The organism is Janthinobacterium sp. PAMC25594 (genome assembly GCF_019443505.1).
Classification (GTDB): domain Bacteria; phylum Pseudomonadota; class Gammaproteobacteria; order Burkholderiales; family Burkholderiaceae_D; genus Janthinobacterium.
In genome coordinates this window covers 2,803,145-2,918,487 of sequence record NZ_CP080377.1, presented here as the reverse complement: position 1 = coordinate 2,918,487, position 115,343 = coordinate 2,803,145, and the positions used below count along the sequence as shown (strand labels likewise).

Genomic DNA, 115,343 nt, shown 5'->3' with positions numbered 1-115,343 from the left:
CAAGCCTGGACGGAAGACAATTTGCTCATTGCCATGCGTTTGCTGGCCGACGATTACGCGCCGCTGTCGGACATGCGCGCCTCGAATACCTATCGCATGACGACGGCGCAAAACCTGCTGCGCCGCTTCTGGCTGGAAACACGCCCCGGTGCGCCTTTGCTGCGCACCGCCGTCAACGCCTACGCTTGCCGCGCCTGAAAGGACCAGCATGAATCATCCTGTCACGCCCGAACTGCAAGCGGCCGCCTGGGCCGCCGTGGGCAAACCCAGCCCCCATGAATCGGCGCAATTGCATGTGCTGGGGCAAGCGACGTACACGGACGATATCGCCGAATTGCAAGGTACCTTGCACGCGGCACTGGGCCTGTCGCAAAAGCCGCATGCACGCATCACGGCCATGGATTTATCGGCCGTGCGCGCCGCTACCGGTGTTGTCGCTGTTTACACGGCGCAGGACATTCCCGGCACCAATGATTGCGGTCCCATCATCCATGACGATCCCATCCTGGCTGCGGAACTGGTGCAATACGTGGGCCAGCCTATCTTCATCGTCGTGGCCGATACGCACGACCATGCGCGCCGCGCCGCCCGCCTGGCGCAAGTGTCGTACGAGGAATTGCCTGCGATCATGACGCCGCAAGCGGCCAAGGCCGCGCAATCGTATGTGCTGCCGCCCATGCAACTGACGCGCGGCAACTACCAGGCCGCGTTCGAGGGCGCGCCGCATGTGGTCAAGGGCCAGCTGTATGTGGGCGGGCAGGAACAGTTTTACCTGGAAGGACAGATTTCCTACGCCATCCCGAAGGAAGCGCAGGGCATGCTGGTGCTGTGTTCGACCCAGCATCCGAGCGAGATGCAGCACGTGGTGGCGCATGCGCTGGGCGTGCATTCGCACAACATTACGGTCGAATGCCGGCGCATGGGCGGCGGTTTCGGCGGCAAGGAGTCGCAGTCGGCCCTGTGGGCGGCGGCCGCATCGATTGCGGCGGCCAAACTCAAGCGTCCCGTCAAATTGCGCGCCGACCGCGACGACGATATGCTGGTGACGGGCAAGCGCCACTGTTTTTACTATGAATACGAAGTGGGCTACGACGACGATGGCCGGATCCTGGCCGCCAGGGTCGACATGACCACGCGCGCGGGCTACTCGGCCGACTTGTCCGGCCCCGTCGCCACGCGCGCCGTCTGCCACTTCGACAACACCTATTATTTGTCCGATGTGGATATCCGCGCCGCCTGCGGCAAGACGAATACGCAATCGAACACGGCTTTCCGGGGCTTCGGCGGGCCGCAGGGTGCCATTGCCATCGAGTACGTGATCGATGAAATCGCCCGCCATTTGCAACGCGATGCGCTCGATATCCGCCTGCTCAATTTCTATGGCCGCAACGATGCGGAAGGACGCAATGTCACGCCGTACGGCCAGAAAATCGTCGACAACGTGATCCATGAACTCGCCGCCGAACTGGAAGAGAGCAGCGATTACCGCGCGCGCCGCCGCATCATCGATGCGTTCAACGAAGCCAGCCCGATCCTGAAGAAGGGCCTGGCATTCACGCCCTTGAAATTCGGCATCGCCTTCAACGTCACGCATCTGAACCAGGCTGGTGCCTTGGTCCACGTGTACGTGGATGGCTCCGTGCTGGTCAACCATGGCGGCACGGAAATGGGGCAGGGCATCAATACCAAGGTGATGCAGGTGGTGGCGCACGAGCTGGGCCTGGACCTGGACAAAGTGCGCGCCACCGCCACCGATACCAGCAAGGTGGCGAACACGTCGGCCACGGCGGCGTCCACCGGTGCCGACCTGAACGGCAAGGCGGCGCAGGATGCGGCGCGCCAGATCCGTGAACGCCTGGCCGATTACGCGGTCAAACTGTACGGCGGCGAGGTGGCTTGCGTGCGCTTCTTCGACAACCATATCCACGTGAATGGCCATGTCGTCGCGTTTGCCGAGCTGGTGCAGAAGGCGTATCTGGCGCGCGTACAATTGTGGTCGGACGGTTTTTATGCCACGCCCGGCTTGTCGTGGGATGCGAAGACGATGACGGGCCATCCGTTTTCGTACTACGCGTATGGCGCGGCCGTGGCTGAAGTGGTGGTCGATACCCTGACGGGCGAGTGGAAATTGCTGCGCGCGGACGCCTTGTATGATGCGGGCCAGTCGCTCAATCCCGCGATTGATCTGGGTCAGGTAGAAGGTGCGTTTATCCAGGGCATGGGCTGGCTGACGACGGAGCAGCTGTGGTGGAATGCGGCGGGCAAGCTGATGACGCATGCGCCATCGACGTACAAGATTCCCGGCATTTCCGATTGCCCCGAGGATTTTCGCGTCAAGCTGTTCCAGAACCGCAATGTGGAAGACAGCATCCACCGCTCCAAAGCCGTGGGCGAGCCGCCTTTATTGTTGCCGTTTTCCGTGTTCTTCGCCATCCGCGACGCCATCTCCAGCGTTGGCCATCACGCCGTGCAGCCACCGTTGAATGCGCCCGCCACCAGCGAGGAAATCCTCAAGGCGGTCATGGCCGTGCAAGCGGCGCATGCCGGCGCATAGGAGCAGACGATGAGCGACTGGCTGGCAGCGATCGAGAATGACACGCAGGCATCCGTGCTGGTGACGGTCGCCCTGGTGGAAGGTTCCGGGCCGCGCGAGGCGGGCGCGAAGATGCGCGTCACCCTCGATGACCAGGTCGACACCATCGGCGGCGGTCACCTGGAATTGCGCGCCGTGGAAATCGCCAAGACCATGCTGGCGACAGCAGACACGCATACGCGGCTCGAGCGTTTTGCACTGGGCCCCAGCCTGGGACAATGCTGCGGCGGCGTCGTCCACCTGGCGTTTGAGTATGTCGATGCCAGCCTGAAAACATTGCTGGCCGCCTTGCGCGAACGGCGCCAGCAAGACAGCTGGAAGGTAACGGCGCTCGATGGCGAGAGCGCGTCGGCGCTGTTCGATACCGCCGGTAGCTTGATTGCCGGCACGCCAAGCCAGGCGCCCGACACGTTTTCACGCGAGCGCGCAACCCATGTCGCGCAGGGGAGTGAAGGGCGGCGCTGGCTGGTCGACCCCTGCCTGGCGCCGCGCGCGCACCTGACCCTGTTTGGCGCCGGCCATGTGGGCGCGGCCATCGTGCGCGCGCTGGCCCATTTGCCCTGCACTATCACCTGGGTCGATGAACGCGAAGACATGTTTCCCCTACAAATGCCAGATAATGTGCGCATCGCCGCCACCGATACGCCCGAGGAATTTGTCGCCATGGCGCCGCCGGGCGGCAGTTTTCTCGTCATGACGCATAGTCATGCACTCGATCAACGCCTGACGCAAGCCATCATGGCGCGCGAGGATGTGGGCTGGTTCGGACTGATCGGTTCGCAAACGAAACGCAAGCAATTCGAGCACCGCCTGCAGGCGCGCGGCGTGCCGGACCAGCGCATTGCCGCCATGGTGTGCCCGATCGGCATGCCCGGCATCCGCAACAAGGCGCCGGCCGTGATCGCCGCTTCCGTTGCCTGTCAATTACTGATGGTGTGGGAGCAAGCCGCCAGCGCGGCCCTGGCCGCACCGCTGCGGCTGGCCTCTGCCAGCGCGCCACCGCGCCGCCCGACACGCGCCGCCATTCACCCGTTATAGAAAGAAGTCATGCCGATTGTTCCTGCCACATTGCAAGCTTACCGTGCCAGCTTGCTGCACTTCCACGCCGATCCCGCTGTCACCGAGGAGGCGCACGCCTGGCATGCCGATGGCTTGCTGATCGTGGTCGATGGGAAAATCGTGGCGGCTGGCGATTACGCACAGCTGCAAGCGACTTTGCCGCCCGGCACCGAGATCGTCGACTACCGGGGCAAGCTGATCGTGCCCGGCTTCATCGATACGCATCTGCACTTCCCGCAGACGGAAATGATCGCCTCGCCCGCACCGGGCTTGCTGCCGTGGCTGGAGACGTATACCTTCCCCACCGAGCGCGCATTTGAAGACCCTGTGCATGCGCGCGATGTCGCCGAGTTTTTCCTTGATGAACTGCTGCGCTGCGGCACCACCACGGCCATGGTGTATGGCAGCGTGCATCCGCAATCGGTCGACGCCTTCTTTGGCGCCAGCGAGGCGCGCGGCTTGCGCATGGTGGCGGGCAAGGTCATGATGGATCGCAATTGCCCCGAGTTCCTGCGCGACACGGCCGAGTCGGGCGCGCGCGAAAGCGAAGAGCTGATCCGGCGCTGGCACAAGCACGGCCGCTCGCTGTATGCGATCACGCCCCGTTTCGTGCCGACATCGACCAATGAACAGATGCACCTGGCGGGCGAACTGGCGCGCGCCTATCCGGATACGTATCTGCAGACGCACGTGTCGGAAAACGAGGATGAATGCCGCTGGGTGCGCGAACTGCACCCGCAGGCGCGCAGCTACCTCGATGTGTATGACCAGTACGGCATGCTGCGCCCGCGCGCCATGTTCGGCCATTGCATCTGGCTCGATGAGCGCGACCGTGCGCGCATGGCGGAAACATCCTCGGCGGCCGCCATTTGCCCCACCTCCAACTTGTTCCTCGGTAGCGGCCTGTTCGATTTCGAGCGGGCCGACGCGGCGAAAGTGCTGCTGTCGCTGGCCACCGATGTGGGTGGCGGCACCTCGTTCTCGATGTTGCAAACCATGAACGAAGCCTATAAAGTAGCACGCTTGAAAGGCAGCTATCTGCCCGCCTTGCGCATGTTTTACCTGGCAACTTTGGGTGCGGCGCGGGCCATGCAACTGGAAGGCACTTTGGGCAATTTCGCGGCAGGCACGGAAGCGGATTTTATTGTGCTCGACAAGCAATCGACGCCGCTGCTGGAGCGCCGCACGGCCGGCTGTCAAAGCCTGGAGGAATTGCTGTTTGCCTTTGCGCTGCTGGGCGACGACCGCGCCGTGGCCGCCACCTATTCAGGCGGGCAATGCGTGCATGTGCGGGGGCAGGGCTGACCTACCCGTTGTTCAACACGAATTATCCTGAGCGAGAACGCGAATGCACAAGAAACTCACTGGCCTGGCGCTTGGCGCCGCGCTGGCATTGACCGGAACGGCGCAGGCCACCCCGTCTTCCAACGAAGCGGCCACCGCGCGTCATTTTGCCGCCCTGGTTACCGGCGCGCAGCCGAAGACAGCCGAGTTGAGCCTGTTCTTTTCCATGATGCCCAAGGGCGGCGATTTGCATCACCATTACTCGGGCGCCATTTACGCCGAGCAATTCCTTGACTGGGTCGACAAGGAAAACTATTGCGTCAACAAGACAACCTACCGCATCGAAAGCAACAAGGACGTCGTGGCGGCCGAGCGCGCCAAGCCGGCCGCGCAGCGTGGCTGCCTGTCGTCCACGGAAGTGTTCGCCGACGCGGGCCTGTATGCGGAATTGCTGCAGCGCTGGTCGACCAAGGATTTTTATAACCACGGCGCCATCCAGACGCCGCCGGACCGTACCTTCTTTGATACCTTCGGCTACTTCGGTCCCGTGGCATCGAGCAACACGGCCGATGGCCTGAACACCCTGAAGCAGCGCGCCATCGCGGAAAACCTCAGCTACATCGAGACGATTTTCGAACTGTCGCCGTTCGTACAAAACGCGCAGTTCGACCAGCAAGTGCTGGCGCCGGGTTTGCCGCCAGCAGCCCTGCAAGCCGTGCTGGCCAAGTGGACAAGCAGCCTGGAACAGGATGCCAGCTTCCAGAAAAGCATCACCGCCTATAACGATAACGTGAACGCCAGCAGCGCCGGCATCGACGATGCGAACTTCACCATGCGTTACCAGGCGTATGTACTGCGTTTCCTGTCGCCATCGCAAGTTTTTTCCTCGATGGTGGCCGCGTTCAAGGCAGCCAGCCTGAATCCACTGCTGGTGGGCGTGAACATCGTGGGCCAGGAAAGCGTGAACGTGTCCATGCGCGACTACAGCCTGCACATGGAAATGTTCAAGTTCCTCAAGGCAAAATATCCGAACGTCAAGATCGCCCTGCATGCGGGTGAGCTGGCGCTGGGCATGGTGCCGCCGGAAGGCATGGCTTTCCATATCGCCGAAGCCGTCGGTGTGGCCGGCGCGGACCGGATTGGCCATGGCATGGATATCGCCTACGAGCACAATGCGCTGGCGACCATGCAGAAGATGCGCGAACGCAATATTCCCGTGGAAGTGAACCTGACCAGCAACGATTACATACTCGGTATCAAGGGACAGGCCCATCCGATCACCCTGTACCGCAAATATGGCGTGCCGTTCGTCATCTCCACCGATGATGCGGGCGTCTCGCGCAATACCCTGTCGAATGAGTACGTGCTGTTTGCCAGCCAGTACAAGACCGATTATGCGGAAATCAAAAAGCTGTCATACAACAGCCTGCGCTATTCCTTCCTGGCCGAAGCGGACAAGCAACGTTTGCTGAAAGCGCTCGATGCCCGTTTCACCCGTTTTGAAGCGCAAATTGCCGCTGCCGACAAGGCAGGCAAGAGCGGAAAACCGTAAGTTGCGCGACGTTCACAACTAATACTGTCAAGACGGCCGGATTCTCCGGCCGTTTTCCATTTTCCTTCCAAATTCCCCATGCTGTTATTTTGTTAATTTTGTGGCGGCCATGCGACACAATTAACGGCAGATGCACGACTTTATCCAAATTCATGGATGAATCAATTTCAAGTACATATTGCTCATTTATAATCTCGCGCCATAAGCCCGGACGCTGTCAGCACGATATCAATCCTGCTAGTTACCACATGCTATTTATACTTTAAATATATAAATATGTAAAAAAAAACGTATTTGTCATCCATTTTTTGATGATGCATAGTGGGATGAGTGTGATATTAAAAAGTCACAATTCATATGGCTGATAGCGTATGAAGATGGGTATTTGCAGTAAATAAAGGTGAGATGCAGGGTGAAAACGCACAGTCAATGGAATAAATGACGACATTTTCCTGCTTCTTGCCGCCGTGTCACAGTCTTGAAATATTTAACAATTACACTCGCGGCTTGCCATGTTCGCCGGGTAAGCATGTCGGGTGAATGACACAGGTGCTAGCGCCCTGGGTCGTACGGATCGGTCGCTATTTTCCGCCGTTATTGTCTGGATAAGAATAGTTGTGATGTGTGGAGCGGCGTTTTGTAATGGTCTTGTCAGGACCACAGCCAGTCCAGCCGGCGTAACAGTTGCAGTATCGTAAAGAGGAAATGTTGTGTTTGTGTTGCTGTGCGGCGCAGCCGGACAGTGGGGCAATCCAGGATTTTCAAAAAATAATAGTCTTTTCTGGGGTTAAAGATGATCAATCACAAGCGACTTCGGCTAACGCAAATCGCGTTCAGCCTGTCTATTGCACTGGCGGCGGCACCATCGTTCGCACAGAACACTACGTCTTCCATCGGCGGCCGTATCTCGGCCACCGACGGCAAGCCGGCAGCTGGTGCCACCGTTACCATCGTGCATACCGAATCGGGTTCCGTGAATAACGTGACGACCGATGCGGAAGGCCGCTACGTCGCCCGCGGCTTGCGCGCTGGCGGTCCATACACCATTACCATCACCAAGAATGGCGAAGTGGAAAAACGCGAAGGCGTATACGTGTTGTTGGCGGAAACGGCCAACGTGGACGCCACCCTGGGCGCACCAATGCAAACCGTGAACGTAACAGGTTCCGGCGCGCGCGCGCAGATATTTAATCGCAGCAATATGGGTGCCGGCACCAATCTCGGTCCGACGGAATTGGCTACTCTGGCATCGGTTTCGCGCAGCTTGCAAGATTATGCCCGTATCGATCCACGTATTTCGCAAACCGACAAAGGCCGTAGCGAAATTTCGATGGGTGGTCAAAACTCCCGCTATAATTCGATGACGATTGACGGCGTGGCAGTGAACGATACTTTCGGACTGGAAGCTTCTGGTACCGCTACCGGCAAACAGCCTATCTCGATCGAAGCGATCCAGTCGGTGCAAGTGAACGTTGCGAACTATGACGTAACGCAAAAAGGTTACACGGGCGCCAACATTAATGCCGTCACCAAATCGGGCACCAATACGGTCAAGGGCAGTGCGTATTTCGCATTCCGTAATGACAAGATGTCCGGTGACCGCTATAACGACACCTCCAATAGCTACTACGCACCGCCACCGTCGAAAGATACTACCAAGGGCGTCACGTTGGGCGGACCGCTGATCAAGGACAAACTGTTCTTGTTCGCTAACTACGAAGAAACGTCGAGTTCGCGTAGTACCCCGACGTTTGGTCCGATTGGCAGTGCATTGACGAACGTTGCCATTTCGCAGCCCGCAATCGACGGTATTGCAGCTATTGCTAAAGATAAATATAACCTGGATATCGGTACGTCGGCGATCCCCGCTGGTACCAAATTCACGTCCAAGGATAAACTGCTCAAGGCTGACTGGAACTTGACGGACAGCCAGCGCCTGATGTTGCGTTATGCAAAGACTGAACAGGCGGAGCCATTCTTCACAGGCTTCTCGTCTACGGGCCTTTCCCTGAGCTCCTACTGGTATAACCAGAAGAAAAATCTGGAAACAGTGGTTGCCCAATGGACCGCAGAGTGGACACCAACGTTTTCGACCGAGTTGAAATTGTCGACGCGTAAGTATGACAGCATCCCTGAAACTAGTTCCAAGATGCCATCGATCGGCTTCCGCTTCTTCGGCGCCTTGCCGGATGGCGCGCCATCGAGCTTGGCGACTGGCAGTCGTTACCTCAATTTCGGTACCGAAGCCAGCCGTCAAATGAACGTGCTGCGCACGGACACGAAAGATATTTACGCAGGTGCTAACTGGAGCCTGGGCGATCACGATATCAAGTTCGGTACGGATTACAGCGAAAACAAGATTTACAATGCATTCCTGCAAAACGTCAACGGCACTTACACCTTCGCTTGCCTGGACAAGATTTCGTATACGTTTGATACAACGGGCAATTTCACCTGCAGCGGCAAAACCGCTGCCGTGATCCAAGCCGCGACACTGGAAAACTTCAGCCGTGGACGCCCTGATGTCTATAATTTGCAAGCTCCAATCGATGGCAAATCTTTGGATGATGCCGTTGCTCGCTTTACGCTGAAAAACATCGGCTTGTTTGTCCAGGATACCTGGAACGTGAACAAGCAATTGACCGTTAGCGCCGGTTTGCGTATTGATGGTACCCGCGTCGGTGACTCGCCACTGAAAAATGAGGCAGCAGCATTGCCGGTCGGTCCACTGGTAAAAGGTCGCCAAACGGGTGGTTTTGGTGTTGATAATACGCATACCGTTGACGGTCAAAACCTGTATCAGCCACGCGTGGGCTTCAACTACAAGATGGACACCGCACGTCCGACGCAGATCCGCGGTGGTGCAGGCTTGTTCCAGGGTGCAGCATTGGCCGTGTGGCTGGGTAACCCATACCAAAACACTGGCGTGGTCATGCGTAACATCAGCTGCACGTTCACCGCACGTACTTGCCCAACCAATGGTGGTTTCTTCAGCCCGGATCCGACAAATCAACCAACAGGTGTGATCAGCAACATTCCTGCAGCCAAAGTCGATGTGCTGAGCACTGACCTGGCACAGCCTTCGGTCTGGAAGAGCAACCTCGCGATCGAGCATGAATTGCCATGGTTTGGTCTGGTGATCGGCGCGGAATACCTTCGTACGAAGACCAAGGATGCGATTTACTACAAAGAGCTGAACCTGGGGCCTGCGACGGCAACCGGTACCGATGGTCGTCCTCTGTACTACTCGGCTAATGGGTATCTGCAAAAATGCTGGAATGAAAATGGCGCGACGGGTGGCGCACCTTGTGCCTTTACACCTAAGGGCGCAAATAATCCAGCCTTTGCGCAGGTACTGCAGGCAACCAAGACCAAGGAAGGTCAAGGCAATATGCTGACCTTGAGCTTGCGCAGCCCTATGCGTAATGGCCTGTCGTGGGGCAGTTCGTACACCTACACTGACGCCACCGAAGTGTCGCCACTGACCTCGTCGACTTCCAGTTCGAACTTCGCTAGCCGCGCTTCGTTCGATCCGAATGAAAACGTTGCTTCGAATTCGAACTACCTGGTCAAGGACCGTTTCACGGCTCACGTTAGCTGGCAAAAGCGTTTCTTCAGCGAATACAAGACGAGCTTCGGTGTGTTCTATGAAGGTCGTAGTGGCAAGCCCTACAGCTGGACCATCAAGAATGACTTGAACGGCGACGGCTTGGCTGGCAATGATTTGATGTACATTCCCAAGGCACCTGGTTCGGGTGAAGTGGCTTTCTACGGTGCGACCGCAGAAGCCCGTGCAGCCAACGAGGCAGCTTTCTGGAAAATCGTGAACGCCAATGGCGACTTGCGTAAGGCCGCCGGTAGTGTGGTTGGCCGTAACCAGAGCTTTGCTCCGTGGACCAATAACATCGATATGCGTATCAGCCAGGAATTGCCAGGTTTGTTCAAAGGCAATCGTGGTTTGCTGACTCTGGACTTTATGAACGTTGGTAACATGATCAACCGTAAATGGGGTCATATCAATGAAGTATCTTTCCAGACCAATGGTGGCCTCGTGCGCAACTTCGTTGACTATGCTGGTCTGGATGAAAAGGGTCGTTACATTTACAACACCCGCGATGTATCGAGCCTTGAAACTCGTCAAACCAAAGGCGAATCTCAATGGGCAATTCAAGCCACGGTTAAGTACGAGTTCTAATCTCGTCCTTGCCTCGTAGCTTGGCAAGTTAAAAACGGCTGGTGGCGACACCGGCCGTTTTTTTCGTTTATGTTCTGCTTTCTTGGATACTCTGATGGGCTTGCGGCGCTTGGCGTCCCCCCGGACGAGACAGATTTTTTTGACAACGATGACTACGTGGGAACCATGAAACATCATCTGACACCGCTGGCCGCCGCGGCGGCCCTGACCTTGCTGCTGGCCGCCTGTGCCGCACCTTCCACGCCTCCCACGCCTTCCGTGGCACCCGTCGATATCAACCTGGTCGCCCTGAACGACTTCCACGGCAATCTCGACCGCAGCAAATTCACCTATACGAGTGTCGCCGATGCCGAGCGCAAGACGGTGCTGGCGGGCGGCATCGATACTTTGTCCGGCGCCTTGACGGCGTGGCGCCGCGAGGACGCGCAGCTGATTTTTGTCGGCAATGGCGACCTGGTCGGCGCCAGCCCCGCCATGTCGGCGCTGTGGGCCGATGAACCGAGCATCGTCGCCATGAACATGCTGGGCATGAAGGCCAGTTCCGTCGGCAACCATGAATTTGACCAGGGCAAGGCGGAATTGCTGCGCCAGCAGCGCGGCGGCTGCGAGTCGTCGCGCGCGGACAAGGCATGCAAGTTCACGCCCGACTTCAAGGGCGCCAGCTACACCTACATGGCCGCCAATGTGATCGACACGCAAACGGGCAAGTCGCTGCTGCCCGCCTACCGCATCGAAGAGGCGCATGGTGTCAAGGTGGGCCTGATCGGCGCCGTGCTGAAAGATACGCCGTCCGTGGTGACGGCCGCCGGCATTGCTGGCCTGCAGTTCGGGGATGAGGCGGACGCCATCAACGCCACCTTGCCGCAGTTGCGCGCGCAAGGCGTGGGCGTGTTTGTCGTGCTGCTGCACCAGGGCGGCGAGACAAAGGAGGCCGTCGACCAGCCCGATTGCAGCCACCTGAAGGGCGAAGTGGTCGACGTGGTGAAACGCCTCGATCCGGCGATTCAGCTGGTCATCAGCGGCCATTCGCACCAGGGCTATCTGTGCCGTGTCGATGGCCGCCTCGTGACGCAAGCACAGATGGGCGGGCACATGTTGACGCGCATCAAGCTCAAGGTCGATCCCGTCAAGAATGCCGTTGTCGATGCCAGCGCGCACAACGTCATCATGCTGCCAGGCATGTATGAGCCGGACCCGGCCGTGGCTGCCTACCTGGAATCGGTCAAGCAGCGCAGCGCGGCCGAATTGTCGCGCCCCGTGGCCGCCATCGCCGTGCCCAGTGTGGGCCGCAGCACCAAGGGCAGCGGCGCTTCCGCGCTGGGCGACCTGGTGGCCGACAGCACCCTGTTCGGCGCGCGCGCCGCCGGTGCGCAAATCGGCCTGATGAACAATGGCGGCATCCGCAAGGACCTGGAAGCGGGCACCGACCTGATGACGAACGTGGGCCAGAACCAGGCGGTTGTCCCGTTCGGTAATACCCTGATCGTGGTCAGCCTGTCCGGCGCGCAAATCCGTACCTTGCTTGAGCAGCAGTGGCCGGGCGCGGTAGCGGAAGACAACAACCTGTTGCAAGTGTCTGAAGGTTTTACTTATCGCTGGGACAGCACGCAGCCGCAAGGCCAGCGCGTGCTGCCGGGCAGCATCATGCTCAATGGCATCGCCATTGATGACAATCAACAATACCGAATCGCTGCCAACAGTTTCCTCGCTGGCGGCGGCGACCGTTTTACCGTACTGGCGGCCGGCACGCGCCGGCTCGACACGGGCGTGCGCGACATCGACGCCTTCAGCAATTACCTGATCGCCCGCGTGCGTGCCGGCAAGCCGGCTGGCAGCGCCACGGCAGCGGGCCGCATCGTGCGCGTCAAATAATCTACAAGGAATAACCATGCGTCGTTTATCTGTTTCCCTGCTCGTCACTACCCTGTTCGCGGGCACGGCCCACGCCGATTTCACCATTCCCGGCTTTGAGCTGGTGCACACCTCGCCCGTGGAAACGAGCTTGACGAATCCCGACCTGCGCGAACCCGTCGCCGTGTGGCGCGAGCTGTTCGATGGTGCGAAAAAAGAGATCGTCATCGCCCAGTTCTATGCCGTCAGCAAGCCGGGCACGGCTTTTGAAAAGGTGCTGGACAGCCTGACGGCCGCCGGCCAGCGCGGCGTGAAAATCCGCTTCCTGCTGGACCAGAAGGGCGTGGGCCTGTCGGAAGCGGCCACCATCGACCGGATCAAGGCGATTCCGAACCTGGACTTGCGCCTCATCGATTTCAATAAAATCACGGGCAACGGCATCGTGCACGCGAAATACCTGGCCGTCGATGGTGAGGTCGCGTACATCGGCAGCCAGAATTTCGACTGGCGCTCGTTCGAGCACATCCATGAAACGGGCTTGAGAATCACGGAGTCGGCCATGGTCAGCCAGGTGCAAGCGATCTTCGAGCAGGATTGGCAAGCGCAGGCATTGACGTCGCAAGGCAGCCGCGCCACGGTGCTCAACAGCAAGGTCGTGCCCGCCAACTACGCGCAAAACGCTTTCCTGCTGGCCAGCCCGAACGCCTACAACCCGGCCGGCGTGGGTGATTCGGAAACGGGTTTGCCAGCCTTGCTGGCCGAAGCGAAAAGCGAAGTGCGCATCCAGCTGCTCGATTACGCGCCGCTGTCCTACGGTCCGAACCGCACGCGGCCGTACTACGCCGTGATCGACAACGCCGTGCGCGCGGCGGCCCAGCGTGGCGTGAAAATCAAGCTGATGGTATCCGCCTGGAACACGGAAGCGCCGGCCATCGCCTACCTGAAAAGCCTGGCCCTGGTACCGAACGTGGAAATCCGCATCGTGACGATTCCTGCGGCCTCGACGGGGTTCATTCCATTTGCGCGCGTGATCCACAGCAAGACCATGAGCATCGACGGCAAGCTGGCCTGGGTCGGCACGAGCAATTGGGCGGGCGGCTATTTCGACTTGTCGCGCAACCTGGAAGTGGTGCTGCGCAACGAGCCGATGGCGCGGCGCATCGCCGCGCTGCATGAGCAGACGTGGAGTTCGGCGTATGCGCAGCCCATCGACATCAACCGGCAGTATCCGAAGCCGGCGAAAGCCGCGCCGCAAGGCAAGGAGTAAGGGTGAGCATGAAAAAAATACTCTGCGTGCTGGCGCTGGGCGCCGCATTCGCTTCTGGCAATGTGCTGGCCTGGGGCAACGACGGCCACCGCGCCGTCGGTGCCATCGCCGATCAATTGCTCAAGGGTAGCGCGGCCCAGGCGCAAGTGGCCAAGTTGCTGCTGCCCGGCGAAAGCCTGGAAAAGATCGCCAACTGGCCCGACTGCGTGAAGGGCACGTATTGCGGCCCGCAATCGCCGGAAATGCTGACCTATGTGGCGGCCAATCCCAAGCATGGCGAATACCATTACACGAACGTGCCATTCCAGAATGCGCACTACCATGACCATGGCGTGGGCACTGCTGACGACGATATCGTGCAAACGCTCAAACAGGCGATCCTGGTGCTGCAGGGCAAGGCTGATGCGGCCAGCAATCCGCACGGCTTCAGCCAGCGCGAAGCACTGATTCTGATCACGCACCTGGTAGGCGATATCCACCAGCCTTTGCATGTGGGCAATGCGTTTCTCGGTAAGGATGGCCAGTTTTTCGTGCCCGCCACGCAGGCGCAGATCGACGATGTCGCCGTTTTCAATGCGCGTGGCGGCAACGACTTGCTGCTCGACGATGCGAAGATGACGGCCCTGTCGGACGCCGTGATAGCCGCGCCGTTGCCAGCGGAAGAGGGGACAGCAAAAGCTCCAGCGTATCCGAAGTCGCCCACCAGGCCCCTGCATTCGTACTGGGATACGACCGTCGTCGATTACGCCATGCGCCGCCTGAGCACGCGCACGCCGCAGCAGTTTGCGCGTACCGTGATCGCCAGCGCGCCGGTGGTGAGCGCCAATACTGGCGACCCTGTCACCTGGCCGTATCAGTGGGCCGATGCCGCGCTGGCAGCGTCCAAGATTGCTTTCACGGACGTGGCGGCCGGTCCGGCCACACAGCAGACCAGCCGCAAGGGTGATGTCTACAACGTCTGGAGCTTGACGGTGCCGGACAATTATCCTGTGCCCAGCTCGGCGTTGGCGAAGCAGCAACTGATCGAGGGCGGCTATCGCCTGGCCGCCGTGCTGCAGGCGATTTGGCCGCAGTAAAGATGTCATGCGAAAGCGGCCTGCGGGCCGCTTTTTTCATGCCAGGGTGATGGCGATGCCCATCTCGCGGTACGGAGCGAGCAGGGCGTCGTCCACGTCGCGGTGCACGATGATATCGCTGACCTGGCTCAAGGGCGCGATCTGGAACGGCGAGGTTGTGTTGAACTTTTCCGGCGAGGCCAGCACAACGGTGCGTGCGGCGGCATCGCTCAGCGCGCGTTTCACGCACGCTTCTTCGTAATCGCCGGTGGTGATGCCCGCCTGCGGATGCAGGCTGGACACGCCCATGAAATACAGGTCGGCGCGGATGCGGCCGATGGCTTCCACGGTGGCCGCGCCGACAGCCACGATCGAGTGCTTGTACAGGCGTCCGCCCAGCATCAGCACGTCGATCGATGGGTGATTCACCAGTTCGACGGCAATCGACGGGCTGTGCGTGACGACGGTGGCGCGCAAATCGCGCGGCAACTGGCGCGCCAGTTGCACGGCGGTGGTGCCGCCATCGAGAAACACCACTTGCCCCGTTTGTATCATGGCGCCCGCCGCGCGGCCGATGGCGGGCTTGGCTTCGGGCGAAATCTGTTCGCGACCCACAAACGGCGCCAGCGCGGGCGAGCGGGGCAGCAAGGGCAGGGCGCCGCCGTGCACGCGTTCCAATAAACCCTCTTTCGCCAACTCGCGCAAGTCGCGCCGTATCGTGTCTTCCGACAAGCCCAGACTATCGCTGACGGCCTTGGCGACGATCTGCCCTTCGCGCTGGAGCAAGTCCAGCAGGTATTGTTTGCGTTGATGTGTCAGCATGGTTTTTCTTATATTTTCTTGATATTGCACGAGTTTGCATGATAAAGTCGACGAACGCAAGCACAAGGAGACACTATGCGCGAAGAAAATAGCAAGCAGCAACGGGTCCGCATCCACGACGTGCAGACCCTGTCGCACGACTGGTATCTGTTGCAAAAGACCACATTCGATTACCTGCGCCATGATGGCGAATGGCAGACGCAGACGCGGGAAACCTATGACCGCGGCGATGGCGCCACCATCCTGCTCTACAACAAGGAACGTCGCACGGTGATCCTGATCCGCCAGTTCCGCTTTCCCACGTATCGCGCAGGCCACGATGGTTTCCTGATTGAATCAGCGGCCGGCTTGCTGGAAGAGGCCAGCGCGGAGCAGCGCATCCGTGCCGAGGTGGAAGAGGAAACCGGTTACCGGGTGGGGCAGGTGCACAAGATATTTCAGGCCTTCATGAGTCCCGGCTCCGTAACGGAGCGCCTGCATTTCTTTGTCGCCGAATACGATCCGGCCAGCCGCATCGGCGACGGCGGCGGCCTGGCGCACGAGGGAGAAGATATCGAGGTGCTGGAACTGCCGCTGGCGCAAGCAATGCGCATGGTGGCCGATGGCCGCATCTGCGATGGCAAGACCATCATGCTGCTGCAGCATGCGCAGCTGCACTTGATGCCGCGCAAACTTGGCATGCAAATCCTCGTTGCCGGCCCCTACCGCTCGGGCACGGGCGACGATCCCGCACTGATGGCGGCGAATGTCGCGGCCATGCAAGCCGTCTGCCTGCCTCTGTATGCCAAGGGTCACATGCCCGTGCTCGGTGAATGGCTGGCCTTGCCCATGCTGGCGCTGGCCGGCTCCACCCGGGTGGGCGATGCCGTGTATGAAGACCTGTTCCACGCGCACGCGACGCGTCTATTAAGCCACTGCGATGCCGTGCTGAGAATCGGCGGTGCGTCTGGCGGAGCGGACCAGATGGTGGCTGTAGCGCAGGATCTCGGTTTACCCGTGTATTTCTCGCTGGACGAGATTGCCCAGGCGTAAAAAAAGCGAAGCCCAAAGGCTTCGCTTTTTGTCATTTTAGGGAGCGCCTGAAAAATGCCCAGGGCTAGGCGTCTTGCCGAAGGCAGTACGAATGTACGACGAGGCAAGGCAACGACGCCATGGGTATTTTCTCAGGTGCTCTTAACGGGACTTGACGAAGGGGATACCGATGGCTTTCGGCGCGATGGATTTCGCCATCAAGCCCGCCAGCACGATCACGGTGACCACGTACGGCACCATCTGGATCAAGGAGCCGGGGATGCGGCCCACGACGGGCAAGTCCACGCCTTCGATCTGGATCTGGATGGCGGCAAAGAAGCCGAACATCAGGCAGCCGAGGAAAGTGTAGACGGGACGCCAGTTGCCGAACACCATGGCCGTCAGGGCCAGGTAGCCGGCGCCGGCCGACATGTCGCGCAGGAAGAAGCCGCTTTGCACGATGGCAAGATACGCGCCCGAGAACGAGCACAGGATGCCGGCCACCAGCATGGCCAGGTAGCGCGTCGCTTCCACGCTCACGCCGGCCGAGTCGGCCGCGTGCGGGTTTTCGCCGCAGGCGCGCAGGCGCAGGCCGAAGCGCGTGTGGTACAGCAGCCAGTGCACGAGCGGGATCAGCAGGAACGCCACATACACGAGGATGGAATGGCCGCCGATCAGGTGGGCATACACCCAGCCGATGAAGGGGATGTGCTCCACGTACTGCGTGCCCGGCAAGACCACGTCGAACAGCCGCGCCGAACCGAGGTCGGGCGTGCGACCGCCTTGCTGGAAGAAAAATTGCGCCAGAACAAAGGTCAGTCCGCTCATGGCGATGTTGATCGCCATGCCGGCCACCAGCTGGTTGCCCTTTTGCGTGATGCTGACGTACGCCTGCAGCAAGGCCAGGGCGACGCAGACGAGCATGCCGGCGGCCATGCCGTAATACGGGTTTTGCGTCGTGTAGGCGACGGCGGCGGAAGCGAAGGCGCTGGCCAGGATCTTGCCTTCCAGGCCGATGTCGATCATGCCGCTGCGTTCGGCGAACAGGCCGGCCATGGCGGCAAAGATCAGGACGGGCGCATTGCGCACGGTCGATACCAGGATGCTGGCGAAATGGAAGTCGTCGAGTGTCATGGTGTTAGCCTTTGGTGCGCTTGAGCAGGGCGGAAATGGCCGGTGCGTAGAAGTTTTCCATGGCGCCGCAGAACAGGATGATCAAGCCCTGGATGAAAATGAAAGTTTCCGTCGGGATATTCGGTTTTTCCAGCGACAGGTCGAAGCCCCCCTGGATCAGCGCGCCGAACAGCACGGCCGACAAAAAGATGCCGACCGGATGCTGGCGGCCCATCAGGGCAATGGCGATGCCGATGAAACCGGCGCCACCGACGAAATTGAGCGACAGGTAATGCGTCGAACCCATGATGGAATTGACGGAACCGAGGCCCGCCAGCGCGCCGGAAATCAACATGACGATGATGATCATCTTGCTGATCGACACGCCCGCATAGTGGGCCGCATGCTTGTTCAGGCCCGTGGCGCGCAGCTTGAAGCCCCACGACGAGCGCCAGACCATCACGCCGTAGATCACCAGCGCGGCGATCGCCAGGATAAAGCTGATGTTCAGCGGCGTGTCGCCCAGCGACGGGAACCAGGTGGAGAGGCGCGGCATTTCGCCGCTTTCCGCAAACACGCGGCTGGCCGTGTTCTGCTCGCCCGGCGGAATCAGGTACTTCACGATAATAAAATTCATCAGGCTGGCGGCGATGAAGTTGAACATGATGGTGGTCACCACGATGTGGCTGCCGCGCTTGGCTTGCAGGTAGCCGGGCAAGAAACCCCACAGTGCGCCGAACAGGGCCGCGCCGATCATGGCTGCAGGAATCAAGAGCCAGGCGGGCAGGGTCTGGTCGAAGGCCAGCATGGCCACCGTCAGGCCCAGGCCGCCGATATACATCTGGCCTTCGGAACCGATATTGAACAGGCCGGCCTGCATCGCCACGGAAACCGACAGGCCCGTGAAGATGAAGGTGCTGGCGTAGAACAGGGTATAGCTCAAGCCTTCAGGATTGAGGATGGCGCTGTGGACGAGGATCGACAGCGATTCGGCCGGGTCTTCGCCCAGCATATAAATCACCAGGGCGGCGACCAGCAAGGCCGACAGCAGGTTTAACATGGGCATGACAAAGGCTGTCGCCCAGCGTGGCAAGTCGTTATTCATGATTTATGCATTCCCCCCATCAGCAGACCGATGCGGGTGGTATCGAATTCTTCAATTTTCAGTTCGCCGGTGATGCGTCCGCCGCACATGACGAGAATGCGGTCGGCCAGCGCCCGCACTTCTTCCAGTTCGACGGACACCAGCAGGATCGCCACGCCCGCGTCGCGCAGGGCCAGCAATTGCGTATGGATGCTTTCGATGGTGCCGATGTCGACGCCGCGCGTGGGTTGCCCCACCAGCATCAGTTTCGGCTTGGCCAGCACTTCGCGCGCGATCACCACCTTTTGCTGGTTACCGCCCGACAATAAGCCGATGCGCAGGTCAGGGTTCGCCGGGCGCACGTCGAAGGTTTTCAGCAGTTCCGCGCAGCGGGCGCCGATGGCCTTGAAGTTGAACAGGCCCCAGCGGTTTTTCAGGTGATCCTGGTAACCGAGGATGGTGTTTTGCATGACGGAGAAATTCTTCACCACGCCATCGCGCAAGCGGTCTTCCGGAATGTGGGCGATGCCCAGTTCGCGGAAGGCCAGCGGCAAGCCGTCGGCATCGTGGCGCTTGGCAAACGGCAAGTCCTTGTCCAGGAAGCGCAGCTTGCCGGACGTCGGCAAGCGCATGCCCGACAAAATTTCCAGCAGTTCGCTCTGGCCATTGCCGGAAACACCCGCGATGGCGACGATTTCGCCGGCGCGCAAGTTGAAGCCGATGTCGGCCAGCAGTTTGACCTGTTGCGCGTCGGCCAGTTGCAGATCAGCCACTTCCAGCACCGTGGCGCCCGGATTGTACGGTGCACGGGGCAGATGGCTCTGGATGGGGCGGCCTACCATCATGTTGGCCAGCTCCTCTTTCGAGGTAGTCGCAGTGGCAACGGCGCCCACCACCGTGCCGCCGCGCATGACGGTGACGTTGTCGGTGATTTCCAGGATCTCTTGCAGCTTGTGCGTGATCAGGATGATGGTCTTGCCTTGCTCCTTGAACAGGCGCAGGATTTCAAACAGCGAGGCCGTTTCCTGGGCCGTCAGCACGGCCGTCGGCTCGTCGAGGATCAGGATATTGGCGCTGCGGTAAATCTGCTTGAGGATTTCCACGCGCTGCTGCGCGCCGACGGAGAGGTCTTCGATCTTCGCCAGCGGGTCCACGTCGAGGCGGTAGCGCGCGCAAATCTCGCGCAGCTTGGCTTCCGCTTCGGCACGGTGGCTGGCCAGGCGAAAACCGCCTTCCGTGCCCAGCATGATATTGTCGAGGACGGTGAAGTTCTCGACCAGCATGAAATGCTGGTGCACCATGCCGATGCCGAGGTTGATCGCTTCCTGGCTGTTGCGGATAGGCTGTACTTTCCCGTCGAGCAAGATTTCTCCGCCGTCGGCACGGTAATACCCGTACAGGATACTCATCAAGGTCGATTTGCCGGCGCCGTTTTCCCCCACCAGGCCGTGGATACTGCCCTTGGCGATGGAGAAACTGACGTCGGCGTTCGCCTTCACATGTCCAAACTGCTTGGAAATGCTGCGAAATTCTACTGCTGGCTGCATAGGTTCATAACTGGATAGTTTCATGGAAACGCGCCGCGCGGAGACAGGCCCCGGCGGCGCGCTAGAAGATACGGAGAAAAATTAAACCGGGCAGCTGCTGCCGACGCGGTAATCGATCACTTTGATCTTGCCATCGATAATGTCCTTACGCGCACCCAACACGCGCTTTTCGATTTCCGGCGTAATCAGCTTGCGGTTGTTGGCGTCGAGCGCCCAATCCACGCCGCCTTCTTTCAATCCTTTATAGCTGACGCCGCCCTTCCAGGTGCCGTTCTTGACTTCCATGAAGCTGTCATACACCGTGTTGTCGACGCGCTTGACCATCGAAGTCAGGATGCTGCCCGGATACAAACCATTCTGGTTCGAATCGACGCCGATGGCCAGCTTGCCTTTTTCCTTGGCCATTTGCAGCGTACCCATGCCGCTGCCGCCGGCCACGGCGAAGACGACATCGACGCCGCGCTCGAATTGCGAGCGGGCCAGTTCGCCACCTTTGGCCGGGTCATTCCAGGCGCCGGAGGTGGTGCCGACCATGTTTTGCGTGATTTCCGCTTTCGGATTGACGGCCTTGACGCCTTGCGCGTAGCCGCAGGCGAAGTTGCGGATCAGCGGGATATCGATGCCGCCGATGAAGCCGACCTTCTTGCTCTTGCTGGCCATGGCTGCAGCCACGCCTACCAGGTAGGAGCCTTCTTCTTCCTTGAAGACGACGGAATTGACGTTGCTGCCGGCGGCCTGGCCGTCGATCAGCACGAATTTCACGTTCGGGAATTCTTTTGCGACTTTTTGCACGGCTTGCGTTTGCGCAAAGCCGATGGCGGCGATCATGTCGAGTTTCTTGCGGGCCAGGCCGCGCATGACTTGCTCGGCTTGCGTATCGCTCGATGCCTGAACTTCGATGAAGGAAATGCCTGTGTCTTTTTTGAAGCGCGAGGCACCTTCGAAAGCGGATTGGTTGAACGACTTGTCGAACTTGCCGCCCGCGTCATACACGACACCCAGTTTTGGGGTAGCCGCGGACGCTTGAGCAGTCAGAAATACGGCTGCGATCGTCAAACTAAATTGTGTAAGTTTCATGAATTGGCTCCTGGAAGATCGATATTGTATATTTTTTATAGGTGAAACATATAATTTGGGGCCGATTTAGCCTGTTTTTGATGCACGAGATGATAATTCCTTATCAACATTGCACCGTATTGAACAAGATCATTGCCGGCCTTGTGTGCTTTTATGTCGACAGTGTGATGCTCATGCAACAGTCGCGCCCCGTCTCTTTTATAGTTACAACATCGAATGGGGCTGCCGGAGCGGGCTGGGATGCGCCGTCAATGGACGGGCAGGGCAGGCGCAGGACCGGCGCCACGATGGGCGTCCGAATCACTATGCATCATGCCAGATATGTATGACAAATACGTTTTTGTTTAACTATTTATATGAAAGTCATATAAATTGGCATGCAAACCCAAAACGAAGGGCTGGGGTCGGACGGGGACGCCGAGTCCCTGAGGGTCCGCCCCCGGTCTTGCTGCTTTTCGGGTTAGCGACGCTTGAGGCTTTGCCTCAATTAGCTGGGGGATTAATAATATTCAGGAAGGCCCTCACGACGGGAGCGTCGTCGAGCGTGGTGTAGCTGATGTACAGGTTGGCCGATGGCGGATTGGTCTTGATCGGTAGAAACACGACGCCGGGCCAGCCGATGCGGCTCGTCGTTTCCGGCACCAGGGTCACGCCCAGGCCGGCGCCCACCATGGCCAGCAGGGTTTGCGGCTCGCTCGCTTCCTGGAAAATCACGGGTTCGAAACCGGCATTGACGCAGCATTGCACCAGGTAGCGGGGAAACGCGGATTTATCGAGGTTCAGGGTCAGCATGGGCTCATGGGCGATGTCGATCAGCTCGATGGCCGTGTTTTTTGCCAGCGGATGGTGTTCGTTGACGGCCACGCAGACGTTTTCACGGAAGCACAGCTCCTGGCGCAGGTTGTCGTGGCGCAAGTCGTCGTCATTGAGTTTCGGTTCGCGCCAGAAACCCACGTCGATCTGCTTGGCGCGCAAGGCTTCGTATTGCACCGTGGGACCGAATTCATGGATGGTCCAGCTGACGCGGGGAAATTTGGTCTGGAACTCTTCCAGCAGGCTGGGGATGGGGCCCCACATGGCCGAGCCGACGATGCCCACGCGCAAGCGGCCCACTTCGCCACGGTCGATCTGGCGGATGGTATCGATGGTCATGCGCATCTTGGCCAGCAGCTCGGCCGCCTCGTTCATCAGTGCCTTGCCCGCCACGGTCAGCTCGAAGGTGCGCGTGGTGCGCGCAAACAGGCGCACGCCCAGTTCGCTTTCCAGTTTCATGATCTGCTGGCTCAGGGGCGGCTGCGAGATATGCAGGCGCTCGGCGGCGCGGCTGAAGCTTTTCTCCTCGGCAACGGCAAGAAAATACTTTAACTGTTTCAGATCGATGGACATGCTTTCCTTGCATTACCTGATGCTAAACGGGAATGGCGCGCGAACCTGAGGGCCGCGCGCTTTTCTACGGCAGTCCTATTATCGTGCCACGACCGCCTGCATGGCAATGGCCAGCGCGGTGCCCACCTGGGCATTGTGCTTGACGAGGGCGATATTCGTCGCCAGGCTGCGGCCGTCCGTCAGCTGCTTGATGCGCGACAACAGGAATGGCGTGACTTGCTTGCCCTTCACGCCGCCCGCGTCCGCTTCCTGCAGCGCTTGCGTGGTGATCGCGTCGATTTCTTCCTTGGGCATCGCTTGCGCGGCCGGCACCGGGTTGCTGACGATGACGCCGCCTTTCAAGCCCAGCTGCCATTTCGTGCCGATGAAGGCGGCCTGCTCGGCGGCCGTGTCGAGGCGGAAATCGGCCTTGAAGCCGCTTTCGCGTGTAAAGAAGGCGGGAAAACCTTCCTGGCCCACGCTGATGACGGGCACGCCGTGGGTTTCCAGGTATTCCAGGGTCAGGCCGATGTCGAGGATGGATTTGACGCCCGCGCAGACGACGGCGACCGAGGTTTGCGCCAGTTCCTGCAAGTCGGCCGAAATGTCGAAGCTGGTTTCCGCGCCGCGGTGCACGCCGCCGATGCCGCCCGTGACGAACACGGTGATGCCGGCCAGTTCCGCGCAAATCATGGTGGCGGCCACGGTGGTGGCGCCCAGTTTACCCTGCGACAGGACGAACGGCAGGTCGCGGCGGCTGACTTTCATGGCGTCGGCCGAGGTGCCCAGCAATTCCAGCTGTTCGGGCGACAGGCCCACGCAGATCTTGCCGTCGATGATGGCGATGGTGGCCGGCACGGCGCCGCCGTCACGGATGATCTGTTCCACTTCGCGCGCCATTTCCACGTTTTGCGGATACGGCATGCCATGCGAAATGATGGTCGATTCCAGCGCCACGATGGCCTTGCCGGCGGCGCGCGCGTCGAGCACTTCTTGCGAGAACAAGAGGAAATTCTGTAATTGGGTCATGTATCAATCCTGTTGAAAGAGGGTAGGGGGAGGGGGCGCCAGATCGGCGTCGTCAATGTCGTCGAGCGCGCCGGCCGACACCAGGGGCGAGACGGTGGCGGCCGATTCCAGTGTCATGGCGGCCAGCTTCAGGCCGCGCCGGCACGCTAGTTTCAAATCGCTGCTGTCGTGGTACAGCGACCAGCAGACGGCGGCGGAAAACGCGTCGCCGGCGCCCGTCACGTCGACGGCGTCCACTTCGCGCGCGGCCAGATGCACGATGGACGCGTCCTGGCTGTCGCCATCCGTGAAGTACACGCCTTCGCCGCCGCAGGTGACGATCACCTGGCGCGCGCCCTGGCGCAGCACTTCGCGGCAGGCGGCGCGCACCTCGAATGCCGTGGGCAAGGCCCGCGCCACGCGCGTTTCCAGTTCGCCCCGGTTGAGGATCAGCAGATGCAAGCCCGTCAGGTCTTGCGGCAAATGCGCCATCTTCGGCTGCGAGACGGCGACGATGACCAGTGGCGTGGCGTGGGCAGCATCCTGGCGCGCGTCGGCCAGCAGTGCCTGCACGCTGTCGTGGCCCAGGTTCAGGTCGCAGACGGTGAGGGCGGCGGCGGCGCGCTGCGGCTGGCGGCTGTGCAAGAAGGCGGGCGTCAGCTGTTCATACAGTTGCATGTTGGCCATCGCCAGCAGCATTTCGCCATGCTCGTCGAGCACGGCCGTGTAGGTGCCGCTGCTGGTGTTGCTCAGATGTAAGCTGCCGCGCATGTCGATGCCCGCATCTTCCGCGTGCGTCTGCAGGGCGTGGCCGGCCGCATCGTCGCCCAGCGCCGTCAGCAGGGCCACGGGGATCGACAATCGTGCCAGGTTTTCCGCGATGTTGCGGCCCACGCCGCCAAACACTTCTTCCGAGCGCACGGGATTGGAGGTGCCCATCTGCAAGGTCGCCAGGGTGCGCATCTTGCGGTCGAGGTTGGCGGCGCCGATGCACAGCACGGGGCGGCTGTCGGGCAGCACGTAGGCGCGCCCCAGCAGGCGTCGCTCGCGGATCAATCCGGCGATGTGGCCGGCGACGGCCGAGCGCGACAAGCCCAGTTCGCTCGCCAGGTCTTGCTGCGAGATGAAGGGATTGTTGCGGATCAGTGCGTACAGCTGGTCTTTTTTATTGGTATCGGTCACAAGGTTTTCACTGAAGGGATAAACATTTGTTTGCGACTTTAAACATTTGTCTTGCTGGTGTCAAGCCGGTGTCAAGCAGGGTTGAAAAACCTTCGTATGGAGCTTGTATGCATGGATTTCCCGGGCATGGCAGGCCTGGGCTAGCCTCGACTATAATATCGGCCATTTATATTTGAATTGTATAAATGGGCAAGAAAAATGGTATTTGCCATACATATTCCGTTTGATGCATAGTGGCGGCAAATAAAGGCAATACGCATCTGGATAGTCCAGCAACACCCATACATACCCGATACCTGGGTGCGATACTTTGCGTACTCCGCCGCGCAGGCAGCAACCATCATCATTAGTCAATCAGAGGATAACCATGTCGAACAACACCCCTTTCCACGCCGCCGAAATCATCCGCGCCCGCGCTCCTGAAAATTTCAAGCCGCGCGTGGCGATGATCCTCGGCTCCGGCCTGGGCGTGTTGGCCGAGCAAATGACGGACGCCGTCAGCATCAGCTTTGACGAATTGCCAGGCTTCCCGATCAGCACCGTGCACGGCCATGCGGGCGAACTGGTGGTCGGTACCCTGTCGGGCGTCGCCGTCGTCTGCATGAAGGGCCGTGGCCACTTCTATGAAGGTTATGGCATGGGCGTGATGACGAGCGCCATCCGCACCCTGAAGCTGCTGGGCTGCGAAATGCTGTTCGTCACCAACGCCGCCGGTTCCCTGCGCCCTGAAGTGGATGCCGGCAGCCTGGTGGCCATCAGCGACCATATCAACCTGCTGCCAGGCACGCCGATGGTCGGCCCGAACGACGACCGCTTCGGCCCGCGTTTCTTCAGCATGGCCAACGCCTATGACGCCGAACTGCGCCAGCAAGTCAAGGACACGGCGGCCGCGAATGGCATCACCCTGCACGAAGGCGTATTCGTCGCCTACCCTGGCCCGAACTTCGAGACGGCCGCGGAAATCCGCATGATGGCCCGCCTGGGCGCCGACACGGTCGGCATGTCCGTGGTGCCGGAAGTGGTCTCGGCCCGCCATTGCGACCTGAAAGTGGTGGGCGTGTCCGTCATCACCAACCTGGCCGAAGGCATGTCGCCATTCGCCCTGTCGCACGAGCAAACCCTGAAATACGCGGCCATCGGCGCGAAAGACCTGGTCAAGCTGATCCTGGCTTTCCTGGCCAAGGTTGCTGAAAAGCCGCAAGCCTAAGAACACCTGTCAAAACCTGCTGCGCGTCGCGATTTGCGGCTTGCGATGCTCACTGTGCTAAAGCACAGTTGCGCTTCTCGGCCACAACTCACTGCCGCTCGCCACGGTTTTGTCCGGCGTTGCAAAACGTTTTTTTTTACGCAGTAGCGGCGCGCCGGCCACCGGCGCTGCCGCGCGGCAGGCCGGGAAAATCCGGCCTACACTGTCCGCATCATTCCGCATCACTCCATAAAGCGAGCCTTATCATGTCACGCGCATTTATCCTCCTGCTTGATTCCTTCGGCCTTGGCGCGACGCCAGACGCCGCCAAGTATGGCGACGCAGGTGCCAATACCTTTGGCCACATTGCCAGCACTGTCGCCAAAAGCGGCAAGACCTTGAAACTCCCGAACATGGAACGCCTGGGCCTGGGCGCCGCGGCGCACCTGGCCAGTGGCGAATGGGCCACCGGCTTCGACCAGCGCGACGGCTTTACCGGCGCCTACGGCGCGGCGCGCGAGCGCTCCACCGGCAAGGACACGCAGAGCGGCCACTGGGAAATCGCCGGCGTGCCCGTCGAATTCGACTGGGGATATTTTCCCCGCACCACGCCGTCGTTCCCGGCCGACCTGACCGACAAACTGAAAGCCCTGTCGGGCGTGCCCGGCTTCCTCGGCGACTGCCACGCCTCGGGCACGGACATCATCAACAAGCATGGCGATGAACATGTCGCCACCGGCAAGCTGATTATCTATACCTCGGGCGACTCGGTGATGCAGATCGCCGCGCACGAAGAATCGTTCGGCCTCGAGCGTCTGTACGCAGTGTGCGAAATGGCCTTCAAGCTGGTCGAACCGTACAACATCGGCCGCGTCATCGCCCGCCCGTTCACGGGCAGCAATGGCAACTACACGCGCACTTCCAACCGCCACGACTATGCGGTGGCGCCGCCAAGCAAGACCCTGCTCGACCACGTCAAGGATGCGGGCGGCGAAGTCGTCGGCCTGGGCAAGATCAGCGACATTTTCGCCACCCAGGGCATTTCCAGAGTCGTCAAGGGCGTCGACAATATGGCGCTGTTCGAAGCGCTGTTGAAGACGGCCGATGAAGTGCAGGACAAGTCGCTCACCTTCGTGAACTTCGTCGATTTCGACCAGGCGTTCGGCCACCGCCGCAACGTCGAAGGCTATGCCGACGCGCTGCGCGAAATGGATGGTCGCCTGCCGGAATTCATGGCCAAGCTGAAGGAAGGCGACCTGGTCGTGATCACCGCCGACCATGGCTGCGACCCCACCTGGCACGGCTCCGACCACACCCGCGAACACATTCCGATGATCTTCTTCGGCCCTGGCGTCGCCCCGCGCGCGCTGGGCATTTCCGAGACCTTCTCCGATATTGGCCAAACCCTCGCCAAGCACCTTGGCGTACCACCACTTGCTAATGGAACCAGCTTGTTATGACACTCATGCACCCCGAATTCAAGCGTAACGAGGCCGTTGGCCTCGACCTGGGCTGGATCAACCAGATCCGCGTCAACCGCGCCGCGACGGACCGCCGCGCGGCCAGCCTGGCGAACCGCCGTACGGTGAAAAAGGAATACCAGGCCGCCTGGCTGGTGAAAGCCATCCAGATGATCGACCTGACCACCCTGGGCGGCGACGATACGCCGGGCCGCGTGGAACGCCTGTGCATGAAGGCCATGCGCCCGCTGCGCGCCGACCTGATGGATGCACTGGGCCTGACGCAGCTGAGCACCGGCGCCGTGTGCGTGTACCACGAGATGATTCAGCCGGCCGTGAAAGTCATCCAGGGCCGTTTGCCTATCGCTGCCGTGTCGACCGCCTTCCCGGCGGGCTTGACGAACATGGAAACGAAGCTGCGCGAGATCGAACTGTCGGTCGCCGCCGGTGCTTCGGAAATCGATATCGTCATCACGCGCCAGCATGTCCTGAACGGCAACTGGCAAGTGCTGTACGACGAAATGCTCGCTTACCGCAAGGCTTGCGGCGAAGCGCACGTGAAGGCGATTCTCGCCACGGGCGACTTGCTGACCATGGAAAACGTGGCCAAGGCGTCGTGGGTGTGCATGATGGCCGGTGCCGATTTCATCAAGACATCCACCGGCAAGGAAAGCGTCAACGCCACCATTCCCGTGGCCCTGACGATGGTGCGCACGATCCGCGAATACCACGAGCAGACGGGTTTCCAGGTGGGCTTCAAGCCGGCCGGCGGCGTCAGCTCGGCCAAGAGCGCGCTGCAATACCTGACCCTGATGAAGGAAGAACTGGGCAACGAATGGTTGCAGCCGCACCTGTTCCGCATCGGCGCTTCCAGCCTGCTGACCGATATCGAGCGCCAGCTCGAGCACTACGTCACCGGCAGCTACTCGGCCAATCATCGTCACGCACAACCTTAAAGAACAATCGTCATGCCAACAATTAACGAGATTCTCACTACTATGGACTACGGCCCTGCTCCCGAAAGTCAAAAAGAAGCGCAAGCGTGGCTCGATGGCCACCAGCGCACATTCGGTCTGTTCATCGACAATGCCTGGAGCGAGCCGGCCGAGCTGTTCGCCTCGACCAATCCTGCCGATGGCACGCAGCTGGCGGAACTGACGCAAGCCACCGACGCGGACGTGGAACGCGCCGTGGCAGCGGCGCGCCGCGCGCTGCCCGTATGGCAGGGCATGGGTGGCCACGGCCGCGCGAAAGTCATGTACGCGCTGGCCCGTTTGCTGCAAAGGCATTCGCGCCTGTTCGCCGTGCTGGAAACCCTGGATAACGGCAAGACCATCCGCGAAACGCGCGATATCGACCTGCCGCTGGCCGCGCGCCATTTTTATCATCACGCCGGCTGGGCGCAGCTGCAGTCGGAAGAATTTGCCGACTACCGCGCCGTCGGCGTGGTGGGCCAGATCGTGCCGTGGAATTTCCCATTGCTGATGCTGTCGTGGAAAATCGCCCCGGCCCTGGCGGCCGGTAACACGGTCGTCTTCAAGCCGGCCGAATTCACGTCGCTGACCGCCATGCTGTTCGCCGAATTGTGCGTGCAGGCAGGCGTGCCGGCCGGCGTGGTCAACATCGTCACGGGCGACGGCAGAGTGGGCTCGGCCATCGTCAACCATCCGGGCGTCGACAAGATCGCGTTTACGGGTTCCACCGAAGTGGGCCGTTTGATCCGCATCGCGACGGCCGGCAGCGGCAAGAAGCTCTCGCTGGAGCTGGGCGGCAAGTCGCCGTTCATCGTCTTTGAAGACGCGGACCTCGACGGCGCCGTGGAAGGCCTGGTCGATTCGATCTGGTTCAATCAGGGGCAAGTATGCTGCGCCGGTTCGCGCCTGCTGGTGCAGGAATCGATCCAGGAACGCTTCCTGAACAAGGTGCGCGCGCGCATGGAAAACCTGCGTCTTGGCTCGCCGCTGGATAAATCGATGGACGTGGGCGCGCTGGTCGACCCCGTGCAGCGCCAGCGCATCGCCGCGCTGGTCGATACCGCCCGTGCCGAAGGCTGCGACGTGTGGCAACCGGCGTGCGAACTGCCGGCCGATGGTTCGTGGTTCCCGCCGACCCTGATCACGGGCGCGTCGACCTCGGCCGCCGTGGCACAGGCTGAAATCTTTGGCCCCGTGCTGGTGGCCATGAGCTTCCGCACGCCGCCTGAAGCGGTGCAGCTGGCGAACAACACGGTGTACGGCCTGGCCGCCAGCGTGTGGACCGAGTCGATCAGCCTGGCGCTCGATATCGCTCCCGCCATCAAGGCCGGCGTGGTGTGGATCAACAGCGCCAATCAGTTCGATGCCGCGTGCGGCTTCGGCGGCTACCGCGAATCGGGCTTCGGCCGTGAAGGCGGCCGCGAAGGCATGCTGGAATACATGACGGCCCTGGCCGAAGATGCGCGCCCGGCCCTGCCGGTGGTGGAAACGAAGGCCAAGGCCAATGTGAAACCGGCGGCAGCCGACCCATTCGCCATCGACCGCACGGCCAAGATGTACATCGGCGGCAAGCAGGCGCGCCCCGACAGCGCCTACAGCACTCCCGTGTTTGGCGTGAACGGCGCCCTGCTGGCCGAAGTGGGCGTGGGCAGCCGCAAGGATATCCGCAACGCCGTCGAAGCGGCGCATAAAGCGTCCGGCTGGACCAGCGCCACGGCGCACAACCGCGCGCAAGTGCTGTATTACATCGCCGAAAACCTCGCCGCGCGCGCCGACGAATTCGCCGCCCGCATCGCCGCCATGACGGGCAGTAAAAATCCCGAGAAGGAAGTGCAGGCTTCGATCGAGCGCCTGTTCTACTACGCCGCCTGGGCCGACAAGTACGACGGCCTGGCGCACCAGCCGCCTACCAAGGGCATCACCGTGGCGCTCAATGAAGCGGTCGGCGTGATCGGCATCGTCTGCCCGAATGAAGCGCCGTTACTCGGCTTCATTTCGCTGGTGGCGCCGGCCATCGCGCTGGGTAACCGCGTGGTGGTGGTGCCGTCGGAAGCGCATCCGCTCTCCGCGCTGGACCTGTACCAGGTCTTCGACACGTCCGACTTGCCGGGCGGCGTCGTCAACATCATCAGCGGCAACGCCGATGAACTGGCGCGCACCCTGGCCACGCACGCCGACATCGACGCCGTCTGGCGCCATGACGGCTCCGCTGACGGTTGTGCGGAAGTCGAGCGCCTGTCGGCCGCTACCCTGAAGCGCACCTGGGTCGGCGGCGCCAAAGGCCGCGACTGGTACAGCGCCGCGCAAAGCGGTGGCCGTGCCGTGCTGGCGCATGCGTCGCAAGTGAAAAACGTGTGGATACCTTACGGCGTCTGATAAGTAACTAGCGTTACAAAGCTGGGGTCAGATCCGCAGGGACTGACCCCAGATCTCATGATTGGAGTTATTCGATGTTGTTAACCCAGGAAATCATCCGCAAGAAGCGCGACAAGGGCGTGCTGAGCGCCGAGGAAATCCAGTTTTTCGTGCGCGGCATCACTGACGGCAGCGTCAGCGAAGGCCAGATCGCGGCGCTGGGCATGGCCGTCTTTTTCAACGACATGAACATGGACGAGCGCGTGGCGTTCACCCTGGCCATGCGCGATTCCGGCCAGGTGCTGGACTGGCGCTCGCTGAACCTGCCTGGTCCTGTCGTCGACAAGCATTCGACGGGCGGCGTGGGCGACGTCGTTTCCCTGCTGCTGGGCCCCATGGTCGCCGCATGCGGCGGCTACGTACCGATGATCTCGGGCCGCGGCCTGGGCCACACGGGCGGCACGCTGGACAAGTTCGACGCCATTCCCGGCTATTGCACGGTACCGGACAATGAACTGTTCCGCAAGGTGGTCAAGGAAGTTGGCGTGGCCATCATCGGCCAGACGGCCCAGCTGGCGCCGGCCGACAAGCGCTTCTACAGCATCCGCGACGTCACCGCCACGGTGGAATCGGTGGCCATGATCACCGGCTCCATCCTGTCGAAGAAACTGTCGGCCGGGCTGGACGCGCTGGTGATGGACGTGAAAGTGGGCACGGGCGCCTTCATGCCGACCTACGACAAGTCGGTGGAACTGGCCGAGAGCATCGTCGCCGTGGGCAATGGCGCGGGCATGCAGACCTCGGCGATTTTGACGGACATGAACGAGTCGCTGGCGCCATACGCCGGCAATGCGCTGGAAGTGCGCGGCGCCATGGATTACCTGACGGGCCGTTCGCGTCCCGCGCGCCTGCACGAAGTCACCTTGTCGCTGTGCGCCGAGATGCTGGTGCTGGGCGGCCTGGCCGCCACCGAAGAGGAAGCGCGCGTGAAATTGATGGCGGCCCTCGATTCGGGCGCGGCGGCCGAGCGCTTTGCGCGCATGGTCTCCGCCCTGGGTGGCCCGGCGGATCTCGTCGAGCATCCTGACAAGCACCTGGAACAGGCGCCGTTCATCGTGCCGGCACCAGCGCTGTCGGCCGGCTTTGCCAACGTGCGCGATTGCCGCGCCATCGGTCTGGCCGTCGTCGCCCTGGGCGGTGGACGCCGCCGTCCGACCGACAGCATCGACTTCGCCGTCGGCCTGACGGATCTGGTGGGCCTGGGCGAGCAAGTGACCGTTGGCCAGCCGCTGGCCATGGTGCACGCGCGCACGCAAGCGGCGGCGCAGCAAGCCGTCAGGGAAATCCAGGAAGCGTATGCCATCAGTGCGGTGGCGCTGGCGGCCAATCCGGTGATTTATCGTACCATTCGACCTTAAACTAAACCCAGAAGCAAAGTCTGGGGTCGTACCCTGAGGGTACGACCCCGGCATCTCGCTGTTGGGGTTGAAAAGAAAACAAAATGAACAACCAAGAACTGATTGCCGAAGCCAATGCCGGCCGCGAACTGGCCTACGCGCCCTATTCGCGTTTCAAGGTGGGCGCGGCGCTGCTGTGCAAGGATGGCCGCGTCTTCCGTGGCTGTAACGTGGAAAACGCCGCGTATGGCCTGTGCAACTGCGCCGAACGCACGGCGTTTTTCAGCGCCATCGCGCATGGCTGCAAGCCGGGCGACTTCGCCAGGCTGGCCGTCACGGGCGATACGGCTGAACCGATCTCGCCATGCGGCGCCTGCCGCCAGGTGATCTTCGAGATGGGCGGCGCCGATTTGCCGGTGATCCTGACCAACCTGAAAAACGATGTCATGGAAGTGACAGCGGGCTGGCTGCTGCCGCACGGCTTCGGCAATTCCGATCTGGACATGACGTAACAGGATACGCTTGAACAAGACGATCGACATCCAGGCCGCCGTGGCGATTGCCGCGGCCGAAGCCATGGCAGCGAAGACGCAGGGCACCTTCGGCGTGGGCGGCGTGCTGCTCGATGGCGCCGGCAACGTGCTGCAATCGATGCACAACAACGTCGTGCGCCAGGGCCTGGTGTTCGACCCCACCGCGCATGGCGAGCGCCAGCTGGTGGACTGGTATTTCGCCGAGCGGGCCAAGGGCACGCCTTTGCCGCCGCCGGGCGAACTGACCATCGTCACCTCGCTCGACCCGTGCTGCATGTGCGCGGGGGCGATTCTGGCGGCCGGTTTCAACGTGGTGGCAGCCGCGCCCGACGTCAAGGCGGGCATCAATTACGATGGTGCCGCCACGTTTACGGCCTTGCCGGCACCGCTGCAGGCGCAGGCCGGCCGCAGCTTTTGCTATCCGGCCGTGCGCGGCGCCACCGAGTATGCGCGCCTGCCTTCCGGCGCCGCACCCAAATCTTTTTTCATCGGCAAGAGCATCCATGAGGCGACGCAGGCACTGTGCTCGCTCGTGTTCGAAGCGACATCGGCGCAGGTGATGCAGTTGCTGAACGCGGGCGACGACGTGCACCGGCGCGATCCCGCCACCTTGCCGTCCGAGCATGCCGTGGTGCGTGCCCTGCGCCGCCGCTATCCCGATGCCCTGACCTACCGCTGCGCGCCGCATGCGCCCGACGCGGGCCTGGCGCCCTTCCTGCAGGCGGCCATGGAGCAGGATGCGCGCGATGGCGGGCAGGGCGATGCGGCCGCCTTGCTCGATTCCTTCGGCAACCTGCTGCTGTGCATGCCGGGAAAACTGGCGCAATCGGCCATCCGCACGCCGTTCATGGAGTGCACGCGCCAGTACGCGCAGCTGCGCTATGAATTGATGGCGAATGCGGCGCCGGCTGGGCAGGAAGAAATCAAAAGCTATCTGGGCCACCCCAAGCACGGCACCTTCGTGCTGGCCGTCGGCCCGGACGACAGCGCCGCCAGTTTCATGACCCTGGGTGCCTACGGCTCCACCATGGAAGGGGCGCTGCCGGAGAACAATCCCGCACAATTCCAGTACGTGCGCCCGGCCATGGCGCAAGACGCGCTGCTGGCGCTGTGCGAAGCCATGCCGCCGCTGTACCGCAAGCTGATACGCATCCGGCCGCGCCAGGTGGCGGACCAGGCTTTGATCCGCGCACTGGGCTAGGCGTCGTCGTCGGGCAGGTTCTTGAGTAAAAAGTCGCGCACGTTTTCGCCCGCCACGCGGCGAATTTGCGTTTCCGACAGGCCCGCGTCGAGCAGCGCCTGCGTCAATCGCGGCAAGCCGGCGGCGTCGATGGCCGTGGTGACGGCACCGTCGAAGTCCGAGCCATACGCCACGTGTTCGGCGCCGATCAGTTTGACCGCGTAGGCGATGGCGCGCGCGATCGACGCCACATCCTTGCCGCAGACGGCCGTATTCCAGAAGCCGATGCCCACCAAGCCACCCTGGGCGGCGATGCGTTTCAATTGTGCGTCGCTGAGGTTGCGCCCATTGGCGCAAGTGCCGCGTACCCCCGTGTGCGACACCATCACGGGGCGTTTCGCCATCGTCAGCACGTCGTCTATGGTGGCCGGCGAGGCGTGTGCCAGGTCGACGATCATCTTGCGCTGCTCCATGGCGCGCAGCCATTGCCGGCCCAGCGGCGTCAGGCCGCCTTTCTTCAGGCCGTGCTGGGAGCCGGATAGTTCCGTGTCGAAGAAATGCGTGGGCGCGGCCATGCGGAAGCCGGCCCGGTACAAGGTGTCGAGGTTGTCCAGTTTGCCTTCGAGCGCATGCGCGCCTTCCAGGGTCAGCCAGCCGGCCAGCAGATTTGGCTCTTTGTCGCGCGCGGCGATGAAGCTGCGCAGCTGGGCGCGGCTGCCGATGACCCTGACCTTGCCATGACTGTTGGCCGCTTGCTGGCGCAGCTCGTCGGCCTGCCAGGTGGCGCGCGCCAGCAGGCTGTTCCAGGTGGCGGGCGGCAAGCCTTGCGCCACCACCAGGGCCGTGATGTTGTCCGTGTCGCTGTCATTGCGCTCGATATTCATCTTGCGCGGCGTCTTGGTGACGACGGAAAAGGCTTGCAGCGCCACGTTGGCCCGCTGCAGGCGGGGGAAGTCGACATGCCCGCGCTGGCTGTCGCGGTTCAGATTGCGTTGCCACAGCAAGCTGTCGGCGTGCAGGTCGGCGATCCACAGGCTCTGGTGCAGTGCCATGGTCGCTGTCGACGGCGGCTTGCCGGACGGCGGGTGGATACGGTTGAGGTGCTCGTCCACGAGGACGGGAGCGGACAGGAAACCGCCGATCAGCGCAAGGCTGGCGGCGGCGAGGGTACTGATAATCATTGTTCTCCGTTTTACCATGGATCGTAAGTGCCCAGGCTCCAGATATGGCCTTCCGGGTCGCGGCAGGTAAAGCCCCGTCCGCCGTAATCTTCATCTTTGATGTCGAGCACGATCTCGGCGCCCGCCTCGCGCGCGCTGCGGTAGACGGCATCGGCATCGCTGACGACCAGGTAGCAGTTTTGCGTGTTCGCGCCGCCGACGTCGCCAGGCAGTTTCATCAGGCGGCCATAGTCGCTGTCGATGGCCGGTGCCACCATGACCATGCCGTTGCCAAAGCTCAGTTGTGCGTGGGCGACACCACCGTTGCCGTCAGGCACGATCAATTGTTTTTCAAAACCGAGCGCCTTGCATAGCCATTCGATGGCGGCGGGTGCATCGCGGTAGCGCAGGCAGGGAATGGTCGTCGCAGTTGTCGCTTTTGCTGTCGTGGTCATCAGAAAACTCCTATGGCTGTGGGGGAGTAGCTTCGATCATGGATCCTGCGCGGCGTTCCCTATCCAACTCATCGATCGGGATGGGTTTGATGCCCGTCAGTGCCGCGCCCATCCATAGTGCCATAGAACAATCATTGCACTCTTGCCACGACGCAAATTTTTATTGCGGCGTCTGCGAAGCGTTCGCCGTCTTCGCGTCCGCGCCCGTATCGTCGCTGTTGCTTGCCCATCTCAGCAGCATGACGAGGACAAACAGCATGATGGCCAGCGGCAAGATGGTGATCACGAACGCCAGGCCCAGGCAGCACCCCAGCACCATGGGCCAGGACATGGCGCGCAGGGCGGCCATGCCCTGGTGCGCGTAAGCGCACAGTTCGCTCCAGAAAGCGCTGAAGGAAGTGCTGCCCGGTGCCGAATTGATGTCTTTCATGCCGTTCTCCTGTGGTTGCCGCTGCCGTATGCAGGCTGGCGATGAATCCACTATAGGCAAAACCTTGCTGCCGGGCATCGCGTATGCGACGAATGGCAGGAATGGCGGAGCGAACGGCGACAGGCGAAGACAAACGGTTACTCGAACACCTTCAGTTTCAGCTGGAAACTGAGGGCGCCATACAGGCGGTCCTTGTAGGACGGCACGATGGCGATATTCACGCCCACGCGCTGGTATTCATAGCTGATGGTGGGGACGAGGGCCGGGAACCAGCCGCCATCGCGCATCTTCGGATAGCCGCTGAAGCCGCCAACGACGGCGCCGATGCGCAGCGGGCCCACCTTGATGGGCTGGTAGTACACGCCCAGGTAGTTCGAGTAGGCGCGGTCGCTATTGTAGAAGCGTCCGGCCGTGACCGACGCAACCGTGGAAAAGCGGTATTCGGCGCCCAGGCCCGGATTGCTGTCGTTCAGGTTCTTGTCGCGCTGAAAGTGATACGAATAAAAGCCCGCGTTGAGCCAGGTTTCGCTCAGCGGCTGATTGTTTATCATGCCCACTGTCTGCGCCTGTGCCGTGGATGCCACTGCCAGCAGCGCCGCGCAGGCGAGCTTGCCCAGCAATGACGCGGTGCGCGCCGATGACCATTGTTTCATGCCTGTTCCTTATCCTGTGGGTATCGCGTCGCCATTGCAAACGCTCCAGCGCGCCATGCTATCACTGCTCGTTTGTTCCTTGGAAATTTCATCACGTGCCGGACACTGCCGCAGGCAGGGTGATGGCCGCCTGCACCATGTGCGTGAGCAGGATTTCCGCGTCCTCGTAATCCTTGCGCGTGAGCTGCTTGCGATCCAGCACCAGGGCCATCTGCGCCGAAAAATCCGCATACGACTGCGTCATGGCCCAGATGGCGAACATCAGGTGCGTGGCGTTGACGGGCGCGATCCGGCCGGCCGCGATCCATGCCTCGAAGACGGCGATATCCTTGCGCAGCAGCGGCACGACCCGGTCGCGTATCTGTGCGCCGTACAGGGGCGCGCCATTGATCACTTCCAGCGCATACACGCGCGAAGCCCATGGCTGTTCGCGTGAAAAACGCAGCTTGGCGCCGATGTACGCGCGCAGCACGTCGCGCGGCTCGTCGTGTTCATTGGCCAGCGATTCCATGCGCGCCAGCCAGTCGTCGAGCACATCGTCGAGCACGCGCTGGTACAGCAACTGCTTGGACGGGAAGTAATACATCAGGTTTTGCTTCGACAGGCCGGCCCGCTCGGCGATGGTGGCGATCGACGCGCCTTCATAGCCGCTTTGCGCGAAGGCGCGCACGGCTTGCTCCAGGATGTCCGCTTCCAGGCGGTCGCGGTTTTGCAGGCGCCGGCCACCGGCATTTTTCACGGAAAGGGCAGGGGATTTGTCGCTGGCCATGGCGGGTTCTTTAGCGTGGACGGATCGATTGCAGGAAGGCTTGCAGCACGGGGGTATCGGTGTAGGCCACGTTGAAGCGGAACCACACCGTCTCGGGCGCGCGCAGCATGAAAAATTCGTTCGGCGACAGCAGGATGCCGGCCTTTAATGCCATGTCGGCGATGATCTTGCCATTCCATTCCGGCGTCTGCAGGTCGGGCCAGCCGGCGCTGACGAACATGCCGCCACGCGGTCGCGCCACGGGCGCCATGCCCGCCTGCGCCAGGCAGTCGATGCTGCGCTCGCGTGCCGCATCAAGCTGCGCCACCAGGCGTTCCACCATGCGCTTGTAGGGCCGCGCGGAGATGGCGTGGTAGACGGCGCGCTCGTTGATTTCCGACGTCGTCAGCCCCGCCAGCATTTTCACGCGCACCAGTTCGGCCACCAGCGACGGCGAGGCGCAAATCGAGCCCACGCGCAGCACGGGCGACAGGGTCTTGGAAAAACTGCCCACGCGGATCACGCGGCGCAAGCCGTCCATCGCCGCCAGCGAGGCGTCGCCGCGCGCCGCCAGCTCGCGGTAGATATCGTCTTCGACCAGCCAGAAATCGAACTGCTCGGCCAGCGCCAGCAGGCGGTGCGTCTGCGCCTGGCTGAGCGAGGTACCGAGCGGATTTTGCAGCACCGTGTTGACGAACATGAGCTTGGGCTGCGTGCGCGCGGCTTCAACGGCCAGCGCATCGAGATCGAGGCCCGCCTCGCCGCGCGCAATGCCGACGGGGATGCAGCCATGGTGACGTATCAGCGACTGCAGATTGCTGTAGCCGGGGTCTTCCACCAGCACCGTGTCGCCCGGCTTGGTCAGGCTGCGCAGGATCAAGTCAAAAGCATGCGTGGCACCGTGCGTCAGCAGGACCTGGTCCGGCTCCACCTGGAACAGCTCTTCCGACAGGCTGCTTGCCAGGTGCTGGCGCAGCGAGGGAAAGCCGAGAGGGTGGCCGTAGCCGCGCAGGCGGCTGGCGGGAATGCGCATGGCCTGGCGCACGGCGTCGAGCACGGTCGCCTCGCCATACATCTCGGGCGGCAGCCAGCCCGCGCCCACGGGCAGGGCATCGGATACGCCCGAATACAGGTCCGGCGTGAGGGCGTCGATGGCGGTGGGGCTCGCATAGGTGTTGGCAATGAGGGCAGCCTGCGGCGAGGCGGCGATATCGTGGCGCGCGACAAAATAGCCGGAACCGCGCCGCGACGACAGCAAGCCCAGGTTGACCAGGCGGTCATACGATTCGACGACGGTAAACGTCGACACCCCATTGCAGCGGGCGAACTGGCGCACGGACGGCATGCGCGTGCCGATGCGCAGGGTGCGGCTGCCCACCATGACGCTGATGGCGATGACGATCTGCTCGACGAGGCCACCTTTTTTCTGGCGGTCGATGTCCAGCACGGGCCAGCCACTTGCGTTACCTTCGCCCTCGTCCTGCTTCACGTTGTGCGTCACCGGTGGCTCCTTATGCTGCCTTGCACAAAACTGTAGTGGTTTTCCGACCTGTACGGTTGGGATACTTTGCCGTTTGTGTATCTGTGCCATTGGGGATGGCCTGTCTATTATTACATCAGCTTTTTGCCAACTGGTAAATTATTTTACGCTTCGTCAAAAACGATCCTGGCCCCGCGCCAGCCCATTCCAAGGAGAAGATCATGAACGAAACAAGGCCGGAATCGATGTCGGCATTCTGGATGCCGTTTACGAATAACCGTGATTTCAAGGCCAACCCTCGCCTGCTGGTGTCGGCCGAAGGCATGTATTACAAGGATGTCGATGGCAACGCCATCCTCGATGGCACGGCCGGCCTGTGGTGCGTGCCGTGCGGCCATGCGCAGCCGCAGATCGTCGGCGCCATCCGCGAGATGGTGGGCCAGCTCGATTTCGCCCCCACCTTCCAGATGGGCCATCCGGCCGCCTTCGACCTGGCGGAAAAACTGATGGAGTACACGGGGCATAAATTTGGCCACGTGTTTTATACGAACTCCGGTTCCGAAGCCGTCGACACGGCGTTGAAGATCGCGCTGGCCTATCACCGGGCGCGCGGCGAGGGTGCACGCACGCGCCTGATCGGCCGCGAACGCGGTTATCACGGCGTGGGCTTCGGCGGCATTTCCGTGGGCGGCATCGGCGGCAACCGCAAGACCTTCGGTCCCTTGCTGCCGGGCGTGGACCACCTGCCGCACACGCACAACCTTGCCCAGAACGCCTACACGGTGGGCGAGCCCGAATACGGCACCCACCTGGCCGATGAACTGGAACGCATCGTCGCCCTGCACGACGCGTCGACGATCGCCGCCGTCATCGTCGAGCCGGTGGCCGGTTCCACGGGTGTGCTGATCCCGCCGAAAGGCTATCTGAAACGCTTGCGCGAGCTGTGCACCAAGCACGGCATTCTGCTGATCTTCGATGAAGTGATTACGGGCTTCGGCCGCATGACGACGCCGTTCGCCTGTGACTATTTCGACGTCGAGCCGGACCTGATGACGACGGCCAAGGGCCTGACCAACGGCATGGTGCCGATGGGCGCCGTCTTCAGCAAAAAGTATATCCACGACGCCTTCATGGATGCGCCACCGGGCATCGAACTGTTCCACGGCTACACGTATTCCGGCCACCCGCTCGCTTGCGCCGCCTCGCTGGCCACCCTGCAAGTGTTCGAGGAGCAGGACATCCTCGGCCACGCGAAAAACATGCAGGCGTATTGGCAGGATGCCGTGCATTCCCTGAAAGGCTTGCCGCACGTGATCGACCTGCGCAGCATCGGCCTGATCGCCGGCATCGAACTCGATCCCATCGCCGGCAAGCCGGGCACGCGCGCCTTCAGCGCCTTCAAGCAGGCATTCGCCGACGGCGTGCTGATACGCACGACGGGCGACATCATCGCCCTGTCGCCGCCGCTGGTGCTGGAAAAACAGCATGTCGACGAGCTGTTTGGCAAGCTGGCCAAGGTATTAAAGAATCTCGATTGAACGGCAAACCCAAAACAAGAGCCGGGGTCGGACCCTGAGGGTCCGACCCCAGTCTTTGCCTCTGGGTTTAAAAATGGAAAACCAATGAACAACCTCGACACCATCACCCACTACATCAACGGCGCCAAGGTCGACACGCAAAGTGGCCGCTACGGCGACGTCTACAACCCAGCACTGGGCGTACCCGTGGCCCGCGTGGCGCTGGGCACCGTGGAAGACGTCGACGCGGCCGTGCAGGCCGCCGCCGCCGCCTTTCCCTCCTGGTCCGCCACGCCGCCATTGACGCGCGCGCGCGTGCTGTTTCGCTACCTGCAGCTGTGCCAGCAGCACACGGATGACTTTGCCGCCATGCTCACGCGCGAGCATGGCAAGACCTTTGCCGATGCGCAGGGCGAAGTGGCACGCGGCATCGAGATGGTGGAATTTGCCGTCGGCATCCCGCAATTGCTGAAAGGTGAATTCACGGACCAGATTTCGCGCGGCATCGACGCCTGGTCCATGCGCCAGGCGCTGGGCGTGGTGGCCGGCATCACGCCGTTCAACTTCCCCGTGATGGTGCCGATGTGGATGTTCCCGGTGGCGATTGCCTGCGGCAATACCTTCGTCTTGAAACCGTCCGAGCGCGATCCGTCGGCCTCGCTGCTGCACGCGAAACTGCTGAAAGAAGCTGGCTTGCCCGATGGCGTCTTCAACGTGGTGCAGGGAGATAAAGTGACCGTTGATGCCTTGCTCGACCACTCCGTGGTGCAGGCGATCAGCTTTGTCGGCTCGACGCCGATTGCCGAATACATCTATGCGCGCGGCAGCGCCAGCGGCAAGCGCGTGCAGGCGCTGGGCGGCGCGAAGAACCACATGGTGGTGATGCCCGATGCGGACATGGACATGACGGTCGACGCGCTGATCGGCGCGGCATATGGTTCGGCGGGCGAGCGCTGCATGGCCATCTCCGTGGTGGTGGCCGTGGGCGACGCGGGCGACAAATTGATCGACGCACTGGCAACGCGCACGGCCGCACTGAAAGTGCGCGACGGCATGGAAGATGGTGCGGAAATGGGACCGGTCGTGTCGCTGGCCGCCAAGCACCGGATCGAAAAACTCATCGCCTCGGGCGTGGAGCAGGGCGCGACTTTGGTGGTCGATGGCCGCAACCATGTGGTGGCGGGACGCGAGAACGGCTTCTTTGTCGGCGGTACGTTATTTGACCACGTCACGCGCGACATGAGCATCTACAAGGAAGAGATTTTCGGCCCCGTGCTGTGCGTGCTCCGGTGTCCTGACGTGGTGCATGCGGTGGAGCTGATCAACGCCAACGAGTATGGCAACGGCGTGGCCATCTACACGCGCGATGGCGGCGTGGCGCGTGAATTCGTGCGCCAGATCCAGGTCGGCATGGTGGGCGTCAACATCCCCTTGCCCGTGCCGATGGCCTTCAACAGCTTTGGCGGCTGGAAGCGCAGCATGTTCGGCGACCACCACGCGTATGGCCCCGAAGGCGTGCGTTTCTACACGCGCCACAAGGCCGTGATGCAGCGCTGGCCGAACACGGCAAGCGCTGGTGTGGAATTTGCTTTTCCCCAGATGAAGTGACGGTTTCACACTAAAAGTCCACCGCAGGATCAACGAAGGAAAACGCGATGATCGAGTCTTTGAACTATTTGCCGCATCCCGCCCTGCCCAACGAGGAACTGGCGGGCCATTTCACGGACCTGGCGCCGCCCCTGACGGCGCGTCAGGCGGCCATCGAAAGCGCCCGCTGCCTGTATTGCTACGACGCGCCGTGCAGCCGCATCTGTCCGTCGGAAATCGACGTGGCTAGCTTCATCCGCAATATCCACGACAAAAACATCAACGGCGCCGCCGCCGGCATCCTGAAACAGAACATCCTGGGCGGCAGTTGCGCCCGCGTCTGCCCCACGGAAATCCTGTGCGAAGACGTCTGCGTGCGCAACCACGACGCCGAAGGCCAGCCTGTGAAAATCGGCCTGTTGCAGCGCTACGCCGTCGACCATATGCATTTTGCGGCGCACCCGTTCCGGCGCGCGGCCGCCACCGGCAAGACGATCGCCATCGTTGGCGCGGGCCCGGCTGGCCTGTCGTGCGCGCACCGCCTGGCCATGCTGGGGCACGACGTGGTGATCTTTGAAAAAGAGGGCAAGGCGGGCGGCCTGAACGAATACGGCATCGCCAAGTACAAGCTGACGGACGACTTCGCGCAAAAGGAAATCGACTTCCTGCTGGGCATAGGCGGCATTGAAATCCGATGTCGCCAGGTACTGGGCGAGAACCTGCAGCTGCGCGACTTGCATGCGCAGTATGACGCCGTGTTCCTCGGTCTGGGCCTGGGCGCCAGCCGCAAGCTGGGCCTGACGGGCGAAGATGCGCCGGGTCTCCTGGCCGCCGTCGATTACATCGCCGCGCTGCGCCAGGCCGACGACCTGGCCGCGCTGCCCGTGCCGAAACGCGCCATCGTCATTGGCGCCGGCAATACGGCCATCGACATGGCCGTGCAGATTGGCCGCCTGGGCGCCGAGGAAGTCACCCTGGTCTACCGGCGCGGCTTCGACGCCATGACGGCCACGCACCACGAGCAGGATATCGCCAAGGCCAACCAGGTGCGCATGCTGACGTGGGGCCAGCCGCAACAGGTGCTGCTCGATACTGCCGGCAAGGTCGCCGGCATGCGTTTCGAGAAAACGCGGATGCAGGGCACGCGCCTGGCGGGCACGGGCGAAACGTTCGACGTGGCGGCCGACGCCATCTTCAAGGCCATTGGCCAGAGCCTCGATACCGGCGTGCTGCATGATTCGATGGCGTCGCTGCTGCAGCGCGAAGGCGACAAGATCGCCGTCGACGCGGGCTTTCGCACGGTGCTGCCGGGGATCTACGCGGGCGGCGACTGCGTGGCGCCGGGGCAGGACTTGACGGTGCAAGCCGTCCAGCATGGCAAGCTGGCCGCATTGGCCATCCATTCCGATTTGTTGAATAAAGTGGAGGCTGCATAATGGCTGATCTCAGCATCGAATTTTGCGGCATCAAGGCGCCGAATCCCTTCTGGCTGGCGTCCGCGCCGCCCACCGACAAGGCCTACAACGTGGTGCGCGCGTTCGAGGCGGGGTGGGGCGGCGTCGTGTGGAAAACCCTCGGTGAAGACCCGGCCGCCGTCAACGTCTCGTCGCGTTATTCCGCCCTGTACGGCAAGAACCGCGAAGTGGTGGGCTTCAACAATATTGAGTTGATCACGGACCGCTCGCTGGAGATCAACCTGCGCGAAATCACGCAGGTGAAAAAGGACTGGCCCGACCGCGCCATGATCGTCTCGCTGATGCTGCCCTGCGAAGAGCACTACTGGGCCGACATTTTGCCGAAGGTGGAAGCGACAGGAGCGGACGGCATCGAACTCAATTTCGGCTGCCCGCACGGCATGCCGGAGCGGGGCATGGGCGCGGCCGTGGGCCAGGTGCCCGAGTATGTGCAGATGGTGACCGCCTGGTGCAAGAAGCACAGCAAGCTACCCGTCATCGTCAAGCTCACGCCGAACATCACGGACGTGCGCATGCCGGCGCGCGCGGCCAAGGCGGGCGGCGCCGACGCCGTCTCGCTGATCAACACCATCAACTCGATTACCTCGCTGGACCTGGACCGCATGGTGGCCTTGCCCATCGTGGGCGGCGCCAGCACGCACGGCGGCTATTGCGGGTCTGCCGTCAAACCGATCGCCCTGAACATGGTGGCGGAAATCGCCCGCGATCCGCAGACGCGCGGCTTGCCCATTTCCGGCATCGGCGGCATCGGCAACTGGCGCGACGCGGCCGAATTCATCGCCCTGGGCGCCGGCTGCGTGCAGGTGTGCACGGCGGCCATGCTGCATGGTTTCCGCATCGTCGACGAGATGAAGGATGGCTTGTCGCGCTGGATGGATGAGAAGGGGTATGCGCGCATCAGCGATTTTTCCGGCAAGGCCGTGGCCAACACGACGGACTGGAAATACCTGGACATGAATTACCAGGTGATCGCGCACATCAACCAGGATGACTGCATCAAGTGCGGCAAGTGCTATGTGGCTTGTGAAGACACGTCGCACCAGTCGATTGCGCAACTGATCGACGCCGCCGGCATGCGCACGTATGAGGTCATCAAGGAGGAATGCGTGGGCTGCAACCTGTGCGAAATCACCTGTCCGGTGCAGGGCTGCATCACGATGGTGCCGCAGGTCACGGGCAAGCCATATATGAACTGGACGCAGGATCCCAGAAATCCACGGGCATTGGTGGAAACGGCTTAGGGCACGTTTTTTGCGTACGTTTATTTTATAAACTGTTGCCTGTCTTTGCAGTAAGCTAGACTGCCGCAGTTTACACAATGCCGTATCCCTGGCGTCATTCAAGATGCCGGCGGCCTAACCGATGGAGAATACCTGTGAACCACGACTATTCAGGCAATACGCAGCTGTGGAATGAAGACCTGGCGCCCACCACGGCGGCGCAGCGTACCTGGCGCTGGTATCACTTTGCCGCGCTGTGGGTGGGCATGGTGATGTGCATTCCCGCCTATACCCTGTCGGCCAGCCTGATCGACAGCGGCATGTCCGGTTACCAGGCGGTGCTCACGGTATTCCTCGCCAACGCCATCGTGCTCTTGCCCATGCTCTTGATCGGCCATGCGGGCACCAAGTACGGCATCCCGTATGCCGTGCTGGCGCGCGCCTCGTTCGGCACCATGGGGGCGCGACTGCCGGCGCTGATGCGCGCCATCGTCGCCTGCGGCTGGTACGGCATCCAGACCTGGTTCGGCGGGCAGATGATCTATACCCTGATGGGCGTGTTGATGGGGCATGAACTGGGCGGCGAGAAGATCGCGGGCCTGGGCATCAACGGTAGCCAGTTGCTGTGCTTCCTGGCTTTCTGGGCCATCCAGTTCTATTACATCCTGCACGGCATGGAGTCGATCCGCAAGCTCGAAACCTATACGGCGCCCTTGAAAATCCTCATCTGCTTCGTGCTGCTGTACTGGGTGCACAGCAAGGCTGGCGGCGTGGCCAGCTTGCTGGACCAGCCATCGCAATTCATCCCCGGCGGCAAAAAGGCGGGCCAGTTCTGGAACGTCTTCTGGCCATCGTTGACGGCCATGGTGGGTTTCTGGGCCACCCTGGCGCTGAACATTCCCGACTTCACGCGCTTCGCCAAGACGCAGCGCGACCAGGTGATCGGCCAGTCGGTCGGCTTGCCCGTGCCCATGGGTTTGCTGGCCATGCTGGCCGTGATCGTCACTGCCGGCTCCGTGGTCATGTACGGCAAGGCCATCTGGGATCCCGTCGACCTGGCCAGCCGCATGACGGGCGCCGCCGTGCTGGTCGCGCTGATCATTCTGCTGATCGACACGGTCAGCGTCAACCTGGCGGCCAACCTGGTGGGCCCGGCGTACGACTTTTCCTCGCTGGCGCCGAAGCAGATTTCGTACAAGATGGGCGGCTACATCACGGCCTTCATCGCCATCGTCATGATGCCGTGGAAGGTGCTCGAATCGACCCAGGGTTATATCTTCACGTGGCTGATCGGCTACTCGGCCCTGCTGGGCCCCATCGCCGGCATTCTCATCGTCGACTATTATTTTGTGCGCAAGACGCAGCTCGACGTCAGGCAGCTATACCGCGACGACGGCATCTACTCGTATGGCAATGGCTGGAACATGGCGGCGCTGATCGCCTTTGTCGTCGCCGTGCTGCCGAATATCCCCGGCTTTCTGAACGCGGCTTTTCCCACGGCGTTTCCCGGCGTGGCCGAAGGCTTTAAAACCATCTACACCTACGCCTGGTTCGTGGGTGTGGCCATCGCCGCGGTCGTTTACGGCGTCATGATGAAGGGCAGGGTCGTAGCGCACGTGCAGCAGGTGCCGCAGTCCTGATCTTTTCGAGAAGGAGACAAGATGACTACATTGATACGTGGCGGTACCGTCGTCAACGCCGACCGCGCGTTTCGCGCCGATGTGTTGATCGAGGGCGACACGATTGCCGCCGTCGGCGAGAACTTGCCGGTGCCAGCTGGCGCCACCGTGATCGAGGCGGGCGGCCTGTACGTGATGCCGGGCGGGATAGACACCCACACGCACATGAATCTGCCCTTCATGGGCACGGTGACGTCCGACGATTTTTTCACGGGCACGGCGGCGGGACTGGCGGGCGGCACCACCACCATCATGGACTTCGTCATTCCCGCACCGAAGCAGTCGCTGATCGAAGCGTATCATCAGTGGCGCGCATGGTCGGCCAAGGCGGCCGGCGACTACACCTTCCACGTGGCCATCACCTGGTGGAGCGAACAGGTGCATGAAGAGATGGGCATCCTCGTGCGCGAGCATGGCGTGAACAGCTTCAAGCACTTCATGGCCTACAAGAATGCCATCATGGCCGACGATGAAACGCTGGTGAAAAGCTTTACCCGCTCGCTGGAGCTGGGCGCGCTGCCCACCGTGCATGCGGAAAACGGCGAGCTGGTTTTTCAATTGCAGCAAGCCTTGCTGAAAAAGGGGATTACCGGGCCGCAGGCGCACCCGTTGTCGCGTCCTCCGGCAGTGGAGGCGGAGGCGGCCAACCGCGCCATCGCGATTGCCAATGTGTTGAATACCCCCGTGTACATCGTGCACGTCTCGTGCGCCGAGTCGCTCGACGCCATCACACGCGCGCGCGCCAACGGCCAGCGCGTGTATGGCGAAGCGCTGGCGGGCCATCTGGTGATCGACGACAGCGTCTATCAGAGCGATGATTTTGATTTCGTGGCGGGCCACGTCATGAGCCCGCCGTTCCGCGGCAAGCACCATCAAGCGGCCTTGTGGCACGGCCTGCAAAGCGGCAACCTGCACACGACGGCCACCGACCATTGCACCTTCTGCGCCGAGCAGAAGGCGGCTGGCAAGGACGACTTCACGCGCATCCCGAACGGCTGCGGCGGCGTCGAGGAACGCATGGCCGTGGTGTGGGATGCGGGCGTCAATTCCGGCATGCTGACACCGTCCGAATTCGTCAAGGTGTCGTCGACCAATGCGGCGCAGATCTTCAATATGTATCCACGCAAGGGCGTCATCGCCGCGGGCAGCGATGCCGACATCGTGCTGTGGGACCCGCAGGGCACGCGCACCATTTCCGCCGCCACGCAGTTTGCCAAAGGAGGCTTCAACGTCTTCGAAGGGCGCACCGTGCGCGGCATCCCCAGCACCACGATTGCCGCCGGCAAGGTGGTGTTCCACCAGGGCGAGCTGACGGCCGTCGAAGGGGCAGGGCGCTATATCGAGCGCCCGGCGTTTGCCGCCACCACCGCATGAAGTCAGGAGACAATAATGAATGATCTACGCATCAATGGCGAACGGCTGTGGGCAGCCCTGATGGAACTGGCGCAGATCGGCGCGACAGTGAAGGGCGGCGTCAAGCGCCTGGCCCTGACGGACCTCGACAAGCAGGGGCGCGACCTGGTGGTGCGCTGGGGCCGTGAAGCCGGCATGAGCATTACCATCGACCAGATCGGCAATGTCTTCATGCGCCGCGACGGCACCGACAATACCTTGCCGCCCGTGATGACGGGCAGCCACATCGACACCCAGCCCACGGGCGGCAAGTTTGATGGCAATTACGGCGTGCTGGCGGGGCTGGAAGTGGTGCGTACCCTGAACGACCTCAATATCAAGACGCGATCGCCCATCGAGGTGGCGTTCTGGACCAACGAGGAAGGCTCGCGCTTTGTGCCCGTGATGATGGGTTCCGGCGTATTTTGCGGCGCTTTTTCGCTCGAAACCGCGTATGCGGCGAAAGACACGGAAGGCAAAACGGTGGGCGAGGAGCTGGCGCGCATCGGCTATCGTGGAGACCAGGTGCCGGGCGACCATCCCATCGGCGCCTATTTCGAAACGCATATCGAGCAGGGCCCTGTGCTGGAAGACGCCGATAAAGTCATCGGCGTGGTGCCTGCCGTGATGGGGCTGTCCTGGTACGACTGCGTGGTGACGGGCATGGAGGCGCACGCCGGTCCTACGCCCATGGGCTTGCGCAAGGATGCGCTGCAGGTGGCCACGACCATCATGCAGGAAGTTGTCGCCATCGCCAACCGCTACCCGCCTTACGGGCGTGGCACGGTGGGCATGGTGCAGGTGTTCCCGAACAGCCGCAACGTGATTCCCGGCGAAGTCACATTCAGCATCGACCTGCGCAATGTGAACGACGAACTGCTCAACACCATGCACGGCGAAATCACGGCCTTCATCGACGCCACGCGCGAGACGACGGGCCTGGGCATTTCACTGGAGCGTGTTTCCTATTACCCGCCATGCCCGTTCCACCCAGACTGCGTGGGCGCCGTGCGCAATGCGACTGAAAAACTGGGTTATTCCGTGATGGACGTGGTCTCCGGCGCCGGCCACGACGCCATCTACGCGGCCCGACTGGCGCCGGCCGGCATGATCTTCGTGCCCTGCAAGGATGGCATCAGCCACAATGAAATCGAAGACGCCAAGCCCGAGCACCTGGAAGCGGGCTGCAACGTGCTGCTGCATGCGATGCTGGAGCGGGCCGTGGCTGTGTAGGTTGCCGGCCCACGTCCCCCACTCAGGGCTTGGGCTGGAAGTTGCGTAAAAAGGCCAGCAGCGCGCGCGCCGCGATGTCGGCGTCGTCGGCCGTCATGGTTTCCAGCGGGTTGTGGCTGATGCCGCCATTGCCGCAGCGCGTAAACAGCATGGCCACGTCGGTGATGGCGGCCATGGCCATGGCGTCGTGGCCGGCGCCCGACAGCAGCGCGTATGGTTCGATGCCGACCGATTCCACGGCTTGTGCCAGTTGCGCCATCAGCCATGGCGCGCACGGCGCAGCACGCGCCGACAGCAGCAGTTCCAGCTGGTAGTCGATCTGGCGCCGCGCGCAGATGGCGGCGATGCCATCGAGGATGTCGTCGACGGCCGCCTGGCGTACCGCGTCGCTGGCCGCGCGGATATCGACCGACAGGGTGCAGGCGCCGGCTATCACGTTGACGGAGCCGTTGGGTACCTGCAGCTGGCCGACGGTGCCCACCAGCGCTTCGCCCTGGCTGCAGCGCCGTTCCACCAGCAGGATGATTTCGGCCGCCGCGCTGGCCGCGTCCTTGCGCATGTGCATGGGCGTGGTGCCCGCGTGGCTGGCCACGCCGCCAAGATTGACCAGGTAGCGCGAGCTGCCGGCAATCGCCGTGACGATTCCCAGCGGCAGGTCGCGCTCCAGCAGCACGGGGCCCTGTTCGATATGCACTTCCACATAGCCGAGCAAATCGGCAGGGTCACGCGCGATGGCGCCGATGGCGCTCGCCTCGTGGCCGGCGGCGGCCAACGCGTCGCGCATGCTCACGCCATCCGTGTCGCATTGTTCCAATAGCGACAAGTCGAACTTGCCCGTGACGGCCGTGCTGCCCAAAAACGTGCTCTTGAAGCGCACGCCTTCCTCTTCGGCGAAGCCGACGATCTCGAGGTGGAAGGGCAGCTTTTCGCCCCGTTCGTGCAGGTGGCGCACGACGGCGATCGGCAGCACGATACCCAGCCGGCCATCGTATTTGCCGCCGTTGCGCACCGTGTCGTAGTGCGAGCCCGTCATCAGCGTCTTTGCGCCGGGCGCGTCGGACAGATAGCGGCCGACCACATTGCCGACGGCGTCGATCTGCACCTGCATGCCCGCCTCCCGCATCCAGTCGGCCAGCTGCGCGGCCGTTTTCCGGTGCGCCGGCGTCAGGTAGGCGCAGGTCAGGTTGTAATCGCTGTCGCTCCAGCCGGCCAAGGTTTCAGCGTGCTGCATGATGGCCGGACCGAAGTCCAGGCGCACGTCGAACAGGTCGTTCAGGCGCAGCTCGGCGATGCGCTTGATCTGCCGCAGCGATTCGGCCAGTTCATCGGCGCGCCGGTTCTTCAGGCGCCGGGAAAAGGTGGCGATGATGTCCTGGCGCGTGAGGCCTTCGCCCGTCGGGCCCTTGACGGCCAGGATGAAGGGAAAGCCGAACTTGGTGTTGTATTCGCTGTTGAGGCGCTGCAGGGTGGCAAATTCGTCGGCGCTGCACAGATTCAGGCCGGACTTGGCCTGTTCGCGCGTCGACTCGACCGTCAGCTGTCCCGCGACGGCGGCCTTGCCGGCCAGTTCGGGGTGGGCGCGGATGAGTCCCAGCTGTTCTTCGGGCGAGGCCAGGGCCAGCACGCGCTGCAATTCCGTCTTGAGCGCCGTCAGGCTGGCAAACGGCCGCGCGGCGGCTGCGCGCTGGGCGATCCAGGGCGAATGTTCGTAGATGCCATGCAGCTGCGCGATAAAATCGGCCTGGCTGCCGGCGTTCAGGTCTGAAAGGGTGGTCATGGTTTTCCGATCATGCAAGCGGTGATGATAGCGCCCTGTTCCTGCGTTCATTATATGCGCGTGCTGATAGCGGCTATCGCTGCACCAGCGCCTTGGCCGCCGCGCTGACCTGGTCGCGCAGCCATTTGTGCTCGGGCGCCTGGTGCACGCGCTGGTGCCACAACTGGTAAAAGCGCATCGGCGGGAATTTCAATGGCACGGTATACGTTTTCAGCGGCAGGGTCTTTTCATAGAAGCGCATGAACTGGCGGCCCGTGGTGAGTACCAGATCCGTCTGCGTCAGCATGTAGGGGATCAGGCCGAAATACGCCGATTCCACCACCACGTTGCGCTGCAGGTTTTGCCGTTCGAGGAAGGAGTCGATCACGCCGTGATAGCCCGGCATCATCTGCGACGGCGCCACGTGCGGCAGGCTCAGATAGTCGTCGAGGGTCATGGCGTCGCTGGCCGTGCGCCGCGCATAAGCGTTTTCCGCATGCATGGCGCAGACGATGGGATCTTCGAACAGCTTCGAGATGTGCAGGTGGGCGGGCGGCTCGTCCCAGTTGGCGATGACCAGATCCAGCCCTCCATCGGACAATTGGCGGATATGATCGATGCCCGGTCCCAGGCTGTGCAGCACGACGCGGCTTTTCGGCGAACCGCGGCGCAGCAGGGCCACCACATTGGGCAGGAACTGGCTGTCCAGGTAGTCGGGCGCGGCGATATGGAAGGTGCGCGCCTCTTCCTGCGCCACGAACGGCGTCTTCTTGATAAACAGGCTTTCCGTCTGGTCGAGGATGCGCTTGGCCGGATTGAGCAGGCTTTCGCCATGCTGCGTGGGCACCATGCCGCGCGCGCCGCGCACCAGCAGCGGGTCGCCCGTCAGTTCGCGCAGCTTGCGCAAGGAGGCGGAGATCGACGGCTGCGGCTGGTTGAGTTTGAGCGCCACGCGCGAGACATTCTTTTCCACCAGCAGCAGGTAGAGGATGCGGATCAGGTGCAGGTCGAGGTGTTGCGGCAGGCTGGACATGGGGCGGCGGCTCTGTTGTATATCGATTTGAATATGTCAAATATACGATATTTTTCATGTGAAGGGCGGTAAATCCGTTTATCTTGTGTAGATTGGCACGAATATGGGTTCGGTCTGACTAGAGGAAATTTATGGACGTATTTGCCTACCTGATTCCGTACGGCCTTGAGTGGCTGAACCTGATCGTCCGCTGGCTGCACGTCATCACGGGCATCGCCTGGATCGGCGCTTCCTTTTATTTCGTGTGGCTTGACAACTCGATCCGTCCGCCCGCGCCCGGCTCCGAGCTGGCGAAGAAGGGCGTCTCGGGAGAATTGTGGGCCGTGCATGGGGGCGGTTTCTATAACCCGCAAAAATATCTGGTGGCGCCCGCCGAACTGCCGAAGGAGCTGCACTGGTTCAAGTGGGAGGCGTATTCCACCTGGTTGTCCGGCTTTGCGCTGCTGACGATTGCCTATTATTTCAATGCGCAGGCCATGATGATCGACAAGGCCGTGGCCGATATCTCCAGCGGGCAGGCCGTCGGCATCGGCATCGCCACCCTCGTCATTGGCTGGACCGTGTACGACCTGCTGTGCCGCTCGAAGCTGGCGCAATATGAACTGTGGTTCGGCGTGACGGTGTTTGCGCTGATCGTCGGCGCCGCGTACGTGCTCACGCATTTGCTCAGCGGGCGCGCCGCCTACATCCACGTGGGCGCCATGATCGGCACCATCATGGTGGCCAATGTACTGATGCTGATCATTCCCGGCCAGCGCAAGATGGTCGAAGCCATGGCCGCCGGCAAGCTGCCCGATCCCAGGCACGGCCTGAAGGCCAAGCAGCGCAGCGTGCATAATAATTATTTTACGTTGCCGGTGCTATTCATCATGATCAGCAACCACTACGCGATGACTTACCGCAACGATCACGCGTGGCTGGTGCTGGCGCTGATCATGGCGGCCGGCGTCTTCATCCGCCACTTTTTCAACCTGCGCCACAAGGGCAGAGTCGAGTGGCGCTATCCGGCCATCGGCGTGGCCCTGCTGCTGGCCGTAGCTATCGCCATCGCGCCGAAAGCGCCCGTGGCGGCCGCGCCCGTGGCGGACCCCGCCGCCCAGTTCGTGGCCGTGCATGCCATCATCGCCCAGCGCTGCGCCACCTGCCATTCGGCCCAGCCCACGCAAGCGGGTTTCGCCACGGCGCCGGCCGGCATGATGCTGGATAATGAAATGGAAATCCGCCAGCACGCGGCGCAAATCTACAAGCAGGCCATCGAGCTGAAAGCCATGCCGATCGGGAACCTGACCAATATGACGGAGGCCGAGCGCAGCGAATTGGGCGCCTGGCTGCAACAGACCATGCAAGGAGAAAAATGACTACCCACGCGGAAAAAATCACGGCCTGGATCGACGCGCACTTCGACGAAGAAGTCGCCTTTTTACAGCAGGTGGTGCAGCAGCCGACGGATACGCCGCCCGGCAATAACGCGCCCCATGCGGAGCTGGTGGCGCAGCTGCTGCAGGCGTATGGCTGGAACGCCGAAAAGCACGCGGTGCCAGCGGACCAGGTCGAGGCCTATGGCATGCAGAGCATCACCAACCTGATCGTGCGCCGCCCGTATGCGGCAGGCGGGCCGACGGTGGCCCTGAATGCGCATGGCGACGTGGTGCCGCCCGGCGACAACTGGACGTATCCGCCGTATGGCGGCCAGATCGACGGCGGCTATATCTACGGCCGCGCGACGGCCGTCTCGAAGGGCGATTTCGCCACCTATGTGTTTGCCGCGCGCGCGCTCGAAGCGCTGGGTATTCCCTTGAAGGGCCAGCTGGAACTGCATTTTACCTACGACGAGGAATTCGGTGGCTTGCTGGGACCGGGCTGGCTGCTGGAGCAGAATCTGACGCAGCCCGATTTCGTCATCGCCGCCGGTTTCAGCTATGGCATCGTCACGGCGCACAACGCCTGCCTGCAGCTGGAAATCACCGTGCACGGCAAGTCGGGCCACGGCTCCATGCCAGAGACGGGCCATGACGCGCTGCAGGCGGCCAACAAGATCCTCAACGCCATCTATGGCCAGCTGCCGGAGCTGAAAAAGATCAAATCCAAGGTGGCCGGCATCGACTCGCCCACCATGCTGGTGGGCCGCATCGACGGTGGCACGAATACCAATGTGGTGCCGGGCAAGGTCGTCATGAAGATGGATCGGCGCATGATCCCGGAGGAAGACCCGGTGGCGGTGGAAGCGCAGGTGCGCGCGCTGATCGAAGACGCCGTGCGGGGCGAACCTGGCATTCGCATCGAGATCCGCCGCCTGCTGCTGTCGCACGCGCTGCGGCCCTTGCCCGGTTCCGAGCAGCTGGTCGGCAGCCTGCAAAAGAATGCGCAAGCCATCCTTGGCGAGACGATTCCCGCCGTCGGCACGCCCCTGTATGCGGATGCGCGCCTGTATGGCGAGCGGGGCATCCCCGCCGTGCTGTATGGTGCCGGCCCGCGCACGGTACCCGAGTCGAACGCGAAGAAGGCCGATGAGCGCCTGGCGCTCGATGATTTGCGCAAGGCCAGCAAGATCGTCGCCCTGACCCTGCTCGACTTCCTGGCCGTCTGACGGGGCGGCGACCATGCCGCTGGCATCCGGTAAGATGCATGCCTGGAAAATCGGGGAGGCAGCATGGATGTGACTGGCAAGAGGACGATAAGGGAACTGGCGGCCGATCTGGCCGCCGGCCGCATCACCAGCGTGGCACTGACACAGCAGATGCTGGCGCGCGCCGAGGCGCACCGGGCGCAGGGCGGGTTCGCCTATGTCAGCCTCGATGGCGAACATGCGCTGATGGAAGCGCGGGCCAGCGATGCGGCGCGCGCCGCGGGCATCGTTGCCTCGCCCCTGGCCGGCGTGCCCATCTCGATCAAGGACCTGTTCGACGTGAGGGGGCAGGTCAGCAGCGCCGCCTCGCTGGCACTGGCCGATGCGCCGCCCGCCGATGCCGATGCGGGTGCCGTGGCACGCCTGCGCGCGGCCGGCGCCGTCCTGCTGGGCCGTACCAATATGAGCGAATTCGCATTTTCCGGCCTGGGCTTGAATCCCCATTACGGCACGCCGCGCAATCCGCACGACGGCACGCGCGTGGCGGGCGGCTCCACCTCGGGCGGCGCCGTCACGGTGGCCTTGACGATGGCGGCCGGCGCGCTGGGCACGGACACGGGCGGGTCGATCCGCATCCCGTCCGCCTTTTGCGGCCTGACCGGTTTCAAGCCGACGGCAGCCGCCGTATCGCTGGCCGGCACGGTGCCCTTGTCGCGCTCCCTCGATTCGGCAGGGCCCATCGCGCACAGCGTCGATTGCTGCGCCATTTTGTACGCAGCGTTGTCGGGCCATGACATCGGCGCGCAGGCACCGGCACTGAAAGGCTTGCGCTTCGGTTTTACCACCGACTACGTAGGCGCCAATGTCGAGCCACAGGTGCGGCAGGCTTTCGAGCGCGCGCTGGACAAATTGCGCGCGGCCGGCGCGCTGGTGGAACAGTTCGATTTCCCCGAATTGCTGGAGCTGCCGACGATTAATGGCGGCGGCGGCCTGGTGGCGGCGGAAGCCTGGCACTGGCACCGGGCGCTGCTCGATGACAAGGGCGCGCAATACGACCAGCGCGTGGCGGCGCGCATCCGCCGCGGCCAGCGGCAGGGCGCGTCTGACTACATTGATTTGCTCGATGCGCGCGCGCGCCTGATCGCCATCGCGAAACAGCGCCTGGCGCCGTTCGACGCCTGGTTGATGCCCAGCGTGGCTATTCTGGCGCCGCAGCTCGCGCCGCTGGAAGCGGATGACGCCACCTTCTTTGCCACGAACGGCCTGGCGCTGCGCAACGCCAGCGTGATCAATTTCCTCGATGGCTGCGCGCTGTCGCTGCCGTGCCACGCCGAGGGCGAGCTGCCCGTGGGGCTGGGCATCTGCGGCATGCATGGCAATGATGAGCGCGTGCTGCAAATCGGCCGCGCCGTGGAGGCGTTGCTGCGGGGAAGTGGAAAAGAATAGTGCCGTAGTGCAGGAAAATGCCGGGTTTGTAATATGATAGCTGGCATTGACATGGGATAGTCGCGCTTCGGGCGCCGGCAAACTTCAACTGTGCACCGATACGACCTGATTAGCTGTCATGACTGCGGCGTGCTGTACCGCAAACGTCCGCTGCGTCCGCGCGAAAAGGCGCGCTGCATCCGTTGCCGCTCGGTGCTGTATCGCGGCGCCCACGCGCGCGGCGCCTCGGCCGAATTGACCAAGGTGGTGGCGCTGACCCTGGGCGCCGCCCTGGTCTTCCTGATCGCGCAGTTTTTTCCCATCGTCGAACTCGACGTCAATGGTCTCACTTCCAGCGCCACCTTGCTCGGCTCCATCCGCGTGCTGTGGTCCGAGCAGATGCACATCGTGGCGACGATGGTCTTCCTGTTTACCATCCTCTTTCCCGCCATCGAACTCGGTGCGTTGCTATATGTGGCGCTGGGCCTGCGCGGCGGCGTCAAGGTGCCGGGCTTTAACCGCGTGCTGCGCGCCGTGCAGACGGCGCGCGAATGGGGCATGACGGAGGTGCTGATGATCGGCATCCTGATCACCGTCGTCAAGATGACCAGCCTGGCCACGGTGCTGCCGCAACCGGGGCTGTTCGCGTTTGGCGCGCTGACCCTGATGCTGGCCATCGTCGTCTCGTTCGATCCCAAGGCCCTGTGGAACCTCGGCGACGACCTGACCCGGCAGGCGTTGCCCGGCATCCGCTACAAGGCCTTCGCGCCGGGAGCGAAGATCGTGCCCTGCCACGCCTGCGGCCTGGTGGCGCCGCCGCTGGGTAAAGGCAAGCACCTGGCGTGCGTGCGCTGCGGCACGGCCTTGCACGTGCGCAAGCCGGACAGCATCAACCGCACCTGGGCCTTGCTGATCGCCGCCATGATCCTCTACATTCCCGCCAACCTGCTGCCCGTGATGGTGACGCAGTCGCTGTTCGGCGCGCAGGACGACACCATCATGAGCGGCGTGGTGCTGTTCTGGACCAGCGGCTCGAAAGGCCTGGCCATCATCATTTTCATCGCCAGCGTGGTCGTGCCCATGCTCAAGCTGGGCGTGCTGGCGCTGCTGGCGTTTACGGCGCAGCGGCGTTCACGCTGGCGGCCGCGCCAGCGCACCATCTTGTACCGCATGGTCGAATTCATCGGCCGTTGGTCCATGCTCGATATCTTTGTCGTCACCCTGACGGTGGCGCTGGTGCGCTTCAAGTCGCTGGCCGTGATCACGGCCGGACCCGGCGCGCTGGCCTTCGGCGCCGTGGTGGTGCTGACCATGCTGGCGGCGATGCAGTTCGACCCGCGCCTGATATGGGACCCCGTCGACGGGCAGGTGCCTGGCGAGGAAGAACCCGTGGTGGTGGCAAATACCGGAAACAATACAGTGATTGGAGAACAGCATGTCTGACAAAGAAGCGGGCGACCTTGCAGAAACGGGTGGCCAGAGCGTCCCCCCGTTGCCGGAACCCGATGTGGAGCAGGGCAGCCGCTGGCTGCCATCGCTGGTTTGGCTCATTCCGCTGCTGGCCGCGCTGATCGGGGCGGGCCTGGCCGCCAAGTCCATCCTCGACCAGGGCCCCACGGTGACGGTCAGCTTCAAGAGCGCCGAAGGGCTGGAGCCGGGCAAGACCAAGGTCAAGTACAAGGACGTCGACATCGGCCAGGTGCGCGCCATTACCCTCGGCGACGACTTGAGCAAGGTGCTGGTGACGATCGACATGAGCAAGGAAGCGCGCCGTTTCGCCACCGCCGATTCGCGCTTCTGGGTGGTGCGCCCGCAGATCGGCGCCAGCGGCGTGACGGGCCTGGGCACCTTGCTGTCGGGCGCCTACATCGGCGTCGACACGGGCAAGTCGGAAGCCAAAAAGGAGGATTTCGTCGGCATGGAAAATCCGCCCGCCGTGGCCGGCGACCAGAAGGGCAAGCTGTACACCCTGCATGCGGACAGCCTCGGCTCCGTCGACGTGGGCTCGCCCCTGTTCTTCCACCGTCTGCGCGTGGGCAAGGTGGTCAGTTTCGCGCTGGACAAGGATGGCAACGGCATCACCATGTCGGTCTTCGTCAATGCGCCGTACGACCAGTTCGTCGGCAAGAATGCGCGCTGGTGGCATGCCAGCGGCGTCGACGTGCGCCTCGATTCGAACGGCTTCAAATTGAATACGCAGTCGCTGGCCGCCATGCTGGTGGGCGGCATCGCCTTCGAGGCGGAAAACGGCCGCAAGCCCGAGGAACCCGCGCCGGCCGATACCAATTTCCGTCTGGCGGCCGACGAGGCCAGCGCCATGCGCGAACCCGATGGCGAGGCGATCACCACCGTATTCTATTTCGACCAGTCCCTGCGCGGCTTGCAGCCTGGCGCCACGGTGGACTTCCGTGGCATCGTGCTGGGCGAGGTGCGCTCGGTGGGCATCGAATTCGATCCCGTGAAGAAGAACTTCCGCATGCCCGTCACCGTCAATCTGTATCCGGCGCGCCTGGGCATGCGCTTCAAGGCGGCCGTCGACGATGCGGAAGGCTCGGCCGGGCACCAGCTGCTCGAACGCATGGTCAGCCGCGGTTTGCGCGCGCAGCTACGCACGGGCAACCTGCTCACCAGCCAGCTGTATATCGCGCTCGACTTCTTCCCGAAAGCGCCGAAGGTGGCGCTGGACTTGAACAGGTATCCGCTGGAAGTGCCCACCGTGCCCAATACCCTCGATGAACTGCAGACGCAGATCGCCAGCATCGCCCGCAAGCTCGATCAGGTGCCATACGCGGAGATCGGCAACAACCTGAACGCCACCATCAAGCAGGCCAATACCCTGTTCAAGCAGCTCGATGGCCAGGTGGTGCCGGAAATGCGCGATACCCTGACGGCGGCGAAACAGACCTTCGGCACGGCCGAACAGGTGCTGCAAAAGGATTCGCCGCTGCAGTCGGACGTGCGCCAGGCCTTGCAGCAACTGACGCAAACCCTGCAATCGCTCAATGCGCTGTCGGATTACCTGGAACGTCACCCCGAGTCCCTGATCCGCGGTAAAAAAGGAGATGAAAAAAAATGATGAAACCGATGTTTGCCGCGCTGCTGGCTGGCAGCCTGCTGGGCGCCTGCTCCACGCCCCAGCCCGAGCACTTCTATACGCTCAGCGGCGGCGCCGACGCGCAGCCGGCCAAACCCGTCAAATACTATGTCGAGGTGCTGGCCGTCAGCGTGCCGCAGCAGGTGAGCCGCAACCAGTTTGTCGTGACGGCGCCGTCGGGACGCATCGAATTGCTGGAGCAGCAGCGCTGGGCGGGACCGCTGGCCGGCGAGATCGGCCAGGCCCTGTCGACGGCCGTGACGAACGACCTGGGCGCCATCGATGTGTTCCGTACGCCACATCCTGACAACCTGCCCGTGTACCGCATCAGCACCAATGTGCAGCGTTTCGAGTCCGTGATGGGCCAGTATGCGCTGATCGATGCCGTGTGGAGCGTGCGCCAGCTGGCCAGCAGCAAGGTGGTCACTTGCCGCACGATCGCCAATGAAAAAGTGGGCGCCGGCTACGATGAACTGGTACTCGGTCACCGCCGCGCCGTGCGCCGCATCGCCGCCGATGCGGCCAGCGTGGTGCGCGCTTTTGACAGCGGCAATGCCGCCTGTCCGGCCGCCTGAGCCGCTTTTCGCTACCCAGTCCCGGCGGCCGCTGGTAAAATGCGGCCATGGGAATGACCTTGTTCACGCGCCGCTTTGCCGCCTGGATCGCCTGTTTCGCGATCCTGCTGGCGGCGCTCGCGCCATCGATTTCCCAGGCCGTCGCCAATGCCAAGCAGGAGTCCGGCTCCGGCTGGGCGGAAATCTGCTCGGTGGCCGGCATCCGTTTTGTCCAGGTTGATGATGGCGCCGCCGATGAAAAATCCGGCGGCAAGGCCATGCAGATGGAGCATTGCGCCTTCTGTTCCACGCATGCGGGTTCCGTCGGCCTGCCGCCCGCCAGCCCCGTGCTGCCGCTGCTTGTGGCCAGCGGCACGGCCATTTTCCCGGCCCTGTACTACCAATCCCCATCCCCGCTGTTCATCTGGTCCACCGCGCAGTCGCGCGCGCCGCCCGATTCCGTTTAAGTTTTTGCATTTTCAATGCTGGCGCTGTCCACCTTGCGGTGTGACGCGCCGCATCCGCACACTTAAACGAGAATCACATGAACAAGAAATTATTGGTGCTGGCCGTCGCCATCACCGTGGCCTACCCCTGCGCGCGGGCGCAGCAACTTGACCAAACCGACCACGCCATCGACACCGTCGTCGTTTCCGGTTCGCGCGCGCAATCATGGCTGTCCGAGACGCCGCAGGCCATCGGCGTCGTCAATGCCAAAACCCTGGAACGCGACAAGCCCAAGACCATGGGCGATATCCTCAACCGCATCGCCGGCGTGTACTGGAATGACCTGGGCAACGAGCAGCACAGCATGAGCATCCGCCAGCCCATCGGCACGAATGCCGTCTACCAGTACCTGGAAGACGGCATCCCCATCCGTCCGTTGGGCGTTTTCAACCACAACTCGCTCAATGAAATGAACATGGCGGGGGCCAGCGGCGTGGAAGTGGTGAAGGGCGCCGCTTCCTCGCTGTATGGCAGCAATGCCGTGGGCGGCGCCGTCAATTTCCTCACGGCCGGCGCCAGCGCCACGCCCACGGCCAAGGTGGGCGTGCGGCGCGACAGCGTGGGCGGCTTCACCCGCTACGACACCTCCGCCAGCGATACCTGGGGGCCGCTGGGACTGCGCTTTTCCCATTACAGCTCGCGCCGTTCGCGCGACAACTGGCAAGAGTACAGCTATGGCGACAAGGATTCGTTCTCGCTGCGCGCCGACTATGCGCTCAGTCCCACCTCGCAGCTGCGCGCCACCCTCGTCCACACGGATCTCGACGCGGCCATGACGGGCAGCCTGTTCGAGAACGACTATCGCAATGCCCCGGGCAAGAGCCTGAACACGTTTACCTACCGCAAGGACAAGACCACGCGCATGAATCTGGCGTGGGAGGGCGCGACGACGGCCAATGGCACGAGCACCGTCACCGTGTTTACGCGCAAGAACGACCATGGACAGATCCCCGCGTATTCCATCGGCAGTTGCGCAGGCATGCTGTGCAAGGGCGTCATCAACAACAACCACGTCGATTCGCTGGGGCTGGACGTGAAACACCAGCAGGAATTCGCGTGGCTGCGTTCGCGCCTGGTCTTTGGCGTGTACGTGGACAAGAGCGACAATCCCTTTGTCAGCGATAATCTCTCCATCGTGCGCGATGCGGCCACGGGCCGCTACCTGCGCTACACGCTGGCCAATGCGTCCAATCCGCAGGGCGTGCGCGACTACCAGACGGACATTCTGAACACGGCCGTCTTCGCGCAATGGGAATTGACGCCGCTGGCCGGCATGCGCGTGGTGCTGGGCGGCCGCTCGGACGCCATCCGCTACGACTATCATAACAATCTGGCGCCGGGCGGCAGCGTCAATTACGGCGCACCCGACGAGTCGCGCAGCTTTTCGCATGTGAGCCCGAAGCTGGGTGCCACCTACGCCATCGGTCATGCGGGCAGCGCGTATGCGAACGTCAGCCAGGGTTTTACGCCGCCCGAGGTGAGCCAGCTATATGGCAAGACGGGCATCGCCGACCTGCAGCCGTCCGTCTACAACAACTATGAACTGGGCTTGCGCTGGGCCTTTTTGCAGGGCCGGCTGAAACTCGACACGGCCCTGTACCGGCTCGACGGGCGCGACACCATCGTCAGCTACACGCTCTCGCCGGGCAACAGCGAAAACCGCAATGCGGGACGCACGCGCAGCGAAGGCCTGGAGCTGGGCCTGAACTACGACAGCGGCCCGTTCGACGCGCGCTTTGCCACGGCCATCGCGCGCCACCGCTACCTGCGCTACCAGGTCTCTGCCAGCCTCGATTACAGCGGCCGCGCCATGCCGCAGGCGCCGCGCGACATCACCTCGTTCGAGATCGGCTACAAGCCCGTTACGGGCGCGCGTATCGCGCTCGAAGCCGTGCACCAGGGCCGCTACTGGATGAATAACGCCAATACGGTGGAGTACCAGGGCCACGCCTTGCTGAACCTGCGCGCCAGCTACCAGATCGCGTGCGGGCTGGAAGCGTGGGCGCAGGTGCGCAACCTGGCCGACAAACGCTATGCCGATTCGGCCAGCAGCAGCTATGCGGGCACGGGCAGCTATGCGCCGAACAGCCAGAACCAGTACACGCCCGGTGCGCCGCGCAGCGTGATGCTGGGCCTGGGCTATACCTTCAACGCACTGTGAGGATGGCCATGGACGATCACACCTTTCTCATCGCGCGGCGCAAAAGCCTGTACTGGCGCATCCACTTCTGGGCCGCGCTGATCGCCTCGCCATTCGCGCTGGTGGCCACCCTGACGGGCATTTTGTATGTGTTCACGCCGCAGATCGAGGCACGTCTGTACCAGCACCTGGATCACGTGACGCCACAAGCGTCCATGCTGCCGCTGGACGCCGCCGTGGCGGCAGCGGAACGGGCGGCGCCGCGCGGCTGGGCGGTGCAGCACGTGGTGCCGCCGTTTCAACAGGACGATGCGGTGCAAGTGGCGTTCGCGCCGCCCGGTGGCGCGCCCGATGAACATGCGGGCCATGGCGGGCATGCCGCGCCGGTCACGCCCGCCAGGCCGAAGTTCGGCCTGCCCGCGCAAGCCATCGTCGTGTATGTGAATCCGTATGACGCGCGCGTGCTGGGCAGCCTGGCCAGCAGTGAGCGTTTCGGCAACTGGGCCAGGAAGCTGCATTCGCGCCTGCTGCAAAACGATGGCTGGCGCTGGATGATCGAGCTGGCCGCCAGCTGGCTGATGGTGATGCTGGTGACGGGCGTGGTGCTGTGGTGGCCGCGCGGCGCGCAATCTGGCTTGCCGAAGCGGGGCGCGCGGGGGCGCAACGGTTGGCGCCAGTGGCATGCTTTTCTCGGCGTGGCGCTCGGCATCGTCAGCGTCGTGATCCTGACGACAGGGCTGACGTGGAGCCAGCAGGCGGGCGGGCGCATCCGCGCGCTGCGCGATGCCAGCGGCCAGGCGCCGCCGCCCGTGCCGCGCGGTCTGCATTCGCGCGAGGAGGGCGCTCCGCTCGACTGGCAGGATGCCTGGCAAGTGGCGCGCAGCCATGCACCCGCCATCGCCGTGCAACTGACGGCGCCGGCCAGCCAGGACGATGTATGGCGCGCCACCATGGCCGACCGCAGCCAGCCCACCTTGCGCTTCGACCTGCAATTCGACGCCTATAGCGGCAAGCCTTTGTACTATGCGGGGTGGCAGGCGCAGACGGTGTTCGGCAAGGCCACGGCCATCGGCATTCCATTTCATCGCGGGGAATTCGGCTGGTGGAACCAGGCCTTGCTGCTGCTGTTTGGCGCCAGCGTGCTGTTCTCGCTGGTGTCGGGCTGGGTGATGTTCTTCAAGCGCCGCCCGCCAGGCTCGCTGGGCTTGCCCCGGCTGCTGCCGGGCGCCTGGACCTCGCCGTCCGCGCTGGCCTGGCTGGTGGCGGCAGGCATGTGCGCGCTGATGCCGCTGCTGCTCATTTCCGCCTGCATGCTGATGCTGCTGGAGCTGCTCCTGGCGAAATGGGGTGCGCGTATCGGCAGGATGCGACTGCGCTAGAATAAGGGGCGCGGCCAGGCTCGTTGCCATGGGCCGCCCCTTTGCAATGGCTGAACATGGTATTCATCGATTTCCCCGCCTTGTCCGCACTGGCCGCCGCGTCGGCGCTGGTGACAAAAAAATGCAGCTGCTGCGCCGTCCCGCTGGACGCCTGGCAACGCCTGCCCACTTCGCTGGAGCTGGATCGGTTTGAAGAAATCGGCACCCTGCGCGAAGATCCGTACGAGGAACCGACGTTTGCCGAATACCACCCGCACGGCACGCGCTATGACAGCATCGATGCGCCCATCGCGCCCCGTTACTATCCCGCCAACCTGAGTCAGGTGGCGCGCTGCCTGAACTGCGGTCGCCACTACCTGCGCTACAACGAGGCGGGCGGCTATTTCACGGAGCTGCGCATCCGCGCGCTGCGGCCGGAACTGCTGGCCGATGCGGCGTAGTCACTGTTACAGGCTTTCCTTGACGTGCGCGATGCCGTGTTCATCGTAGATCGAATATACGGCAGCGAGGATGTTTTCCAGTTCCGGCGAGCGGTCCATATGCCGCATGCTGAATAAAATGGGCGAGAACGCATGCTTGTCGTCCAGCTTGCGGTACACGACGTTCCGGTGATGCATGGCCTGCACGCTTTCCGGCACGATGGAAATGCCCTGGCCAGCCGCCACCAGTCCCATGGAAATCTGCAATTCGCGCACTTCCGTGACGGGGCCGGGCGTGACATTGCCTTCGCTGAACATGCTCAATACCTGGTCGGCAAAGCTGGGGCGCGGCGCTTTCGGATACACGAGCAGGGTTTCGTGGATCAGGTCAGTCAGGCGCAATCCGCCTTCCCCCTTGGCCAGCCGGTGTCCGGGCGGCAGCGCCACCACCAGCCGCTCCTCGCGCAGCAGGATGCGGCGGATGCTGGGGTCTTCGCTTTTCAAGCGTCCGAAACCCACGTCGATGCGGCCTTCCTTCAGGGCCTTCAACTGCTGCACCGTCGTCATTTCATGCAGGGTCACGTCGACCTCGGGATGGCGTTCGCAATAGCGGTGCACGATGTCGGGCAATTCCCCATACAGGGTCGAGGCGACAAAGCCGATCGACAGGGTGCGTTCCAGCTTGCCCACGCGCTGCGTCATCGCCTTCAGGTCGCGCACCTGGTCGAGCAGGGGCCGCGCATGGGCGAGGAAAAACTCGCCCGCTTCCGTCAGCCGCAGGGGCCGTGATCCTTTTTCGATCAGCGCCACGCCCAGGATTTCTTCCAGTTGCTGCATCTGCCGGCTGAGCGGCGGCTGCGCGATATGCAGGCGCGCGGCGGCCCGCGTGAAGTTCCTTTCCTCTGCGACCGCAACGAAGTAGCGCAAGTGCCGTAATTCCATCTTCATACCTTTCAGGTATAGGTTTGATACCAACTCGGTGTTGGACGTGGCCACATTCGGGGCATATCGTGTCACCACCCTACAGAATTATACGGAATAAATATGATTCAAAATATCGAGACCTACCTGGTCGATGTGCCAACCATCCGCCCGCACCGGATGTCCGTCGCCACCATGAACACGCAGACCTTGGTGCTGGTGCGGCTGCGCTGCGCCGACGGCATCACTGGCTGGGGCGAAGCGACCACCATCGGTGGCTTGAGCTATGGCGGCGAAAGCCCTGAAAGTATCAAGACGAATATCGATACCTATATCGCGCCGCTGCTGCTCGGCATGGAGGCAAGCGCAGTGGCCAAGGCCATGGCCAGGGTGCGCAAGGTCATCCAGGGCAACCGCTTCGCCAAGTGCGCGATCGAGACGGCGCTGCTCGATGCGCAGGCGCGCCGCCTGAACGTGCCGCTGTCGGAATTGCTGGGCGGCCGGGTGCGCGATGCGCTGCCCGTGGCCTGGGTGCTGGCCAGCGGCGACACCGCGCGCGATATCGCCGAAGGGGAAAAAATGCTGGACTTGCGCCGCCACCGCATCTTCAAGCTGAAGATCGGCTTGCGCGACGTGATGGACGACGTGGCCCACGTGCTGGAGATCAAGCGGGCGCTGGGCGAACGTGCCAGCGTGCGCGTCGACGTCAACCAGGCCTGGAGCGAGACGGACGCCGTGCGCGGCATCGCCGCGCTGGAAGCGGGCGGCATCGACCTGATCGAGCAGCCCGTCAAAGCGGGCAACCGCGCCGCGCTGGCGCGCCTGAAGCAGCGCTTCGACGTGGCCATCATGGCCGACGAAGCCTTGCACGGCCCCGCCGATGCGCTGGCGCTGGCCCAGGCCGATGCGGCTGACGTATTTGCAGTGAAAATCACCCAGTCGGGCGGCTTGCTGCCCGCGCTGGAAGTGGCCACTGTGGCGCGTCTGGCTGGCGTGGGTCTGTACGGCGGCACCATGCTCGAAGGCGGCGTCGGTACGGCTGCCACGGCCCACGTCTGTTCCACGTTTGCCGAACTGGCCTGGGGCACGGAACTGTTTGGCCCCTTGCTGCTGACGCAGGAAGTCTTGCGCGAGCCGCTCGTGTACCGCGACTTCATGCTGCAGGTGCCGACGGGTCCGGGCCTGGGCGTCGAGATCGATATGGACAAGCTGCATGCGATGCAGCGTCAATAAGGAGAAACCATGTTATTCCATGTACGTATGAACGTGAACCTGCCATTGAACATGCCCGCCGAACAGGCGGCGCAGCTCAAACAAACGGAAAAAGAACTGGCCCAGCGCCTGCAGCACGAGGGCAAGTGGCGCCACCTGTGGCGCATCGCCGGCCAGTACGCCAACATCAGCGTCTTCGACGTCGACAGCGTGGACGAGCTGCATAATTTGCTGACCTCGCTGCCGCTGTTTCCCTACATGCAGGTCGACGTGATGCCGCTGTGCCGCCATCCCTCGTCGGTGCGCGCCGACGATTCCTGAGGAGAGATGCAATGACGCATACAGGCAACGACACTGCCGGGCAAACGTGCGAGGTGGACGGAATCGACCTGCATTACCGCACCGATGGCGACCGCGCCCAGCCCTGCCTGGTCCTGTCGAACTCCCTCGGCACGGACCTGTCCATGTGGCAGGAGCAGGCGGCCGCGCTGGCGGGCGATTTTTTTGTCGTGCGCTATGACACGCGCGGCCATGGCCAGTCCGTCACCGGCGCTGAGCCGTTCGGCATCGAGCGACTGGGACTGGATGTGGTGGCGCTGCTCGATCACCTCGATGTAGAGCGCGCTGCGTTCTGCGGCATTTCCATGGGCGGCCTGACGGGCCAGTGGCTGGGCATACACCAGGCGCAGTGCCTGACGCAACTCGTGCTGGCGAATACGGCGGCGCGCATCGGTTCTGCTGACGCCTGGCTGGCGCGCGCGGAGCAAGTCCGGCGCGATGGCATGGCCGCGGTGGCCGATGGCGCCCCCGCGCGCTGGTTCACGCCGCAGTTTATCGCGCGCGAAGCGGACACGGTGGCGCGCATGGTCGCCACCTTGCGCAGTCAGGATGCCGGCGGCTACGCGGCCTGCTGCGACGTGCTGGCCCAGACGGACTTGCACACCGCCGTCGGTACGATAGCCGTGCCGACCCTGATCATCGCGGGCGAGCACGATCCCGTGACCACCATCGACGACGGGCGCTGGCTGCAGCAGCAGATCGCGGGCGCCCGCCTGGCAAGCCTGCCCGCTTCGCATATCTCGAACGTCGAGGCGGCGGACTTGTTTACGGCGCAGTTGCGAACCTTTTTGTTGTGAGGCTTGCTGTACCGTATCGGTATGGCAGGAATTTGACTTTTCCCTGAGCACCGCCACCGGCTGGTCCGGCATGCGGCAGGGGAAGCTTTCTTGAAAAATAATAATAAGAAAAGCAGACTTGGAGTAGACGGATGGAAAACAGATTAATCATCATCGCGGCGGTCACGGTGGGCTATTTCGCCCTCATGTCGTACATTACGTATAGCGTGCGCAAGCATGCCAACAGCGCCGAGGGCATGACGGCGGGCGGGCGCAATTATCCCGCCTACCTGATCGGCGCGCTGCTGCTGTCCGAATTCATCGGCAGTTCGGTGAGCATCGGCACGGCGCAAAAAGGCTATGAACTGGGCATTTCCGCCGCCTGGAATCTGGTGGCGCTGTCGCTGGGTTTCCTGCTGCTGGCCATCGTGCTGGTCAAAAAATACAAGGAAAGCGGGCAGTCGACGATTTCCGGCATCCTGGCGCAGACGTACGGCGAGCCCGTGCGTTATGCCGCATCCATCCTCACCATCGTCGCGCTGGGCATCGTTGCCGTCGCCCTGTACGCGAGCGGCGGCGCCGTGCTGGCGGCCGTGCTGCACATCAATAAAACCGTGGCCATTTTGCTGGTGGGCGTCATCACCGTGATCTATGTCAGCCTGGGCGGCATGCGCTCGGTGGTGTACACCAATTTTGCCCACTCCATCGTCAAATACCTGGGCGTGATCCTGGCGCTGGCGTATGCGCTGGAAGCCTCCGGCGGCATCGGCGCGCTGCAGGCGCAGCTGCCGGCCAAGATGTTCAACTGGGTCGAGATCGGCTGGGGGCAGATCATCGCCTGGATGATCGGCGGCATCGGTTCCATCTTCGCCACGCAATACGTGATCCAGGCTCTGGTCAGCACGGATAACCCGGCCGTGGCCAAGCGCGCCTGCTATTACGTGTCGTCGCTGATGATACCGTTCGGCCTGATGGCGGCCCTGATCGGCATGTGCAGCGCCGTGCTGTATCCAGGCATGAAGTCGATCGACGCCTTCCCGACCCTGATCGCGCACATGCCGGCGTTTTCCGCCAGCATCATGATCGTCGGCCTCGCCGGCGCCCTGTTCGGCGGCATTTCCGCCACCACCTTGGCGTCGGCCACGCTGGCGATGAAAGACTTTTATGATCCCTGGTACAACAAGGCGAAGAACGACGCGAAATCGCTGATGTTCCTGCGCATCGCCATCGTCGTGGCCGGATTGCTGCCGCTGGTGCTGGCGCTGTATGCGGAAAAACTGCTGATGATCGCCTTCCTCGGCAAGGCCTTGCGCGCCACCCTGGCCGTGCTGGTGCTGATGGCCTTCTATGCGCCGAAGTTCGGCACGCCGCGCGGCGCCTTCGTCGGCGTGATCGTTTCCGTGATCGCCACCATCGGCTGGTTCCTGGCAGGCAATCCGTATGGTGTGGACAGTTCCTACCTGGCGCTGGCCGGTCCGCTGCTGACCATGGGCATCAGCCATTTGTTCAAGCCGGCGCAAGTGTTGGCGAAGCCGGCATCGTCGTCGCGGCTGTAGCTTGCCCCAAGCCTCAGACCAGCCCCGTCATGTAATAGATGGCAATGACGAGGAACACGGCCACCGTCTTGATGACGGTGATGCCGAAAATATCGCGGTAGGACTGGCGGTGCGTGAGGCCCGTGACGGCCAGCAGGGTGATCACGGCGCCATTGTGTGGCAAGGTATCCATGCCGCCGCTGGCCATGGCCACCACGCGATGCATGACTTCGAGCGGAATGTGCGCCTGCTGCGCGGCCTGGATAAAGCTGTCCGACATGGCCGCCAGCGCGATGCTCATGCCGCCCGACGCCGAACCAGTGATGCCGGCCAGGGTCGTCACGGACACGGCCGCGTTGACGAGGGGATCGGGCACGCTGCGCAAGGTATTGCTGACGGCAAGAAAACCGGGCAGTGCCGCGATGACGCCGCCGAAGCCATATTCGGACGCCGTATTCATGGCCGCCAGCAGCGCACCGCCCACGGCCGCCTTGGTGCCTTCGGCAAAGGCGGCACGGATGCGCCCGAAGGCCGTCACGCACACGAGCAAGATTCCCAGCAACAAGGCGCCTTCCACTGCCCAGATGCCGGTCACGGAGGTTATCGCCGTCGTCACGGGCGCATGCAAGCCCGGCAGGGCCTCGGCGGTGAGTACGTAGCTGGCGCCATACCAGTGGGGAATCAGCTTGGTCAGCGCAAAGTTGGCCACGCCCACCAGCACCAAAGGCGCCACCGACAGCAGCGGATGGGGCAGGTTGCCCGCGTCGGCCGTGGCCTTTTCGGCCTCGGCCCCATACCCTTCGCCCGTCGCCATGACGGAGCGCCGGCGCCATTCCAGGAAGGCCAGGCCCATGATCACCGTCAGCACGGCGCCGATGGTGCCCAGCCATGGCGCAGCCCAGCCGGTCGTGTTGAAAAAAGTGGTGGGAATGATGTTCTGGATCTGTGGCGTGCCCGGTAACGTATCCATGGTGAACGAGAACGCGCCCAGGGCGATGGCGCCCGGCATCAGGCGCTTGGGGATATTGCTCTGGCGGTACAGTTCCGCCGCAAATGGATACACGGCAAACACCACCACGAACAGCGATACGCCGCCGTAAGTCAGGGCCGCGCACACGGCAACGATGACGGCATTCGCGCGCGCGCTGCCGATGTAGCGGATGGCCGCCATGACGATGGATTGCGAAAAGCCGGACAGCTCGATCAGCTTGCCGAACACGGCGCCGAGCAGAAAGACGGGGAAATACAGCTTGATAAAACCCACCATTTTTTCCATGAAGATGCCGCTGAAGACGGCCGGCACGGCGGACGGATCGGTGAGCAGCACGGCACCGAGCGCGGCGACGGGCGCAAACAGGATCACGCTGTAGCCGCGGTAGGCGGCAAGCATGAGGAAGGCCAGTGCGGCCAGAACTATCAGGAAAGACATCGGTCAGGCCCTTGCGTGATGAAAGTGTTTAATTAATCAATTGTTAAATTAATATCACACTTCCCAGGTGCGCGCCAACACGCAGGGTCAAGGATTGCGCGTAGATACGGATGCCAACGGTCAGCTATCTATTCGTTTGCTGGCAGGATTGACCCTCTCGTCATGCTCTCGCAAATGCTGCAACCCTGTCGCAAGGCCCCTCGAATCCCAATTCTTTAGATCCTCCTGGATATGTTTCAGCGTGCGCCACTGCTTGCGTGATCTCGCCGCCTCTGTCTTGAGAACCCCCTCTGTCAAAATAGTTGTCACCTCCAGCATTTGGAGTTCTAATCAGCCTTGGGGCGATGGATTTGACGATAACGAAATACACCAATGAGAAGAAAGAGCACGCGCTCAGCCAGATGAGCGCGCCGCATAGCAAGCCAGTGGCCGAAGTGGCACAGCTCACCGGCGTGCGGAAGGCGACGCTGTACCTGTGGCGCAAGCAGGCGCGTGAGCAAGGCCGCGCGGTGCCCGGCGATTGACAAAATCCCGAGCAATGGAGTTCCGCCAACAAGTTCGCGGTGGTGCTGGAGGTGGCCCCTTTGAACGAGACTGAATTGGCGGCGTACTGCCGTCGCAAGGGATTGCTGGTGGAACAGCTGGAACGCTGGCGCAGTGAAGTTCACACGGCTTTGTCTGCTGGACCGAACCGAGTTGGCTCCACTGAACGTGCGATAGAGAAGAAGCGCATCCGGGAACTGGAAAGGGATTTGCGCCGCAAGGAGAAGGCGTTGGCTGAGACGGCGGCACTGCTGGTGCTGTCCCGAAAGTACGAAGCGCTGTGGACCGACGGCGAGGACGCATGATTGCGTTGCCGCGGCGCCAGGAGTTGGTCGCCGATATTGAGCAAGCCTGCCAAGATGGCGCCCCTCTTGGTTCGGCCTGTACCGAACAGGGCCGGGAGTACGCGCACCGTCGCGCGCTGGTGCCGCACGGGTGAGGTCCAAGCCGATGCGAGACCGACGGCGGCCCGGCCGGCACCGGCGCACAAGCTGAGCGAGCAAGAACGCCAGCGCGTGCTCGACGTCTGTCACGAGGCGCGCTTCGCCGACTTGCCACCGGCACAAATTGTACCGCGTCTGGCCGACGAGGGAACCTATCTGGCGTCCGAATCGACGTTCTATCGCATACTGCGGGCGGCACAGGAGCAGCAGCATCGCGGCCGGACCAAAGCGCCACAGGCCACCGAGCCGCAGCGCCACGTGGCCCACGGCCCGAACGAGGTGTGGAGCTGGGACGTAACCTATTTGCCCAGCCAGGTGCGCGGCATGTTCTTCTATCTGTACGCCGTCATCGACCTGTTCAGCCGCAAGCTGGTCGCATGGGAGGTGCATGCGCGCGAGGGCGACGACGAGGCGGCCGCGTTGATGCAACGGGCTTGCTGGCGCGAATGCCACCCCCACGGCAAGCCGCTGGGCATAAATGCTTTACATTGGCCACCGACATCCAGGTCTACTTCTGCGATCCACAGAATCCATGGCAGCGTGGTTCAAATGAAATTACCAACGGCCTGTTGCGTCAGTGTTTCCCCAAGGGGCTGGATATTTCCACGTATTCGCAAGAGCAACTCGACGCGGTAGCCAGGCGACCCAACGAGCGCCCCAGGAAGACGCTACACTACCAAACACCGGCTCAACGATTTGAACAGTGTATTGCGTTGACCGATTGAATCCGCAGGCGAAAGCCGACGGTCAAGAAAAAAGTGACTGCATCTAATCTCTGAATGAGTGTGCACGTTACCGAACACAAGGTGTCCACATCGTCAAATGGGCTTTTTAGCAACGGTGAAATACGCATACGCGGGGCGAGAGCTATAGAATTTGACATTTCTTTCTTCTTATTAGGTCACCATGAATGCCAAAGTTGATATCGCTGAAGTTGTGAGTCGTCTAATCGACTGTACTATCGAGGGGTTCGACCTGAGACGCATTACTGAAATTTATCGAGGGACAGAAAAACGGGGCACCTCTGTTCTTAAAACATCTGCAGAAGACTATTCTGCCGCAATGCGCGAACTGCACAGTGAGGAGAAAACAGTTTTTAATTCTTACGCATTAATTACCTTTGAGGTTGACGTTGCTGATTTTATTGCACCTTTTGTTCGCTCAAAAACCAAGCCCGACGTCAAAAAAGTACGTGGCTTTTTGAATGGACTAAAGGGCGCGCAATTCGTCCGTTATGACGCATTCCGACCGATACGTGGTTTGCGAATAACGGAAGGCAAGGTACCTCCGGTTGTGTTAGGACCATTTACGATCTTTGACTCACTCCGGCATATGCAGGAACTAGATCGAGCCATGTACAACCGGTTTGACTCGATGGGTGGCAACGTCGCGCCTTATATGGTCCACGCCCACGTCGACGCGCGTGATAGCGGGAAAGCGCTTGAACTCACGGACGAGATGTTCGAACGGTTTGAACGCATATTACGGTACATGTTAGCTCATGACACCGATGCCGAAGTGAGTATCTTGAACCGCATTGATGAGCGTACGAGAGAGGCGTGTTTATTTGACAGCGCCGGAAACGGCACGTACTCAACAGAACGAAATGTTCGGAAACTCGTTGATATCGATTCTGTTTTTTTCATTGAGCCCAAACACGGTCACGACAAAATTTGGCGCTTGCTGAGCTCTGCCTCTAACAGCGAAATGGGTACCCGCCTTCTGCTTGCCGTCGAATGGATAGGCCAATCATTCGCCGAAAGAGTTCCTTCGAGCGCATTCCTGAAAGCTGCGATTGCTGTCGAAATCTTGTTTACGCCCGAACAAGGGTTCATTACTCCTTCGATTGCCTCTCAAATTTCCGAAAGCGTGGCTATGGTGCTCGGAACCGACGTTGCTTCTCGATTCGCGCTCGAGAAGGAGGTGAAAGACCTCTACAAAATACGGTCTGGCGTTGCACATTCTGGCAAGGCTGATGTGCATAGAGAACACCTTGAACGAATGCAAGACATAGCCTGCCAGCTGGTAACTAAGGTGCTGACATTGCCCTCGCTCACCAGTGTTCCAACCTCAGTGGAACTGCAGAAAGTTCTTAAGATTATGAAGTATGGCTGCCCGGCCATCACCTAGCGATAGATTTCCCGCCTTGTTTGAGATACAGGGTGTTGTGGTCTAATTTTTCCAGACGTCGCTAGGTGGAAAATCCACCACCTAGCAAGGTTCCGGAACGCGCGAGCAGCTTTGGGCATGATATGGCCTTCTGGCAGTAAGCCAAGGCGCAGAACGTGTGCAAGTTGACGAGCATCGGATTCGTCGGCTCGATGCTTGAGACCATCATATTGCTTGATCGCAGTAGTGTTGGCCAGATGGAGCGAATATCCAGCTGCCACCAAGCCGTCTACTAGCCAGTACCAGTTGTACGTGGATTCCACACCCCCCCAAGCCGTGGAAAGATCGTCGCTCTCGGGCTGAGGCGCGCAATCCGAAACCGCATGCCATGCGACGTCTGGGTCGTCGAGTATGAAAGAAATGAACCGGCTAGCCCTCACAAGTTCCGCCTCCCTCAGCGAGTTCGCGTACAACACCTGCTGCACCAGTCTTTTTTTGCGGATGCGGATCAAGTAGTGGTCGTTCAGGAGGATCAGCTTTGGTTTGAATTTCTGCACCCGCAGGGACTGGAGGTAAGCTTCCGCATTTTTCTGCTTGTCGTGGGGGAAGGTCTTCGTAAGGTCGTCCCGGTTCTTGACGAGACCTGATAGTGCGAACGATTTTCAATGGACGCCATGTCCGTACTCCATGAAGTTGTGGAGCACGGTATAGATCAATACCGATGGGATGAATTTTGGCGGTGGCCAACTCTTTGCAAAATGTCCTTGCAATTAAGCTCAGTTATTGCAATCGCCACTTCGTTACATGCCAACTGCCACTGATTTGCCACTGAGTTGGATTTTCGGGCGAGGTGGTGTTGCAATATGGCATTGTTTTTAAAGGATATTTTGGTCGGGGTGACTGGATTCGAACCAGCGCCCTCTGCGTCCCGAACGCAGCGCTCTACCAGGCTGAGCCACACCCCGCTTTCCTTCATTACAGCAGATGGCGGGGTGGCTTTCAAGCGGCTGCGTCAAGGTCTATTTCTTTTCCTGCTGCGCCTTGTTGATCTCCGCTTCGCTGACTTTTTTTGCCGGTGCATTCGTCGCCGGTGAAGTGGGGGCCTTGCGCGTGGCGTTCGCTTGCGCCATGACGGCGGCGCAGTCCGTGTCGGGGGCCTTGTCGACGTTGACCAAGGGCAGCAGGGCGGCTAGCGGGGTGACGATGGTGGCCAGCGCCACGGCGGCGCCCGCTTTCAGGGCCAGCGGGCCTTTTTGCGGGCCCACGTCCGGGTTCTTGAACGTGCCTTTCGCGTACAGCGGCGTGCGCAGGGTGATGATGCGGGCGCCCTTGGTACGCGGGCGCACGTCGAGGTCCAGGGTTTCGCTTGCCAGGTTGACGTTGCCCGTGACATTCACAACGGCCGTGTCCGTGTCGAGCACGAAGCGGCGCACGTCGGCCTGGCCATTCGTGACGGCGAAATCGCTGGCCAGGCAGTTCAGGTGCACCTGCTTGTCTCCAAAGATTTTCACGAAGACGGCATTGGCCAGGTTCAGGCCCGCCAGTTCCAGCATGAACTGGCTGACGGAGCCTTCGCTGACGGTGGCCGCCATCTCGCCATTCGCGCTGGCCAGCATGGCGGAAATGGAATTGCCGTGGCCCGTGAGTGCCGCGTCGCCATACACTTCGCCGAAACTCGCTTGCATCGATTGCAGCTTGGGAAACAGTTCGCGTATCTTGAGGTGGCGTGCCGTCACCCTGGCTTGCGCGGCGATGGTCTTTTGACGGCCATCGAGCGTGATGTTCGCGGTGATGTCGCCGCCAGCCATGCCGAAGTTGAGCGGCGTCAGACTCAGCACCTTGTCTTTCATGTGGATATTGGCGACGACGTCGTTGAGCGGGATATCGTGCGTGCGCACCAGTTTCTTGCCCGTAAATTTCACGTCGGCGTCGAGTGCATTCCATTTGGCCGTGTTGAACTGTTCCACGGGCAAGGCTTTGTTGTTTGGCTGCACGGGCGCCTTGCCGCGCGCCTGTTTCTGCGCATTGCTGTCCGCGCCGATGGTGGGGCCCAGGTCTTCCAGGCGCAACTGCTGCGACGTCACTTCGCCGCGCAGCAAGGGACGGGGCTGGCGCGGCAAATACTGCAGGGTGCCGGCCAGGTCGCTCTGGCCCACCGTGCCCTTGAAGTTTTGATAGGTCCAGGTCCAGCTGGCGCCGTCCTTCTTGCCCAGCAAGCGACCCTTGGTGGCGTAGTCCGGCGTTTCCGGCAGTAGCACGCCCGTCAGCGGGTACAGGTCGGCCATGCTGGCGCCGGCCAGGCTCAGCTGCAAATCGATGCCCGACAATGCGCGCGGGTCCGTCAGGGTGCCGGCGATGCTGGCCTTGTTCTTGCCCAGCACGGCGTGCGCCTGCACGGGATAGACCGTATTGTTGTCGGTCAAGGACAGCACGGCGCCCGCCTTGCCGCCGCCCGTCACGGGCGCCTTGCGGTAGCTGCCGCCCAGGGTAAATTCGATGCCGTATTTTTCCACGGGCGCGCTGCCTGGCGCGTCGCCCGGCGTGGCGTCGGGCGCCGTCGAGCTGACCTTGGCGCGCATGTCCAGGTCCAGCCCCTCGTCGAGGTAACGGATGGCGCCGTCGGCGAAGGCCATGCGCTGGATTTCAACCTCCCATGCCGAGGGACCGTTGTCCTTCAGGGTCCAGCTATTGCTGCCATCGGCACGCCGCTGCAGGGCAATATTGGGAGAGTCGAGAGCCAGGTCCGTCAGCACCAGCCTGTGCAGCAGCAGGGGCAGCGGATGGATGGCCACGTCGAGGCGTCTGGCGCTGGCCAGTTGCGGGCCGGCCGTGGCCCAGTCCGGGTTGCTCATGCGTACGTCCTGGGCGCTGATGACAGGGCGCGGCACATAGCGACGCCAGCCCGGCTCCGTTTTGAGGCCTTGCTTCCATTTCACTTGCAAATCGCCGCCGATGACGAAGCTGCGGCCCGTGCTTTCCGACACCTTCTCGTTGATGTAGGGACGGGCGCGGTTCCAGTCGAAGGTCAGCACGAAGATGACGAGGAGGGCGATCAGGGCCAGCAGGGCGGCCAGGCTCCAGCCGAGGATTTTCAGGGGTGTCGAGCGTGTCATGGGATGCCAATCGCAGTGATTTTTCATCAAGGTAGACCGATCGTCCATTACGGTCGGTGCGCTGGGTTACGTAGACATCGCGATTGCTGGCGTTGATTCCATAATTCGATTATTATTGAAGTATGGAAAATGAAAACGCAATCACGGCGCAAGCCGGGCCGCTGACGAGCACGGCCGCCATCGCGGCGCTGGCCGCGCTGGCACAGGAATCGCGGCTGGCCGTGTTCCGCCTGCTGGTGCAGACGGGGCCGGAGGGCATGGCCGCCACGAAAATCGCCGAGGCGCTGGCCATCGCGCCATCGTCGCTGTCGTTTCACCTGAAGGAACTGGCGCACGCCGATCTGGTGACGGCGAGCAAGGCGGGCCGCTCCATCATCTATGCCGCCAACTATGCGGGCATGAACGGCTTGCTGGCCTTTTTGACCGAGAACTGCTGTGCGGGCGTGCCTTGCTGCGTGCCGGGCATCACTACTACACCGAAGGAAACCACGACATGACGATCACCATTTATCACAACACGGCGTGCGGCACCTCGCGCAATACCCTGGCCCTGATCCGCAACACGGGCGTCGAGCCCGTCATCATCGATTACGTCAAGCACCCGCCATCGCGCGAGGAACTGGTTGGCCTGATTCAGCGTGCTGGCCTGTCCGTACGCGCGGTGATGCGCGACAAGGGCGCCCTGTACGAGGAGCTGGGGCTGGCCAATGTTGAGCTGAGCGATGCCGCCCTGCTCGACGCCATGCAAGCCCATCCTATTTTGATCAACCGCCCCATCGTCGTCACGGAACTCGGCGTGCGCCTGTGCCGGCCGTCGGAAAAAGTGCTGGAGATCCTGCCGCTGCCGCAGCAAGGCGCCTTTGCCAAGGAAGACGGCCAGCCCGTGGTGGGCGCCGACGGCAAGCCGGTGGCTTGAGAGGCTGGCCATGGAGGATCTACCGAATATCAGCGCCGCGCACCTGGATGTGCCAGATCTGGACAAGCTGGCGCCGGCGCAACTGTCCACCCATGCGCCGCGCATCCTGCTGCTGTACGGCTCCTTGCGCGAGCGCTCGTACAGCAAGCTGCTGACACTGGAAGCGGAGCGCATCCTGCGCCACTTTGGCGCCGAGACGCGCGTGTTCGACCCGCATGGCTTGCCCATGGTCGACAGTGTGTCGCCCGAGCATCCGAAGGTGCGGGAGTTGCGTGAACTGTCGCTATGGTCGGAAGGGCAAGTGTGGTGCAGTCCCGAGCGGCATGGCGCCGTCACGGGCGTGTTCAAATCGCAGATCGACTGGTTGCCGCTGGAAACGGGCAGCGTGCGGCCCACGCAGGGTCGCACCCTTGCCGTGATGCAAGTGTCGGGCGGCTCGCAATCGTTCAACGCCGTCAACGGCTTGCGTGTGCTGGGGCGCTGGATGCGCATGGTGACTATCCCGAACCAGTCTTCGGTCGCCAAGGCGTATCAGGAATTTGACGATGCGGGGCGCATGAAGCCGTCGCCGTATTACGAGCGTCTGGTCGATGTGATGGAAGAGCTGTATAAATTTACCCTGCTGGTGCGCGACCGCCGCGATTACCTGGGCAGCCGCTACAGCGAACGGCTGGAGGCGGCGCCGGCCACCGTGCAGGCATTGGCGGGCGCGGCGATGGAGCACGAACGCAGCAGCGACTCATGAAAAACGGCGCCAGTGGCGCCGTTTTTGATTGCTGATAGTGAAACGCGATCAGTGATTGCGGTCCACGGCAAACGAGCACAGTTGCAGCATCGATTGCTTGTAGACGCTGTCCGGCCAGCCGGCGATGGCATCGGCGGCGCGCTGGCCGGCGATTTCCGCCTGTTTGCGCGTGTAGTCGAGGGCGCCGCTGCTGGTGATGGCGGCGAGGATGGCGTCGAAATGCTGTTCGTCGCCTTGCTCGATGCAGCTGCGCACCAGTTCGCGCTGTTCCGGCGTGCCGTTTTCCATCAGCCAGATCAGTGGCATGGTCGGTTTGCCTTCGCGCAAGTCGTCGCCCACGTTCTTGCCGATTTCGGTGGCGTCGCCTGCATAGTCGAGCACGTCGTCGATCAGCTGGAAGGCCGTGCCCAGCGAGCGACCGTATTCGGCAGCCGCTTCGATATCGTCTTCGCTGGCGCCGGCGATCAGGGCGCCCAGTTGCGCCGACGCTTCGAACAGCTTGGCTGTCTTCGAGCGGATGACGTTCAGGTAGCTCTCTTGCGTCACGTCCGGATCGTGCATGTTCAGCAACTGCAGCACTTCGCCTTCGGCGATCACGTTGGTGGCGTCGGAGAGGATCTGCATGACGCGCATATTGTTCAGCGACACCATCAGCTGGAACGAGCGCGAGTGCAGGAAGTCGCCCACCAGCACCGAGGCCGCATTGCCGAACAGGGCGTTGGCCGTCTGGCGTCCGCGGCGCATCGACGATTCATCGACGACATCGTCGTGCAGCAGGGTGGCGGTATGGATGAATTCGACCACGGCAGCCAGTTCATGGTGCGCCGTGCCGCGATAGGCGTGGGCATTGGCCACCAGCAAAATCAGCACGGGACGGATGCGTTTGCCGCCTGCACTGATGATGTATTCAGCGATCTGGTTAATCAGAATCACGTCGGAGTGCAGTTTTTGGCGGATCACCGTATTGACTGCGTCCATATCGGCGGCAATCGTTTGCACGATGGTGTTTTGGTTAACGTGTTTGTTAGCGTCAGACAAGGCGAACCTGCATTAGATTGTGGGTGCGGCGATTATACGACATGGCTTGCGCGAGCGTGATGTTTGCCTATGACTGTAGAGCAATTGTTTGACCTTGTTGGCACTGGCGCGCGCTTTTCTGTCCGCCTGGCGCAAGCCTGACATGATGGTCAGGTTGTCGACATACCACGATCGTCAAGCTTTGTGAATAGTTTTTGACGCAATTTCTCAGTCCGTGTATAATCGCTGGTTCCCCCTGTTGTGTACGGCTTGCTTTGCGTGGCAGTGGGACAAATTCTTTCAACATTTGATGAGGTTTCAAATCATGTACGCGGTCATAAAAACCGGTGGCAAACAATACAAAGTTGTCGCTGGCGAAAAACTTAAAGTAGAACAGATACCGGCAGACATTGGTTCCGAAATCACCATCGATCAAGTTCTCGCAGTAGGCGCGGGCGACACCATTAAATTTGGTGCGCCATTGGTCGAAGGTGCAACGGTACTGGTTACGGTTGTGGCGCATGGTCGCCATGATAAGGTCAAAATTTTCAAGATGCGTCGTCGTAAGCACTACCAAAAGCATCAAGGCCATCGCCAGAATTTTACCGAAATCCAAATCGTTTCGATCAACGGCTAATCGCCGCTGTTTGAATTAATCAGCTATCAAGGAGTCTTAAATGGCACATAAAAAAGGCGGCGGCACAACGCGAAACGGCCGTGATTCAGAATCAAAACGTCTGGGCGTTAAAGTCTACGGCGGCCAAGCTATCAATGCTGGCGGCATCATCATTCGTCAACGCGGCACCCCAGTGCGCGCTGGCGAAGGCGTAGGCATGGGCAAAGACCACACCTTGTTCGCGTTGATCGCGGGCAAAGTGAAGTTCGTTGTCAAAGGTGCTGGCTCGAAGCAATTCGTGACCGTTGTACCTAACGCAGCAGTACCAGCGTAATTCATCGCGGGGCGCCAGTTCGCTCCGCCGTGATCGCATGATGTAAGGCGCAAGCCTTCAATCGAAAGGCTCTGCCCAAGGTAGAGCCTTTTTAGTTTTATGGCGGCAAAATTATGAAGTTTATCGACGAAGCAAAAATCGAAGTCATCGCGGGCGATGGCGGCAACGGCTGCGCCTCTTTCTGCCGTGAAAAATTCCGGCCTTTCGGCGGTCCCGATGGCGGCGATGGCGGCAAGGGCGGCACCATTTGGGCAGTCGCCGACCGCAATATCAACACGCTCGTCGATTTCCGCTTCTCCAAAATGCACAAGGCTCGCAATGGCGAGCCTGGCCGTGGCGCAGATTGCTATGGCAAGGGCGCCGATGACATACATCTGCGCATGCCTGTCGGCACCTTGATCATCGACAACGCGAGCGGCGAAATCCTGGCCGATCTGACCGAGCACGGCCAGACCGAAATGCTGGCCAAGGGCGGCGAAGGCGGCTGGGGCAATATCCACTTCAAGTCCTCGACCAACCGCGCGCCACGCCAAAAAGGCGAGGGCAAGGAAGGCGAACGCCGCGAACTGCGCCTGGAACTGAAAGTACTGGCCGATGTGGGCCTGCTGGGCATGCCGAACGCCGGCAAGTCGACGTTCATTTCGGCCGTCTCGAACGCGCGTCCGAAAATTGCCGATTACCCATTTACTACCCTGCACCCGAACTTGGGCGTGGTGCGCGTGTCGCACGAGAAGAGCTTTGTGATCGCCGATATTCCCGGCTTGATCGAAGGCGCTTCCGAAGGCGCGGGCCTGGGCCATCAATTCCTGCGTCACTTGCAGCGCACGGGTCTGCTGTTGCACATTGTCGACCTGGCGCCGTTTGAAACCAACGTCGATCCTGTCAAGGAAGCCAAGGCGCTGGTCAAGGAACTGAAGAAATACGACGAGTCGCTGGTCGACAAGCCGCGCTGGCTGGTGTTGAACAAGCTCGACATGGTGCCGGAAGAAGACCGCAAGAAGCTGGTGAAGGACTTCCTCAAACGTTTCGCCTGGAAAGGTCCCGTCTTCGAGATCTCCGCGCTGAACCATCAGGGTTGCCCGGAACTGGTGAATGCGATTTACCAGCATCTGGAAGCGAAGAAACATAGCGAAAGCCGTGCCGAAGAAACGCAGATGACCGAAGAAGCACGCGGTATCTCGTCGATCGACCCGGATGACCCGCGTTTCAAGATCCTCGACTAAGGCTTTACCCCGATGTCGGTACAGACGGTCGCTGTCGCGTCCTCGCGCAAGCAAGCGTGGCAGCGCCGTGTATTGCATCTGATCGCGTATGCTTATGGGCTGAGCGCGGTCGCCTGCCTGCTGTTCGCCGATGAAATGGCGGCCGGCATGGGCATCTTCCTCAATGGCGTCAATGGCTACAGCCAGTTCTACGCCTCCCATGTCGGTGTCTGGGGCGCTACCGCGCTCCTGGCGCTGTTCGCAGCACGGCAGGGCGAACCGCCCATCCTCGGCGATATCACTGCAATGTTGGTCCTGGCGCAGCCCGCCGGCCGTTTGTACGCGGCCATCAGTTTCGGCTTGCCCCAGGGTTTTGTGTTGTTCATGTGCGCAATGGAGCTGACGGCGGGGCTGGCCTTGCTGCTGCTGCGTCCTGCGCGCTGACGTCTATTAAGTGAAGAGCGCCGCCCCATGGATTCCGTGATTCAAAAAGCTACCCGCATCATCATCAAAGTCGGCTCCTCGCTGGTCACCAACGATGGCCGTGGACTCGACCATGCCGCCATCGCGCGCTGGGCCGCGCAGATTTCCGGCTTGCGCGCGCTGGGCAAGGAAGTCGTGCTGGTCAGTTCCGGCGCCATCGCCGAAGGCATGCTGCGCCTCGGTTTCGAGCAGCGCCCCACCGATATCCACGAATTGCAGGCCTGCGCCGCCGTCGGCCAGATGGGCCTGGCGCAGATCTATGAAAGCAGCTTCCGCGCCCACAGCCTCGGCACGGCGCAAGTGCTGCTCACGCACGCCGACCTGGCCGACCGCGAACGCTACCTGAATGCCCGCTCCACCCTGACGACTTTGCTGCGCCTGGGCGTGGTGCCGATCATCAATGAAAACGACACCGTCGTCACCGATGAAATCAAGTTCGGCGACAACGACACCCTGGGCGCCCTGGTGGCCAACCTGATCGAGGCCGATGCACTGGTCATCCTGACCGACCAGCACGGCCTGTTCTCGGCCGACCCGCGCAAGGACCCGAACGCCTACCTGATCACGCAAGGCGTGGCGGGCGATCCGGCCCTGGAAACGATGGCCGGCGGCGCCGGCAGCAGCCTGGGACGTGGCGGCATGCTGACGAAAATCCTCGCCGCCAAGCGCGCCGCCAAGTCCGGCGCCCACACGATCATCGCCTGGGGCCGCGACAGCGACGTGCTGAGCCGCCTGGCTAGTGGAGAAGCGATCGGCACGGAATTGCGCGCGCAAACAGGGCAATTGACAGCGCGCAAGCAGTGGATGGCCGATCATCTGCACACGGCCGGCGCCGTCGTGCTGGACGCGGGCGCCGTGCAAAAGCTGCGCCAGGAAGGCAAGTCCTTGCTGCCGATCGGTGTGACGGGTGTAAATGGCGAATTCGGCCGCGGCGCCGTCATCACCTGCGTCGACGTGGATGGCGTGCCTGTGGCGCGCGGCCTGTCGAACTACACGAGCGGCGAAGCGCGCCGCATCATGCGCAAGCCTTCCACCGAGATCGAGTCCATTCTCGGCTACATGGAAGGCCATGAGCTGATTCATCGCGACAATATGGTGTTGGTGTAGGTCGGATTAGGTGGGGCCGCCGAGGCCCGAAGGGCCGTAATCCGACACCTCCATCGCCAACAATGTTGTCGGATTACGGCGCCTTGCGCCTAATCCGACCTACGCAGCGACTCCATCGGCCCATTCGGGCCGTTGCCTATACCAAGGCCGGCATCGGCGACTTGTCCTTGTAATCGCACAGGTCGGCAATCATGCAGTTCCAGCATTGCGGCTTGCGCGCCGTGCAGGTGTAGCGGCCGTGCAAGATGAGCCAGTGGTGGGCGTCGTGCAGGAATTCCTTGGGTATGAATTTCAACAGTTTTTGCTCGACGATATCGACATTCTTGCCCGGCGCAATGCCGGTGCGGTTCGAGACGCGGAAGATATGCGTGTCGACCGCCATGGTCGGTTCGCCAAACGCCGTGTTCATGACCACATTCGCCGTCTTGCGGCCCACGCCGGGCAAGGCTTCCAGCGAGGCGCGGTCGCGCGGTACTTCGCCGCCGTGCTGCTCCAGCAGGATCTGGCAGGTGGCGATGACGTTCTTCGCCTTGGTGCGGAACAGGCCGATGGTGCGGATGTAGCTGGCCAGCTCGTCGACGCCCAGCGCCAGTATCTTGGCCGGGGTATTGGCGACCGGATACAGCAAACGGGTCGCCTTGTTGACGGACACGTCCGTCGCCTGCGCCGACAGCAGCACGGCGATCAGCAGTTCGAACGGCGTCGTGTATTCGAGTTCCGTTTTCGGGGAGGGATTGGCGGCGCGAAAGCGCGTAAAGATTTCCAGGCGTTTGGCAGCGTTCATGCGTCTTTTTTCGGCGTGTTGGGGGCGGGCGGTTCGGTCTGGGTGGCGGCGCTGGCGGCGGCCTTGGCGCGCGCGCGTTCCATGGCGGCGGCGATGATGGCGCGCTTGCGTTCCTTTTCCGCCTGTTCGTCGGGCGTGACGGGCACTTCCTGCGTCACTTCCTGCATCTTGGCGACGGCCTTGGCGGCCAGACGCGCCTCGTTGGCCTCGGCTTCGCGGCGCAGCCGCTGTGTGCGGAAATCGTGGCGCGCGCGCGCGTCGTCCGCTTCCGCCTGGCTCCAGGCATCCCAGCCCGTGGCGTCGCCGCTGACCGGGTACATGACGATGCAGTCGACGGGGCACGGTGCCACGCACAGGTCGCAACCCGTGCACAGATCGGTCACCACCGTATGCATCTGCTTGGCGGCGCCGACGATGGCGTCGACGGGACAGGCCTGGATGCACAGGGTACAGCCGATACACAGCGATTCGTCGATATAGGCGACAGATCGCGGACGTTCGAGGCCGTTGACGGGATTGAGCGGAATGACTTTTTTGCCCAGCAAGCCGGCCAGGCGCACGATACCCTGCGCGCCGCCCGGTGGGCACTGGTTGATGTCGGCGCTGCCGGCGGCAATCGCTTCCGCATACGGGCGGCAGCCGTTGTAGCCGCATTTGGTGCATTGCGTTTGCGGCAGCAAGTCTTCGATCTGGTCGGCAAGTAAGGGAGGGGCAGGGTGCGGCACGGTCATCTTCCACGGTAAAACGCCATTATCGGCCATCCGGCGCGCGCACAAGTAAAAACCTGTGTCGTGAAAGGGGATAGCACGCCCATGGCAGGCCTGTTGCAGGTGCGCCGCAATCGTATTTTATTTCCGGTGGGAATGTCAAAGTGAAAATAAACAACTTTGAAAATTCTTTTTTTTATGGGAGCATGGTTTTTATCAAGCCAGTGATCAAAAAAAGCCGACCGCCAGTCCTGTTGCCGCGCCTGCATTGCAAGGCGCGCCAGGCCATAGGAGCAAAACATGCGTTTCCTCCGGACAGTTGGTTTGCCCTTCTGTTTATTCATGCACTCTGCGCTTGCCCTTGAGCACGGGCAGGCAGGATCTCCCATGGCGGCGCCCGGCGCTGCCAGTTCGCGCATCGTCCGTTTCGCGGCGGAAGACTGGCCGCCCTTCATTTCCCATAGTCTGCCTGCCGATGGCATGTCGGGCGCCATGGTCAGCGCCGTCTTCGAGCGTCTCGGCTATACAGTCAGGTATGAATATTTTCCCTGGAAGCGCGCCATGCAGTTCGGCCTGGCCAGTCCCCGCTACGCCGGGTTTCTGGCCGTCTGGCGCACGCCCGAACGGGAAAAACTCTGTCACTTTTCTGTTCCAGTTGGCAATACGCAAGGCGTGCTCGCGTATCTGAAAGAAGATGGCGTGCCCGGCACCACCCTGGCCGAACTGGGCCAGCTGCGCATCGGCACCGTGGCCGGTTATTCGAATGGCGAGCAGTTCGATGGCATGGTGGCGCGCGGCGAACTGAAGACGGAAGAGGGCTTGAACGACGCGACGAATCTGAAGAAACTGTTCATCAAGCGCTACCGCGTGATCGTCATCGAGCGCCACGTGCTGCAGCACTTGCTGATGGGGCGCAACTTCAGCAAGGCCGAGCGTGAGCGCATCGCCATCATCGATACCGTCTTCAAGGAGCGCCCCGTGCACGTGTGCTTTCAGCGCACCGCAGACGGCGCGGTGCAGCAAAGGCGCTTCAACGAGGCGGCGCGCGATATCGACACGGCCAGGCTGGAACGCGATTACTGGAAGCGGCTCGACCAGAGCCTGGCGACGGCTCCAGCGAATCCCTGAGCTGTCGCGCCACTGTTGTTCGTTGCCAAAACGAAATATCTAAATACGAAACCATTCGTTCTTGTTTGTTTGTCCATCCTTTAGTCTGCAACTACTGTGTTGACGACTTTGAAAGGATGTTTTCGTATGCTGGAATTGATGCACAAGCAAGAACCCGCCCCGCGCCGGCGGCAACTGGCGCACGCCGTTTCGTTAGCCGTGCTCGTGCTGGCGGCGCCTGGCGCGGCGCATGCGCAAGCCGCGCTGGCCGCCGCACCGCTGGACGCCGTCATCGTCACGGGCGCGCGCGGCACGGGCCGCACGGTGGCCAACAGCGCCGCGCCGATCGACGTGATCAGCGCACAGCAATTGCTGGCCACAGGCAAGTTGAACTTGCTCGATGCGCTGGACACGGCCTTGCCATCGTTTAACTTGCCGGCCCGCGTGCAGCCCGACCTGGGCAGCATCGTGCGCGCCGGGCAGCTGCGCAACCTCGATCCCTCGCATACCTTGGTGCTGGTCAACGGCAAACGCCGGCATACGACGGCCATCGTCAATGAGGATGGCTTTCCCGGTTCCGTCGCCACCGACCTGGCCCTGATCCCCACGGGGGCCATTGCCCGCGTGGAAATCCTGCGCGATGGCGCCTCGGCCATCTACGGCTCGGACGCCATCGCCGGCGTCATCAACATCATCCTGAAATCCGATGACAAGGGCAGCTTCAGCACGCAGCTCGGTTCCACCTACGCGGGCGACGGCACGAACGGCTCCGCGCGCATCGATGGCGGCACGCGACTGGGCGAACACGGCTTTGCCCACTTCGGCGCCGAAGTCCAGCGCCAGGGCATCGCCGTGCGCAATTTCGGCCTGAATCCCGGCTATTTGTCGTATCCGGCCGTGCGCAACAGCGATGGCCAGCTGGTCAAATTGGGGCCGAACAACAGCTTGCCGGCCGGTGCCTCGCCGAACCCGGCCGAAGCGAACCGCAACAGTAATCCCTGGCGCAATACGGGCGTGCCGCAAAGCACGACCGCCTCGCTCAGCGCCAACCTCGGCTATGACGTGTCGAACGAGGTGCAACTGTACGGCTTCGGCACGTATGCCCACCGCAATGCCCGCTCGGCGCAGAATTTCCGCCTGCCCAATACCATTTTCAATAACAACAAGGGCTTGCTGTCCGTGTATCCCGACGGCTTCACGCCGTATGAAACGACGAGCGAAAACGACTTTTCCTTGACGGGCGGCATCAAGGGCGAGACGGCGGGCTGGAGCTGGGATGTCAGCAGCACCTACGGCCGCGACGATATCGACGTGGGCGTGGAGCACTCGGCCAATTACTCGCTGGCTTATCCGGGTGGCAAGACCGATTTTGATATTGGCAACCAGCGCTACAGCCGTTCGACGACAAATGCGGACGCGCGTCGCTCCGTGCCACTGGGATTGAGCGAACTGGCCGACCTCAGCGTCGGCCTCGAGTATTCGCATGAAACGCAGCAGCGCAGCCCGGGCGAACCCGCTTCCTGGCAGGGCAGCGGTTCGTCGGCGCTGGCCGGTTATTTACCCGTCGATGCGTCCGACACGGCGCGCCACAGCTATGCGGCGTATATCGGCCTGGGCGCCAAACTGACGCCGCAATGGCTGCTCGACACGGCCTTGCGTGCCGAGAAATATTCCGATTTCGGCAGCAAGACGACGGGCCGTTTGTCCGCCCGTTATGACGTCACGCCCGCCGTGGCCGTGCGCGGCACCGTCAGCAACGGTTTTCACGCCCCCAGCCTGGTGACGCAATCGTATTCGAACACGTCTGATCATGCGGGCGTGCCCTACACCCTGGCGCAGCCCAATTCCGTTGCCGCGCGGGCGCTGGGCGCGCAAGCGTTGAAACCGGAAAAATCGACGAACCTGTCGGCCGGGCTGACCTTCAATCCTACGTCCACCCTGCGCCTGGCCGTTGATGCGTATCAAATCAAGGTCAGCGACCGCCTGGGCGTGTCGTCGAACATCGGCATCGACCGCAGCTCGGGCGTGGCGCTCGACGGCAGCGGCCGGCCGTTGACGGCGGCGCAAGCGACCATCATTGAAAACCTGCTGCGTTCGGCGGGCTTGACGGTGGGCAATGGCCTCGTCGCGCATTACTTTGCCAACGTGGGCGACACGCGCACGCGCGGCATCGATTTCACGGCGGAAGATGTGCTGCGCGTGGCCGACGGCAAGCTGCGCTGGACGGCGGCGGCGAATTTCAACCATACGAGCCTGGCGGGCAAGGCAGAACTTCCCACCGTGCTGCAAGGCTTGCCGAATATCGGCACCCTGAGCAAATCGGCCGAGTACGACTTGCTGTACCGGGCACCGCGCGACAAGGAAATCGTCACGCTGGCGTATGAAAGGGCGGGTTGGACTTTCAACGTGCGTGAGACGCGCTACGGCAAGCTCAAGCGCCTGAACGCCATCACGGGCGGTGATTACCAGCTGAAAGCCGCCTTCGTCACGGACCTGAGCATCGGCTATGACGTCAGCAAGCGCATCAACGTGACGGTGGGTGCCAACAATGTCTTCGACCAGAAACCGAACCAGGTGCCGCGCGAAGCGCGCAGCGCCGCGAATCTGGCCCAATACACGGGCGCGTACGACAACTCGGGACCATTGGGCGTTCTGGGTGGCTATTACTACGCCCGTGCCACAGTTCAATTTTGAGCCGCCTTCTCTTCATACTTATCATCAAGAACAGGAAATCCTATGTCTGACCACAATCAACACGCGGCCATCGATCTGGAATGGGCCAATCTCCTCTCTCCGCAACGCCGCACGGTCTTGCGCGGCGGCGGCCTGGTGGCGGCCCTGGCCGCTTCGGGCCTGGCTGCTTCGGCGCTGGCGCAGGATGGCGCCGTCAAACGCGCAAAACAAGTAAAACCAGCTGCGCCCGGCAAAAGTCCGTGGGGCGAGCATACGGATACGGCGCCCACGCCGCGCCCCGTCAGCGTGCGGCCCGGCGAGGAAACCTTGCCGGGCAAGCCGCGCGCCTACACGGATATCGAGAGTTATCACGCGCATATCTATTTTGATGAAGACAGTTACCAGAAGGCGGCGCTGATACGCAAGTGGGCGGCCGAGCGCTTCCAGATCGAGCTGGGCGACTGGAACCTGGAGCCGCGCGGCCCGCACGTGACGCCGTCGTTCTATTTCGGCTTTACCAATGATTTATTGCCTGTGATCGTGCCATGGCTACAGTTGAACAGTCTGGGCCTGACGATATTGATCCACCCGAATACGGAAGATCCCCGTGCCGACCATCTGTATTACGCGCTGTGGGTGAACCGTTCGCAGCCCGTGAACGGCTACGCGATGAAGAAGCCGGGGCCGGGCGAGCCGCGAGTCGAGCAAATCTTTGTCAATACGCGCCCGACAGTGAAAATCGAAACGTCGCGCGCATGAGCTGGGCATAAAAAAAATGCCACGCCAGTGTGAACTGGCGTGGCGTTTCGATGGATATGCCGTGTATCAGCCGTGTTTTTGGATGAATTCACCGATTTTCGGGCAAATGATCTCGCGCCAGCGGCGGCCCGAGAAGATGCCGTAATGGCCGCATTTCGGCGCCACGAAGTCTTGCTGCATCTCGGCAGGGATGCCGGAACACAAATCATGCGCCGCCTGCGTCTGGCCGGCGCCGGAAATGTCGTCCAGTTCGCCTTCTACGGTAAACAGCGCCACGTTCGTGATGTCTTGCGGACGCACCAGCTGGCCGCCCACTTTCCAGGTGCCCATCGGCAGGCTGAATTCCTGGAAGACCGTTTTGATGGTTTCCAGGTAGTACTCGGCCGGCATGTCCAGCACGGCGTTGTACTCGTTGTAGAACTGGCGATGGCCTTCCGCCGGCTCGTCATCGCCCGTCACCAGGTGCATGTAGAACTCGCGGTGGCTTTGTGCGTGGCGGCCCGGGTTCATGGCGATGAAACCGGCGTGCTGCAGGAAGCCCGGATACACCTTGCGGCCAAAACCAGGGTAGTTCGGCGGCACCGCGTAGATCACGGTGTTTTCAAACCACGAGAATTTCTTTTCCGTCGCCAGGTTGTTCACTTGCGTGGGCGAGCGGCGCGGGTCGATGGGGCCGCCCATCATGGTCATGGTCTTCGGCATGTGCGGATCTTTTGCCGTCGCCATCAGCGAGATGGCGGCCAGCACAGGCACGGTCGGTTGACAGACGGAAATCACGTGCAAGTCAGGCGCCAGCAGGCGGATGAATTCCTGCACGTAGTAAATGTAGTCGTCCAGGTGGAACGGGCCTTCCGTCAGCGGTACCATGCGCGCGTCCGTCCAGTCGGTGATGTAGACATCGTGCTCGGCCAGCAAGCCGCGCACGGTATCGCGCAGCAGGGTCGAGTGGTGACCGGACAGGGGGGCAACCAGCAAAACTTTAGGCTGTTGCAAGCCAGTGGCTTCTTTTTTGAAGTGAATCAGGCGGCAAAACGGTTTTGTCACGACAACGTGTTCGCGGATGTCGACGCTCTCGCCCTGGACGAGCACGGATTTGATGTCGAATTGCGGTTTTTCGTAGTCTTTGCCAAGGCGGTACATCAGCTCGTAGCCGGCTGCGATGCGTTGCGAAAACGGAGTGTGGGCCAGTGGGGAAACCGGGTTGGTAAATAACTTGGAGGACATGTCTGCCCATTGCATCACCGGGGTGAGGAAAGAGCGTTGCAGTTCGTGCAGTTGGTAAAGCATATAGAGTCCTTGTTTAATTCCAAGCGCCAATATCGGCTCAAATATCATAATCCAATTTTACGATATTTGTTGAGGACAAAATGTGCTTTACCACGCATAGGTCCACAGTTTGCGCAATGATGTGACAACGCGCCACACTTGCGTGGATAGACCTGCAACGATGTTTTAAAAGCAAAAAAAGCAGCGTTTCCGCTGCTTTTTGTGCATTTATTTGCCGCTACGCCCCTGCGGGGAAGGCGATCCCCGCCGGAACGACCGCCGCAACTGCCATGCGCTTAGCGCACCAGCATGTCGAGCTTGTCCTTGACGTCCTTGTATTGCTCGGCTTCCGGCAAGGCAGCCTTCGTCTTGGTGATCGAAGGCCAGTTGCGGGCCAGATCGACGTTGATCTTGATGAAGGCTTGCTGGTCGCCCGGCACGTCTTCTTCCGCGAAAATCGCGTTCACCGGGCACTCTGCCACGCAGACGGCGCAGTCAATACATTCGTCCGGATCGATCGCCAGGAAGTTCGGGCCTTCCCGGAAACAATCTACCGGGCAGACATCGACGCAGTCGGTGTAGCGACAGGCGATGCAGGATTCGGTGACAACGTGGGTCATAACAGTCCTATCAATTTTTGGGGAGGTGCTGTAGCGCCTGCAGGAACCTCGGCGGCGCATACTAAAGCAAAGCATTGTATTTTAAGGCAATTCGCTATTTCTCACAAATCCCGCTTATATACAATACATATAAGCAAATTCATTTTTTCGCGTTGCCGTTGCCGTGCAGAGAGTGCAATTCAGCGACTATCCGGGACGTTGCCATGACGAACGCGGCAAGAAAGCGACAGTCGCCCGATGCGGCAGAGTGCAGTGCGGGCGGCGTGCTGACTTGCCGTGTGGTGTTTTTGTTTTACTCAAATCAAGATCGACCAAAATACATGCCAGAAAAATCAGGCGCTGGCACGTATTTGCGTCAGCAACTGTTGCCAACGTGCATTTTCAGCACTGCCATCCTCGGCAAACGTGATGGTGCGGCGCGCGGTGGGCGCGTCGACGGTGATCTGCCAGCGGGGGATATCGGCGCCCAGCTGTTCCCCCGTGGCTTGCTGATGCGTGAAAAAGCCGCTGCTGGCCAGTGCCGCTTCCAGCCCGGGGCCGGCCGGATGGGCTTGCGTATCGATCTCATACTGTTCGCTCAGGCCGGCAAAGCCGCCGCTGCTGCGGGCTGAAATTTTCATGCTGCTCCTTGCTGTGAATGGTGGTGGGGAACGCGCCATGGTCTGCCGCTGGCGCGGCTGGCCTGAAGCGGGCATGCTGGTGCTGCTTGTTACCGCGGGCCGTAGTTGCGGCACCAGGCGGCCAGCGCTTCGCGCTCCGCTTCGAGCAACTGGTCCGATTCGCTGTATTCCGCATGGTTCATGGTACCGCAGCAGGCGCGCCTGTCTTGCACGGCGTTGTCGTCGTCGACAACATCTGGGGCAAAGCCCATCTGGCCATCTTCTGTCATGGCATTGGCCTTGAGCACTTCGCGCACGGTAAAGCTGTTGCGGATGAAGTCCAGGTAGGCGCCGTTGCCATCGGCCTCGGCGATCGTCAGCATGTGGCCGGCCACGTCGGCATACGTGGCGGCTTGCTCGGGCGATGCCACCAGGGCGCGCAGGACCAGGCTGCGCAGGTAGTCGCCGCAGCGGTGCAGCACGGCCGCGTCGTCTTCCAGCTGGGGCTGGCGTTCGTGGGCAAAGATGTCGGCCAGGATGTCGTAGATGGCGCCCGTAAACACTTGCGAGATGGCGTGTACCTCCGTGCCCGCTTCCGATAATTTGATGTCGTTGTCGGCATTGCGCAAGCCGTTTGGCCGGCCCAGGGCCAGGCCGAACTGTTCCGCCAGGTCGGCCAGGAAGGTTTTGTCGTGCAGGTCGGATTTCGTCTGGGCGATCACCGCTTCCACCTGGTCCAGCTGCGACAGGGCCAGGAAGATGGCGGTCAGGTCGCCGAACGATTCGTGCAAGCCGCCCGTTTGCGGTGGATTGTTGCTGAGCAGCCAATTCGGTTTCAGGCCATCGAGCACGGCGTGCCCCGTTTCATGCGAGACGATGTCGAGCGAGCGGCAGGTGTAGACGCGCTCGGTGGCGCCGCTGGGGATGAAGTCGCCGAACTTGAGGGCCTTGTCGCTGCGGCTGTAGTACGCGTTCATGACATTGGGCAAACCGTGCGGAAACACGCGCAGGGGCGCCGTATTGCTGGCGCTATTCCATTGCCAGGGCAGGGGCGGCGCCGTGTCGTTGCTGGCCAGCGCGCGCTGGTACATGGTGAGCGTCATGCGCACGATGGCAAAGGTGTGCACGGCATCGAACTGGTCTGTGTTGGGCGAGACGATGAAGTCGCCGAAGGCGTTCGGGCTGACCTGCGCGATGCCCGGTTCGCCAAACGTGATGCGCGCGTCGCGCGGGCCTTGCAGGATCAGGCCGGGCAAAAAGGCTTTGCGCGTGCCCAGGTCGCTGACGGACGGGTCTTGCTTCCAGATCAGCACGCGCGAACCGACGGGCACGGCGGCCAGGTTGCGGGCCGTTGCCTCGCTCAGGCGGGGCGGGCCTGGCTGCAAGGTCAGTTGCGCATTCTTGCGGTGCTGGCGGTACGGCGCCGAGGGGGTGGGGACATAGCCGACGGGCAGGGACACGCATTTGGTCAGCACGGCTTCGACCGGCACGATGACTTTCTGGTCCATGGTAGCTCTCCAAGATACGCGCAGCTGGAACTGGAATAGTCGTCCCGCTTCGGCGTGTCCGGTTTGATCCCGCGCAAACGAGATGCGGGACGGCGGGCGTTTTTTGTCAGGCCAGTGCCCGCTGTGGCTGCGCCTGCCGCATGGCGGCTGGTATGATGCTGGCCGTATGGCCCCCGTTTTTATAATAAAAGGATCGTTTGATGGCGGATATAAATATAGTTCAGCAACATAAGCTGACAGCAGCAAAGGCGCGCGAAGCGGCGCAGCAAGTGGCCGACAAGCTGGCCCAGGAATATGACCTGGCGTGTGCCTGGGATGGCGATGTGCTGCGCTTCGAGCGCAGCGGCGTCGATGGTTCGCTGACCCTGGAAAAAGAGCAGGCGCAACTGCAAATCAAGCTGGGCTTCATGCTCAGCGCCTTTGCTTCCACCATCGAAGGCAAGATTGCCGAGAAGATGCGCAAGGTGTTCACTGAATCAGTTTGATGGCGTTTCACCCGCTTGTCTGGCGCCCTGTTTGGTGCTAGGAAGCGTGTCGCAGCGATGGGCGAAAAGACGATGCCAACACGTCTCTTTTCGCCTTTTTTACATCTGACTGTACGCTGGCGAACATTGCTATCACATTTCTATTTGGAAAGCCATTGGACTTTGGTGTCTTTTTGCGTTATACTTGAGTCATATTTACAACAGCTACACCGCGTTTCACCTTCTGCTTCGCAGTACTCTCCGCTCGCTGAGTGGTGAATAATTCTTCGGGTTTTACACCCGCATCCAGATAAAAGTAGCTTGGTCGATTTTTTCGGTCAAATACATTTGGTGCCATGTATTTGCATGGCGCTAGCGTTGTTAAAAGTCCTGAACCACAGCCTCTTTTAGCACGCACCCGGCACCCCGGCACCCCGGCATCGGCTTTGGCCATCCGCTGGTCACACGCGTGTCACCCCCTGTTTACTGTCGCTCCCGTGCGCTTTTTGCGCCGTGGCGTAGCCGACGCAACAGGGTTTGTTGATTCCCGCCGCAAGCTAGCAGCTTGCTGGGTTTCATTCCATTCGTCAAATCGAGGGAGAACCACATCGTGGCAAAACAAATCATTATCGACCATGTGTTCAAAGTGTTCGGCGACAAGCCAGAAGAAGCACTTGAACTCGTCCGCAAGGGCGCCAGCAAGCAGGATATCCTGGCCAAGACCGACTGTACCATCGGCGTCTTCGACGCCACCTTTACCATTGAAGCGGGCGAGATCTTCGTCATCATGGGCCTGTCCGGTTCGGGCAAGTCGACCCTGGTACGCATGCTGAACCGCCTGATCGAGCCGACCGCCGGCCGCATCCTGATCGACGGCAACGACATCAACACCTTGCCGGACGCTCAACTGCGTGCCCTGCGCCGCAAGGACATCAGCATGGTGTTCCAGTCGTTCGCGCTGCTGCCGCAAATTACCGTGCTCGACAACACTGCCTTCGGCATGGAACTGGCCGGCATGCCCAAGGCCGAGCGCCATGCGCTGGCCCAGCAAGCTTTGGAGCAAGTGGGCCTGGACGGCTACGGCGCCAGCTATCCCGACGAATTGTCGGGCGGCATGCAGCAGCGCGTGGGCCTGGCCCGTGCGCTGGCATGCGATCCATCGATTTTGCTGATGGATGAAGCGTTTTCCGCGCTCGATCCGATTATCCGTACGGAAATGCAATCGGAACTGCTGCGCTTGCAGCAAATCAAGCGCCGCACCATCGTCTTCATTTCGCATGACCTCGACGAAGCCATGCGTATCGGCGACCGCGTTGCCATCATGAAAGACGGCCATGTGGTGCAAGTGGGCACGCCGGAAGAAATCTTGCGTAAACCTGCCAACGATTATGTGCGCAACTTCGTGCGCGGCGTCGATGCGGCGGCCGTCTTCAAGGCCAGCGATATTGCCCGCAAGAGCCAGATCGTGGTGTCGGAATCGCCGAGCCGCGGCTCGCGCGCCGCGCTGTCGATGCTGGAAGAGCAGGATCGCGCGTTTGCGTACATTGTCAATCCGCAGCGCAAGTTCCTCGGCGTCGTCTCGGTCGATTCGCTGCGCAGTGCGCTCGACGGCCATGTGGGCCCGCTGGGCCTGGCGCATGCCTATCTGCCTGACGTGCAGACCATCAACGCAGATGAGCCAGTCGCCGGCCTGTTCGGCCAGGTGGCGCAACTGCCTTACGCCGTCCCTGTGGTGGCCAATGACGGCAGCTTCCGCGGCGCCATCAGCAAGACAACCTTGCTGAAGTTCCTCGACCGCGATACGCCAGCCATAGCCGAACAACAACAGAAAGGACAAGCATGAACCCAAGCACCGTTTCCACCGTAGAACCTGTTGTTGAGCAGGCCGCCCACATCAATCCCTGGGCGCTGACGCCGCCCACCGACGCCAGCACCGCGTGGCTCGATGCCGCCGCGCCTGCCGTGCAGCCGGAACATGCGTCCGGCTTTCACATGACACAGCTTTTCGACGGCTCGCTGCCGCTGGAAAGCTGGATTAACCAGGGCCTGGGCTGGGTCGTGGCGCATTTCCGCCCCTTCTTCCAGGCCGTGCGCGCGCCGATCGACAGCGTATTGTCCGGCGTGGAAGGCGTGCTGCTGGCCGCTCCGTCGCTGACGGTGATCGCCATCATCGGTTTGCTGGCATGGCAATTTACCAGCCGCACGCTGGCCATCGGTACCGTGCTGGCGCTGTTGCTCGTGTCGATGCTGGGCATCTGGCCAGAAGCCATGACGACCTTGTCGCTGGTGTTGACGTCGCTGGCGTTCTGTCTGGCCATCGGCTTGCCGTTGGGCATTTTCCTTGCCAGCAGCGACCGCGCACAGAATATCCTGCGCCCCTTGCTGGACGCCATGCAGACCACGCCCGCCTTTGTTTACCTGGTGCCGGTGGTGATGCTGTTTGGTATCGGTAATGCGCCAGGCGTGATCGTGACGATCATCTTTGCCCTGCCGCCGCTGGTGCGTTTGACCAACCTGGGTATTCGCCAGGTGCGTCCGGACTTGATCGAAGCGGCCCGTGCATATGGCGCTTCGCCGTGGCAGTTGCTGACCCGCGTGCAGTTTCCGCTGGCCATGCCGTCCATCATGGCCGGTATCAACCAGTCGCTGATGCTGTCGCTGTCGATGGTCGTGATCGCCTCGATGATCGCCGTCGGTGGTCTGGGTCAGATGGTGTTGCGCGGTATTGGCCGCCTGGACATGGGTCTGGCAACCGTGGGTGGCCTGGGCATCGTGCTGCTGGCCATCACCCTCGACCGGTTGACGCAAGCGATGGGTCAGCCGCGCCGTGGCGTGCGCCACTGGTATCAGACGGGTCCAGCCGGTTTCGTGCTGCGCCTGGTGCGCGGCAATGCGAAGAAAAATAATGTTGAGCAGCAAGCAACGCTGGCCAACGCACAATAAAGGAACCACATGCATCAAATTGACAATTTTAAAGTGACGCAAAAATCGCAACGCAAGTTCCAGCTGTTTTCCGCCCTGGCGATCGCCGCCCTGGCCCTGACCACCAGCCTGGCCATGGCGCAAACGCCGGCCGTGACAGCCGATGCGCTGCCCGGCAAGGGCGTCAAGGTACAGCCGCTGCAAAGCTCGATCGCGGAAGAAACCTTCCAGACCATGCTGGTCGACAAGGCCCTGGAAAAGCTCGGCTACGAAGTGCAGCCGATCAAGGAAGTGGAGTACCCGACCGCGCATATCGCCATCGCCAACGGCGACGCCACCTTCATGGCCGTGCACTGGGACCCGATGCACAAGGATTTCTATAACAATGCGGGCGGCGACGCCAAGCTGTTGCGCACGGGCCACTACGCCGGCCCGGCCGCGCAAGGTTATCTGATCGACAAGGCAACTGCGGAAAAGTACAACATCACGAATATCGACCAGTTGCGCGACCCGACGCTGGCCAAGCTGTTCGACCACGATGGCGATGGCAAGGCTGACTTGACGGGTTGCAATCCGGGCTGGGGCTGCGAAGCGCTGATCGAGACGCACATGGATGCGTACAAATTGCGCAAGACGGTGACGCACGTGCAGGGCAGCTATGCGGCCCTGATCGCCGACACCCTGGGCCGCTACAAGCGTGGCGAACCGATCCTGTACTACACGTGGACGCCGTACTGGGTCAGTGGCGTGCTGGTGCCGGGCAAGGATGTGGTCTGGCTGAAAGTGCCATTCTCGGCCAATCCGGACAAGGTGAATACCCGCCTCGACGATGGCAGCGATTACGGTTTTGCCGTCAACACGGCGCGCATCGTGTCCAACAAGGCGTGGGCGGAGAAAAATCCGGCCGCGGCCAAGCTGTTCGAGGTGATGCAACTGCCCGTGGCCGATATCAATGCGCAGAACGAGCGCATGCGCCGCGGCGAAAGCACGCAAGCCGATATCGCGCGTCATACGGCCGGCTGGATCAAGTACCACCAGCAAACGTTTGACGGCTGGATCGCGCAAGCGCTGGCGGCAGCGAAAAAGTAATTTACGGCTGATACCGGCGTAAAAAAAGTGGCTACCGATTCGGTAGCCACTTTTGCGTTTTCAGCCTGTTTTGGTGGTTTTTAGTGAGTTTTCAGCCGTTTTCGGCTGATTTCTCTGTAAAGCAGGCGTTGCTCGCGCTTAATCCTTCAAGTCTTCGATCAGGTCGATGTACTGCTGTTGCGCCTCTTCCTTCGAGGTGCCGGCCAAGGCCGCCCAGGCGTCGAACTTGGCGCGGTTGACGAAGTCGGTCATGCCAGGACGCTCGCCCGTGGCGTCGCCGCTTGAGGCTTGCTTGAACAAGGCGTAGATTTTCAACAAGGTCATATTGTCCGGACGCTCGGACAGGGTCTTGGAATCGAGCTGCGCTTGTTCGAATTGCTCTTGTAAACTCATGATGGCTCCTGTGTGCTGATGGAATCGCTGGAAAAGTGCGGCAGGCGCGGCGGAGTGGCCACCGTGCGTGCTGCAGTGCCTGACATCATAGTGAAAAAAGCGCGCCGTGCATTAGAGGACACACTCAAAACAAAAGCGCCGCCGCTGAGTGAACAGGGGCGGCGCCGGAGACAGTCGCTTGAGCGCTGCGGAGTCCGTTCTTATACGCCCAGCAGTTCGACGTCGAAAATCAGGGTGGCGTTCGGTGGAATCGCGCCGCCGGCGCCGCGTGCGCCATAGCCCAGTGCTGCCGGGATGATCAGTTGGCGCTTGCCGCCCACTTTCATGCCTTGCACGCCTTCGTCCCAGCCTTGAATGACGCGGCCTGCGCCCAGCGGGAATTCGAATGGGTCGTTGCGGTCCTTGCTCGAATCAAATTTCGAACCGGCGCTGCCGTCGTCGTTTTGCAGCCAGCCCGTGTAATGCACGACAACATTGTTGCCGGCTTGCGCTTCAGCGCCTTCGCCGACGACGGTATCGATGTATTGCAGGCCGGAAGCGGTAGTGGTGGTGGTCATGATAATCCTTGTGTAGGCGATGAAAGCTTCAGATTGTAGAGCAATGAGTTGCAAAGCGCCATTCCAGGCGCGGGACAGGGAAAAAGGGGAAATTACGACGATGTGTGGCTGCCGGTCGCATTTAAGGGGGGATTTCATACAAAAAATACAGTGTTCCACGTAAAATGCCTGTTTTGTATTTAACAGTGATTTCTTCCATGTTCCGCAGTCTACGCCGCCTTGTTTTTTCCTCGCTGTGCCTGGTTTCCGCAATATCGACGGCGCAAGCCGAAGTGGTGGTGGTGCTCAATTCCCGTGATGCTACGGTGCAACTGCTGGACCAGAAAACCTATGCTCCCCTGTCCACCTTTGCCGTCGGCAAGGAACCGCATCACCTGATGGAAACGCCGGACGGCAAGTCGCTGATCGTCGCCAGTTCCGTGGGCAATGAGCTGATCTTCCTCGACCCCGTATCGGGCCAGATCCAGCGCCGCATCAGCAATATCCTCGACCCGTACCAGATCGGCTTTTCGCCGGACCAGAAATGGTTCATCTCGAACTCGCTGCGCCTGGACCGCATCGACCTGTACCGCTACGACGGCAAGACCCTGACCCTGGCCAAGCGCATCCCGCTGCCGAAACTGCCCAGCCATATGGCCTTCACGGCCGACAGCACCATGGCTTTCATTACCCAACAGGGCAGCAACCAGGTCAGCGCCATCGACCTGGCCACGCAGACGGTGAAATGGACCATGCCTGTCGGCCCGGCGCCGGCCGGCATCACGATGACGCCCGATGGCAAGCATTTGCTGGTCGGCATCATGGGCAGCGATTACGTGGAAGTGATCGACTGGCGCACGCAAAAGACCGTCAAGCGCATCAAGGCGGGCGCCGGCACGCATAATTTCCGCGCGCTCGGTGACAAGCGCATGACGTTTGTCTCGAACCGCGTGTCGAACACGATCAACATCATCGACCAGCAAACCCTGGAAAACGTGGGCACCATCAATGTGCCCGGTGGACCAGACTGCATGGAAATCACGCCCGATGGCAAGACCATGTGGGTGACCTTGCGCTGGATCAAGAAAGTGGCCGTGATCGATCTGACCACGCGCAAGGTGATCAAGACGATACCGGTGGGCCGCTCGCCCCACGGCGTGTATTTCGCCACCCACTCGCCGCGCATGTGATGATGCAGCGTCTTATTCTGAGCGGCGGCGTGCCCGCCATGCTGCTGTGCGCCAGCACGATGCTGTCGCCCGCGCAAGCGGCCGCACCTACCGCACCTGTACCCGCCGCATCTTCAGCCCCGGCCGCCTGCAAGGGCACGATCTACATGACCTTCGACACGGGTAGCCAGTCGCAAGCGCAACTGATCGCCGATGTGCTGAACAAGCGCCATGTGAAGGCAACCTTCTTCCTGGCCAATGAAAAGACCACGCGCGGCGACTATTCGCTCGATCCGTCATGGGCGCCGTACTGGAAAGCCCGGGTCGCCGAAGGCCATGCGTTCGGCACGCATACGTTTGACCACGTGTACTGGAAGAAGGATCTGGCCAACGGCTTGATCCAGGTCAAGCCCCAGTTCGGCAAGGATGGCGGCAAGCTGGCCTCCTACACCGATAAACAGTTCTGCGAGGAATTGCGCCGTGTCGATACGCGCTTCCAGGAACTGACCGGGCACAAGCTCGACCCATTCTGGCGCGCGCCGGGCGGCTACACCTCGCCGCGCACCCTGGCGGCCGGCAGCGCCTGCGGCTACCAGCATGCGGGCTGGGCGCCGGCGGGGTACTCGGGCGATGAGCTGCCCAGCGACAAGTATCCGAACGCCATGCTGCTGAAAAAGGCGCTGGCGAACCTGCGCAGCGGCGACATTTTCATTTCGCACATGGGCATCTGGTCGCGCAAGGATGCGTGGGCGCCCGCCAACCTGGATGCCTTGATTTCCGGCCTGCAAGACAAGGGTTTCTGTTTTGCCACCCTGCGCGAGCATCCCGCCTACGCGCAAAAGAAGGGCCAGCCATGACCGCCGCCGACATCGTCAGCCTCGTCACGCCCGTCATCGACGCCGTGGTCGACGCCTTTGGCGTGGCGCAAGGCTGGCTGTTCCAGACTGTGGTGAACCCCCTCGTGTATCACCTGGGCTTTGGCGAATTCACGGAAGAGGCGTTCGAGGGCACGGAGTGGCTGCTGATCGGCCTGTGCGAACTGGTGCTGCTGTTTCTCGTGCTGCGCCCGCTCGAAGCCTTGATACCCGCGCAAAAGATCACCGACCCGCGCGCCCGCTGGAACGACTTTATTTATACAGTGCTGCACCGCGTCGGCCTGTTTTCCGTGCTGGTCTTCTTCACGCTCGATCCGCTGATGGATGCCTTGGCCGGTGCTTTGCGTTTCGACAATATCCATCCATTGAACCTGGAATCATTGTTGCCCGGCATCAGTCCCTTGCTTAGTTTTATCATTTATTTTGTGATACTGGACTTCGTCGATTATTGCTACCATCGGGCTTCGCACCATTTCGGCTGGTGGTGGGGCTTGCACAGCCTGCATCACAGCCAGCAAAACATGAACTTGTGGAGCGATGACCGCAACCACTTGCTCGATGACTTCCTGCGCGACGTGGTGATGGCGCTGGTGGCGCTCGGTATCGGCGTGCCGCCGGGCCAGTACGTGCTGCTGGTGTCGATTTCGCGCATTCTGCAAAGCTTGCAGCATGCGAATGTGAGGATACACTTCGGCCGCATCGGCGAACGGCTGCTGATCTCGCCCCGTTTCCACCGCACGCACCACGCGATTGGCGTGGGGCACGAGTCGAAAGGCAAGGGCAGCATGGGCGGTTGCAACTTCGGCGTGGTGCTGCCGATTTGGGATATGCTGCTGGGCACCGCGAATTTCTCGGCCGGCTATGCGCGCACGGGCGTGCGCGACCAGCTGGCCCGCATCGATAGCAATGGCGTGGGCCGGCCCGGGCGCAACTATGGCCGTGGCTTCTGGCAGCAGCAGTGGCTGGGCTTGCGCCGCATGGTGGAATTTGCAAGATTGAAACGAAAAGGACGCCGTTGATGCGTAATGTGTTGAATTCGTATGGCCGTGCTTTCCTGTCGCAATTGCACGGCAAGATACTGCTGTTGAGCGTCGCGCCGTTCATCCTGTCGCTGATCCTGTGGGGCGCCCTGCTGTATGTGGGCTTGCAGCCGCTGATCGACAGCCTGCATGCGCTGTTCACGCAGTATGATTTCTTCCGCACCAGCGGGCAGGTGCTGGCCACCTTCGGCCTGGGCATGCTGAAAGCCGTCATCGTGCCGCTGATCGCCATGTTCATGCTGTTGCCGCTGATGATATTGACGGCGCTCATTTTCATGGGCCTGTTCGCCATGCCGGCCATCGGCCGCCACATCGGCGGGCGGCACTTTCCGCAGCTGGAAAAGAAGCATGGCGGCAGCCTGCTCGGCAGCGTCGGCACTTCCCTGGCTACCTTTTTGCTGTTCATCGTCGTCTGGGTGCTCATGCTGCCGCTGTACGCGTTTCCGCCCGCCGCCCTGGTGGGGCAAGCGGTGCTGTGGGGCTGGCTGACCTACCGCGTGATGGCGTATGACGCCATGGCCGACTATGCCAGCGTGGAAGAGCGCCACGTCATCATGCGCACGCAGCGCTGGCCCCTGCTGGCCATCGGCATGGTCTCCGGCGCGGCCGGTGCCGTGCCGGGTCTGCTGTGGATGGGCGGCGCGATGTCCGTCGTCTTTTTCCCCTTCCTGGCGGCGTTCGCCATCTGGCTGTATGTACTGATCTTTATTTTTACGGGTCTGTGGTTCCAGTATTACTGCCTGGAAGCGTTGTCGCGTTTGCGGGGCGTACGCGGCATGACCGACGTGGCGCCGGCGGACGCCTGACCATTTTTATTGCATTCTACGAGGGAGCTTCATGGCTATCGGATTGATCATCATCGGCGACGAAATCCTGTCGGGCAAGCGCACGGACCAGCATTTCCCGAAAGTAGTGAGCATGCTCAAGCAGCGTGGCTTGCAGCTGAGCTGGGCGGAATACGTGGGCGACGAACCGGCCCGCCTGGTCGCCTTGCTCAAGCGCAGCTTTGCCAGCGGCGACATCGTTTTCAGCTTTGGCGGCATCGGCGCCACGCCGGACGACCATACGCGCCAGGCGGCCGCCGATGCGCTGGGCTTGCCGTTGGTGCTGCATCCGCAGGGCAAGGTCAATATCCAGCAACGGATCACGGAAATGGGCGCTGAGGCGGGCGTGCCGGCCGATTTGAACTCGCCGGAAAACCTGCACCGCCTGAAAATGGCGGAATTTGTCGAAGGCGCCGAGCTGATTCCGAATCCGTACAACAAGATTGCCGGCTTTGCCGTGCGTGAACATTATTTCGTGCCGGGCTTTCCCGTCATGTCCTGGCCCATGATCGAATGGGTGCTGGACACGCATTACAGCCATTTGTTCAATCAGGTGCCGCATGCGGAACATGCCTTGCTCGTGTACGAAACGGCCGAATCCCTGCTGACGCCGCTGATGGTGCGCCTGGAGGCGGAGTTTCCGCTGATTAAGGTATTCAGCCTGCCCAGCGTGGGCGATGCGCAGACGCGCCGGCATATCGAACTGGGCGTGAAGGGCGAACCCGCGCAGGCGGCGGCCGCCTTTGCGGACATGTGCGCCGCACTCGATGCCTTGCAGGCGGAATACACCACCATCTGACATGCTGCCAGCCCGGCGCCGGCGGCTTTTTCGCTGGCGTCCCGCCCGCCTTGCATCTATGTACGCAAGCGTACGTTCCCAGACGTTGTTTTTTTGCGAAAATCTTCAATGAAGCAAGGTTTTTGTGCGCGCTCGTCAGTCGTTTTCATGCCGATGTGGTGGAATGGTGAACAGGGGCCTTGCGTGTCGAACGCGGGGTCGCCTGCCTGTGCAGTAGCGTGTTTTTTTGATTCACCGGTATGGACATCATGTTAAGCAAGCCTTGTTGTGACCGGCCCTTGCCGGCCCTCGTCTTATCCCGCGCGGAGCGGTATCGCTACCGCCTTTTCCGCGCCGTCCAAACCCAACTTTATCCCAGCATCCCATGAAAGACACAGGCGTCAACCTGGCCGCGCAAGAGCGGCCCCCCTCTGAACCAGCTGTCGAGGCGTCGCCGCCGGCGAGCCCGCCGAAGAAGCGCCGTTCGCGCATCTGGCCGATCTTTGCCATTATTCTGCTGGCGCTGATCGCCGGCGTAGCGTGGTTCGTCATGCGCGAAGTGCGCACCTCGGCCCTGCAGGCCGAGTTTTTCACGCGCCTGGACCGCCAACTGACGTTCAAGGTCGAGCCTGGCCCTGCGCCGGCGGGCGCCATCCGCTATCCGCAGCATGGCCCGTATGACGAGCGCCTCGGCTATGCCAGCCTGCCCGACTTCATCAGCAAGCTCAATGCACGCGACTATGCCGTCACGGCGCAGGCGCGCATGTCGCCGAAGATGGTGGAGCTGGTCGACCGGGGCATCTTTGCCACGTATCACGAGAAAAACCGCGCGGGCCTGACCATCCTCGATTGCCGCGCCGCGCCCCTGTTTGCGGCCAGCTATCCCGAGCGCATGTTCGACAGCTTTACCGAAGCACCGCCCGCGCTCGTGCAAAGCCTGCTGTTCATCGAAAACCGCGAGTTGCTCGACCCGGGCACGCCCGAGCGCAATCCCGCCGTGGAATGGGACCGCCTGAGCAAGGCGATTCTGGACAAGGCGCTGAACCTGTTCGGCGGCCACCGTGGCGGTGGCGGCAGCACCTTGGCCACGCAGATCGAAAAATACCGCCATTCGGAAGACGGCCGCACCAGTTCCATGCAGGATAAATTGCTGCAGATGATTTCGGCCAGCCTGCGTTCGTACCAGGATGGCGAAAACACCATGGAAGCGCGGCGCAAGATCGTCGTCAATTACCTGAATACCGTGCCGCTGTCGGCCAAAAGCGGTTTTGGCGAAGTCAACGGCATTGGCGACGGCATGTGGGTCTGGTATGGCCGTCCATTTGCCGAAGTGAAGACTTTGCTCAAGGGGAAAATGGACCAGCCGGACAGTGCGCTGGCCTACAAGCAGGCGCTGAGCCTCTTGATCGCGCAACGGCGTCCTTCGCATTATCTGGTGGCCGGCGGCGCCGACCTGGAAGAATTGACCAACAGCCATCTGCGCCTGCTGGCGCAGGCGGGTGTGATTTCGCCGCAGCTGCGCGATGCGGCCATCGCCGAGAAGCTGCGCCCATCGACGGCCTCGGGCGTGCAATCGGAAGCATCGACCTCGTTCGTCACGCGCAAGGCCTCGAATGCCGTGCGCAACCACCTGGCCAGCATGCTCGGCGATCCGCGCTTGTACAACCTCGATCGCCTGGACCTGAAAGTGGTCAGCACGCTCGACGCGCAGGCGCAAAACGCCGTCACCAAGGTCTTGCGCGAGCTGCGCGACCCTGCCGTGGCGAAAGCGGCCGGCCTGACGGGCAAGGGCATGCTGGGCAATGGCGATCCCGCCAATGTAGTCTACAGCTTCACCCTGCTGCAAAAAGGCGACAAGGCCAACTTGCTGCGCGTGCAGACCGACAACTTCGACCAGCCGCTCGATATCAACGAGGGCGCCAAGCTGGACCTCGGTTCCACGGCCAAGCTGCGTACGCTGGTGAGCTACCTCGATATCATCGACCAGTTGCACCAGCGCTACAGCGGCATGGGCGCCGCCGAGCTGGGCAAGATTGCCGTCGATCCGAAGGACATGCTGTCGCAGTGGGCGATTGCTTACCTGAAACCATTGCCGCTCGGCGAGGCGCGCAACTTGCCCGCCATGCTGGCCGCTGCCATGGAACGCAAATATTCGGGCAATCCGGGTGAAGGCTTCTTCACGGGCGGCGGCTTGCACCATTTCGGCAACTTCTCCAAGCTCGACGACAGCCGCATCATGACGGTGCAGCAGGCGCTGCGCCAGTCGACCAACCTGGTGTTTGTGCGCCTGATGCGCGACGTGGCCCGCTACTACATGTTCTCGCGCCCCGATTCCTCGGCCTCGCTGCTGGCGGATGCGGACGATCCGCGCCGCGCCCAGTACCTGAGCCGGTTTGCCGATAAGGAAGGGCGCGAATTCCTGCACCGCTTCTATCAGAAGTACCGCGGCAAGAGCGTCGACGAGCAGGAAAAGATTTTGTTGGCCAGCATCCGTCCGACGCCCGTGCGCCTGGCGAATATCTTCCGCACCATCAATCCGAAGGGCACGGTGGCGGAATTCGGCGACTTCCTCAACGCCAACTTGCCGTCGCAAAACGAAGTGCCGTCCGAGCGCGTGGCCAAGCTGTACGAGCAGTACGCGATGGAAAACTGGTCCTTGGCCGACCGCGGTTATCTGGCCAATGTGCATCCGCTGGAGCTGTGGATGGTGGCCTACCTGCGCCAGCACGAAGGATCGACCCTGTCGCAGATGGTGGCGGCCAGCGAGAAGGAACGCCAGGAAGTCTACAAATGGCTGTTCAATACGCACCGCAAGCATGCGCAGGACCGCCGTATCGCCAACTTGCTGGAAGTCGAAGGCTTTTTGGAAATCCACCGTCAGTGGAAGAAGATGGGCTACCCGTTCGATTCGCTGGTGCCGTCGTATGCGACGACCCTGGGCGCCTCGGCCGACCGTCCCGCCGCGCTGGCCGAGTTGATGGGCATCATCATCAACGATGGCGTGCGCAAACCGAGCGTGCGCATCGATTCCATGCATTTCGCCGCCAATACGCCGTATGACACCATGGTCAAGCGGGGCAGCAAAGTGGAAGCGGAGCAAGTGCTGTCGCCGGACGTGGCGAAAGCCGTGGCCAAGGCCATCCGCGAAGTGGTGTCGGACGGTACGGCGAAGCGGGCCAAGACGGCATTCGTCGGCGCCGACGGCGTGCCGATCCCGATGGGCGGCAAGACGGGCACGGGCGACCAGCGTTTCGATGTGTATGGCGCCGGCGGCCGCCTGATCGAGTCGCGCTATGTGAACCGTTCGGCCACGTTCGTGTTCAATATCGGCGAGCGCTTCTATGGCAGCATGACGGCGTATGTGCGGGGGCCGGAATCGAAGAACTACGATTTCACCAGCGCCTTGCCCGTGCAATTGCTGGTGTCGCTGGCGCCAAGCCTGATGCCGCTGATCGAGCCGCCCGCACCGGCCGAAGGCGTGGCGAAACAGTGCACGAATTGAGGTATTTTTGCAGCTGAAAGCCGGCCTTCATGGCCGGTTTTTTTTTGAGGAAGTGCAATTGGACAAGACGCAGCAGATTTTTCAGCAATATCACCGCTTTGACGATGGCGCGCTCGTGTCCATCGAGCAGCGGTATCAGCCCGGGGGCGTGCAAGCCGTGCGCATCGTCTTGTATGCAAGAAATCATGCGCTCGATGGCAATGTCTGGCGCCAGGTCGCCATCACGGTGGGCGCGGTGCGCGAAGTGCTGCTCAGGACGCCGGGCAACTTCATCAACCGCATCTGCTGCGGCGTGAAGTTGCTGCGTTTCGGTGACGTCTGGTGCGTCGATGTCGACGGCACCTACACGCATGACGACCCGGCGACCCTGGACGAAGTGCGCCGCGATGGCGATTGTTACGTCATCGGCGGCACGGTCGAGGCCATTGAACTCGATTAGCCGGCAAACACGGCCGTTTTATCTTCCAGGCGCGCGTGATACGCGGCAATGGCCGGATATGCTGGACGTTGCATCGGGGCCATCAGCCAGCGCTTGACGGACAGGCCCAGCACGATATCGGCCACGGTGAATTGCTCGCCGCACACAAACGCGCCCGTGCGCTGCAGCTGCTGTTCAAGGATGCCCATCATCTTGTTCCATCCAGCAATGCCGGCCGCCAGTTGCGCCGCATCCTGGTGCGCGGGGCTGTGGTGCACCAGCGACATGAAGGCGTAGCGCCAGCTGTTGTTGAGGTCGCCCATTTGCCAGTCCATCCATTTTTCCACTTCCGCGCGGGCGCGGGGCGTGCTTGGCAGCAAGTCGTCGCGGCCCGCTTGGGCGCACAGGTAGCGGCAGATCGTGTTCGATTCCCACAGCACCAGGTCGCCGTCCACCAGCACGGGCACCATGGCGTTCGGGTTCAGGGCCAGAAAGGCGGGGTCGTCGGTGGCGCGAAAGCCGCTGCCCCAGTCTTCGCGTTCGTACGGCAGGTCGAGTTCCTCGCACGTCCACAGGACTTTGCGGACATTGATCGAGGCGGCTTTTCCCAGAATTTTCAGCATGCGGGGCTCCATGGGGCAGGTGGTTGATCTGCCACTGTAGCGGATTTGGCCACGCCGCGCCGGTGAAAGTGCCTTGCATAGTTGCGCTTTTCTTGGCATCGTAGCCACCCATGAAACCTATGCGCCACCACATGTCCAAAATCCTCGCGTTCAGCCGCTTTTCCGTGCGCGATTTCCTCGCCACCGCCGGTCCCACCCTGCTGCTGGTCGGCGCGTTTTGCGCGCTCGCTTACTGGCTGGTCGACCCGGCGCCGCCGCGCCAGGTAAGCCTGTCGACGGGACAGGACAATAGCGCCTATGAAGAGTTCGGCAAGAAATACGCGGCCACCCTGGCAAAACACGGCATCAAGGTGACCTTGCAGCCATCGCTGGGTTCGCAGGAAAACCTGCAGCGCCTGAACGCGGGGAAGACCGATATCGCCTTCGTGCAAAGCGGCTCGACGGAGCACGCCGATGCCGAGCGGCATGGCCTCATATCCCTGGGCAGCCTGTTTACGGAACCCGTCTGGCTGTTCCTGCGCGAAGACAAGGCGGTGACGGAACTGACGCAATTGAAAGGCATGAAGATCAACCTGGGACCGGAAGGCACGGGCGTGCCCAGCCTGTTCCGGCAGTTGCTGTCGGTGAATGGCGTCGAAGCGAACGAGCTGACCGTCAGCGACTTGCAGAACACCCCGGCCACGGTGGAGTTGCTGGAAGGGCGCATCGATGGCCTCGTGTTCAGCTCGGCGCCGGAAGCACCGCTGATCCAGATGCTGCTGCAAACGCCGGGCATCAAGCTGTTTGATTTTTCGCAAGCGGAGGCGTACACGCGGCGCCTGCCTTTCCTCACGCATGTGGTCTTGCCACGCGGTATCGTCGACCTGGGGCGTAACATCCCCGCGCAGGATTACCACCTGATCGCACCGACCGCCACCCTGGTTGCGCGCGAAGACTTGCATCCGGCCTTGATCGACCTGTTCGTGCAGGCGGCGGCCAGTATTCACGGCGGCACGGGCTGGTTCCAGCAGCAGGGGCAGTTCCCGTCCGCGCGCTACACGGAAATTCCCGTCGCGCCCGAAGCGCTGAAGTTCTACAAGGATGGCGCGCCCGTGCTGCAGCGCTATATGAGTTTCTGGCTGGCCAATTTTTTTGACCGCATGTGGGTGCTGGTGGTGGCGCTCGGTGCCTTGATCCTGCCGCTGTCGCGCGTGGTGCCGCCGTTGTACGTGTGGCGTATCCGCTCGCGCGTCTACCGCTGGTATGGCCAGTTACGCACGGTGGAGCAGGCGCTGGAAGACGTGCCACAAGAGCAGCGCGCGCAAGTGTATGCGGAGCAATTACAACGGCTCGACCAGATCGAGGAAATGGTCAACCAGATCTCGATTCCGCTGTCGTTTGCCGATGGCTTGTACGGCTTGCGCAGCCACATCAATTTCGTGCGCAAGCGCATCTTGACCTTGATGGGCGAGTACCAGCCGGCAGAATCAAACTAAGTCAAACTAAGGTGATCGACAGCTTGCGCCCCACCAGCGCGGCAGCGCGCTCCAGGGTGGACAGGGTCACGTCGCTGGTGGGGTCGAGCAGGCGGTCGAGCTGCGAGCGGCTGGTCTGCAGCAGGGCCGCCATGCGCGTTTTCGACAGCGCTTGTTCCTGCATCGCCTGCGTCAGTTGCCAGGCGATCACTTCCTTGATGGCCTGGGTTTGCGTTTTCTCGAAAATGCCTTCTTCCTTGAGGAAGTCGTCCAGGCTGCTGCCGAGATGGGGGGACGTGGCGTTCATGTCAGTTCCTTGTAGCGTTTGCGGGCCAGCGCCAGGTCATCGTCCGGCGTGGCGCGGGTTTTCTTGATAAAGCCGTGCAGCGCCACCAGGCAATCGCCGTGATGGCAGATCAGCACGCGCGCGATGCGGTTGCCGGGCAAACTGCTGCGAATTTCCGATAAACCTTGCTCCAGATGCCGGCACAGGGGCATGCCCACGGGCCAGCGCCATTGCGCATGCATCAAGTCTTGCCCGATCACATGGCGCTCTTCGATGGGCAGCGACTTGAGCCAGTCGCGCACGGGTTCGCCGCCATTGCCGTTCGCATAGAACAGCAGGGTAATCTGCCGCAAACCGGAAGCATCCATGACGCACCTCTACGTTGTACTATATAAGGTACATGTTCGCAAGGAGAATTTGCGCCGCGGTTGAAAAAATCGGGCGCGCATGGATGGTTGTAGCCGATGGTGGGCCATCGCGTGGCCCGCCAGATCAAACACGGTTCAGATAATTAAATGGCCAGTATCAAGCGCCCAGCGTCAGGCGCCCAGCCACGGCAGGCCCGCCTTGCACCAGCCGCCGATCTGCTTGCGGTGGCCGTCCGCGTCCTTGTCGCCTTCAAAACCTTCGAGGATGTCGAAGCAGTTGATGTAGCCGTGCTCGGTCGCCAGCTTGGCGGCATGGCGCGAGCGCACGCCGGAGCGGCACAGGAACAGCAGCATTTCATCCTTGCCGGCCTGGGCCGCCAGTTGCGCGAGGAAGTCGGGATTCGGCGCGCCGCCCGGGTAGGTGGCCCACTGCACCGCGCCATGCTGGGTATCGGCGATGTCGACCCGGCCGACCCAGTCGCGCTCGGCATTCGTGCGCACATCGATAAGCTTGGCGGCTGCGTCCAGTTGCAGCAGTTCGTACGCTTCCTGCGGCGTAACGGCGCCGGCGTACGGCGTACCTTCATTGGCCCGGCTGCGGGCGGTGGTCAGGATGTCGGCGGCGGTAGTCATGGCGTCCTCGATGAAAGTGGGGTGGTGTGGTCGATTATAGTGCGCCATCCGCGCCCCGCAAACGGGAAACCACGGTGCACGACGCATGCACCATAAGAAGGCATTTTTCAAGAATGCGCACAAAATGCACGATAATGGTGCGTTATTCGTTTTTTGCACTTGCATAGTGCATTCTTGATTTGACGCAAACTCAGCAGGAAAATCGCGGGCAGGAAAACTTTCACTGGGATGGCAGTCATTTTGCCGCCGGCGCCAAGGCGCTTCAGGAGCTGGCATGGAATCTGCTATGATCCTTATGAGTTTTGGTGGCACGCAATGTTTGCTTCGCTTCATCAGCCCAGACGCATTAAGGTCGGCTCACCCCACATTCATTTAGGAGATACGCATGGCAATGACAGCCGCAGAAGTCTTGAAGATGGTAGAAGAAAACGAAGTCAAATTCGTTGATTTCCGCTTTGCTGATACCCGTGGTAAAGAGCAGCACGTGACGGTTCCCGTGTCGCACTTCGACATGGATAAATTCGAGTCGGGCCACGCCTTTGACGGTTCTTCGATCGCTGGCTGGAAAGGCATCGAAGCGTCCGACATGATCTTGCTGCCGGATCCAAACACGGCCAATATCGACCCGTTCATGGAAGAAACGACCTTGTTCATGCAGTGCGACGTGATCGAACCGTCGGACGGCAAGGGCTACGACCGCGACCCGCGCTCGATCGCGAAACGCGCCGAAGCCTACCTGAAATCGTCGGGCATGGGCGACACCGCCTACTTCGGCCCTGAGCCAGAATTCTTCATCTTCGACAGCGTGCGCTGGAAGATCGACATGTCGGGCTGCTTCGTCAAGATCGGTTCGGACGAAGGTTCGTGGTCGACCGGCAAGGACATCGAAGGCGGCAACAGCGGCCACCGTCCTACCGTCAAGGGCGGCTACTTCCCCGTACCACCAGTGGACAGCTTCCAGGACATGCGTTCGGAAATGTGCCTGATTCTGGAATCGCTGGGCATCCCGGTTGAGGTGCATCATCACGAAGTCGCTGGCGCAGGCCAGAATGAAATCGGCACCCGCTTCTCGACCCTGGTCGAGCGCGCCGACTGGACGCAAAACCTGAAATACGTGGTGTGGAACGTGGCGCACAGCTATGGCAAGACCGCCACCTTCATGCCGAAACCTATCGTTGGCGACAACGGTTCGGGCATGCACGTGCATCAATCCGTATGGAAAGATGGCAAAAACCTGTTCGCTGGCGACGGCTATGCCGGCCTGTCCGATTTCGCCCTGTACTACATCGGCGGCATCATCAAGCATGCCAAGGCACTGAACGCGATCACCAACCCGGGCACCAACTCGTACAAGCGTCTGGTACCAGGCTACGAAGCTCCAGTGAAACTGGCGTACTCGGCGAAAAACCGTTCCGCCTCGATCCGTATCCCGCACGTGGCCAATCCAAAAGGCCGCCGCGTGGAAGCGCGCTTCCCGGATCCACTGGCGAACCCGTACCTGTGCTTCGCCGCACTGCTGATGGCTGGCCTGGACGGCGTTGCCAACAAGATCCATCCGGGCGAAGCCGCCTCGAAAGATCTGTACCATCTGCCGCCAGAAGAAGACGCACTGATCCCTACCGTGTGCGCTTCGCTGGAAGAAGCACTGGAAGCCCTGGACAAGGACCGCGAGTTCCTGACCCGTGGCGGCGTGTTCAGCGATTCCATGATCGACGCGTACCTGGAACTGAAAATGCAGGACGTGCAGCGCATGCGCATGACCACGCATCCTGCCGAGTTCGACATGTACTATTCGCTGTAATGGCGCCATGCCGGCAACTTGCCGGTAGTGAATAAAAAACGCGGGTGAGGCGATGGTCTTGCCCGCGTTTTTTGTTATGGCGCCACTGGGCGGTGTTGTATAGTCGGCCCAGGAACGATGCGGCACGAGCCGACAGGAGTGAAGATTGACCAAGCATTACAGAATGGCGCTGATGGCAGGATTGCTGGGCGCGGCGGCACAGGCGCACGGGCAGTTGTATGTGTGCGCCGATGCGCAGGGACACAAGACATATACGGACAAGCGGGCTGGCGCGCATTGCCAACTGCTCGATTTGCCGGGCGCCATGACGGAGCCGCCACGCAAGACGGCGCCGCTGGCCGGTGCGCCTGCGCGGCCCGCCACGCAGGCGGTGGCCACGGCGGCGCCTGCCGCCGGCGCGTTTCCCAAGGTCGATGGCGCCGAGCAACGGGCGCGCGACCTGGACCGGCGCCAGATATTGCAGGACGAATTGCGCAGCGAAGAGCAGAAACTGGCGGCCCAGCGCCTGGAGTTCAACGAGGGCCAGCCTGAACGCCAGGGCAATGAACGCAACTACGCCAAGTATCAGGAAAGAGCGGCGCAGTTGAAAGAGAATATCAACCGGACCCAGCAGAACGTCGAGGCCCTGAAACGCGAGATCGCGAATATTCGGTAAAGCACATGACATTAGACAACCATTCCAGCCGTCCCGCCCACCTGGCCGGCCTTGATTTGCTCGCTTCGGCCGTGATCCTGCTCGACGGCGACGGCCGCATCAGCTATGCCAACGCGGCCGCGGAAAACCTGTTGGAAAGCTCGTTGAAAGCCTTGTCGCGGCAAAAGCTGACGGCGCTGTTCCTCAATCCCGAGGAGCTGGCCGGCATCTGCGCGCAGGCGCTTGAACATAAATTTTCCGATTTGCGCCAGGACCTGAGTCTGGAGCGCCTGGGGCGCGAACCGCTGCGCGTGCACAGCATCGTCAGCGCGCTCGACGCGCCGCGCGACGGCGTGCTGATCGAGCTGCGCGAAAACGTGCAGCAATTAAAACTCGACCGCGAGGAGCGCATCCTCGACCAGAGCCAGGTCAACAAGGAGCTGATCCGCAACCTGGCGCATGAAATCAAGAACCCGCTGGGCGGCATCCGCGGCGCGGCCCAGCTGCTGGAGCTGGAATTGCCGGCCCTGCACCTGAGCGAGCTGCGCGAATACACGCAAGTCATCATCAAGGAAGCGGACCGCCTGCAAACCCTGGTCGACCGCCTGCTGGCGCCGCACCGCCGCCCGCATATCGTGGGCGACGTGAATATCCACGAAGTATGCGAACGGGTGCGCAGCCTGATCCTGGCCGAGTTTCCCAGCGGCCTGACCATTTCGCGCGATTACGACGCCTCGATCCCCGAGTTTCGCGGCGACAAGGAGCAATTGATACAAACCGTGCTCAATATCGCGCACAACGCGGCGCAAGCGCTGGCCGAGCGCATCGAGGCGGGCGATGCGGAGCTGATTTTCAAGACGCGCGTGGCGCGCCAGGTGACCTTGGCCAAGGTCCGCTACAACCTGGCATTAGACTTGCATATCATTGACAATGGACCGGGCATCGCACCCCAGATCCGCGACCGGATTTTCTACCCGCTGGTGTCGGGCAGGGACGGCGGCAGCGGGCTGGGACTGACCTTGGCGCAAACCTTCGTGCAACAGCACCTGGGCGTGATCGAGTGCGAAAGCCGGCCTGGATACACCGATTTCAGGATCGTTCTCCCCTTGCCATAAGCGAGGCAGTATCCCACCCATGAAATCCATTGCGGGACGCACACACTAATGAAGCCAATCTGGATAGTTGACGACGACGAATCAATCCGCTGGGTGCTGGAAAAAGCCCTGGCGCGGGAAAATCTCGCCACCAAGAGTTTTGCCAATGCGCGCGACGCCATCGCGGCACTGGAATTTGACACGCCGCAAGTGCTCGTGTCCGACATCCGCATGCCGGGCGCGTCCGGCCTGGAACTGTTGCAGACGGTTAAATCACGCTTTCCCGGCTTGCCGGTCATCATCATTACGGCCTTTTCCGACCTCGATTCGGCCGTCGCGGCCTTCCAGGGCGGCGCCTTCGAATACCTGGCCAAGCCGTTTGACATCGACAAGGCTGTCGAGCTGATCCGCCGCGCGCTGGAAGAGAGCCTGCGCGAGACCAGCGTCGAATCGGGCCCGTCGGAAACGCCGGAGATCCTCGGCCAGGCACCGGCCATGCAGGAAGTCTTCCGCGCCATCGGCCGTTTGTCGCAATCGAATGTGACGGTGCTCATCACGGGCGAATCTGGTTCTGGCAAGGAACTGGTGGCGCGCGCGCTGCACAAGCACAGTCCGCGCGCGGCGCAGCCGTTCATCGCCCTGAACACGGCGGCGATCCCGAAGGATTTGCTGGAGTCCGAACTGTTCGGCCATGAACGCGGGGCATTTACGGGTGCGCAGACGACGCGCCGGGGCCGCTTCGAGCAAGCCGAGAACGGTACTTTGTTCCTCGATGAAATCGGCGACATGCCGTTCGACCTGCAGACGCGCTTGCTGCGCGTGCTGTCCGATGGCCATTTCTATCGCGTCGGTGGCCATCAGCCCATGAAGGCCAATGTGCGCGTCATTACGGCCACGCACCAGAATCTGGAACAGCGCGTGCGCGACGGCCTGTTCCGCGAAGACTTGTATCACCGCCTGAACGTGATCCGTTTGCGCCTGCCCAGTTTGAGGGAGCGGCGCGAGGATATCCCCATCCTGGTGCGCCACTTCCTGGTGCAAAGCGCGCGCCAGCTGGGCGTGGAAGCGAAGCGCATGAGCGAACCGACCATGCAATTTCTCAGCGGCCTCGATTTGCCCGGCAATGTGCGCCAGCTGGAAAACCTGTGCAACTGGATCACCGTGATGGCGCCGGGCCAGACGGTGGAAATCAAGGACTTGCCGCTGGAATTGACGCAGGGGCAGGGCGATGGCGCGGCCACGGCGGCGTCCGCTGACGTGGCGCCAGCAAATGTTGCCCATGCGCACGGCGGCCAGGTCTTCGAAGCGGCCGCGCCCGCCAATGGTGCGCCACCGGGCTGGATTGGTTTACTGGAATTGCAGGCGGCCGGCATGCTGGGCGCGGGGCAGCAGGAAGTCATGGCCGTGCTGGGACGGCAATTCGAGTCGGCCCTGATCAAGACGGCGCTCAAGCATACGCACGGGCGCAAAAACGACGCCGCCGTGCGCCTGGGCATCGGCCGCAACACCATCACCCGCAAGATCT

At 61.8% G+C, this 115,343-nt stretch carries 100 protein-coding genes, 1 tRNA gene and 3 pseudogenes (2 of these 104 running past the window's edge); 70 read left to right on the top strand and 34 right to left on the bottom strand.

All coding sequences use genetic code 11. The features are described from left to right. The 9 genes from xdhA to KY494_RS13050 all read left to right on the top strand — a co-directional run. A protein-coding gene (xdhA, locus tag KY494_RS13090) for a xanthine dehydrogenase small subunit (protein WP_219891221.1) crosses the window boundary here: on the top strand, positions 1–198 show its end. 1,269 nt of this gene lie to the left of the window's left edge; the window shows 198 of its 1,467 coding nt (coding positions 1,270–1,467); the start codon falls outside the window, past its left edge; the stop codon is at positions 196–198. A gap of 10 nt (positions 199–208) precedes the next feature. Further along, entirely contained in the window at positions 209–2,554 is a 2,346-nt protein-coding gene (gene xdhB / locus KY494_RS13085) for a xanthine dehydrogenase molybdopterin binding subunit (RefSeq protein ID WP_219891220.1), read from the top strand. Between the two features lie 9 nt (positions 2,555–2,563). After that, positions 2,564–3,631 (top strand): xanthine dehydrogenase accessory protein XdhC, encoded by a 1,068-nt coding sequence (gene xdhC / locus KY494_RS13080; protein WP_219891219.1) that lies wholly within the window; start codon positions 2,564–2,566, stop codon positions 3,629–3,631. A 9-nt stretch (positions 3,632–3,640) separates the two neighbouring features. Next, positions 3,641–4,957, top strand: coding sequence for a guanine deaminase (gene guaD, locus KY494_RS13075; protein ID WP_219891218.1), 1,317 nt, complete (start codon positions 3,641–3,643; stop codon positions 4,955–4,957). A gap of 43 nt (positions 4,958–5,000) precedes the next feature. After that, positions 5,001–6,488: an adenosine deaminase gene (locus KY494_RS13070; RefSeq protein ID WP_219891217.1), complete on the top strand. Its 1,488-nt coding sequence runs from the start codon at positions 5,001–5,003 to the stop codon at positions 6,486–6,488. Positions 6,489–7,281: 793 nt separating this feature from the next. Further along, the gene (locus tag KY494_RS13065; protein ID WP_219132971.1) at positions 7,282–10,683 is read left to right on the top strand and encodes a TonB-dependent receptor; all 3,402 of its coding nucleotides are present in this window, start codon (positions 7,282–7,284) and stop codon (positions 10,681–10,683) included. Positions 10,684–10,848: 165 nt separating this feature from the next. Then, complete coding sequence (locus KY494_RS13060; RefSeq protein WP_258194838.1) at positions 10,849–12,555, top strand: bifunctional UDP-sugar hydrolase/5'-nucleotidase; 1,707 nt, start codon at positions 10,849–10,851, stop codon at positions 12,553–12,555. A gap of 16 nt (positions 12,556–12,571) precedes the next feature. After that, complete coding sequence (locus tag KY494_RS13055) at positions 12,572–13,801, top strand: phospholipase D-like domain-containing protein (protein ID WP_219891216.1); 1,230 nt, start codon at positions 12,572–12,574, stop codon at positions 13,799–13,801. Between the two features lie 8 nt (positions 13,802–13,809). After that, a complete protein-coding gene (locus tag KY494_RS13050; RefSeq protein WP_219891215.1) occupies positions 13,810–14,877 on the top strand; it encodes a S1/P1 nuclease in 1,068 nt (355 codons plus the stop codon). Positions 14,878–14,913: 36 nt separating this feature from the next. On the opposite strand, the gene KY494_RS13045 is transcribed toward KY494_RS13050, so the two are convergent. Beyond that, positions 14,914–15,678: a DeoR/GlpR family DNA-binding transcription regulator gene (locus tag KY494_RS13045; protein ID WP_219891214.1), complete on the bottom strand. Its 765-nt coding sequence runs from the start codon at positions 15,676–15,678 to the stop codon at positions 14,914–14,916. 75 nt (positions 15,679–15,753) lie between these two features. On the opposite strand from KY494_RS13045, the pseudogene KY494_RS30150 reads away from it, so the two are divergent. Further along, positions 15,754–16,338, top strand: a pseudogene (locus KY494_RS30150) (NUDIX domain-containing protein); the annotation flags it as partial. A gap of 513 nt (positions 16,339–16,851) precedes the next feature. Here KY494_RS30150 and KY494_RS13035 read toward each other — a convergent pair. The 7 genes from KY494_RS13035 to KY494_RS13005 all read right to left on the bottom strand — a co-directional run bounded on the left by KY494_RS13035 (position 16,852) and on the right by KY494_RS13005 (position 25,065). Then, a complete protein-coding gene (locus tag KY494_RS13035; RefSeq protein ID WP_086145100.1) occupies positions 16,852–17,823 on the bottom strand; it encodes an ABC transporter permease in 972 nt (323 codons plus the stop codon). Between the two features lie 4 nt (positions 17,824–17,827). Beyond that, a complete protein-coding gene (locus KY494_RS13030) occupies positions 17,828–18,907 on the bottom strand; it encodes an ABC transporter permease (RefSeq protein WP_034754518.1) in 1,080 nt (359 codons plus the stop codon). Further along, positions 18,904–20,433 (bottom strand): ABC transporter ATP-binding protein, encoded by a 1,530-nt coding sequence (locus tag KY494_RS13025; RefSeq protein WP_219891212.1) that lies wholly within the window; start codon positions 20,431–20,433, stop codon positions 18,904–18,906. Before KY494_RS13025 ends, KY494_RS13030 begins: the two co-directional genes overlap by 4 nt. An 81-nt stretch (positions 20,434–20,514) precedes the next feature. Further along, on the bottom strand, positions 20,515–21,510 hold the full coding sequence (locus KY494_RS13020; protein WP_071079281.1) for a BMP family protein: 996 nt from the start codon (positions 21,508–21,510) through the stop codon (positions 20,515–20,517). A 483-nt stretch (positions 21,511–21,993) separates the two neighbouring features. Further along, positions 21,994–22,896: a LysR family transcriptional regulator gene (locus KY494_RS13015; RefSeq protein ID WP_219132978.1), complete on the bottom strand. Its 903-nt coding sequence runs from the start codon at positions 22,894–22,896 to the stop codon at positions 21,994–21,996. A gap of 78 nt (positions 22,897–22,974) precedes the next feature. After that, on the bottom strand, positions 22,975–23,904 hold the full coding sequence (locus KY494_RS13010) for a pseudouridine-5'-phosphate glycosidase (protein ID WP_219891211.1): 930 nt from the start codon (positions 23,902–23,904) through the stop codon (positions 22,975–22,977). 3 nt (positions 23,905–23,907) lie between these two features. Further along, a complete protein-coding gene (locus tag KY494_RS13005) occupies positions 23,908–25,065 on the bottom strand; it encodes a carbohydrate kinase (protein WP_219132980.1) in 1,158 nt (385 codons plus the stop codon). Positions 25,066–25,432: 367 nt separating this feature from the next. On the opposite strand from KY494_RS13005, the gene xapA reads away from it, so the two are divergent. From xapA to KY494_RS12970, 7 genes are all read left to right on the top strand, one after another. Next, positions 25,433–26,272 (top strand): xanthosine phosphorylase, encoded by an 840-nt coding sequence (gene xapA / locus KY494_RS13000; RefSeq protein WP_219132981.1) that lies wholly within the window; start codon positions 25,433–25,435, stop codon positions 26,270–26,272. A gap of 245 nt (positions 26,273–26,517) precedes the next feature. Then, entirely contained in the window at positions 26,518–27,711 is a 1,194-nt protein-coding gene (locus tag KY494_RS12995) for a phosphopentomutase (protein ID WP_096233956.1), read from the top strand. Further along, a complete protein-coding gene (deoC, locus tag KY494_RS12990) occupies positions 27,708–28,667 on the top strand; it encodes a deoxyribose-phosphate aldolase (protein WP_219132983.1) in 960 nt (319 codons plus the stop codon). Before KY494_RS12995 ends, deoC begins: the two co-directional genes overlap by 4 nt. 12 nt (positions 28,668–28,679) lie before the next feature. Next, positions 28,680–31,061 (top strand): aldehyde dehydrogenase family protein, encoded by a 2,382-nt coding sequence (locus tag KY494_RS12985; protein WP_375143474.1) that lies wholly within the window; start codon positions 28,680–28,682, stop codon positions 31,059–31,061. A 74-nt stretch (positions 31,062–31,135) separates the two neighbouring features. Continuing rightward, positions 31,136–32,458: a thymidine phosphorylase gene (deoA, locus tag KY494_RS12980; protein ID WP_219891210.1), complete on the top strand. Its 1,323-nt coding sequence runs from the start codon at positions 31,136–31,138 to the stop codon at positions 32,456–32,458. A gap of 83 nt (positions 32,459–32,541) precedes the next feature. Beyond that, complete coding sequence (locus KY494_RS12975; protein ID WP_219132985.1) at positions 32,542–32,949, top strand: cytidine deaminase; 408 nt, start codon at positions 32,542–32,544, stop codon at positions 32,947–32,949. A 10-nt stretch (positions 32,950–32,959) separates the two neighbouring features. Then, positions 32,960–34,171: a nucleoside deaminase gene (locus KY494_RS12970; RefSeq protein WP_258194835.1), complete on the top strand. Its 1,212-nt coding sequence runs from the start codon at positions 32,960–32,962 to the stop codon at positions 34,169–34,171. Here KY494_RS12970 and KY494_RS12965 read toward each other — a convergent pair. The 6 genes from KY494_RS12965 to KY494_RS12940 all read right to left on the bottom strand — a co-directional run bounded on the left by KY494_RS12965 (position 34,168) and on the right by KY494_RS12940 (position 39,097). Further along, positions 34,168–35,331 carry a dipeptidase gene (locus tag KY494_RS12965; RefSeq protein ID WP_219891209.1) on the bottom strand — a complete coding sequence of 388 codons (1,164 nt, stop codon included), beginning with the start codon at positions 35,329–35,331 and terminating at the stop codon, positions 34,168–34,170. The two genes, KY494_RS12970 and KY494_RS12965, sit on opposite strands and share 4 nt — an antisense overlap. A gap of 11 nt (positions 35,332–35,342) precedes the next feature. Next, entirely contained in the window at positions 35,343–35,765 is a 423-nt protein-coding gene (locus KY494_RS12960) for a VOC family protein (protein ID WP_219891208.1), read from the bottom strand. 160 nt (positions 35,766–35,925) lie between these two features. After that, positions 35,926–36,195, bottom strand: a complete 270-nt coding sequence (locus KY494_RS12955) for a hypothetical protein (protein ID WP_219132988.1) — start codon at positions 36,193–36,195, stop codon at positions 35,926–35,928. A gap of 137 nt (positions 36,196–36,332) precedes the next feature. Beyond that, the gene (locus KY494_RS12950) at positions 36,333–36,848 is read right to left on the bottom strand and encodes a hypothetical protein (RefSeq protein WP_219891207.1); all 516 of its coding nucleotides are present in this window, start codon (positions 36,846–36,848) and stop codon (positions 36,333–36,335) included. Positions 36,849–36,939: 91 nt separating this feature from the next. After that, the gene (locus KY494_RS12945; RefSeq protein ID WP_219891206.1) at positions 36,940–37,617 is read right to left on the bottom strand and encodes a TetR/AcrR family transcriptional regulator; all 678 of its coding nucleotides are present in this window, start codon (positions 37,615–37,617) and stop codon (positions 36,940–36,942) included. Positions 37,618–37,627: 10 nt separating this feature from the next. Beyond that, positions 37,628–39,097, bottom strand: a complete 1,470-nt coding sequence (locus tag KY494_RS12940) for a PLP-dependent aminotransferase family protein (RefSeq protein ID WP_219891205.1) — start codon at positions 39,095–39,097, stop codon at positions 37,628–37,630. Between the two features lie 200 nt (positions 39,098–39,297). On the opposite strand from KY494_RS12940, the gene KY494_RS12935 reads away from it, so the two are divergent. From KY494_RS12935 to KY494_RS12905, 7 genes are all read left to right on the top strand, one after another. After that, positions 39,298–40,614, top strand: coding sequence for an aspartate aminotransferase family protein (locus KY494_RS12935; protein ID WP_219891204.1), 1,317 nt, complete (start codon positions 39,298–39,300; stop codon positions 40,612–40,614). A gap of 84 nt (positions 40,615–40,698) precedes the next feature. Beyond that, a complete protein-coding gene (locus KY494_RS12930; protein WP_219891203.1) occupies positions 40,699–42,201 on the top strand; it encodes a CoA-acylating methylmalonate-semialdehyde dehydrogenase in 1,503 nt (500 codons plus the stop codon). Positions 42,202–42,248: 47 nt separating this feature from the next. Beyond that, positions 42,249–43,616, top strand: a complete 1,368-nt coding sequence (locus KY494_RS12925) for an NAD(P)-dependent oxidoreductase (RefSeq protein WP_219891202.1) — start codon at positions 42,249–42,251, stop codon at positions 43,614–43,616. Then, positions 43,616–44,896 (top strand): NAD-dependent dihydropyrimidine dehydrogenase subunit PreA, encoded by a 1,281-nt coding sequence (gene preA / locus KY494_RS12920; RefSeq protein ID WP_219891201.1) that lies wholly within the window; start codon positions 43,616–43,618, stop codon positions 44,894–44,896. The genes KY494_RS12925 and preA overlap by 1 nt, the downstream gene beginning before the upstream one ends. A gap of 134 nt (positions 44,897–45,030) precedes the next feature. Further along, positions 45,031–46,515 (top strand): NCS1 family nucleobase:cation symporter-1, encoded by a 1,485-nt coding sequence (locus tag KY494_RS12915; protein ID WP_219132996.1) that lies wholly within the window; start codon positions 45,031–45,033, stop codon positions 46,513–46,515. Positions 46,516–46,536: 21 nt separating this feature from the next. After that, a complete protein-coding gene (gene hydA / locus KY494_RS12910; protein ID WP_219891200.1) occupies positions 46,537–47,928 on the top strand; it encodes a dihydropyrimidinase in 1,392 nt (463 codons plus the stop codon). 15 nt (positions 47,929–47,943) lie between these two features. Then, positions 47,944–49,179, top strand: a complete 1,236-nt coding sequence (locus KY494_RS12905) for a Zn-dependent hydrolase (RefSeq protein ID WP_219891199.1) — start codon at positions 47,944–47,946, stop codon at positions 49,177–49,179. 22 nt (positions 49,180–49,201) lie between these two features. Here the strand turns inward: KY494_RS12905 and KY494_RS12900 are convergent, their stop codons facing one another. Next, positions 49,202–50,956, bottom strand: coding sequence for an allantoate amidohydrolase (locus tag KY494_RS12900; protein ID WP_219891198.1), 1,755 nt, complete (start codon positions 50,954–50,956; stop codon positions 49,202–49,204). 73 nt (positions 50,957–51,029) lie between these two features. Further along, a complete protein-coding gene (locus KY494_RS12895) occupies positions 51,030–51,968 on the bottom strand; it encodes a LysR substrate-binding domain-containing protein (RefSeq protein WP_100875714.1) in 939 nt (312 codons plus the stop codon). A 131-nt stretch (positions 51,969–52,099) separates the two neighbouring features. Here KY494_RS12895 and KY494_RS12890 point away from each other — a divergent pair, with 131 nt between their 5' ends. The 10 genes from KY494_RS12890 (at position 52,100) to KY494_RS12845 (ending at position 64,073) form a co-directional block, all read left to right on the top strand. Beyond that, positions 52,100–53,326 (top strand): urate hydroxylase PuuD, encoded by a 1,227-nt coding sequence (locus KY494_RS12890; protein ID WP_219891197.1) that lies wholly within the window; start codon positions 52,100–52,102, stop codon positions 53,324–53,326. Continuing rightward, on the top strand, positions 53,323–54,555 hold the full coding sequence (locus KY494_RS12885; RefSeq protein ID WP_219891196.1) for a M20/M25/M40 family metallo-hydrolase: 1,233 nt from the start codon (positions 53,323–53,325) through the stop codon (positions 54,553–54,555). Before KY494_RS12890 ends, KY494_RS12885 begins: the two co-directional genes overlap by 4 nt. Before the next feature lie 63 nt (positions 54,556–54,618). Further along, on the top strand, positions 54,619–55,980 hold the full coding sequence (locus KY494_RS12880; protein WP_219891195.1) for an amidase: 1,362 nt from the start codon (positions 54,619–54,621) through the stop codon (positions 55,978–55,980). Between the two features lie 129 nt (positions 55,981–56,109). Beyond that, on the top strand, positions 56,110–57,402 hold the full coding sequence (locus KY494_RS12875; RefSeq protein WP_375143473.1) for a paraquat-inducible protein A: 1,293 nt from the start codon (positions 56,110–56,112) through the stop codon (positions 57,400–57,402). Then, the gene (locus tag KY494_RS12870) at positions 57,395–59,035 is read left to right on the top strand and encodes an intermembrane transport protein PqiB (protein ID WP_219891193.1); all 1,641 of its coding nucleotides are present in this window, start codon (positions 57,395–57,397) and stop codon (positions 59,033–59,035) included. The genes KY494_RS12875 and KY494_RS12870 overlap by 8 nt, the downstream gene beginning before the upstream one ends. Continuing rightward, a complete protein-coding gene (locus KY494_RS12865; RefSeq protein WP_257571971.1) occupies positions 59,032–59,628 on the top strand; it encodes a membrane integrity-associated transporter subunit PqiC in 597 nt (198 codons plus the stop codon). Before KY494_RS12870 ends, KY494_RS12865 begins: the two co-directional genes overlap by 4 nt. 47 nt (positions 59,629–59,675) lie before the next feature. Beyond that, positions 59,676–60,074 carry a DUF2946 domain-containing protein gene (locus KY494_RS12860; RefSeq protein ID WP_258194833.1) on the top strand — a complete coding sequence of 133 codons (399 nt, stop codon included), beginning with the start codon at positions 59,676–59,678 and terminating at the stop codon, positions 60,072–60,074. Between the two features lie 77 nt (positions 60,075–60,151). After that, positions 60,152–62,275, top strand: coding sequence for a TonB-dependent receptor (locus KY494_RS12855; protein ID WP_258194832.1), 2,124 nt, complete (start codon positions 60,152–60,154; stop codon positions 62,273–62,275). An 8-nt stretch (positions 62,276–62,283) separates the two neighbouring features. Next, complete coding sequence (locus KY494_RS12850; RefSeq protein WP_219891192.1) at positions 62,284–63,633, top strand: PepSY domain-containing protein; 1,350 nt, start codon at positions 62,284–62,286, stop codon at positions 63,631–63,633. A gap of 56 nt (positions 63,634–63,689) precedes the next feature. Continuing rightward, a complete protein-coding gene (locus KY494_RS12845; RefSeq protein WP_070303393.1) occupies positions 63,690–64,073 on the top strand; it encodes a hypothetical protein in 384 nt (127 codons plus the stop codon). 6 nt (positions 64,074–64,079) lie between these two features. On the opposite strand, the gene KY494_RS12840 is transcribed toward KY494_RS12845, so the two are convergent. Continuing rightward, positions 64,080–64,994, bottom strand: coding sequence for a LysR family transcriptional regulator (locus KY494_RS12840; protein ID WP_219133013.1), 915 nt, complete (start codon positions 64,992–64,994; stop codon positions 64,080–64,082). A 102-nt stretch (positions 64,995–65,096) separates the two neighbouring features. On the opposite strand from KY494_RS12840, the gene KY494_RS12835 reads away from it, so the two are divergent. The 4 genes from KY494_RS12835 (at position 65,097) to KY494_RS12820 (ending at position 68,856) form a co-directional block, all read left to right on the top strand. Continuing rightward, complete coding sequence (locus KY494_RS12835) at positions 65,097–66,206, top strand: muconate/chloromuconate family cycloisomerase (protein WP_219133014.1); 1,110 nt, start codon at positions 65,097–65,099, stop codon at positions 66,204–66,206. Between the two features lie 9 nt (positions 66,207–66,215). Then, entirely contained in the window at positions 66,216–66,506 is a 291-nt protein-coding gene (gene catC / locus KY494_RS12830; RefSeq protein ID WP_219891191.1) for a muconolactone Delta-isomerase, read from the top strand. A gap of 11 nt (positions 66,507–66,517) precedes the next feature. Beyond that, complete coding sequence (gene pcaD / locus KY494_RS12825) at positions 66,518–67,321, top strand: 3-oxoadipate enol-lactonase (RefSeq protein ID WP_219891190.1); 804 nt, start codon at positions 66,518–66,520, stop codon at positions 67,319–67,321. Between the two features lie 131 nt (positions 67,322–67,452). Then, the gene (locus tag KY494_RS12820; protein ID WP_219891189.1) at positions 67,453–68,856 is read left to right on the top strand and encodes a sodium:solute symporter family protein; all 1,404 of its coding nucleotides are present in this window, start codon (positions 67,453–67,455) and stop codon (positions 68,854–68,856) included. 13 nt (positions 68,857–68,869) lie between these two features. Here KY494_RS12820 and KY494_RS12815 read toward each other — a convergent pair whose 3' ends face one another. Next, on the bottom strand, positions 68,870–70,264 hold the full coding sequence (locus tag KY494_RS12815; RefSeq protein WP_219891188.1) for a GntP family permease: 1,395 nt from the start codon (positions 70,262–70,264) through the stop codon (positions 68,870–68,872). Positions 70,265–70,608: 344 nt separating this feature from the next. Here KY494_RS12815 and KY494_RS12810 point away from each other — a divergent pair, with 344 nt between their 5' ends. The 5 genes and pseudogenes from KY494_RS12810 to KY494_RS12795 all read left to right on the top strand — a co-directional run bounded on the left by KY494_RS12810 (position 70,609) and on the right by KY494_RS12795 (position 73,380). Then, a complete protein-coding gene (locus tag KY494_RS12810; RefSeq protein WP_219891187.1) occupies positions 70,609–70,788 on the top strand; it encodes a transposase in 180 nt (59 codons plus the stop codon). A 60-nt stretch (positions 70,789–70,848) separates the two neighbouring features. Then, complete coding sequence (locus tag KY494_RS12805) at positions 70,849–71,112, top strand: hypothetical protein (protein WP_219891186.1); 264 nt, start codon at positions 70,849–70,851, stop codon at positions 71,110–71,112. 54 nt (positions 71,113–71,166) lie between these two features. Further along, positions 71,167–71,634: pseudogene (locus tag KY494_RS29735) on the top strand (helix-turn-helix domain-containing protein); the annotation flags it as partial. Positions 71,635–71,708: 74 nt separating this feature from the next. Then, positions 71,709–71,975: pseudogene (locus tag KY494_RS29730) on the top strand (IS30 family transposase); the annotation flags it as partial. A 181-nt stretch (positions 71,976–72,156) separates the two neighbouring features. After that, a complete protein-coding gene (locus KY494_RS12795) occupies positions 72,157–73,380 on the top strand; it encodes a HEPN domain-containing protein (protein WP_219891184.1) in 1,224 nt (407 codons plus the stop codon). 867 nt (positions 73,381–74,247) lie between these two features. Here the strand turns inward: KY494_RS12795 and KY494_RS12790 are convergent. Together KY494_RS12790 and KY494_RS12785 are read right to left on the bottom strand one after the other, a co-directional pair. Further along, positions 74,248–74,324, bottom strand: a tRNA-Pro gene (locus KY494_RS12790). Positions 74,325–74,378: 54 nt separating this feature from the next. Beyond that, entirely contained in the window at positions 74,379–76,472 is a 2,094-nt protein-coding gene (locus tag KY494_RS12785) for an AsmA family protein (RefSeq protein WP_219891183.1), read from the bottom strand. A gap of 122 nt (positions 76,473–76,594) precedes the next feature. Between KY494_RS12785 and KY494_RS12780 the strand changes: the two genes are divergently transcribed. Genes KY494_RS12780 through arsH form a run of 3 tightly spaced genes read left to right on the top strand, consistent with a single transcriptional unit; the run spans position 76,595 to position 78,133 of the window. Further along, positions 76,595–76,969: a helix-turn-helix transcriptional regulator gene (locus tag KY494_RS12780; RefSeq protein ID WP_219891182.1), complete on the top strand. Its 375-nt coding sequence runs from the start codon at positions 76,595–76,597 to the stop codon at positions 76,967–76,969. Continuing rightward, positions 76,966–77,388: an arsenate reductase (glutaredoxin) gene (arsC, locus tag KY494_RS12775; RefSeq protein ID WP_219891181.1), complete on the top strand. Its 423-nt coding sequence runs from the start codon at positions 76,966–76,968 to the stop codon at positions 77,386–77,388. Before KY494_RS12780 ends, arsC begins: the two co-directional genes overlap by 4 nt. A gap of 10 nt (positions 77,389–77,398) precedes the next feature. Next, the gene (arsH, locus tag KY494_RS12770) at positions 77,399–78,133 is read left to right on the top strand and encodes an arsenical resistance protein ArsH (RefSeq protein ID WP_219891180.1); all 735 of its coding nucleotides are present in this window, start codon (positions 77,399–77,401) and stop codon (positions 78,131–78,133) included. A gap of 48 nt (positions 78,134–78,181) precedes the next feature. Here arsH and ispB read toward each other — a convergent pair whose 3' ends face one another. Further along, positions 78,182–79,111, bottom strand: a complete 930-nt coding sequence (gene ispB, locus KY494_RS12765; protein WP_232730948.1) for an octaprenyl diphosphate synthase — start codon at positions 79,109–79,111, stop codon at positions 78,182–78,184. Positions 79,112–79,475: 364 nt separating this feature from the next. On the opposite strand from ispB, the gene rplU reads away from it, so the two are divergent. The 5 genes from rplU to proB all read left to right on the top strand — a co-directional run bounded on the left by rplU (position 79,476) and on the right by proB (position 82,892). After that, positions 79,476–79,787 (top strand): 50S ribosomal protein L21, encoded by a 312-nt coding sequence (rplU, locus tag KY494_RS12760; RefSeq protein WP_038500602.1) that lies wholly within the window; start codon positions 79,476–79,478, stop codon positions 79,785–79,787. A 40-nt stretch (positions 79,788–79,827) separates the two neighbouring features. Then, on the top strand, positions 79,828–80,100 hold the full coding sequence (rpmA, locus tag KY494_RS12755; RefSeq protein ID WP_010395157.1) for a 50S ribosomal protein L27: 273 nt from the start codon (positions 79,828–79,830) through the stop codon (positions 80,098–80,100). Between the two features lie 113 nt (positions 80,101–80,213). Beyond that, entirely contained in the window at positions 80,214–81,323 is a 1,110-nt protein-coding gene (obgE, locus tag KY494_RS12750; RefSeq protein ID WP_096234008.1) for a GTPase ObgE, read from the top strand. A 12-nt stretch (positions 81,324–81,335) separates the two neighbouring features. Next, a complete protein-coding gene (locus tag KY494_RS12745; protein ID WP_219891179.1) occupies positions 81,336–81,746 on the top strand; it encodes a hypothetical protein in 411 nt (136 codons plus the stop codon). 27 nt (positions 81,747–81,773) lie between these two features. Continuing rightward, positions 81,774–82,892, top strand: a complete 1,119-nt coding sequence (proB, locus tag KY494_RS12740; protein ID WP_219891178.1) for a glutamate 5-kinase — start codon at positions 81,774–81,776, stop codon at positions 82,890–82,892. 136 nt (positions 82,893–83,028) lie between these two features. Here the strand turns inward: proB and nth are convergent, their stop codons facing one another. Genes nth through KY494_RS12725 form a run of 3 tightly spaced genes read right to left on the bottom strand, consistent with a single transcriptional unit; the run spans position 83,029 to position 84,727 of the window. Next, positions 83,029–83,676, bottom strand: coding sequence for an endonuclease III (gene nth / locus KY494_RS12735; protein WP_219891177.1), 648 nt, complete (start codon positions 83,674–83,676; stop codon positions 83,029–83,031). After that, entirely contained in the window at positions 83,673–84,407 is a 735-nt protein-coding gene (rsxB, locus tag KY494_RS12730) for an electron transport complex subunit RsxB (RefSeq protein WP_219891176.1), read from the bottom strand. Before rsxB ends, nth begins: the two co-directional genes overlap by 4 nt. Continuing rightward, positions 84,404–84,727 carry a hypothetical protein gene (locus tag KY494_RS12725; RefSeq protein WP_219891175.1) on the bottom strand — a complete coding sequence of 108 codons (324 nt, stop codon included), beginning with the start codon at positions 84,725–84,727 and terminating at the stop codon, positions 84,404–84,406. Before KY494_RS12725 ends, rsxB begins: the two co-directional genes overlap by 4 nt. Positions 84,728–84,770: 43 nt before the next feature. On the opposite strand from KY494_RS12725, the gene KY494_RS12720 reads away from it, so the two are divergent. The 3 genes from KY494_RS12720 to KY494_RS12710 all read left to right on the top strand — a co-directional run bounded on the left by KY494_RS12720 (position 84,771) and on the right by KY494_RS12710 (position 88,922). Next, entirely contained in the window at positions 84,771–85,511 is a 741-nt protein-coding gene (locus tag KY494_RS12720) for an ABC transporter substrate-binding protein (RefSeq protein ID WP_219891174.1), read from the top strand. Between the two features lie 138 nt (positions 85,512–85,649). Next, positions 85,650–88,184 (top strand): TonB-dependent siderophore receptor, encoded by a 2,535-nt coding sequence (locus KY494_RS12715; RefSeq protein ID WP_219891173.1) that lies wholly within the window; start codon positions 85,650–85,652, stop codon positions 88,182–88,184. A gap of 42 nt (positions 88,185–88,226) precedes the next feature. After that, positions 88,227–88,922 (top strand): DOPA 4,5-dioxygenase family protein, encoded by a 696-nt coding sequence (locus KY494_RS12710; RefSeq protein ID WP_219133033.1) that lies wholly within the window; start codon positions 88,227–88,229, stop codon positions 88,920–88,922. Between the two features lie 66 nt (positions 88,923–88,988). Here KY494_RS12710 and KY494_RS12705 read toward each other — a convergent pair whose 3' ends face one another. The 4 genes from KY494_RS12705 to KY494_RS12690 form a co-directional block, all read right to left on the bottom strand. Further along, on the bottom strand, positions 88,989–90,209 hold the full coding sequence (locus KY494_RS12705) for a polyhydroxyalkanoate depolymerase (RefSeq protein ID WP_035825103.1): 1,221 nt from the start codon (positions 90,207–90,209) through the stop codon (positions 88,989–88,991). Positions 90,210–90,484: 275 nt separating this feature from the next. Continuing rightward, positions 90,485–90,808: a ferredoxin FdxA gene (gene fdxA, locus KY494_RS12700; protein ID WP_010395176.1), complete on the bottom strand. Its 324-nt coding sequence runs from the start codon at positions 90,806–90,808 to the stop codon at positions 90,485–90,487. 332 nt (positions 90,809–91,140) lie between these two features. Next, positions 91,141–91,428, bottom strand: coding sequence for a protealysin inhibitor emfourin (locus KY494_RS12695; RefSeq protein ID WP_219891172.1), 288 nt, complete (start codon positions 91,426–91,428; stop codon positions 91,141–91,143). 89 nt (positions 91,429–91,517) lie between these two features. Further along, on the bottom strand, positions 91,518–92,915 hold the full coding sequence (locus tag KY494_RS12690; protein WP_219891171.1) for a hypothetical protein: 1,398 nt from the start codon (positions 92,913–92,915) through the stop codon (positions 91,518–91,520). A 200-nt stretch (positions 92,916–93,115) separates the two neighbouring features. Between KY494_RS12690 and KY494_RS12685 the strand changes: the two genes are divergently transcribed. The 4 genes from KY494_RS12685 (at position 93,116) to proX (ending at position 97,390) form a co-directional block, all read left to right on the top strand. After that, a complete protein-coding gene (locus KY494_RS12685; protein ID WP_099760480.1) occupies positions 93,116–93,400 on the top strand; it encodes a polyhydroxyalkanoic acid system family protein in 285 nt (94 codons plus the stop codon). Between the two features lie 589 nt (positions 93,401–93,989). After that, on the top strand, positions 93,990–95,222 hold the full coding sequence (gene proV / locus KY494_RS12680; RefSeq protein ID WP_219891170.1) for a glycine betaine/L-proline ABC transporter ATP-binding protein ProV: 1,233 nt from the start codon (positions 93,990–93,992) through the stop codon (positions 95,220–95,222). Further along, positions 95,219–96,322, top strand: coding sequence for a glycine betaine/L-proline ABC transporter permease ProW (proW, locus tag KY494_RS12675; RefSeq protein WP_219891169.1), 1,104 nt, complete (start codon positions 95,219–95,221; stop codon positions 96,320–96,322). Before proV ends, proW begins: the two co-directional genes overlap by 4 nt. Positions 96,323–96,331: 9 nt before the next feature. Then, positions 96,332–97,390, top strand: coding sequence for a glycine betaine/L-proline ABC transporter substrate-binding protein ProX (gene proX, locus KY494_RS12670; protein WP_219891168.1), 1,059 nt, complete (start codon positions 96,332–96,334; stop codon positions 97,388–97,390). A 138-nt stretch (positions 97,391–97,528) separates the two neighbouring features. Here the strand turns inward: proX and KY494_RS12665 are convergent, their stop codons facing one another. Then, positions 97,529–97,783 (bottom strand): acyl-CoA-binding protein, encoded by a 255-nt coding sequence (locus KY494_RS12665; RefSeq protein WP_034782468.1) that lies wholly within the window; start codon positions 97,781–97,783, stop codon positions 97,529–97,531. 200 nt (positions 97,784–97,983) lie between these two features. After that, positions 97,984–98,340 carry an FKBP-type peptidyl-prolyl cis-trans isomerase gene (locus KY494_RS12660; protein ID WP_010395194.1) on the bottom strand — a complete coding sequence of 119 codons (357 nt, stop codon included), beginning with the start codon at positions 98,338–98,340 and terminating at the stop codon, positions 97,984–97,986. Between the two features lie 197 nt (positions 98,341–98,537). Here KY494_RS12660 and KY494_RS12655 point away from each other — a divergent pair, with 197 nt between their 5' ends. The 7 genes from KY494_RS12655 to KY494_RS12625 all read left to right on the top strand — a co-directional run bounded on the left by KY494_RS12655 (position 98,538) and on the right by KY494_RS12625 (position 106,946). Further along, positions 98,538–99,509 (top strand): cytochrome D1 domain-containing protein, encoded by a 972-nt coding sequence (locus KY494_RS12655; protein WP_219133039.1) that lies wholly within the window; start codon positions 98,538–98,540, stop codon positions 99,507–99,509. Further along, positions 99,509–100,345: a polysaccharide deacetylase family protein gene (locus KY494_RS12650; RefSeq protein WP_258194830.1), complete on the top strand. Its 837-nt coding sequence runs from the start codon at positions 99,509–99,511 to the stop codon at positions 100,343–100,345. Before KY494_RS12655 ends, KY494_RS12650 begins: the two co-directional genes overlap by 1 nt. Further along, positions 100,342–101,382 (top strand): sterol desaturase family protein, encoded by a 1,041-nt coding sequence (locus KY494_RS12645; RefSeq protein ID WP_219891167.1) that lies wholly within the window; start codon positions 100,342–100,344, stop codon positions 101,380–101,382. The genes KY494_RS12650 and KY494_RS12645 overlap by 4 nt, the downstream gene beginning before the upstream one ends. Beyond that, positions 101,382–102,209 carry an EI24 domain-containing protein gene (locus tag KY494_RS12640; protein ID WP_219891166.1) on the top strand — a complete coding sequence of 276 codons (828 nt, stop codon included), beginning with the start codon at positions 101,382–101,384 and terminating at the stop codon, positions 102,207–102,209. The genes KY494_RS12645 and KY494_RS12640 overlap by 1 nt, the downstream gene beginning before the upstream one ends. Positions 102,210–102,240: 31 nt before the next feature. Further along, positions 102,241–103,026, top strand: a complete 786-nt coding sequence (locus tag KY494_RS12635; RefSeq protein ID WP_219891165.1) for a molybdopterin-binding protein — start codon at positions 102,241–102,243, stop codon at positions 103,024–103,026. A 364-nt stretch (positions 103,027–103,390) separates the two neighbouring features. Then, positions 103,391–106,507 (top strand): transglycosylase domain-containing protein, encoded by a 3,117-nt coding sequence (locus KY494_RS12630; protein WP_219891164.1) that lies wholly within the window; start codon positions 103,391–103,393, stop codon positions 106,505–106,507. 58 nt (positions 106,508–106,565) lie between these two features. After that, entirely contained in the window at positions 106,566–106,946 is a 381-nt protein-coding gene (locus KY494_RS12625; RefSeq protein WP_219891163.1) for a hypothetical protein, read from the top strand. Here KY494_RS12625 and KY494_RS12620 read toward each other — a convergent pair. Beyond that, positions 106,943–107,548, bottom strand: a complete 606-nt coding sequence (locus KY494_RS12620; RefSeq protein WP_219891162.1) for a glutathione S-transferase family protein — start codon at positions 107,546–107,548, stop codon at positions 106,943–106,945. The two genes, KY494_RS12625 and KY494_RS12620, sit on opposite strands and share 4 nt — an antisense overlap. Positions 107,549–107,679: 131 nt before the next feature. Here KY494_RS12620 and KY494_RS12615 point away from each other — a divergent pair, with 131 nt between their 5' ends. Further along, a complete protein-coding gene (locus tag KY494_RS12615; protein WP_219891161.1) occupies positions 107,680–109,023 on the top strand; it encodes a TAXI family TRAP transporter solute-binding subunit in 1,344 nt (447 codons plus the stop codon). A 1-nt stretch (position 109,024) separates the two neighbouring features. Here the strand turns inward: KY494_RS12615 and KY494_RS12610 are convergent, their stop codons facing one another. From KY494_RS12610 to KY494_RS12600, 3 genes are all read right to left on the bottom strand, one after another. Then, a complete protein-coding gene (locus KY494_RS12610) occupies positions 109,025–109,309 on the bottom strand; it encodes a helix-turn-helix domain-containing protein (RefSeq protein WP_219891160.1) in 285 nt (94 codons plus the stop codon). Continuing rightward, the gene (locus tag KY494_RS12605) at positions 109,306–109,656 is read right to left on the bottom strand and encodes a type II toxin-antitoxin system RelE/ParE family toxin (RefSeq protein WP_219891159.1); all 351 of its coding nucleotides are present in this window, start codon (positions 109,654–109,656) and stop codon (positions 109,306–109,308) included. The genes KY494_RS12610 and KY494_RS12605 overlap by 4 nt, the downstream gene beginning before the upstream one ends. 171 nt (positions 109,657–109,827) lie before the next feature. Then, a complete protein-coding gene (locus KY494_RS12600) occupies positions 109,828–110,289 on the bottom strand; it encodes a rhodanese-like domain-containing protein (protein WP_219891158.1) in 462 nt (153 codons plus the stop codon). Between the two features lie 385 nt (positions 110,290–110,674). Here KY494_RS12600 and glnA point away from each other — a divergent pair, with 385 nt between their 5' ends. The 4 genes from glnA to ntrC all read left to right on the top strand — a co-directional run. Beyond that, on the top strand, positions 110,675–112,090 hold the full coding sequence (gene glnA, locus KY494_RS12595; RefSeq protein WP_071079202.1) for a type I glutamate--ammonia ligase: 1,416 nt from the start codon (positions 110,675–110,677) through the stop codon (positions 112,088–112,090). A gap of 145 nt (positions 112,091–112,235) precedes the next feature. Then, entirely contained in the window at positions 112,236–112,745 is a 510-nt protein-coding gene (locus tag KY494_RS12590) for a DUF4124 domain-containing protein (RefSeq protein ID WP_306823174.1), read from the top strand. A 5-nt stretch (positions 112,746–112,750) separates the two neighbouring features. After that, entirely contained in the window at positions 112,751–113,839 is a 1,089-nt protein-coding gene (gene glnL / locus KY494_RS12585) for a nitrogen regulation protein NR(II) (RefSeq protein ID WP_219133048.1), read from the top strand. 48 nt (positions 113,840–113,887) lie between these two features. Beyond that, positions 113,888–115,343, top strand: the 5' portion of a protein-coding gene (gene ntrC, locus KY494_RS12580) for a nitrogen regulation protein NR(I) (RefSeq protein WP_219891157.1). The gene runs 35 nt beyond the window's last position; 1,456 of the gene's 1,491 nt are visible here — the first part of the coding sequence; the start codon lies at positions 113,888–113,890; its stop codon lies beyond the right edge, outside the window.

What these genes read in the sequence shown, in the direction of transcription:
- rpmA (WP_010395157.1), top strand. Translation starts at nt 79,828, where the DNA reads ATGGCACATAAAAAAGGCGGCGGCACAACGCGAAACGGCCGTGATTCA.
- KY494_RS12605 (WP_219891159.1), bottom strand. Translation starts at nt 109,656, where the DNA reads ATGGATGCTTCCGGTTTGCGGCAGATTACCCTGCTGTTCTATGCGAAC.
- KY494_RS12725 (WP_219891175.1), bottom strand. Translation starts at nt 84,727, where the DNA reads ATGAATAAACAGAAGGGCAAACCAACTGTCCGGAGGAAACGCATGTTT.
- KY494_RS12690 (WP_219891171.1), bottom strand. Translation starts at nt 92,915, where the DNA reads ATGGACCAGAAAGTCATCGTGCCGGTCGAAGCCGTGCTGACCAAATGC.
- KY494_RS12745 (WP_219891179.1), top strand. Translation starts at nt 81,336, where the DNA reads ATGTCGGTACAGACGGTCGCTGTCGCGTCCTCGCGCAAGCAAGCGTGG.
- KY494_RS13045 (WP_219891214.1), bottom strand. Translation starts at nt 15,678, where the DNA reads ATGCTGACACATCAACGCAAACAATACCTGCTGGACTTGCTCCAGCGC.
- KY494_RS12945 (WP_219891206.1), bottom strand. Translation starts at nt 37,617, where the DNA reads ATGGCCAGCGACAAATCCCCTGCCCTTTCCGTGAAAAATGCCGGTGGC.
- KY494_RS12820 (WP_219891189.1), top strand. Translation starts at nt 67,453, where the DNA reads ATGGAAAACAGATTAATCATCATCGCGGCGGTCACGGTGGGCTATTTC.
- catC (WP_219891191.1), top strand. Translation starts at nt 66,216, where the DNA reads ATGTTATTCCATGTACGTATGAACGTGAACCTGCCATTGAACATGCCC.
- KY494_RS13055 (WP_219891216.1), top strand. Translation starts at nt 12,572, where the DNA reads ATGCGTCGTTTATCTGTTTCCCTGCTCGTCACTACCCTGTTCGCGGGC.
- KY494_RS12720 (WP_219891174.1), top strand. Translation starts at nt 84,771, where the DNA reads ATGGCGGCGCCCGGCGCTGCCAGTTCGCGCATCGTCCGTTTCGCGGCG.
- KY494_RS13030 (WP_034754518.1), bottom strand. Translation starts at nt 18,907, where the DNA reads ATGAATAACGACTTGCCACGCTGGGCGACAGCCTTTGTCATGCCCATG.
- glnA (WP_071079202.1), top strand. Translation starts at nt 110,675, where the DNA reads ATGGCAATGACAGCCGCAGAAGTCTTGAAGATGGTAGAAGAAAACGAA.
- KY494_RS13070 (WP_219891217.1), top strand. Translation starts at nt 5,001, where the DNA reads ATGCACAAGAAACTCACTGGCCTGGCGCTTGGCGCCGCGCTGGCATTG.
- KY494_RS13065 (WP_219132971.1), top strand. Translation starts at nt 7,282, where the DNA reads ATGATCAATCACAAGCGACTTCGGCTAACGCAAATCGCGTTCAGCCTG.
- proB (WP_219891178.1), top strand. Translation starts at nt 81,774, where the DNA reads ATGGATTCCGTGATTCAAAAAGCTACCCGCATCATCATCAAAGTCGGC.
- proX (WP_219891168.1), top strand. Translation starts at nt 96,332, where the DNA reads ATGCATCAAATTGACAATTTTAAAGTGACGCAAAAATCGCAACGCAAG.
- KY494_RS12975 (WP_219132985.1), top strand. Translation starts at nt 32,542, where the DNA reads ATGAACAACCAAGAACTGATTGCCGAAGCCAATGCCGGCCGCGAACTG.
- KY494_RS12705 (WP_035825103.1), bottom strand. Translation starts at nt 90,209, where the DNA reads ATGCTTTACCAACTGCACGAACTGCAACGCTCTTTCCTCACCCCGGTG.
- glnL (WP_219133048.1), top strand. Translation starts at nt 112,751, where the DNA reads ATGACATTAGACAACCATTCCAGCCGTCCCGCCCACCTGGCCGGCCTT.
- KY494_RS12925 (WP_219891202.1), top strand. Translation starts at nt 42,249, where the DNA reads ATGATCGAGTCTTTGAACTATTTGCCGCATCCCGCCCTGCCCAACGAG.
- preA (WP_219891201.1), top strand. Translation starts at nt 43,616, where the DNA reads ATGGCTGATCTCAGCATCGAATTTTGCGGCATCAAGGCGCCGAATCCC.
- KY494_RS12965 (WP_219891209.1), bottom strand. Translation starts at nt 35,331, where the DNA reads ATGATTATCAGTACCCTCGCCGCCGCCAGCCTTGCGCTGATCGGCGGT.
- KY494_RS12860 (WP_258194833.1), top strand. Translation starts at nt 59,676, where the DNA reads ATGGGAATGACCTTGTTCACGCGCCGCTTTGCCGCCTGGATCGCCTGT.
- xdhB (WP_219891220.1), top strand. Translation starts at nt 209, where the DNA reads ATGAATCATCCTGTCACGCCCGAACTGCAAGCGGCCGCCTGGGCCGCC.
- KY494_RS12785 (WP_219891183.1), bottom strand. Translation starts at nt 76,472, where the DNA reads ATGACACGCTCGACACCCCTGAAAATCCTCGGCTGGAGCCTGGCCGCC.
- KY494_RS12660 (WP_010395194.1), bottom strand. Translation starts at nt 98,340, where the DNA reads ATGACCACCACCACTACCGCTTCCGGCCTGCAATACATCGATACCGTC.
- KY494_RS12685 (WP_099760480.1), top strand. Translation starts at nt 93,116, where the DNA reads ATGGCGGATATAAATATAGTTCAGCAACATAAGCTGACAGCAGCAAAG.
- KY494_RS12880 (WP_219891195.1), top strand. Translation starts at nt 54,619, where the DNA reads ATGGATGTGACTGGCAAGAGGACGATAAGGGAACTGGCGGCCGATCTG.
- rplU (WP_038500602.1), top strand. Translation starts at nt 79,476, where the DNA reads ATGTACGCGGTCATAAAAACCGGTGGCAAACAATACAAAGTTGTCGCT.
- KY494_RS12600 (WP_219891158.1), bottom strand. Translation starts at nt 110,289, where the DNA reads ATGACTACCGCCGCCGACATCCTGACCACCGCCCGCAGCCGGGCCAAT.
- KY494_RS13035 (WP_086145100.1), bottom strand. Translation starts at nt 17,823, where the DNA reads ATGACACTCGACGACTTCCATTTCGCCAGCATCCTGGTATCGACCGTG.
- deoC (WP_219132983.1), top strand. Translation starts at nt 27,708, where the DNA reads ATGACACTCATGCACCCCGAATTCAAGCGTAACGAGGCCGTTGGCCTC.
- KY494_RS13015 (WP_219132978.1), bottom strand. Translation starts at nt 22,896, where the DNA reads ATGTCCATCGATCTGAAACAGTTAAAGTATTTTCTTGCCGTTGCCGAG.
- KY494_RS12840 (WP_219133013.1), bottom strand. Translation starts at nt 64,994, where the DNA reads ATGGAATTACGGCACTTGCGCTACTTCGTTGCGGTCGCAGAGGAAAGG.
- KY494_RS12650 (WP_258194830.1), top strand. Translation starts at nt 99,509, where the DNA reads ATGATGCAGCGTCTTATTCTGAGCGGCGGCGTGCCCGCCATGCTGCTG.
- KY494_RS12665 (WP_034782468.1), bottom strand. Translation starts at nt 97,783, where the DNA reads ATGAGTTTACAAGAGCAATTCGAACAAGCGCAGCTCGATTCCAAGACC.
- KY494_RS12795 (WP_219891184.1), top strand. Translation starts at nt 72,157, where the DNA reads ATGAATGCCAAAGTTGATATCGCTGAAGTTGTGAGTCGTCTAATCGAC.
- KY494_RS12835 (WP_219133014.1), top strand. Translation starts at nt 65,097, where the DNA reads ATGATTCAAAATATCGAGACCTACCTGGTCGATGTGCCAACCATCCGC.
- KY494_RS12645 (WP_219891167.1), top strand. Translation starts at nt 100,342, where the DNA reads ATGACCGCCGCCGACATCGTCAGCCTCGTCACGCCCGTCATCGACGCC.
- fdxA (WP_010395176.1), bottom strand. Translation starts at nt 90,808, where the DNA reads ATGACCCACGTTGTCACCGAATCCTGCATCGCCTGTCGCTACACCGAC.
- KY494_RS12900 (WP_219891198.1), bottom strand. Translation starts at nt 50,956, where the DNA reads ATGACCACCCTTTCAGACCTGAACGCCGGCAGCCAGGCCGATTTTATC.
- KY494_RS12635 (WP_219891165.1), top strand. Translation starts at nt 102,241, where the DNA reads ATGGCTATCGGATTGATCATCATCGGCGACGAAATCCTGTCGGGCAAG.
- KY494_RS12960 (WP_219891208.1), bottom strand. Translation starts at nt 35,765, where the DNA reads ATGACCACGACAGCAAAAGCGACAACTGCGACGACCATTCCCTGCCTG.
- KY494_RS12895 (WP_100875714.1), bottom strand. Translation starts at nt 51,968, where the DNA reads ATGTCCAGCCTGCCGCAACACCTCGACCTGCACCTGATCCGCATCCTC.
- obgE (WP_096234008.1), top strand. Translation starts at nt 80,214, where the DNA reads ATGAAGTTTATCGACGAAGCAAAAATCGAAGTCATCGCGGGCGATGGC.
- KY494_RS12855 (WP_258194832.1), top strand. Translation starts at nt 60,152, where the DNA reads ATGAACAAGAAATTATTGGTGCTGGCCGTCGCCATCACCGTGGCCTAC.
- deoA (WP_219891210.1), top strand. Translation starts at nt 31,136, where the DNA reads ATGTTGTTAACCCAGGAAATCATCCGCAAGAAGCGCGACAAGGGCGTG.
- arsC (WP_219891181.1), top strand. Translation starts at nt 76,966, where the DNA reads ATGACGATCACCATTTATCACAACACGGCGTGCGGCACCTCGCGCAAT.
- KY494_RS13010 (WP_219891211.1), bottom strand. Translation starts at nt 23,904, where the DNA reads ATGACCCAATTACAGAATTTCCTCTTGTTCTCGCAAGAAGTGCTCGAC.
- KY494_RS12780 (WP_219891182.1), top strand. Translation starts at nt 76,595, where the DNA reads ATGGAAAATGAAAACGCAATCACGGCGCAAGCCGGGCCGCTGACGAGC.
- KY494_RS12950 (WP_219891207.1), bottom strand. Translation starts at nt 36,848, where the DNA reads ATGAAACAATGGTCATCGGCGCGCACCGCGTCATTGCTGGGCAAGCTC.
- KY494_RS12870 (WP_219891193.1), top strand. Translation starts at nt 57,395, where the DNA reads ATGTCTGACAAAGAAGCGGGCGACCTTGCAGAAACGGGTGGCCAGAGC.
- KY494_RS12715 (WP_219891173.1), top strand. Translation starts at nt 85,650, where the DNA reads ATGCACAAGCAAGAACCCGCCCCGCGCCGGCGGCAACTGGCGCACGCC.
- guaD (WP_219891218.1), top strand. Translation starts at nt 3,641, where the DNA reads ATGCCGATTGTTCCTGCCACATTGCAAGCTTACCGTGCCAGCTTGCTG.
- KY494_RS12640 (WP_219891166.1), top strand. Translation starts at nt 101,382, where the DNA reads ATGCGTAATGTGTTGAATTCGTATGGCCGTGCTTTCCTGTCGCAATTG.
- KY494_RS12905 (WP_219891199.1), top strand. Translation starts at nt 47,944, where the DNA reads ATGAATGATCTACGCATCAATGGCGAACGGCTGTGGGCAGCCCTGATG.
- KY494_RS12615 (WP_219891161.1), top strand. Translation starts at nt 107,680, where the DNA reads ATGTCCAAAATCCTCGCGTTCAGCCGCTTTTCCGTGCGCGATTTCCTC.
- KY494_RS12815 (WP_219891188.1), bottom strand. Translation starts at nt 70,264, where the DNA reads ATGTCTTTCCTGATAGTTCTGGCCGCACTGGCCTTCCTCATGCTTGCC.
- KY494_RS13025 (WP_219891212.1), bottom strand. Translation starts at nt 20,433, where the DNA reads ATGCAGCCAGCAGTAGAATTTCGCAGCATTTCCAAGCAGTTTGGACAT.
- rsxB (WP_219891176.1), bottom strand. Translation starts at nt 84,407, where the DNA reads ATGACCGTGCCGCACCCTGCCCCTCCCTTACTTGCCGACCAGATCGAA.
- ispB (WP_232730948.1), bottom strand. Translation starts at nt 79,111, where the DNA reads ATGGACGCAGTCAATACGGTGATCCGCCAAAAACTGCACTCCGACGTG.
- KY494_RS12935 (WP_219891204.1), top strand. Translation starts at nt 39,298, where the DNA reads ATGAACGAAACAAGGCCGGAATCGATGTCGGCATTCTGGATGCCGTTT.
- hydA (WP_219891200.1), top strand. Translation starts at nt 46,537, where the DNA reads ATGACTACATTGATACGTGGCGGTACCGTCGTCAACGCCGACCGCGCG.
- KY494_RS12955 (WP_219132988.1), bottom strand. Translation starts at nt 36,195, where the DNA reads ATGAAAGACATCAATTCGGCACCGGGCAGCACTTCCTTCAGCGCTTTC.
- KY494_RS12710 (WP_219133033.1), top strand. Translation starts at nt 88,227, where the DNA reads ATGTCTGACCACAATCAACACGCGGCCATCGATCTGGAATGGGCCAAT.
- KY494_RS13050 (WP_219891215.1), top strand. Translation starts at nt 13,810, where the DNA reads ATGAAAAAAATACTCTGCGTGCTGGCGCTGGGCGCCGCATTCGCTTCT.
- KY494_RS12610 (WP_219891160.1), bottom strand. Translation starts at nt 109,309, where the DNA reads ATGAACGCCACGTCCCCCCATCTCGGCAGCAGCCTGGACGACTTCCTC.
- KY494_RS12655 (WP_219133039.1), top strand. Translation starts at nt 98,538, where the DNA reads ATGTTCCGCAGTCTACGCCGCCTTGTTTTTTCCTCGCTGTGCCTGGTT.
- KY494_RS12845 (WP_070303393.1), top strand. Translation starts at nt 63,690, where the DNA reads ATGGTATTCATCGATTTCCCCGCCTTGTCCGCACTGGCCGCCGCGTCG.
- arsH (WP_219891180.1), top strand. Translation starts at nt 77,399, where the DNA reads ATGGAGGATCTACCGAATATCAGCGCCGCGCACCTGGATGTGCCAGAT.
- KY494_RS12630 (WP_219891164.1), top strand. Translation starts at nt 103,391, where the DNA reads ATGAAAGACACAGGCGTCAACCTGGCCGCGCAAGAGCGGCCCCCCTCT.
- KY494_RS12620 (WP_219891162.1), bottom strand. Translation starts at nt 107,548, where the DNA reads ATGCTGAAAATTCTGGGAAAAGCCGCCTCGATCAATGTCCGCAAAGTC.
- pcaD (WP_219891190.1), top strand. Translation starts at nt 66,518, where the DNA reads ATGACGCATACAGGCAACGACACTGCCGGGCAAACGTGCGAGGTGGAC.
- KY494_RS12985 (WP_375143474.1), top strand. Translation starts at nt 28,680, where the DNA reads ATGCCAACAATTAACGAGATTCTCACTACTATGGACTACGGCCCTGCT.
- nth (WP_219891177.1), bottom strand. Translation starts at nt 83,676, where the DNA reads ATGAACGCTGCCAAACGCCTGGAAATCTTTACGCGCTTTCGCGCCGCC.
- KY494_RS12850 (WP_219891192.1), top strand. Translation starts at nt 62,284, where the DNA reads ATGGACGATCACACCTTTCTCATCGCGCGGCGCAAAAGCCTGTACTGG.
- xapA (WP_219132981.1), top strand. Translation starts at nt 25,433, where the DNA reads ATGTCGAACAACACCCCTTTCCACGCCGCCGAAATCATCCGCGCCCGC.
- proW (WP_219891169.1), top strand. Translation starts at nt 95,219, where the DNA reads ATGAACCCAAGCACCGTTTCCACCGTAGAACCTGTTGTTGAGCAGGCC.
- KY494_RS12865 (WP_257571971.1), top strand. Translation starts at nt 59,032, where the DNA reads ATGATGAAACCGATGTTTGCCGCGCTGCTGGCTGGCAGCCTGCTGGGC.
- KY494_RS13020 (WP_071079281.1), bottom strand. Translation starts at nt 21,510, where the DNA reads ATGAAACTTACACAATTTAGTTTGACGATCGCAGCCGTATTTCTGACT.
- KY494_RS12695 (WP_219891172.1), bottom strand. Translation starts at nt 91,428, where the DNA reads ATGAAAATTTCAGCCCGCAGCAGCGGCGGCTTTGCCGGCCTGAGCGAA.
- KY494_RS12810 (WP_219891187.1), top strand. Translation starts at nt 70,609, where the DNA reads ATGGATTTGACGATAACGAAATACACCAATGAGAAGAAAGAGCACGCG.
- KY494_RS13060 (WP_258194838.1), top strand. Translation starts at nt 10,849, where the DNA reads ATGAAACATCATCTGACACCGCTGGCCGCCGCGGCGGCCCTGACCTTG.
- KY494_RS12890 (WP_219891197.1), top strand. Translation starts at nt 52,100, where the DNA reads ATGGACGTATTTGCCTACCTGATTCCGTACGGCCTTGAGTGGCTGAAC.
- KY494_RS12995 (WP_096233956.1), top strand. Translation starts at nt 26,518, where the DNA reads ATGTCACGCGCATTTATCCTCCTGCTTGATTCCTTCGGCCTTGGCGCG.
- KY494_RS12885 (WP_219891196.1), top strand. Translation starts at nt 53,323, where the DNA reads ATGACTACCCACGCGGAAAAAATCACGGCCTGGATCGACGCGCACTTC.
- xdhC (WP_219891219.1), top strand. Translation starts at nt 2,564, where the DNA reads ATGAGCGACTGGCTGGCAGCGATCGAGAATGACACGCAGGCATCCGTG.
- KY494_RS12930 (WP_219891203.1), top strand. Translation starts at nt 40,699, where the DNA reads ATGAACAACCTCGACACCATCACCCACTACATCAACGGCGCCAAGGTC.